Annotated in this window: 116 protein-coding genes and 2 tRNA genes (2 of these 118 running past the window's edge); 55 read left to right on the plus strand and 63 right to left on the minus strand. The window is 36.4% G+C overall.

Features of this window, described 5'->3' with window-relative positions; translation table 11 throughout:
* Positions 1-658, minus strand: partial view of a mevalonate kinase family protein gene (locus KXJ69_RS02215; RefSeq protein WP_219050832.1) — the 5' portion only. Its footprint begins 281 nt before the window's first position; only the first 658 of its 939 coding nucleotides appear in the window; its start codon is at positions 656-658; the stop codon falls past the left edge of the window.
* Between the two features lie 170 nt (positions 659-828).
* Here KXJ69_RS02215 and KXJ69_RS02220 point away from each other — a divergent pair, with 170 nt between their 5' ends.
* Entirely contained in the window at positions 829-2,313 is a 1,485-nt protein-coding gene (locus tag KXJ69_RS02220; RefSeq protein ID WP_219050834.1) for a T9SS type A sorting domain-containing protein, read from the plus strand.
* Here the strand turns inward: KXJ69_RS02220 and KXJ69_RS02225 are convergent, their stop codons facing one another.
* The gene (locus KXJ69_RS02225; RefSeq protein ID WP_219050836.1) at positions 2,314-3,393 is read right to left on the minus strand and encodes a diphosphomevalonate decarboxylase; all 1,080 of its coding nucleotides are present in this window, start codon (positions 3,391-3,393) and stop codon (positions 2,314-2,316) included.
* Positions 3,394-3,539: 146 nt separating this feature from the next.
* On the opposite strand from KXJ69_RS02225, the gene KXJ69_RS02230 reads away from it, so the two are divergent.
* The 8 genes from KXJ69_RS02230 (at position 3,540) to KXJ69_RS02265 (ending at position 16,950) form a co-directional block, all read left to right on the plus strand.
* Positions 3,540-4,106 (plus strand): RNA polymerase sigma factor, encoded by a 567-nt coding sequence (locus KXJ69_RS02230; protein ID WP_219050838.1) that lies wholly within the window; start codon positions 3,540-3,542, stop codon positions 4,104-4,106.
* The gene (locus KXJ69_RS02235) at positions 4,099-4,851 is read left to right on the plus strand and encodes a tetratricopeptide repeat protein (RefSeq protein ID WP_219050840.1); all 753 of its coding nucleotides are present in this window, start codon (positions 4,099-4,101) and stop codon (positions 4,849-4,851) included. The genes KXJ69_RS02230 and KXJ69_RS02235 overlap by 8 nt, the downstream gene beginning before the upstream one ends.
* Position 4,852: 1 nt before the next feature.
* Positions 4,853-8,071: a CHAT domain-containing protein gene (locus KXJ69_RS02240; protein WP_219050842.1), complete on the plus strand. Its 3,219-nt coding sequence runs from the start codon at positions 4,853-4,855 to the stop codon at positions 8,069-8,071.
* A gap of 71 nt (positions 8,072-8,142) precedes the next feature.
* A complete protein-coding gene (locus KXJ69_RS02245) occupies positions 8,143-10,014 on the plus strand; it encodes a S8 family peptidase (protein ID WP_219050844.1) in 1,872 nt (623 codons plus the stop codon).
* Positions 10,015-10,140: 126 nt separating this feature from the next.
* Positions 10,141-11,784, plus strand: coding sequence for a hypothetical protein (locus tag KXJ69_RS02250; protein WP_219050846.1), 1,644 nt, complete (start codon positions 10,141-10,143; stop codon positions 11,782-11,784).
* Positions 11,785-11,795: 11 nt separating this feature from the next.
* The gene (locus tag KXJ69_RS02255) at positions 11,796-12,419 is read left to right on the plus strand and encodes a hypothetical protein (RefSeq protein ID WP_219050848.1); all 624 of its coding nucleotides are present in this window, start codon (positions 11,796-11,798) and stop codon (positions 12,417-12,419) included.
* Positions 12,420-12,486: 67 nt separating this feature from the next.
* Positions 12,487-14,094: a phage tail-like protein gene (locus KXJ69_RS02260; RefSeq protein WP_219050850.1), complete on the plus strand. Its 1,608-nt coding sequence runs from the start codon at positions 12,487-12,489 to the stop codon at positions 14,092-14,094.
* Positions 14,095-14,226: 132 nt separating this feature from the next.
* The gene (locus KXJ69_RS02265; RefSeq protein WP_219050852.1) at positions 14,227-16,950 is read left to right on the plus strand and encodes a phage tail-like protein; all 2,724 of its coding nucleotides are present in this window, start codon (positions 14,227-14,229) and stop codon (positions 16,948-16,950) included.
* A 2-nt stretch (positions 16,951-16,952) separates the two neighbouring features.
* Here KXJ69_RS02265 and KXJ69_RS02270 read toward each other — a convergent pair whose 3' ends face one another.
* The 3 genes from KXJ69_RS02270 to KXJ69_RS02280 form a co-directional block, all read right to left on the minus strand.
* Positions 16,953-17,477 carry a DUF1697 domain-containing protein gene (locus KXJ69_RS02270; protein WP_219050854.1) on the minus strand — a complete coding sequence of 175 codons (525 nt, stop codon included), beginning with the start codon at positions 17,475-17,477 and terminating at the stop codon, positions 16,953-16,955.
* Positions 17,478-17,479: 2 nt separating this feature from the next.
* Complete coding sequence (locus KXJ69_RS02275; RefSeq protein ID WP_219050856.1) at positions 17,480-18,910, minus strand: pyridoxal phosphate-dependent decarboxylase family protein; 1,431 nt, start codon at positions 18,908-18,910, stop codon at positions 17,480-17,482.
* A 75-nt stretch (positions 18,911-18,985) separates the two neighbouring features.
* Positions 18,986-20,218 (minus strand): BaiN/RdsA family NAD(P)/FAD-dependent oxidoreductase, encoded by a 1,233-nt coding sequence (locus KXJ69_RS02280; protein ID WP_219050858.1) that lies wholly within the window; start codon positions 20,216-20,218, stop codon positions 18,986-18,988.
* 190 nt (positions 20,219-20,408) lie between these two features.
* Between KXJ69_RS02280 and KXJ69_RS02285 the strand changes: the two genes are divergently transcribed.
* Together KXJ69_RS02285 and KXJ69_RS02290 are read left to right on the plus strand one after the other, a co-directional pair.
* Positions 20,409-20,828: a hypothetical protein gene (locus tag KXJ69_RS02285; protein ID WP_219050861.1), complete on the plus strand. Its 420-nt coding sequence runs from the start codon at positions 20,409-20,411 to the stop codon at positions 20,826-20,828.
* A 97-nt stretch (positions 20,829-20,925) separates the two neighbouring features.
* Complete coding sequence (locus tag KXJ69_RS02290; RefSeq protein ID WP_219050863.1) at positions 20,926-21,957, plus strand: endonuclease/exonuclease/phosphatase family protein; 1,032 nt, start codon at positions 20,926-20,928, stop codon at positions 21,955-21,957.
* Between the two features lie 5 nt (positions 21,958-21,962).
* Here the strand turns inward: KXJ69_RS02290 and KXJ69_RS02295 are convergent, their stop codons facing one another.
* Positions 21,963-22,352, minus strand: coding sequence for a 3D domain-containing protein (locus tag KXJ69_RS02295; RefSeq protein WP_219050865.1), 390 nt, complete (start codon positions 22,350-22,352; stop codon positions 21,963-21,965).
* A 104-nt stretch (positions 22,353-22,456) separates the two neighbouring features.
* A tRNA-Leu gene (locus KXJ69_RS02300) sits at positions 22,457-22,538 on the minus strand.
* Between the two features lie 124 nt (positions 22,539-22,662).
* Here KXJ69_RS02300 and KXJ69_RS02305 point away from each other — a divergent pair.
* Both KXJ69_RS02305 and KXJ69_RS02310 read left to right on the plus strand, forming a co-directional pair.
* Positions 22,663-24,051: a dipeptidase gene (locus KXJ69_RS02305; protein ID WP_219050867.1), complete on the plus strand. Its 1,389-nt coding sequence runs from the start codon at positions 22,663-22,665 to the stop codon at positions 24,049-24,051.
* Positions 24,051-24,440, plus strand: coding sequence for an energy transducer TonB (locus tag KXJ69_RS02310; RefSeq protein WP_219050869.1), 390 nt, complete (start codon positions 24,051-24,053; stop codon positions 24,438-24,440). The genes KXJ69_RS02305 and KXJ69_RS02310 overlap by 1 nt, the downstream gene beginning before the upstream one ends.
* Before the next feature lie 60 nt (positions 24,441-24,500).
* Here KXJ69_RS02310 and KXJ69_RS02315 read toward each other — a convergent pair whose 3' ends face one another.
* Together KXJ69_RS02315 and KXJ69_RS02320 are read right to left on the minus strand one after the other, a co-directional pair.
* Positions 24,501-25,703, minus strand: coding sequence for an NAD(P)/FAD-dependent oxidoreductase (locus KXJ69_RS02315; protein WP_219050871.1), 1,203 nt, complete (start codon positions 25,701-25,703; stop codon positions 24,501-24,503).
* Positions 25,704-25,801: 98 nt separating this feature from the next.
* Positions 25,802-26,380 (minus strand): PhnA domain-containing protein, encoded by a 579-nt coding sequence (locus KXJ69_RS02320; protein ID WP_219050873.1) that lies wholly within the window; start codon positions 26,378-26,380, stop codon positions 25,802-25,804.
* Positions 26,381-26,508: 128 nt separating this feature from the next.
* Between KXJ69_RS02320 and KXJ69_RS02325 the strand changes: the two genes are divergently transcribed.
* From KXJ69_RS02325 to KXJ69_RS02335, 3 genes are all read left to right on the plus strand, one after another.
* Complete coding sequence (locus tag KXJ69_RS02325; RefSeq protein ID WP_219050875.1) at positions 26,509-26,874, plus strand: BlaI/MecI/CopY family transcriptional regulator; 366 nt, start codon at positions 26,509-26,511, stop codon at positions 26,872-26,874.
* A 1-nt stretch (position 26,875) separates the two neighbouring features.
* Positions 26,876-28,609, plus strand: a complete 1,734-nt coding sequence (locus KXJ69_RS02330) for a M56 family metallopeptidase (RefSeq protein WP_219050877.1) — start codon at positions 26,876-26,878, stop codon at positions 28,607-28,609.
* 105 nt (positions 28,610-28,714) lie between these two features.
* Complete coding sequence (locus KXJ69_RS02335; RefSeq protein ID WP_219050879.1) at positions 28,715-29,815, plus strand: DUF4407 domain-containing protein; 1,101 nt, start codon at positions 28,715-28,717, stop codon at positions 29,813-29,815.
* Here KXJ69_RS02335 and KXJ69_RS02340 read toward each other — a convergent pair.
* Together KXJ69_RS02340 and KXJ69_RS02345 are read right to left on the minus strand one after the other, a co-directional pair.
* Positions 29,810-30,700 (minus strand): ATP-grasp domain-containing protein, encoded by an 891-nt coding sequence (locus KXJ69_RS02340; RefSeq protein WP_219050881.1) that lies wholly within the window; start codon positions 30,698-30,700, stop codon positions 29,810-29,812. The two genes, KXJ69_RS02335 and KXJ69_RS02340, sit on opposite strands and share 6 nt — an antisense overlap.
* Before the next feature lie 10 nt (positions 30,701-30,710).
* Positions 30,711-31,124, minus strand: coding sequence for an RrF2 family transcriptional regulator (locus tag KXJ69_RS02345; protein WP_219050882.1), 414 nt, complete (start codon positions 31,122-31,124; stop codon positions 30,711-30,713).
* A 131-nt stretch (positions 31,125-31,255) separates the two neighbouring features.
* On the opposite strand from KXJ69_RS02345, the gene KXJ69_RS02350 reads away from it, so the two are divergent.
* The 10 genes from KXJ69_RS02350 to KXJ69_RS02395 all read left to right on the plus strand — a co-directional run bounded on the left by KXJ69_RS02350 (position 31,256) and on the right by KXJ69_RS02395 (position 38,979).
* Positions 31,256-31,753, plus strand: coding sequence for a c-type cytochrome (locus KXJ69_RS02350; RefSeq protein ID WP_219050883.1), 498 nt, complete (start codon positions 31,256-31,258; stop codon positions 31,751-31,753).
* 24 nt (positions 31,754-31,777) lie between these two features.
* On the plus strand, positions 31,778-32,353 hold the full coding sequence (locus KXJ69_RS02355) for a fasciclin domain-containing protein (protein ID WP_219050884.1): 576 nt from the start codon (positions 31,778-31,780) through the stop codon (positions 32,351-32,353).
* Positions 32,354-32,376: 23 nt separating this feature from the next.
* Positions 32,377-34,341, plus strand: a complete 1,965-nt coding sequence (gene nosZ, locus KXJ69_RS02360; protein WP_219050885.1) for a Sec-dependent nitrous-oxide reductase — start codon at positions 32,377-32,379, stop codon at positions 34,339-34,341.
* Between the two features lie 85 nt (positions 34,342-34,426).
* Positions 34,427-35,041, plus strand: coding sequence for a hypothetical protein (locus KXJ69_RS02365; RefSeq protein ID WP_255571157.1), 615 nt, complete (start codon positions 34,427-34,429; stop codon positions 35,039-35,041).
* A complete protein-coding gene (locus KXJ69_RS02370) occupies positions 35,028-35,462 on the plus strand; it encodes a nitrous oxide reductase accessory protein NosL (RefSeq protein ID WP_219050887.1) in 435 nt (144 codons plus the stop codon). The genes KXJ69_RS02365 and KXJ69_RS02370 overlap by 14 nt, the downstream gene beginning before the upstream one ends.
* Positions 35,462-35,764, plus strand: coding sequence for a cupin domain-containing protein (locus KXJ69_RS02375; protein ID WP_219050889.1), 303 nt, complete (start codon positions 35,462-35,464; stop codon positions 35,762-35,764). The genes KXJ69_RS02370 and KXJ69_RS02375 overlap by 1 nt, the downstream gene beginning before the upstream one ends.
* Entirely contained in the window at positions 35,765-37,012 is a 1,248-nt protein-coding gene (locus KXJ69_RS02380) for a nitrous oxide reductase family maturation protein NosD (protein ID WP_219050891.1), read from the plus strand.
* Complete coding sequence (locus KXJ69_RS02385) at positions 36,999-37,709, plus strand: ABC transporter ATP-binding protein (RefSeq protein WP_219050893.1); 711 nt, start codon at positions 36,999-37,001, stop codon at positions 37,707-37,709. The genes KXJ69_RS02380 and KXJ69_RS02385 overlap by 14 nt, the downstream gene beginning before the upstream one ends.
* Complete coding sequence (locus tag KXJ69_RS02390) at positions 37,702-38,484, plus strand: ABC transporter permease (protein ID WP_219050895.1); 783 nt, start codon at positions 37,702-37,704, stop codon at positions 38,482-38,484. The genes KXJ69_RS02385 and KXJ69_RS02390 overlap by 8 nt, the downstream gene beginning before the upstream one ends.
* A 27-nt stretch (positions 38,485-38,511) precedes the next feature.
* On the plus strand, positions 38,512-38,979 hold the full coding sequence (locus KXJ69_RS02395; RefSeq protein ID WP_219050897.1) for a YybH family protein: 468 nt from the start codon (positions 38,512-38,514) through the stop codon (positions 38,977-38,979).
* On the opposite strand, the gene KXJ69_RS02400 is transcribed toward KXJ69_RS02395, so the two are convergent.
* Genes KXJ69_RS02400 through KXJ69_RS02415 form a run of 4 tightly spaced genes read right to left on the minus strand, consistent with a single transcriptional unit; the run spans position 38,976 to position 43,664 of the window.
* Positions 38,976-40,223, minus strand: a complete 1,248-nt coding sequence (locus tag KXJ69_RS02400; protein ID WP_219050898.1) for an NAD(P)/FAD-dependent oxidoreductase — start codon at positions 40,221-40,223, stop codon at positions 38,976-38,978. The genes KXJ69_RS02395 and KXJ69_RS02400 overlap by 4 nt on opposite strands.
* Entirely contained in the window at positions 40,220-41,227 is a 1,008-nt protein-coding gene (locus tag KXJ69_RS02405; protein ID WP_219050900.1) for a 4-hydroxyproline epimerase, read from the minus strand. The genes KXJ69_RS02400 and KXJ69_RS02405 overlap by 4 nt, the downstream gene beginning before the upstream one ends.
* Complete coding sequence (locus KXJ69_RS02410) at positions 41,227-42,753, minus strand: aldehyde dehydrogenase (NADP(+)) (protein WP_219050902.1); 1,527 nt, start codon at positions 42,751-42,753, stop codon at positions 41,227-41,229. Before KXJ69_RS02410 ends, KXJ69_RS02405 begins: the two co-directional genes overlap by 1 nt.
* A complete protein-coding gene (locus KXJ69_RS02415) occupies positions 42,750-43,664 on the minus strand; it encodes a dihydrodipicolinate synthase family protein (RefSeq protein ID WP_219050904.1) in 915 nt (304 codons plus the stop codon). Before KXJ69_RS02415 ends, KXJ69_RS02410 begins: the two co-directional genes overlap by 4 nt.
* 140 nt (positions 43,665-43,804) lie before the next feature.
* Between KXJ69_RS02415 and KXJ69_RS02420 the strand changes: the two genes are divergently transcribed.
* Positions 43,805-44,653 carry an AraC family transcriptional regulator gene (locus KXJ69_RS02420; protein WP_219050906.1) on the plus strand — a complete coding sequence of 283 codons (849 nt, stop codon included), beginning with the start codon at positions 43,805-43,807 and terminating at the stop codon, positions 44,651-44,653.
* On the opposite strand, the gene KXJ69_RS02425 is transcribed toward KXJ69_RS02420, so the two are convergent.
* From KXJ69_RS02425 to ruvC, 7 genes are read right to left on the minus strand one after another with little or no spacing between them, the layout of a single operon-like run.
* Positions 44,648-45,007 (minus strand): MmcQ/YjbR family DNA-binding protein, encoded by a 360-nt coding sequence (locus KXJ69_RS02425; RefSeq protein ID WP_219050908.1) that lies wholly within the window; start codon positions 45,005-45,007, stop codon positions 44,648-44,650. The genes KXJ69_RS02420 and KXJ69_RS02425 overlap by 6 nt on opposite strands.
* Position 45,008: 1 nt before the next feature.
* Complete coding sequence (locus KXJ69_RS02430; RefSeq protein WP_219050910.1) at positions 45,009-45,935, minus strand: transglutaminase domain-containing protein; 927 nt, start codon at positions 45,933-45,935, stop codon at positions 45,009-45,011.
* A 1-nt stretch (position 45,936) separates the two neighbouring features.
* Complete coding sequence (locus tag KXJ69_RS02435) at positions 45,937-46,284, minus strand: DUF4260 domain-containing protein (RefSeq protein WP_219050912.1); 348 nt, start codon at positions 46,282-46,284, stop codon at positions 45,937-45,939.
* Between the two features lies 1 nt (position 46,285).
* The gene (locus tag KXJ69_RS02440) at positions 46,286-47,032 is read right to left on the minus strand and encodes a cyclase family protein (protein WP_219050914.1); all 747 of its coding nucleotides are present in this window, start codon (positions 47,030-47,032) and stop codon (positions 46,286-46,288) included.
* Between the two features lie 13 nt (positions 47,033-47,045).
* Positions 47,046-48,176: a radical SAM family heme chaperone HemW gene (gene hemW / locus KXJ69_RS02445; RefSeq protein ID WP_219050916.1), complete on the minus strand. Its 1,131-nt coding sequence runs from the start codon at positions 48,174-48,176 to the stop codon at positions 47,046-47,048.
* A gap of 6 nt (positions 48,177-48,182) precedes the next feature.
* A complete protein-coding gene (locus tag KXJ69_RS13825) occupies positions 48,183-48,416 on the minus strand; it encodes a PLDc N-terminal domain-containing protein (protein WP_219050919.1) in 234 nt (77 codons plus the stop codon).
* A gap of 2 nt (positions 48,417-48,418) precedes the next feature.
* Entirely contained in the window at positions 48,419-48,970 is a 552-nt protein-coding gene (gene ruvC / locus KXJ69_RS02455) for a crossover junction endodeoxyribonuclease RuvC (protein WP_219050921.1), read from the minus strand.
* A 32-nt stretch (positions 48,971-49,002) separates the two neighbouring features.
* On the opposite strand from ruvC, the gene KXJ69_RS02460 reads away from it, so the two are divergent.
* The 3 genes from KXJ69_RS02460 to KXJ69_RS02470 are packed head-to-tail and all read left to right on the plus strand — an operon-like array spanning position 49,003 to position 51,976.
* The gene (locus KXJ69_RS02460; protein ID WP_219050923.1) at positions 49,003-49,944 is read left to right on the plus strand and encodes a lysylphosphatidylglycerol synthase domain-containing protein; all 942 of its coding nucleotides are present in this window, start codon (positions 49,003-49,005) and stop codon (positions 49,942-49,944) included.
* Between the two features lie 41 nt (positions 49,945-49,985).
* The gene (locus tag KXJ69_RS02465) at positions 49,986-51,065 is read left to right on the plus strand and encodes a glycosyltransferase (protein ID WP_219050925.1); all 1,080 of its coding nucleotides are present in this window, start codon (positions 49,986-49,988) and stop codon (positions 51,063-51,065) included.
* A gap of 50 nt (positions 51,066-51,115) precedes the next feature.
* Positions 51,116-51,976: a hypothetical protein gene (locus tag KXJ69_RS02470; protein WP_219050927.1), complete on the plus strand. Its 861-nt coding sequence runs from the start codon at positions 51,116-51,118 to the stop codon at positions 51,974-51,976.
* Here the strand turns inward: KXJ69_RS02470 and KXJ69_RS02475 are convergent.
* The 3 genes from KXJ69_RS02475 to KXJ69_RS02485 all read right to left on the minus strand — a co-directional run bounded on the left by KXJ69_RS02475 (position 51,971) and on the right by KXJ69_RS02485 (position 54,174).
* A complete protein-coding gene (locus KXJ69_RS02475; RefSeq protein WP_219050929.1) occupies positions 51,971-52,459 on the minus strand; it encodes a hypothetical protein in 489 nt (162 codons plus the stop codon). The genes KXJ69_RS02470 and KXJ69_RS02475 overlap by 6 nt on opposite strands.
* A gap of 90 nt (positions 52,460-52,549) precedes the next feature.
* Positions 52,550-53,812 carry a M56 family metallopeptidase gene (locus KXJ69_RS02480; RefSeq protein ID WP_219050931.1) on the minus strand — a complete coding sequence of 421 codons (1,263 nt, stop codon included), beginning with the start codon at positions 53,810-53,812 and terminating at the stop codon, positions 52,550-52,552.
* Positions 53,809-54,174 (minus strand): BlaI/MecI/CopY family transcriptional regulator, encoded by a 366-nt coding sequence (locus KXJ69_RS02485; protein ID WP_219050933.1) that lies wholly within the window; start codon positions 54,172-54,174, stop codon positions 53,809-53,811. Before KXJ69_RS02485 ends, KXJ69_RS02480 begins: the two co-directional genes overlap by 4 nt.
* 104 nt (positions 54,175-54,278) lie before the next feature.
* Here KXJ69_RS02485 and KXJ69_RS02490 point away from each other — a divergent pair, with 104 nt between their 5' ends.
* A complete protein-coding gene (locus tag KXJ69_RS02490) occupies positions 54,279-54,779 on the plus strand; it encodes a DUF456 domain-containing protein (RefSeq protein ID WP_219050935.1) in 501 nt (166 codons plus the stop codon).
* A gap of 1 nt (position 54,780) precedes the next feature.
* On the opposite strand, the gene KXJ69_RS02495 is transcribed toward KXJ69_RS02490, so the two are convergent.
* Together KXJ69_RS02495 and KXJ69_RS02500 are read right to left on the minus strand one after the other, a co-directional pair.
* On the minus strand, positions 54,781-55,548 hold the full coding sequence (locus tag KXJ69_RS02495) for a hypothetical protein (RefSeq protein ID WP_219050936.1): 768 nt from the start codon (positions 55,546-55,548) through the stop codon (positions 54,781-54,783).
* 51 nt (positions 55,549-55,599) lie between these two features.
* The gene (locus KXJ69_RS02500) at positions 55,600-56,157 is read right to left on the minus strand and encodes a nitroreductase family protein (protein ID WP_219050938.1); all 558 of its coding nucleotides are present in this window, start codon (positions 56,155-56,157) and stop codon (positions 55,600-55,602) included.
* A gap of 293 nt (positions 56,158-56,450) precedes the next feature.
* Here KXJ69_RS02500 and KXJ69_RS02505 point away from each other — a divergent pair, with 293 nt between their 5' ends.
* The gene (locus KXJ69_RS02505; protein WP_219050940.1) at positions 56,451-56,900 is read left to right on the plus strand and encodes a hypothetical protein; all 450 of its coding nucleotides are present in this window, start codon (positions 56,451-56,453) and stop codon (positions 56,898-56,900) included.
* Between the two features lie 4 nt (positions 56,901-56,904).
* On the opposite strand, the gene KXJ69_RS02510 is transcribed toward KXJ69_RS02505, so the two are convergent.
* The gene (locus KXJ69_RS02510; protein WP_219050942.1) at positions 56,905-58,974 is read right to left on the minus strand and encodes a glycosyltransferase family 9 protein; all 2,070 of its coding nucleotides are present in this window, start codon (positions 58,972-58,974) and stop codon (positions 56,905-56,907) included.
* Between the two features lie 84 nt (positions 58,975-59,058).
* Positions 59,059-59,649, minus strand: coding sequence for a hypothetical protein (locus KXJ69_RS02515; protein ID WP_219050943.1), 591 nt, complete (start codon positions 59,647-59,649; stop codon positions 59,059-59,061).
* 170 nt (positions 59,650-59,819) lie between these two features.
* Between KXJ69_RS02515 and KXJ69_RS02520 the strand changes: the two genes are divergently transcribed.
* The gene (locus KXJ69_RS02520) at positions 59,820-60,503 is read left to right on the plus strand and encodes a class I SAM-dependent methyltransferase (protein WP_255571158.1); all 684 of its coding nucleotides are present in this window, start codon (positions 59,820-59,822) and stop codon (positions 60,501-60,503) included.
* 92 nt (positions 60,504-60,595) lie between these two features.
* Here KXJ69_RS02520 and KXJ69_RS02525 read toward each other — a convergent pair whose 3' ends face one another.
* The 4 genes from KXJ69_RS02525 to KXJ69_RS02540 are packed head-to-tail and all read right to left on the minus strand — an operon-like array spanning position 60,596 to position 64,385.
* Positions 60,596-62,059, minus strand: a complete 1,464-nt coding sequence (locus tag KXJ69_RS02525; RefSeq protein ID WP_255571159.1) for a phage tail-like protein — start codon at positions 62,057-62,059, stop codon at positions 60,596-60,598.
* Positions 62,060-62,070: 11 nt separating this feature from the next.
* Positions 62,071-62,520: a response regulator gene (locus KXJ69_RS02530; protein ID WP_219050945.1), complete on the minus strand. Its 450-nt coding sequence runs from the start codon at positions 62,518-62,520 to the stop codon at positions 62,071-62,073.
* Positions 62,507-63,988 (minus strand): PAS domain-containing protein, encoded by a 1,482-nt coding sequence (locus KXJ69_RS02535; protein WP_219050947.1) that lies wholly within the window; start codon positions 63,986-63,988, stop codon positions 62,507-62,509. The genes KXJ69_RS02530 and KXJ69_RS02535 overlap by 14 nt, the downstream gene beginning before the upstream one ends.
* A complete protein-coding gene (locus KXJ69_RS02540; RefSeq protein WP_219050949.1) occupies positions 63,975-64,385 on the minus strand; it encodes a DUF7793 family protein in 411 nt (136 codons plus the stop codon). The genes KXJ69_RS02535 and KXJ69_RS02540 overlap by 14 nt, the downstream gene beginning before the upstream one ends.
* Positions 64,386-64,911: 526 nt before the next feature.
* Here KXJ69_RS02540 and KXJ69_RS02545 point away from each other — a divergent pair.
* On the plus strand, positions 64,912-65,736 hold the full coding sequence (locus tag KXJ69_RS02545) for a hypothetical protein (RefSeq protein WP_219050951.1): 825 nt from the start codon (positions 64,912-64,914) through the stop codon (positions 65,734-65,736).
* A 170-nt stretch (positions 65,737-65,906) separates the two neighbouring features.
* Here the strand turns inward: KXJ69_RS02545 and KXJ69_RS02550 are convergent, their stop codons facing one another.
* From KXJ69_RS02550 to KXJ69_RS02585, 8 genes are all read right to left on the minus strand, one after another.
* Entirely contained in the window at positions 65,907-67,043 is a 1,137-nt protein-coding gene (locus KXJ69_RS02550; RefSeq protein ID WP_219050953.1) for a putative porin, read from the minus strand.
* 245 nt (positions 67,044-67,288) lie between these two features.
* Positions 67,289-69,196 carry a T9SS type A sorting domain-containing protein gene (locus tag KXJ69_RS02555; RefSeq protein ID WP_219050955.1) on the minus strand — a complete coding sequence of 636 codons (1,908 nt, stop codon included), beginning with the start codon at positions 69,194-69,196 and terminating at the stop codon, positions 67,289-67,291.
* Positions 69,197-69,387: 191 nt separating this feature from the next.
* Positions 69,388-69,461 (minus strand) — tRNA-Asp (locus tag KXJ69_RS02560).
* Between the two features lie 127 nt (positions 69,462-69,588).
* Positions 69,589-70,518 (minus strand): DUF58 domain-containing protein, encoded by a 930-nt coding sequence (locus KXJ69_RS02565; RefSeq protein ID WP_219050957.1) that lies wholly within the window; start codon positions 70,516-70,518, stop codon positions 69,589-69,591.
* A 2-nt stretch (positions 70,519-70,520) separates the two neighbouring features.
* A complete protein-coding gene (locus KXJ69_RS02570; RefSeq protein ID WP_219050959.1) occupies positions 70,521-71,069 on the minus strand; it encodes a ClpP family protease in 549 nt (182 codons plus the stop codon).
* A 98-nt stretch (positions 71,070-71,167) separates the two neighbouring features.
* Positions 71,168-71,485 carry a thioredoxin gene (gene trxA, locus KXJ69_RS02575; RefSeq protein WP_219050961.1) on the minus strand — a complete coding sequence of 106 codons (318 nt, stop codon included), beginning with the start codon at positions 71,483-71,485 and terminating at the stop codon, positions 71,168-71,170.
* Between the two features lie 111 nt (positions 71,486-71,596).
* On the minus strand, positions 71,597-75,946 hold the full coding sequence (gene dnaE, locus KXJ69_RS02580) for a DNA polymerase III subunit alpha (RefSeq protein ID WP_219050963.1): 4,350 nt from the start codon (positions 75,944-75,946) through the stop codon (positions 71,597-71,599).
* 145 nt (positions 75,947-76,091) lie between these two features.
* A complete protein-coding gene (locus tag KXJ69_RS02585; protein WP_219050965.1) occupies positions 76,092-76,889 on the minus strand; it encodes a DUF6252 domain-containing protein in 798 nt (265 codons plus the stop codon).
* A gap of 136 nt (positions 76,890-77,025) precedes the next feature.
* Here KXJ69_RS02585 and KXJ69_RS02590 point away from each other — a divergent pair, with 136 nt between their 5' ends.
* From KXJ69_RS02590 to KXJ69_RS02615, 6 genes are all read left to right on the plus strand, one after another.
* A complete protein-coding gene (locus KXJ69_RS02590) occupies positions 77,026-77,571 on the plus strand; it encodes a 30S ribosomal protein S16 (protein ID WP_219050967.1) in 546 nt (181 codons plus the stop codon).
* 10 nt (positions 77,572-77,581) lie between these two features.
* Complete coding sequence (gene rimM, locus KXJ69_RS02595; protein ID WP_219050969.1) at positions 77,582-78,106, plus strand: ribosome maturation factor RimM; 525 nt, start codon at positions 77,582-77,584, stop codon at positions 78,104-78,106.
* A complete protein-coding gene (locus tag KXJ69_RS02600) occupies positions 78,106-78,819 on the plus strand; it encodes a tRNA1(Val) (adenine(37)-N6)-methyltransferase (RefSeq protein ID WP_219050971.1) in 714 nt (237 codons plus the stop codon). Before rimM ends, KXJ69_RS02600 begins: the two co-directional genes overlap by 1 nt.
* Positions 78,820-78,866: 47 nt before the next feature.
* Positions 78,867-80,045: an acyl-CoA dehydrogenase family protein gene (locus KXJ69_RS02605; protein WP_219050973.1), complete on the plus strand. Its 1,179-nt coding sequence runs from the start codon at positions 78,867-78,869 to the stop codon at positions 80,043-80,045.
* A complete protein-coding gene (locus KXJ69_RS02610; protein ID WP_219050974.1) occupies positions 80,045-80,722 on the plus strand; it encodes a hypothetical protein in 678 nt (225 codons plus the stop codon). The genes KXJ69_RS02605 and KXJ69_RS02610 overlap by 1 nt, the downstream gene beginning before the upstream one ends.
* 66 nt (positions 80,723-80,788) lie before the next feature.
* Complete coding sequence (locus KXJ69_RS02615; protein ID WP_219050976.1) at positions 80,789-81,685, plus strand: metallophosphoesterase; 897 nt, start codon at positions 80,789-80,791, stop codon at positions 81,683-81,685.
* A 1-nt stretch (position 81,686) separates the two neighbouring features.
* On the opposite strand, the gene KXJ69_RS02620 is transcribed toward KXJ69_RS02615, so the two are convergent.
* The 7 genes from KXJ69_RS02620 to trmB all read right to left on the minus strand — a co-directional run bounded on the left by KXJ69_RS02620 (position 81,687) and on the right by trmB (position 86,310).
* Positions 81,687-82,019, minus strand: a complete 333-nt coding sequence (locus KXJ69_RS02620; RefSeq protein ID WP_219050978.1) for a 2Fe-2S iron-sulfur cluster-binding protein — start codon at positions 82,017-82,019, stop codon at positions 81,687-81,689.
* Positions 82,019-83,071, minus strand: a complete 1,053-nt coding sequence (locus KXJ69_RS02625; RefSeq protein ID WP_219050980.1) for an NAD(P)/FAD-dependent oxidoreductase — start codon at positions 83,069-83,071, stop codon at positions 82,019-82,021. The genes KXJ69_RS02620 and KXJ69_RS02625 overlap by 1 nt, the downstream gene beginning before the upstream one ends.
* A 69-nt stretch (positions 83,072-83,140) precedes the next feature.
* Complete coding sequence (locus KXJ69_RS02630; protein WP_219050982.1) at positions 83,141-83,380, minus strand: NifU family protein; 240 nt, start codon at positions 83,378-83,380, stop codon at positions 83,141-83,143.
* A 4-nt stretch (positions 83,381-83,384) separates the two neighbouring features.
* Complete coding sequence (locus KXJ69_RS02635; RefSeq protein WP_219050984.1) at positions 83,385-84,524, minus strand: Mrp/NBP35 family ATP-binding protein; 1,140 nt, start codon at positions 84,522-84,524, stop codon at positions 83,385-83,387.
* Positions 84,525-84,647: 123 nt separating this feature from the next.
* Entirely contained in the window at positions 84,648-84,971 is a 324-nt protein-coding gene (locus KXJ69_RS02640; RefSeq protein WP_219050986.1) for an MGMT family protein, read from the minus strand.
* Between the two features lies 1 nt (position 84,972).
* On the minus strand, positions 84,973-85,599 hold the full coding sequence (locus tag KXJ69_RS02645) for a lysine transporter LysE (protein WP_219050988.1): 627 nt from the start codon (positions 85,597-85,599) through the stop codon (positions 84,973-84,975).
* A 30-nt stretch (positions 85,600-85,629) separates the two neighbouring features.
* Complete coding sequence (trmB, locus tag KXJ69_RS02650; protein ID WP_219050990.1) at positions 85,630-86,310, minus strand: tRNA (guanosine(46)-N7)-methyltransferase TrmB; 681 nt, start codon at positions 86,308-86,310, stop codon at positions 85,630-85,632.
* A gap of 112 nt (positions 86,311-86,422) precedes the next feature.
* On the opposite strand from trmB, the gene KXJ69_RS02655 reads away from it, so the two are divergent.
* The gene (locus tag KXJ69_RS02655) at positions 86,423-87,484 is read left to right on the plus strand and encodes a glycosyltransferase (RefSeq protein WP_255571161.1); all 1,062 of its coding nucleotides are present in this window, start codon (positions 86,423-86,425) and stop codon (positions 87,482-87,484) included.
* Here the strand turns inward: KXJ69_RS02655 and KXJ69_RS02660 are convergent.
* On the minus strand, positions 87,458-88,501 hold the full coding sequence (locus tag KXJ69_RS02660; RefSeq protein ID WP_219050994.1) for a sensor histidine kinase: 1,044 nt from the start codon (positions 88,499-88,501) through the stop codon (positions 87,458-87,460). The two genes, KXJ69_RS02655 and KXJ69_RS02660, sit on opposite strands and share 27 nt — an antisense overlap.
* Positions 88,501-89,184, minus strand: coding sequence for a response regulator transcription factor (locus tag KXJ69_RS02665; protein ID WP_219050996.1), 684 nt, complete (start codon positions 89,182-89,184; stop codon positions 88,501-88,503). Before KXJ69_RS02665 ends, KXJ69_RS02660 begins: the two co-directional genes overlap by 1 nt.
* A gap of 203 nt (positions 89,185-89,387) precedes the next feature.
* Between KXJ69_RS02665 and KXJ69_RS02670 the strand changes: the two genes are divergently transcribed.
* The 4 genes from KXJ69_RS02670 to KXJ69_RS02685 all read left to right on the plus strand — a co-directional run bounded on the left by KXJ69_RS02670 (position 89,388) and on the right by KXJ69_RS02685 (position 92,937).
* Positions 89,388-90,323 carry a T9SS type A sorting domain-containing protein gene (locus tag KXJ69_RS02670; protein ID WP_219050998.1) on the plus strand — a complete coding sequence of 312 codons (936 nt, stop codon included), beginning with the start codon at positions 89,388-89,390 and terminating at the stop codon, positions 90,321-90,323.
* An 86-nt stretch (positions 90,324-90,409) separates the two neighbouring features.
* The gene (locus tag KXJ69_RS02675; protein WP_219050999.1) at positions 90,410-91,381 is read left to right on the plus strand and encodes a LuxE/PaaK family acyltransferase; all 972 of its coding nucleotides are present in this window, start codon (positions 90,410-90,412) and stop codon (positions 91,379-91,381) included.
* Positions 91,381-92,415 (plus strand): hypothetical protein, encoded by a 1,035-nt coding sequence (locus KXJ69_RS02680; protein WP_219051000.1) that lies wholly within the window; start codon positions 91,381-91,383, stop codon positions 92,413-92,415. Before KXJ69_RS02675 ends, KXJ69_RS02680 begins: the two co-directional genes overlap by 1 nt.
* 6 nt (positions 92,416-92,421) lie before the next feature.
* Positions 92,422-92,937 (plus strand): DUF350 domain-containing protein, encoded by a 516-nt coding sequence (locus tag KXJ69_RS02685; RefSeq protein WP_219051002.1) that lies wholly within the window; start codon positions 92,422-92,424, stop codon positions 92,935-92,937.
* Between the two features lie 125 nt (positions 92,938-93,062).
* On the opposite strand, the gene tyrS is transcribed toward KXJ69_RS02685, so the two are convergent.
* On the minus strand, positions 93,063-94,358 hold the full coding sequence (gene tyrS, locus KXJ69_RS02690; protein WP_219051004.1) for a tyrosine--tRNA ligase: 1,296 nt from the start codon (positions 94,356-94,358) through the stop codon (positions 93,063-93,065).
* 78 nt (positions 94,359-94,436) lie between these two features.
* Here tyrS and KXJ69_RS02695 point away from each other — a divergent pair, with 78 nt between their 5' ends.
* Positions 94,437-95,438, plus strand: a complete 1,002-nt coding sequence (locus KXJ69_RS02695; protein ID WP_219051006.1) for an NAD-dependent epimerase/dehydratase family protein — start codon at positions 94,437-94,439, stop codon at positions 95,436-95,438.
* On the opposite strand, the gene KXJ69_RS02700 is transcribed toward KXJ69_RS02695, so the two are convergent.
* From KXJ69_RS02700 to KXJ69_RS02710, 3 genes are read right to left on the minus strand one after another with little or no spacing between them, the layout of a single operon-like run.
* Positions 95,435-95,884 (minus strand): DUF4296 domain-containing protein, encoded by a 450-nt coding sequence (locus tag KXJ69_RS02700; protein WP_219051008.1) that lies wholly within the window; start codon positions 95,882-95,884, stop codon positions 95,435-95,437. The two genes, KXJ69_RS02695 and KXJ69_RS02700, sit on opposite strands and share 4 nt — an antisense overlap.
* Complete coding sequence (locus KXJ69_RS02705; RefSeq protein WP_219051010.1) at positions 95,881-97,227, minus strand: dihydroorotase; 1,347 nt, start codon at positions 97,225-97,227, stop codon at positions 95,881-95,883. The genes KXJ69_RS02700 and KXJ69_RS02705 overlap by 4 nt, the downstream gene beginning before the upstream one ends.
* Positions 97,224-97,955 (minus strand): polyprenol monophosphomannose synthase, encoded by a 732-nt coding sequence (locus KXJ69_RS02710; RefSeq protein ID WP_219051012.1) that lies wholly within the window; start codon positions 97,953-97,955, stop codon positions 97,224-97,226. The genes KXJ69_RS02705 and KXJ69_RS02710 overlap by 4 nt, the downstream gene beginning before the upstream one ends.
* A 165-nt stretch (positions 97,956-98,120) precedes the next feature.
* Here KXJ69_RS02710 and KXJ69_RS02715 point away from each other — a divergent pair, with 165 nt between their 5' ends.
* Positions 98,121-98,765 carry a DUF4271 domain-containing protein gene (locus KXJ69_RS02715; protein WP_219051014.1) on the plus strand — a complete coding sequence of 215 codons (645 nt, stop codon included), beginning with the start codon at positions 98,121-98,123 and terminating at the stop codon, positions 98,763-98,765.
* Positions 98,766-98,788: 23 nt separating this feature from the next.
* Positions 98,789-99,538 (plus strand): uroporphyrinogen-III synthase, encoded by a 750-nt coding sequence (locus KXJ69_RS02720; RefSeq protein WP_219051017.1) that lies wholly within the window; start codon positions 98,789-98,791, stop codon positions 99,536-99,538.
* Between the two features lie 67 nt (positions 99,539-99,605).
* On the opposite strand, the gene pckA is transcribed toward KXJ69_RS02720, so the two are convergent.
* Together pckA and KXJ69_RS02730 are read right to left on the minus strand one after the other, a co-directional pair.
* On the minus strand, positions 99,606-101,213 hold the full coding sequence (gene pckA, locus KXJ69_RS02725; protein ID WP_219051019.1) for a phosphoenolpyruvate carboxykinase (ATP): 1,608 nt from the start codon (positions 101,211-101,213) through the stop codon (positions 99,606-99,608).
* Between the two features lie 73 nt (positions 101,214-101,286).
* A complete protein-coding gene (locus tag KXJ69_RS02730) occupies positions 101,287-101,679 on the minus strand; it encodes a DUF423 domain-containing protein (RefSeq protein WP_219051021.1) in 393 nt (130 codons plus the stop codon).
* Positions 101,680-101,750: 71 nt separating this feature from the next.
* On the opposite strand from KXJ69_RS02730, the gene KXJ69_RS02735 reads away from it, so the two are divergent.
* Entirely contained in the window at positions 101,751-103,121 is a 1,371-nt protein-coding gene (locus KXJ69_RS02735) for a saccharopine dehydrogenase family protein (RefSeq protein WP_219051023.1), read from the plus strand.
* A 48-nt stretch (positions 103,122-103,169) separates the two neighbouring features.
* On the opposite strand, the gene KXJ69_RS02740 is transcribed toward KXJ69_RS02735, so the two are convergent.
* The 3 genes from KXJ69_RS02740 to KXJ69_RS02750 form a co-directional block, all read right to left on the minus strand.
* Positions 103,170-103,865, minus strand: coding sequence for a zinc metallopeptidase (locus KXJ69_RS02740; RefSeq protein ID WP_219051025.1), 696 nt, complete (start codon positions 103,863-103,865; stop codon positions 103,170-103,172).
* Between the two features lie 87 nt (positions 103,866-103,952).
* Positions 103,953-104,222: a SemiSWEET family sugar transporter gene (locus KXJ69_RS02745; protein WP_255571162.1), complete on the minus strand. Its 270-nt coding sequence runs from the start codon at positions 104,220-104,222 to the stop codon at positions 103,953-103,955.
* A complete protein-coding gene (locus KXJ69_RS02750) occupies positions 104,223-107,237 on the minus strand; it encodes a leucine--tRNA ligase (protein WP_219051027.1) in 3,015 nt (1,004 codons plus the stop codon).
* A 120-nt stretch (positions 107,238-107,357) separates the two neighbouring features.
* On the opposite strand from KXJ69_RS02750, the gene KXJ69_RS02755 reads away from it, so the two are divergent.
* The 6 genes from KXJ69_RS02755 (at position 107,358) to KXJ69_RS02780 (ending at position 111,378) form a co-directional block, all read left to right on the plus strand.
* A complete protein-coding gene (locus KXJ69_RS02755) occupies positions 107,358-108,236 on the plus strand; it encodes a cell division protein FtsX (RefSeq protein ID WP_219051029.1) in 879 nt (292 codons plus the stop codon).
* A 37-nt stretch (positions 108,237-108,273) separates the two neighbouring features.
* Entirely contained in the window at positions 108,274-108,534 is a 261-nt protein-coding gene (locus KXJ69_RS02760) for a DUF3098 domain-containing protein (protein ID WP_219051031.1), read from the plus strand.
* A gap of 6 nt (positions 108,535-108,540) precedes the next feature.
* Positions 108,541-109,332, plus strand: a complete 792-nt coding sequence (locus KXJ69_RS02765) for an undecaprenyl-diphosphate phosphatase (RefSeq protein WP_219051032.1) — start codon at positions 108,541-108,543, stop codon at positions 109,330-109,332.
* Positions 109,332-110,024, plus strand: coding sequence for a tRNA pseudouridine(55) synthase TruB (gene truB / locus KXJ69_RS02770; protein WP_219051034.1), 693 nt, complete (start codon positions 109,332-109,334; stop codon positions 110,022-110,024). The genes KXJ69_RS02765 and truB overlap by 1 nt, the downstream gene beginning before the upstream one ends.
* A gap of 62 nt (positions 110,025-110,086) precedes the next feature.
* A complete protein-coding gene (locus KXJ69_RS02775) occupies positions 110,087-110,788 on the plus strand; it encodes a hypothetical protein (RefSeq protein WP_219051036.1) in 702 nt (233 codons plus the stop codon).
* Positions 110,789-110,817: 29 nt separating this feature from the next.
* Positions 110,818-111,378, plus strand: coding sequence for a DNA-3-methyladenine glycosylase I (locus tag KXJ69_RS02780; protein ID WP_219051038.1), 561 nt, complete (start codon positions 110,818-110,820; stop codon positions 111,376-111,378).
* On the opposite strand, the gene KXJ69_RS02785 is transcribed toward KXJ69_RS02780, so the two are convergent.
* The 4 genes from KXJ69_RS02785 to KXJ69_RS02800 form a co-directional block, all read right to left on the minus strand.
* Entirely contained in the window at positions 111,375-111,719 is a 345-nt protein-coding gene (locus KXJ69_RS02785) for a hypothetical protein (protein WP_219051040.1), read from the minus strand. The genes KXJ69_RS02780 and KXJ69_RS02785 overlap by 4 nt on opposite strands.
* A gap of 159 nt (positions 111,720-111,878) precedes the next feature.
* Positions 111,879-113,621 carry an agmatine deiminase family protein gene (locus KXJ69_RS02790; protein ID WP_219051042.1) on the minus strand — a complete coding sequence of 581 codons (1,743 nt, stop codon included), beginning with the start codon at positions 113,619-113,621 and terminating at the stop codon, positions 111,879-111,881.
* Positions 113,622-113,684: 63 nt separating this feature from the next.
* Positions 113,685-114,326, minus strand: a complete 642-nt coding sequence (gene aat, locus KXJ69_RS02795; RefSeq protein WP_219051044.1) for a leucyl/phenylalanyl-tRNA--protein transferase — start codon at positions 114,324-114,326, stop codon at positions 113,685-113,687.
* Between the two features lie 186 nt (positions 114,327-114,512).
* Positions 114,513-115,343, minus strand: partial view of a short-chain fatty acid transporter gene (locus KXJ69_RS02800; RefSeq protein ID WP_219051046.1) — the 3' portion only. 546 nt of this gene lie beyond the right edge of the window; only the last 831 of its 1,377 coding nucleotides appear in the window; its start codon lies off the right edge, out of view; the stop codon is at positions 114,513-114,515.

Genomic DNA, 115,343 nt, shown 5'->3' on the forward strand with positions numbered 1-115,343 from the left:
CAAATTGATTTTTAAGCATATTTCGGAAACCTTCCTGCTTCATCTTTTCCATAAAAATGTGTACCATAGGTGCTGTTTCCCCTGTGGTTCCACTATCTAATAAGAATACGGCACCTTTACCACTTTCGGTTTGTGAAGGAATACCAGCAGGTTCGATATGGTCTTTAGAATTGATAAGAATGGGTAAACTTAAATAGCTGTTAAGTGGATCCAGACCTGAAGATTTTCCGTGGAAAAAGGATTCCATTTCTGCAAAAATAGCTTTCAGTTGTAATAGCTTTTCACGTGTTAAGTTCTCCAGTACGGTGATTTTTTCAGTGGCGTATTTATCATATATCGCAGCCACTAACGCACCACTACTACCCACTCCGTATCCCTGCGGAATACTAGAGTCAAAATACAATCCTTTGGTGATATCCTCCTTTAGTCTATCCAATTCAAAATGCACCAACTTGGGTTGCTCCTCTTGTAACTTTTCCAAATATTCTGAAAAACGACGCAGATTGTCATTAGATTTAAATGTTCCCACCGTATGGTGTTCGTCAATCTTTAAGGCACCGTTGTAAAAATTATAAGGAATAGAGAGTCCTTTTGAATCTTTAATGATACCATATTCACCAAAGAGAAGGATTTTTGAATAGAAAAGGGGACCGTGCATACGCTTTTTTACTGTTGTAGTATAAAGATACTACATTTTAAATGATAACTCAACTGAACTGCAAATATAGTATTTATTAGCATATCTTATTGTGAAAAAAAACCAAAAACTCCTAAATACAAAAGAACAACTTTCAGATTTTTAGTACCTTACAATAAAAATGTTGTGTTATGAAAAAAATTACTCTCTTAGGATTTGTATTACTTTCCATCTTTTCATTTTCTCAAACACATACGTGGACGGGTAATGGGGGCGATAATTATTGGAACAATCCTGATAATTGGGATGTTTTTTCGGTTCCAGATGGGACGAGCGATGTATTAATTTCGGGCAATGGAATTATAGTTGATGTAAGTGCGAACAACGAAGGCGGTACTATTGTCATTCAACAGGGTGCCAGATTAATTGTAAATGGTACGCTAACCAGTCAGCAGAGCCTTACCCTTATTAATGCCGAAATCGAAGTCATTGGAACATTGCAAAATAATGGAGGAATCATTGTGATTGAGCCAGGTGCTACGCTTATCGTGGAAGGCAGCATCACGAACGGTGTTTCCAATGAAATTGAAATAGCGGATGGGGGCGAACTCATATTTTTAGATGGAATATTGCAAGGTGGAATCATTGAAAATGATGGTACAATTTTGATAGAATCCAGTGAAATGAAAGAAATGCACGACGTTATTCTCAATAACCGAAGCGAAATCTTAATTTTAGATAGTGGCACCATTAGTTTGTATGGAATAACCACCATCAACAACGCACATGGAGCCGAAATAAATATCAATAGCCCAGGCGGATTAATTGAAGATAGTGGAGTTGCAACCGTAAATAATGATGGACTCATAAGAAGAATATCGAACGGTGGTCCTGGTGCTTTTTATATGATTTTTGATATGAATAATTCTGGTATAATACTGTTGGACGAAGAACAGATTTTCTTGTTTTTAGTAGGTTCTCAAAATTTTACCAACAATGAAGACGGGTTTTTGATAGGTAATGGCTCCTACGATATTACTGCTAATTTTGTAAACAACGGTTATGTGTACCCAGGAGGGTTTCACAGCGTTGGTGCTATGGAATTCGTCAATAATTTTCATTTTCCGCCCAATGCGATACTCGAATTAGATGTAATGAGCCCTTCAGAACACGATATGGTAAATGTGTTCGGGTCACCCACCATTGAAGGAAATATCCAATTATATTTAATGGATGAATTGGCGCTTGATGATGAAATAACAGTCATTACAAGTAGCAATAATTTAAATTGTAATCTGCCTGCTGAAATTTTAGCAAGCACCACCAACTTTAGCTACATCTTTGATGTAATTTGTGATAGTAATTCGGTGACCTTAAAAGTTTCTGAAATCATGGAGCTTTTGGGCACAGATGAATTTACTAAAACGCCACATTTTTTTGTAAGTCCTAATCCTGCTACAGAAATCATTTCTTTTAATTATGCTTCTGAGATTCTTCAGGAAAATGAAGATTTACAAATTGAAATATATTCAATATTAGGTCAAAAAATTGAAGCTAAAAAAGTGGCATCGGAAGTCACTCAAGTTGAAACATCGCAATTAACAAGCGGCATCTATATCGCAAAGTTAGTTTCAGAAAAAGGAGTGATCACGACAACGAAAATTGTAGTAGAATAATTAGCATTTTTGAGCACCAAACCCTACTGAATCTTCAATAAACTCTCCGTTTTTGCAAAATTGCGTCAATTGCGTTTTTATAAATTCTGAAACGAGTACTTTTTCCGCTTCAGGAAATAAAACATGGACGTTGGCACCTGCATCGAGTGTAAAACAAACCTTACTTCCTGTTTCTTTTCTGAAATCCCAAATTCTATTAATGATTTCCAACGTATTCGGCTTCATTAAAATAAAATAGGGATGGGAAGTGAGCATCATGGCATGTAACGACAAGGCTTCACTTTCCACAATACTTATAAATTCAGATAGATTCCCGCTTTTTAATACAGGAATCAGTTTCGAAAGGTTTTCATTGGCTTGCTCAAAACGTTGTTCGGCAAAAGGGTGATTGTGCATTAAATTATGGCCCACGGTACTACTCACCTGCTTTTCGCCTTTATCCACTAATAAAATAGTGTCCTGGTAGTTTTCAAAATTTTTATGAACTGTATACGGATACGGAACCCCGTATAAATTAGTGGCTTTACCAATTTGTGGGTGTTCTCCCCAAACCACCAAAGGTCCTTCGATGCTTCGGCATGCACTGCCAGAGCCTAATCGGGCTAAAAAAGAAGCCTTTTTGCTAAAGAAATCTTCAGGAATTTCAAAATCACCTAATGATTTTTCTATTTCCATTAAACAACACGCCAAGGCGCTCATACCACTTGCTGATGAGGCAATTCCGCTGCTATGCGGAAAACTATTTGAGGTCTCAATTTTAAATTGATAGTTTTTCAGAAAAGGCACATAGGCTTCAACACGCTCAAAGAATTTTTGAATTTTGGGTTCAAAACCCTTTTCTCGCTTTCCGTCGAGATAGACTTCAAAGTCAAAACCTTCAGATTCTTTCTTCTGAAAAGAAACATTGGTTTTTGTATGACAGTTACTCAACGTAAAGCTAATAGAAGCATTTTTAGGTAATTGCTCGCCATATTTTCCCCAATATTTTACCAAAGCGATATTGCTAGGCGATTGCCAAGAAACTTTTCCATTTTCTGGAGACTGAGTGTGTTTTTCTGGAAGGAATTGGCTTTTATCCATAAGCAACTTTGAAAAACAAATATAACCATTTACCCATGCTTTGCATAACCTGTGATGACATTTTAAAACCAAACCGATGTTATACAAAATGAGATTAATATGTAGTTGATTTTTAGTATCTTTCCCTATCTACTTTAGATGGGGCAATGACACAACTAACAGCACAATGGGAACTTGTTTCTAAAATTAAAGCCAATAATGAATTGGTTTTAAAACAGTTATACCAGAGCAACTACAAAAAAATTGAAGGTTATATTTTAAAAAACAGTGGATCTATGCCCCAAGCAAAAGATATCTATCAGGAAGCGTTTATTACGGTTTGGAAAAATATTAAAGAAGGAAAGTTTTCGCCACATAACGAAACAGCACTTCAAGGATATTTATACCAAATAGCTAGAAATAAATGGACAGACGAACTTCGGTCATCACGTTTCAAAAAAACGAATTCGTTAGAATCGTTTCATCAATTTTCTGAAAACGGAGAAGAAAACACGACTTCATTATTTGAAGAAAAAGAGCAAAAAATAGCCCTAGCAGAAGAGGCCTTTCAAAAGATAGGTGATGAATGCAAACAATTGCTTTCGCAGTTTTATTTCGAAAAAAAATCGCTTAGAGACATTGCTGCTTTATTTAATATTGGAGAAGCATCCGCTCGAAACAAAAAATATCGCTGTATTCAGCAATTAAAAGAATTGGTTACAAACAATGAATAAAGATTCTAAAATATCACAAGAATTACTGGAAACTGTGGAGCGGTATCTCAACAATACTATGGATGCTACGGAAAAACTTCAGTTTGAAAAGTCTCTCAAGAAAAACAATACCTTAAGGCAGCAAGTAGAAGACATTAAAATTCTTCTTTCTGGTATTGAAACTGCTAGCCTGCGTGAAAAAATGGAAGAATTTCACCATCAAATGGCGCAAGAAATAAAAGAGATTCCAGTACGAAACATCACCAAAAACAATAGGACCAACAGTAGATTATTTTATGCCGTTGCAGCATCTGCGGTAATTTTATTGGGTATTTTTTGGATGTTCAATCCAAAAAATACTAACGAAATGTTATTCAATGAATACTTTTCAGTTGACCCTGGTTTACCCACCACAATGGGTAGTACGGATGAATTCAGTTTCTATGATGGAATGGTAAATTACAAGCGGAAGGAATACGACGAAGCCTTAGAAAAATGGAGGCAACTCCTCCGTCAAAAAAATAACAACGACACCCTTAATTACTTTATTGGTGTTACATATTTGGCGAAAGGAAATACAGAAGAAGCCATTCCTTTTTTAGAAAAGGTGACCACCCAAAAGGAAAGCATGTTTTTAGAGGATAGCTATTTTTATTTAGGGCTTTCAAATTTAAAAAATGATAACCTAGAAGATGCTAAAGAAAACTTCAGAAAAAGTAATACAGAAGAGGCTCAAAAAATATTAAAAGCTCTGGAAAAGAAGTAATATGATCGGCTTTAAAACATATTTATTAGCTTTCATTGTATGTTTTAGCCTAAAACCTTTTACAGTATTTTCTCAAGATAACCCTGAAAAAGGTATCTATCAAATTGAAAAATGGATTAAAGCAGATTCCATTCCCCAAGCCCAAGCATTGCTTGATACAAAACTTACTCATTTCCGAAGTACAAAAAATTACGATAGTCTTATTAGCTATATAGAGATTGTGGGGAGTTATGCACTTGCAAAAGGCGATAGACAAAAAGCCTATAAAAAAGCTGAAGAATTTGTTGCTGAAATAAATAAAAGTAACGACCCCACTTTTATTTCTTTAGCATTACAACGCTTAGGGTATTTGCATAGCGGGACTGGAGATCCTCGTAAAACGTATTCCATATTTGAAAACGCATATGAATATGCAAAACAATCTAATGACCCAAAGAAAGCAGATTTTGCCAATGTTAAGTATAGATTGGGTTACGAAGCTCAAAATTTTGGAGATTTCCAACTTGCCAAAAAACATTACCTCGATGCTGCAAAAACGCTCGATAATCTACAGAGTAAGGATGTAGAATTCTATCAACAAATTTACAATGCCCTTGGCGGTATGATGTGGATGGAAGCCAAATTGGATAGTTCGAGTTATTACTTCAAAAAATCACTCGTCGAACTTGAAAAAGCAGATGAAAGTGATTTAATGAATGCGCTTTTTCGTCCTGCGCTTATTAAAATGAATTTGAGTGTGCTTAAAAATGCCTTAGGCGAAAATCAAGAGGCCATTTCACTTTCTCAAGAAAGCATCAAAGGGTTTGAAGCCTATATTGAAAAATCTACAGACGAATTTAGAATCCTAAGCGCCAAAAGACACCGAGCCACCGCTATTGAAAATTTAGGCAGCTACTATCACACCATAGGTGAATTTAAAAAAGCTGAAGCTTTAATAACCTATGCTAATGCTGAAAAAAAGAAATTTTTAGAGCCTAATAGTAGTGGGATGATTATCTCTCGTATTATCCTTGCGCAAGCGAAGACCGCTGTCCGTGATTTTGAAGCTGCCAAAATCCTTCTTGAAGAAGCGTTAAAAATTATAGAAGAAAACCCTGGTATTGAAAACTACTGGAAATCTGCCACCCTTACCACCTTAGCTACCGTTTATGAAAATTTAGGCGATACAGAAAAAGCATATAAATTTTATACCGAAGGAAACTTAGCATATAAAACCACACTACAAGGAAAATACAACAAAGACTATTTTGATGAACTTATAGACGTCTCAAACTTTTATGCAACATCTGGCTACCCAGAAAAAGCGATGCAAGTTGCCGAAGAAATATATTATGAAGCTAAAAAAGGAGACTTTAAAAACACGCTTCAGGATTTTTATCATACCGTAAATCTGGCCGAAATAGCCTTTAAATTGGACGAATATGATAAAGCAATTCAATATGCAGAAGAAGCATTATCCTTTCAATTAGGAGATAAAAACACCCTCGTTATTGAATACCGTAAGCCAAAAGCATTGTATGTTCTGGTAGCCGCCCAGTACGCTCAAGATAAAAGTGCTTCTACCGAAAAACTTTTGGCTATGCTAGAAAAAGTAGAAGAAGGATTATCCATTTTAGAAACTCGAAAAGCAACCATAAAGAATTATGAGGATTTAAGCCTATTTATCGAAGAAAATAATCAACTTTTTGAACTCGCCAAAAAAATTAGACTACACCTATATCAAAAAACTAAAAATGAAACCTACCTAGATGATGTTTTATCACTTCACGAAAGTTCGATGTATTCGCGTATTCGCTCCAGACTTAATTTAAGAAGTGACGTATTATTATCCAAAATTCCAGAGGAGGTAGTCACTCGTGAGCGTCAATTAAAAAATAACCTCAATAAAATCGTAATCGGTGAAACCACAAATGCAATTGACACTTTTTTTGAAGTAAATAATTCTTGGAAGCGTTTTATAGACACTCTAAAAACTCAATATCCAGAATATTACAAACTACACTATGCCACATTGGAAGAATCTGTAAGCGATATCCAAAAGTATATCGACCAAGAAACCACTGTAATTCGTTACTTTTTTATTGAAGAAAACCTATACGCACTGGTTATGAGTGCTTCGGAAAAGAAACTATTCCCGCTTGGCTTTAAAGATGTTAAAGAATTAATTCAGCAAGTATCTTCAAAGGAATTTGATGTTCAAAAAATAGCTCCCAATTTACATCGATTGTACGAAGCCCTATGGAAACCCTTTGAAGGTGAGGTTACAACCAAAAATATTGTGATTGTTCCAGATCGTGAACTTTTCAATTTAAGTTTTGAAATGCTCACGCCTCAACCTATTTCCAGTTTTTCTGAAATGGCTACCCATAGTTTGCTTTCAAAATATAGCATAAGCTATCAATTTAGTATGCTTATTATGAAACCAAAGCAAAATGTAGTAAACACATATGATGCTAATTATGTGGCTTTTGCACCAGAATTTTCAGACAAAATGAAACAAGAATACCAAATGGTTGTAAAAGATTCCTCAGCTTTGGATGAAGCATACCTTAATTTATTACCGCAACCCTTTAGTGTAGATGTCATTAAAAAATATTCTAAGCAGTTTAATGGAGAATCCTTTTTAAATAAAAAAGCCTCCAAGCAATTGTTCCAAAAATCAGCAGGAGAGCACAAGATCATTCATATTGGCACCCATGCCGAAAGTGATAATATTAGCCCAGAACTTTCCCGCTTGGTATTTGCAAAAAATAGTGATGATTCCAACCTAGATGATAATTATTTATATACCTACGAAATTTACAACTACAACCTTTCTTCTAATCTTGCAATCCTTACTGCTTGCGAAACAGGAAAACCGGGCTATCAAGCTGGGGAAGGAATGATTTCCTTAGCGCATGCTTTTAATTATGCTGGAAGCGAAAGTATCCTTACAAGTCTTTGGGAAATAGATGAAGAATCCAGCTCAAAAATAATTCAAAGTTTTTACGATTATCTTTCGGACGGATTACCCAAAGACGAGGCATTGCAGAAAGCAAAACTAGATTATATTGCATCGGCCAAAGGCAGAACCGCTTCACCACAATATTGGGCAGGATTGGTGCTTATTGGCGATACAGCACCTATTGAGTTTAAAAGTTATTCTACAATTTTATACTGGATTTTAGGAGGAATTTTTCTTTTTTTACTACTGTTTTGGTTTCTTAAGAAAAAGAAATAGCCACTTCCATTTGATGACATTTTATTGGTTTTTCGATGTATTCGAAAGAATAATCATAAAACTAAATCGTCATGAAAAAAATTCTAATTGTATGTTTTGCATTTCTATTGTCAATCCCTTTTTACGGTCAGGGGATTCCTCCCAGAGAGGAAGTAAATCTCGATGAAGTTTATAGTCAGTACAATCTTTCCGGAGAAGGAGTATTAGTTGTCATTTTAGATAGAGGAATAGATTACCGACACCCAGATTTTATAGATGAAAACGGCAATACCCGAATTGCATATATCTACGATATGTTGGATCCAACTGGAGCGGGAAGCAACCCCTATGGTATAGGCACTATTTTTACACAAGCCCAAATAGATGCTGCACTTGATAATAACGACCCCCCTTTATCTACAGATAGATATGGGCACGGTACGGCAACAACAGGAATTGCAGCTGGAAATGGAAGTGGGACTGCCGGTTTAGAATTTCAAGGAGTAGCTCCTAAGGCAACAATTATTAGCATTAAAATAACACATGACCCTTTTCCTGCTTTTGGTAGCGAACCTGGACAAAGTGGCTTTTTTGACCCTTCCTATTTACCTGTTGCCATGCAATTTGCTGAAGAGAAAATCGCAGAACTTGGCTTACCTGCCGTGACTTTAATGAACATAGGTTCAATTGGTGGTCCAACTGATGGAACCAGCAATATTGCAAGAGCGATTGACGATTTTGTAACCAATACAGGGACTCCTTTTTTATGTGGTGTAGGTGATGATGGTGGAAATGATAATCACGCTTCTGGCACTATTTCTTCTTCACAAACTATTGAGATAGAGATACAAAAAGGTGAAACTGGGAATGTGAGATTCGACTTATGGTACAGTGAAGATGACCGATTTACAGTAAGTATCGAGCGCCCAAACAATACAGTTCACGGTCCTTTTACGGCTCCAAATGGACCAAATGCCTCGGCAGATCAAAACTTAGGAGATATACAAATCTACCATCGTGGTGCAAATGTTGAATTCTGGCAAGCCACTTCTAACAGGAGAGAATTAATGATAGATATTAGTGGCGCTACAGGTACGTATAAAGTAATTCTTGAAGGTACTCAAATAAATAACGGCGGATTTCATGCAACCCTTAACCCCTCTACATATTACAACAACAATAAGTTTTTAACCTTCGTAACTTCTGGTTATAGTATAAATGATTATGCAAGTTCAAATTTGGTTATTACTCCAGGAGATTATGTAGTTCAAAATGAATGGATTGACATTAATGGTATTCCTAGAGACATCACAGGACAAGGAGAAGCGGGTGAACTTTGGATTGGTTCTAGTTCAAGTCCAACTCAAGATGGTAGATTAGGAATTGATTTTGTAGCTCCAGGTGAGGTATGTCACGCCGCCTATGCAGATAATACCTACTATGAGAGTTTTTCGTTTAATGTGCTTCAAAATAGTAATGGATTATATGGAATTCAAAATGCAGTGAGCGCTGCAGCTCCCTTATCTATGGGAGTGATTGCGTTAATGCTAGAGGTAAATCCTAATCTTACCCCCCAACAAGTAAAAAACATCCTACACGATACTTCTAGACAAGACGCAAATACAGGTACTGTTCCCAATGATACGTGGGGATATGGAAAGCTAGACGCACTCGCTGCCATAAACGCAGCGTATGCAAGTTTAGGAGTTTCTGAAAACAATTCGCTAGAAGCAACTATTTTCCCGAATCCTTCAAATAGAGAATTTACCATGGTCATTCCCAATACTATTTCAAAGATAAAAGTTGAACTTTATAATACCCTTGGCCAAGTCCTTCAAACAACCTATTATGAATCCACCAATTCTATTAATTATAGCATTGACGGAGCCTCAGGTTTATATTTTCTGAAAGTAATGAACGAAGAAACCAACCTTCAAAAAACTATAAAAGTTATTAAAAACTAACCAAAAACTCCTACCATTCTTAAAAGCTGTCATTACCCGTGACAGCTTTTTTTATTTTATGTGATGACATTCTCATTTTTTTCCGATGAAATAGTAAAGCATGTATTCACTCTAACTATTTCAATTATGAAAAAACTAGCCATTCCATTATTACTTTTATTAGTAGGGGTTGCTTTAACAGCTTTCAGCTTTATTTCTGGGGGAAGTACCTCTGGCGAACTGGATGTAGAAATTGTTAAAACCTCAACTATTATGCCCGCAGCACATAATGTGTACGCCAACCCCGATGCCCTAAACGGAAAGTATTTTCTGTTTAAAACCAAAATCACGAACAACACCAATAAAACCCTAGAAGATGTAACCGTGAGATATCGAATTCCAGGCTACATTGATTGGACTGAACTGGATGTTATTGGTGAAATGTACCAAGGACAAACGGCTTCAGTTCTTTGTTACCCTAAATTTAAAGAAGATATTGCTGAAAAAACAGCCGAATCTACCGAAAAAGCCGAAATTGAAATCAGTTGGGATGGTGCCGAAGAGGACGACATTGTGGAAGAAGATTTTTCCTTTAGAATTTCCAATCGCAACGAGTATATGTTCACTAATATCCCTTCGGAAGAAATCGCTGGATGGGGAGATGTTTATAACAATGATGCGCTCTTGGCTTGTTTTGTAACACCTAACGACCCCATTGTAAAATACTACACACAAAATATTCAGGAAAAAATATTAAAAGGAGAAGCAGCGGGTGTTACCAAGGATCCAAAGGAAGCTGTGCGGTTTTTAGCTGGAATTTATCAAGCGACCATGCAATCTGGAATGGTCTATAGTGGAACTAAGGGTATTCCAGAATCCCTTCAGGATGTTTCACAATTATCACAACATAATCGTCTTCCACGTGAAGTTATTACAGGAAATACAGGCCTTTGCTTAGAACTTAGCCTATTATATGCCAGTGTGCTTTCAAATGCTGGATTAGACCCTATTATTTTTCTGGTACCAGGTCACGCATATCCTGGATTTAAACTAAATGGACAGTTTTATGCACTCGAGGCCACCGGAATTGGTGGCGAAGGCTTGGGAGGCTCTATGTCTGTAGAACAAGCCTTTGAAAAAGGGATGAAACAATTGGGTGAGTTTATGCAGTATGCGCAACAGGGTGACCCAAGGTACACATTAGTGGATATTCACGCAGTAAATCTTGATGGAGCAACCCCAATGAATTTAAAAGACGATGACTTTTTACGAAAAAAAGTAGATGATATTGTTGCCGCTTGGAGTACTAATGGTTTAAATATGTCTAATAATGCTATTGCACAAAATAGTTCAGGTGGCGGAAATAATTCAGGTGGTTCCAGTAATTCTTCAAATGGAGGAAATACAGTAAGCAGAGGACTTTCGTTTTCTATTCCAAGTGGATGGCAAACCTATCAATATCCTTATCCAGACCTTCCAATCTTAACAGCCCAAGTAGTCTCTCCTTCACAGGAAGTGGTGGTTTCAGTTTTTGATGTTCAAACAAATAGTCCTCAAGTAGCGCTTCAAACTGTTGCAAATGGGTTAGCATATTATGGTAGTGAAATTCAATACCAATTTAATGGCAATCAAATTGTGGGACAAACCTATTCTCAAAACGGCACTTTAAATTGGATTGGAAAAACAGTAAAAGGGCCTAACGGACTTCGTTTTGTAGCAGTAGGGAGCTATGACTATCTCTATAACCAAAACTCATCTCAAATTAATCAAATCTTTAACAGCATTCGCTAAAACTAGAACTCATGAAAACAATAAAAAAAATATATACACTGTGTTTTCTTCTAATCATCGGAAACTCTTTTGCACAAACACAGCAAAAAATTGAAATGAAAATAGACTCCATTGGCAATGCAAAGATAACTGTGTCAATGACTATGAATGCTCAAGAATGGCAAAATTGGAATTCTAGTCTCGGAAATAACCCTGCAGCATTAAAGCGAGAAATTGAACGAGCAATGCCCGCTTACTTTTTAGACGATTTTAAATTAGAAAAAGATGATATGAATCGTTCCTTTTCTTTAAGTCTTAATGCTTACGGAGTTTGCAAAATTGATAAAAGAGGAAAATGGTCGCTTGAGACCGATCAAAAAAATGCCAACGTTACTGAATTGACTGACCATAAATATATGCTCGTAAGTAGCCCTCCTGAATTAGGCGGAACGATTCAGCAAACCTTTTTAGTGGAATTTCCAGAAGCCGCCAAAGACATTAAAGTTGACAAAGATGCCTTTAGTGAATCGGTATTCGAATTTAAAATGGACGGTCCTTCTTCTTCTAGCGGAAACTATTTGCGTTATGCAGGAATATTTTTAATAGTAATTGGAGGTGCATGGGGAGGAGTGTCTCTTTTTCAAAAAAACAAATAACCTTTTTTTGCCCAAAATCAATCCAACCTAATTTCAACCTACATATGCACTTTTAAAAGAATTTATTATGAAAAAAGTAGCATACATAATTGTATTTATTTCGACACTAAGTTTTTCTCAAGTGGGAATTGGAACAACTACTCCAGACGCATCCTCGATGTTGGACATTACAAGCACTAGTGCGGGAATCCTAATTCCACGAATGACCCAAGCGCAACGAACAGGTATTAGCTCTCCAGCAACGGGATTGTTGGTTTATCAAACAGACAACGCCTCAGGATTCTATTATTTTGATGGAGTTTGGACATCATTAGCTGGAAATACTATAGAAAAAATTAATGATTTAACCGATGGAAAATCCGATAACGATGGCACTCAAGATGGTTCATCCATTTTTTTAGGGGTGGACTCGGGAGCTCAAGATGATAGCTCAGATAATAGAAATGTCGGCATTGGATTTCAATCCCTTGCAGTTGTTACTAATGGTCTTCATAATGTGGGTATTGGATACCAAAGTCTACAAAATACAATTAGCGGAGACCGTAATGTGGCAGTAGGATATCAATGTCTTCAATATAATATATCGAATGGAAATACTGCTATTGGTTATCAAACACTTTTAGCAAATGTAAATGGCGATAGCAATATAGGTATAGGTAATAGTGCTTTACAGGCCAATCTAAGTGGATCTCGCAATGTAGCAATTGGAAACAATGTGTTAAATGGTACTACTGGTGCATCAGACAATATAGCTATTGGTTATAGAGTATTAGGCGGCACAACGTCCAGTGGAAATATAGGCATAGGACGGGATGTCATGTATGCACAAACTAGTGGCTTTCACAATATTGGAATTGGAAGACAGGTTCTAATGTCAAATCAAACAGGCTATTTTAATACCGCTATTGGATACCGAAGCATGTACGATATGACAGGTGGGAACGACAATGTAGGGCTAGGAAAATATACATTAGAACATAATGCGGGAGATGAAAATACTGCTATTGGAAACACCGCATTATTCTTTAATACAACAGGGACTGGAAATACGGCCTTAGGCAGGCGTGCCATGAATGAGAACACTACTGGCAGCTATAACACCGCCATTGGAATGGATGCTCTTAGTAGTACTAATATGGGAAACATGAATACCAGTATAGGGTATAATTCTGGCACAACAGGTAATTACAATACACTTTTAGGAGCCGCTGTAGGGGCAGGGTCGGGAGATAATAACATTATTATTGGCTATGATAGTGATTTATCTTCTACATCTGTTTCCAATGAAATACGTATGGGTAATACTTCTATAACCAGTGCCCGTATGCAAGTAGCATGGACGATAACCAGCGACAAACGTTGGAAAGAAGATATACGTGAACTTTCTTATAGCTCTGATTTTATTTCGAAACTTCGTCCTGTCGATTACCTTAGGAAAAACGATGATAAACAATTAAGAGAAATTGGTTTTATCGCTCAAGATGTGGCTCAAATTATCGAAGAGTTAGGGTTAAGCAATATGGGATTATTAACACAAGATGGAAATGGAAATTATGAACTTCGATACAATGACTTCATCCCTATTATCGTAAAAGCCATTCAAGAACAAAAAGAAGAAATCGATACACTAAAAAATAGGCTTTCCCAAATTGAAAATTTTCTTTCAGAAAATTGACCCAACCTATTTGAACGATGACATTTTTGCTCCATTTCGATGTAAAGATGAAGTGACCCCAAATCTACTTCATCTTTTTTAAACTTTACCCAACTCACTTGCCTACTTGTGCTTCTTTTAAAATAATGAATTATGAAAAAAGTCGCATTCATATTATTATTAGTTTCAACGGTAAGTATTTCCCAAGTAGGTATTGGAACGACTACTCCAGATGTATCTTCTATGCTTGATATTACAAGTACTGATGCAGGAATACTCATTCCTAGAATGACCGAAGCAGAAAAAACCGCTATTACCTCACCAGCAACAGGACTATTAATCTATCAAACTAATAATACAACTGGCTTCTGGTATTATGATGGAAGCGCATGGATAAATATTCCCACAACGGCAGGTTCTGGAGAATTTCAAAGTATTGGAGGAGTTGTGCAAAACACGACCAATGTAGGGGGAGATGACTTTGTATTTGGAGCTACCACACTATCGGGGTCTGATTCAAAATTTTGGTTTGACAAAAGCAAAGCAGCTTTTAGGGCTGGTGAAATCTCAGGAACCGAATGGGATGATATTAATGTAGGAGATAGATCTATTGCTTTAGGAAGTGAAACAACTGCACCTGGTGATTACTCAACTGCACTTGGGTATTTCTCCAATGCATCTGGTGATTTCTCCATGGGGCTTAATGGTGGACAAGCTTCCGGGACAAGTGCCGTCGCTTTTACATATGGTATTGCTTCTGGAGATAATTCCTTCGCTTGGAATGGTAGTGCTGCAGGACTCAATGCACTCTCCCTTGGAGGTACTGCCGCTGGACCAAATAGTATCGCACTCATGGGTGGTGACGTAGATGCCACTGCTTCCAATGCATTCTCCTTTGGAGATAGTGCCTCTACAACAGCAAACAATGCAATTTCTTTTGGACAGAATGCCGTCGCCTCTGGAGTGGATGCCACAGCTTTAGGATATTTCTCCAATGCTTCTGGTGATTATGCCATGGGCCTTAACGGTGGACAAGCTTCCGGGACAAGTGCCGTCGCTTTTACATATGGTATTGCCTCTGGAGATAACTCTATGGCTTGGAACGGTAGCGCCGCAGGAGCCAATGCACTCTCCTTTGGAGGTGCTGCCACAGGACCAAATAGTGTCGCACTTATGGGTGGTACTGTAGATGCCGCTGCTTCCGAAGGATTCTCCTTTGGAGATAGTGCTTCTACCACTGGAGCAAGCGGAATATCGATGGGGACCTCTGCTGTCGCTTCTGGGTCTAACGCCACAGCACTAGGCTATACTTCCAATGCATCTGGTGATTTCTCCATGGGGCTTAATGGTGGACAAGCTTCGGGTGTAGGTGCAATCGCTTTTACTTTTGGCACTGCCTCTGGTGATAATTCTATGGCATGGAACGGTAGCTCAGCAGGTGCCAATGCACTCTCCCTTGGAGGTACTGCCACAGGACCAAATAGTGTCGCGCTTATGGGTGGTACTGTAGATGCTGCTGCTTCCGAAGGATTCTCCTTTGGAGATAGTGCTTCTACCACTGGAGCAAGCGGAATATCGATGGGGACCTCTACTGTCGCTTCTGGGTCTAACGCCACAGCACTAGGCTATACTTCCAATGCCTCTGGGAATTTCTCCATGGGACTTAACGGAGGACAGGCTTCAGGTGTAGGTGCTGTCGCTTTTACCTTTGGTATTGCTTCTGGTGATAATTCTATGGCTTGGAATGGCACCTCAGCAGGAGCCAATGCACTCTCCTTTGGAGGTACTGCCACAGGACCAAATAGTGTCGCGCTTATGGGTGGTACTGTAGATGCTGCTGCTTCCGAAGGATTCTCCTTTGGAGATAGTGCTTCTACCACTGGAGCAAGCGGAATATCGATGGGGACCTCTACTGTCGCTTCTGGGTCTAACGCCACAGCACTAGGCTATACTTCCAATGCCTCTGGGAATTTCTCCATGGGACTTAACGGAGGACAGGCTTCAGGTGTAGGTGCTGTCGCTTTTACCTTTGGTATTGCTTCTGGTGATAATTCTATGGCTTGGAATGGCACCTCAGCAGGAGCCAATGCACTCTCCTTTGGAGGTACTGCCACAGGACCAAATAGTGTAGCTCTGATAGGGGGTGTTGCAACAGCCTCAGAGTCATTCGCTATGGGAGATAGCACAGAATCTCAAGGAGAAAATTCTTTTGTTATTGGAAGTGATGCGATAGCCTATTCTTATGGAGAAACCGTTTTCGGATTTAATAATGAAACTTATACGCCAAATAGTACAACTACTGCCAATGCTTCAGACTATCTCTTTGTAATTGGAAATGGAAATGTAGGAGGGTTACCAAGCAATCATAATGCCTTTACCATGCTTAAAGATGGAAAAACAGGATTTTCAAGGATTCCTACCACCAATATATTAGAAGTTGAGGGTGATGCTTCTAAAACTACAGCAGGGTCATGGCTTGGGAATAGTGACGGAAGATTAAAAACCAATATAGAAACTATTTCAGAAGTAAAAGCTCTAGACAAAATTTTAAAGTTACGAGGTGTTACCTACCAATGGGACGATCAAGTGACTGGATATAAAAGACCTGAAGGAACCCAGTATGGCTTTATAGCTCAAGAATTAATGAATGTATTTCCGGAAAAAGTGTCAAAAGACAATATGGGATATTATCAAACCGCTTATGGCGATTATGACGCTCTTTTTGTGCAAGCATTTAAAGCTTTGAATAATAAAATTGAGGCCTTGCAGAAAGAGAACACGCAATTAAAAGAAGAAAATGAATTGCTTAAAATAAAGCTTATGAAAATAACGGAACTTGAACTTAGACTTGAAGCATTGGAATCAGTTCAAAATTAGAATTACCTGCTGAGTTCAACTAACTTAACTATGGTATTGTAATTTCTAGCAGTGGCAGTGACGATTAGTTTCTTTTCAAAGAAATTGTTGCCCAATTTCGCGTTACCCGCACCCTGTGCATAATATATATAAACGCAATTCTCTGTTATGTAAAATTCCTCATTTGAGTTTGAAAACGTTGTTGTTAATTCTATATGCTCCAAAGAAGGTTTTTCTTCCAATAAAATGAAATAGCTTTTTTTTAATTTTTCACTAGAAAATGGTGATTTTGACAATATTTCTTCCAATTCTGAAGCTTTTTTAACCAAAACAGCCACTTTAAAGCCATATTTTACCTCAATAGCATTTGCAATTTTAGCTACCAAATTTGCTTCATTTTCTGTCGCAAAAGCAACATTCCCACTTTGGATATAGGTGGTTACCTTTTCAAATCCCAAAGATTCAAAAAGCAACTTTAAATCTGCCATCAAAATCTTTTTGTGTCCCCCAACATTTATTCCTCTTAAAAAAGCAATGTATTTTTCCATTATTACAGACCTTCGAGTGCAAATTTTTCACAAAGATTAATAGTGTCTTCCACATCCTTAAAAGTTGTACGTGGATTTATTAAACACATTCTTAAAACCACCTGTCCATTCAAAATGGTCGTTACCAAAAGCGCTTCCCTAGAAACCACTACTTCTTTGGAAATGTATTGGTTTAAAGCATCTAATTTTTTTTCAGTGAGTCTTTTGTTTATAGGGTTATAGCGAAAATTAATTACCGCCAATGTCGCAGGAGAGATAATTTCCCAATTTGGACTTTTCCGTAAAAAAGCTTCTGTTTTTTCTGCTAAAGCAATGTTATAGTTGATGGCCTTTCGGAATTCATTTAACCCGAAAGTTTTTATAGACATATAGAATTTTAACGCTCTGAAACGACGGGTTAATTCCATTCCATGATCGTAGAAATTAATTTCTGAAGTATTCCCTTCAACATCTCTTAAATATTCTGGTTTTTCAGTAAATGTATTTTTAAGCCATTTGTGATTCCTCACTAATAAGCATCCTATTTCATAAGGTTGGTAAAACCATTTGTGAGGATCTACTGTTAAGGAATCTGCCTTATTTATTCCTTTTAATAATTCCTTTCCGTTTTTGGCTAGAATAGCCGCGCCTCCATACGCGCCATCAATATGAAACCATATATCCTCTTGTTTACAAATTTTTGCAATTGACACAAAAGGATCCACTGTCCCTGTATTGGTAGTGCCTGCGGTAGCAATAAGGCAAAAGGGTTGCCAGCCTTCCAAGCGGTCTTTGGCAATAGCATTTTTAAGTTTATTAATGCCAAATTTAAATTCTTGATCGGTTGGAATAATCCTAATTTGTTCCTTTCTAAAACCTAAAATACGAATGGCTTTAATATTGGAAGAATGCGCTTGATCTGATAAATAAATCACTGCCTTAGAAAAATCATCTCCACATTTTATACGCCTAGCCGTTACAATGGCCGTTAAATTTGCCATAGAACCCCCACTTGTAAAAATTCCGCCTCCTTTTACCACTGGAAATCCAAAAATTTTCAGCAACCAATTCATGGTTACTATTTCTAACTCTGCTGCTGCTGGGGAAGCCGCCCAACCTCCTGAAAATATATTAAATCCAGAAGCTAAGCTATCGCCCATGGCTCCAATAAAATTACTTGGACCTGGTACGAAAGAAAAAGATTTAGGATGTGCAACGATAGTGCTTTGCGTCATTACATTATCCAACACAAAATCCAATACATCAAAAGGATTGGATGGTTTTTCTGGAACTTCTTCAAGAAAAAGCTTATCCATTTCTTCTCTAGAGCTAATAGCTACGGGTTTCTTATTATTTAATTGTTGATAATGAGTTGAAATAGCCTTTATTACCTTTTCACCATACTTTTCCATGGCTTCATTTGTAAGCTCTAAAGTTCCGTTTTTGTGAATCATGTATGTTCTGTTTTCTAAAGAAGGGTACAAAGGTAGGGCTTTTACACCTGTAGCTAAAAAAGGGGAAACTAAATTTTAAATAGTTTCTGAAACAGATTGTGCAACAATAAATCCTCCCGTCCAGGCATTCTGAAAATTAAATCCTCCTGTAATGGCATCAATATTTAATACCTCCCCAGCAAAGTATAAATTAGGGACGATTTTACTTTCAAACGTTTTAAAATTTACTTCCTTTAAATCGACCCCACCTGCTGTCACAAATTCTTCTTTAAAGGTACTTTTCCCTGTTACTTGAAACTGAGATTGCGTTAACTGAAGGGCTATATTTTGAAGTTGTATTTTTGAAATCGTGGCCCAAATTTCATTTTCAGAAATACCCGCAGCTTTCAGTAAGCTTTGCCATAAACGCTTTGGCACATTTAATTGAGCATATTTATACAGTGTTTGTTTTGGGTTAACGTCTTTTAATTCTAATAATGCTATAACGGCTTCCGATTCAGAAAGGTCATTCAACCAATTTACTTTAATAGAAAAGTGATAGCCTGTTGGTTCCAGCAATCGTGCTCCCCAAGCAGATAGTTTTAAAATTGCAGGACCACTCATCCCCCAATGGGTTATTAGTAAAGGCCCTTGGGATTCAAGTAGTATTTTTTCTGTTTCTGAAATCACTTGAACTGAAACATCGGTTGCTATCCCTGGCAAATCTAAAATTCTCTCATCTTTTATATTGAAGGTAAACAGCGAGGGAACTGGAGGGACGATGGTGTGTCCTAACGATTCTAGAAGTTTCCAAACTTTAGGATTACTTCCCGTAGCGATTACTAATGTCTTGGCTATAAAATCTTCTGAAGTCGTTGAGATTTTAAATGCGTTCTCATCTTTTTCAATAAACTTTACCGAACAGTTTTTATGTAAATCAATTTTGAGCCTAGTCATTTCCTTTAAGAAACAATCGATGATCGTTTGAGAACTATCTGAAACTGGAAACATTCTCCCATCCTCTTCAATTTTAAGCGCTACTCCTCTTTTTTCAAACCACTCAATGGTATTTCCTGTCATAAATGTATGGAAAGGTCCGAGCAGTTCTTTTTCTCCTCTAGGGTAGTTTTTTATTAATTCATTTGGGATAAACTCAGAATGGGTAACATTACATCGCCCACCGCCAGAAACTTTTACTTTGGTAAGTACTTCTTTCCCACGTTCCAAAATTGCAATTTTTGCCTTGGGTAATTTTTCAGCAGCATTGATAGCTGTAAAAAATCCAGCAGCACCTCCTCCTACAATTACGATGTCGTATGTATTATTCACATTTCAAAACTACTGAATTAATACCTTAATTTTTCTGAGGTTTTATTAATATATATCAAATTTGAATAGGATCAATAGACAAATTCCACATAAAAGTTATAAACCACTGTTAATAAGATAATTGTAGGAAAAGTAAAAGCAATTCAATTATTTAGTAAATTTCACCTACTAACAACTAAATCAATACATTATGTTTTCAAAGAGTAATTTAATTAGTACGCTTGTTACAGCGGTTTGGGGCTATTTTGGAGGTTGGTTAATTTGGGGAATGCTTGTGGATCCTATTTTAACAGAACACTCTACGGCCACTGGCATTATGAGAGAAATGCCAGACATGGTGCATCTTATTATTGGATGTATTATTGTTGGTTTTGCTTTATCAACAATTTATAGTAAATGGGCCAACGGAAATTTTAGCCCTACTACTGGAATGACTTTTGGTGTATGGGTTGGAATTTTAATGGGTTTTGGTGAAGGGATGGTAAATTTTGCGGTAATGGACATGTTAGACCTTACAGGAACTTTAATCAACGGTGTTACTTATGTTGTATTCTATGCTATAATGGGGTTATTAGCTGGCTTGGTATACCAAAAAACAAGTCCTGCTTAATCTACAAGACACTTAAAGTAAAAAGCTTCAGTTTGTGCTGAAGCTTTTTTTGTTTAATTTAAATTATAATGTTTAATACTTACAGTAATTTAGCACTATGATTTTGTTCCATTTCCTTTGTGTTATTTTCATAATAAGTCCATTCTTTCCTCTTACTAATAACCCACATTGGTTTTTTAGAACACCCGATTTTATAAGATTACAGTCTCTTGTTGTAGAAATCACCTTATTGATTTTGTTATTTGTATTCAACTCAAATCCCAATACTTTTCAATGGATTTTAGTCACGGGATTATTAATTGCCATCCTTTATCAATTTGAAAAAGTATATCAGTATTCGTCTCTTTTTAAAAGAAGAAAATCTAATTTGACTGAAGAGAAAATATCTTTGTTAGCCGCCAATGTATTACAAGATAATACCCATTATGAAAAGTTTTTGGCTATAATACACAAGTATAACCCCGATTTGGTTTTAGGGATGGAAACCAATTTAGCCTGGGAAAATGCCTTTTCCACTATCGAAGAAAAGTATCCATATACTGTGAAAATTCCGTTAGAAAACTACTACGGAATGCACCTATACTCTAAAAAGGAATTATTTAATATTACCAAAAAGCATCAAGTAGAAGAAAATGTTCCGTCTATATTTTGCGAAGTAGGAATAGAAAAAGGAAAAAACATACTCTTAATATGTTTACACCCTGCTCCTCCCAGTCCTACCGAAAATGATACTAGTATAGAACGAGATGCCGAACTCATGCTCACAGGTAAATTTATTCGGAATCAAGAACTGCCCACAGTAGTGTGTGGTGACATGAACGATGTGGTTTGGAGTCGCCCAACAAGGTTATTTAAAAAAATGACTGGAATGAAAGACCCCCGTGTAGGAAGAGGATTTTTTCCAACTTATCATGCAAAATATTGGTTTATGCGCTTTCCTTTAGATCATTTATTTCATACCAAAAATTTACTGGTTGGTAAAATGGAACGGACGCAATACTTTGGAAGTGATCACTTTGGAATGTACTATGAAATACATATAAAGAACACTCCTAAAACACCTAAAAACCCACATCTAAAACCTGATGAAAAAGAAGAAATAAACGAACTTATTGAACGGTCTGAGTAAAACTTTTACGGAACCAAATACTGTATCCTTACTTTTTTTCTTCCCCATGCTCTTGCTGCTTTAATATCTGTACCAAAATAGATATCTATTCTTTTTTTCCATTTAGCATGCATCTTATCATTTACAATAAAAATACCTTCCAAACCCTCTATTTTAACTTTAGTATGTCGTGTGAGGCCTAACTTTATCAAATCATTAGAGACTGCAATAGATTTTTTATCGGGATGCAAGGTATCTCCCCAGGCAGTATTATAGGGATCCCCATCTGTTTGCCATGTTGTAGAATTATAGGCAGTGCCAACTACCTCAAGTGTGCACCATTCTTCCTTTTCTTTACAAGAATATAGAATAAAAGTTAGTACAAGTAATAAGAGTATAATCGCTTTTAGTCTCATTGTTCCAGAAATTCTGGTTGCTAATTATCTAAAAGTAACAAATAATAAATGGAATTTTAATGAATTAAATAAAAAAGCCTCTAATCTCTTAGAGGCTTTGCAAGTGCGGCTGAAGGGAGTCGAACCCCCACGCCTTGCGGCACTAGATCCTAAGTCTAGCATGTCTACCAATTCCATCACAGCCGCTACATCCTATTCACTAAAATTCTTGGAACGGGTGGCAAATATACATAATCCTTAGAATTTACAAACAATCTTTCTTTTAAAAATACTCCTTTTTGTACCTTCGCAAGAATTGAAAATATACTCCATGGAAAGTGCAAAACCTTATATCGAGCAACATAAACAACGTTTTATTGACGAATTGATCGAATTATTAAAAATTCCATCCATTAGTGCAGACTCTGCCTATAAAAAAGATGTTATAAACACTTCTGAAGCTGTAAAAGCTAGTCTAGAAAAGGCTGGATGTGATAAGGTAGAAATTTGTGAAACTCCAGGATATCCTATAGTCTATGGAGAAAAAATAATTAATCCGTCCCTTCCCACTGTTTTGGTCTATGGGCATTACGATGTACAACCCCCAGATCCTTTGGATTTATGGCACAGTCCTCCTTTTGATCCTATCATAAAAAAGACTCAACTTCATCCAGAAGGGGCCATTTTCGCGCGTGGCGCGTGCGACGACAAAGGTCAAGTGTACATGCACGTTAAGGCGTTGGAATATATGACGGCTACTGGACAATTGCCTTGTAATGTAAAGTTTATGATTGAAGGTGAAGAAGAAGTAGGCAGCAAAAGTTTGGGATGGTTTGTGGAAAGAAATCAAGAAAAACTGTCTAACGATGTCATTCTTATTAGTGATACCGGAATGATTGCTAAAGACATTCCTTCCATTACCACAGGGTTACGCGGACTTAGCTATGTAGAGGTGGAAATAACGGGGCCAAATCGTGACTTACATAGCGGTTTGTATGGAGGTGCTGTGGCAAACCCTATAAATGTATTAACCAAAATGATTGCTTCATTACACGATGAAAACAATCATATCACTATTCCAGGATTTTACGATAAAGTGGAAGAGCTCACGGCAGAAGAAAGAGCCAAAATGGCCGAAGCGCCTTTCAGTAAAGAAGCCTATTGCAAATCTTTGGATATTGAAGATGTGTATGGCGAAACAGGCTACACCACCAATGAGCGAAACTCAATCCGCCCAACCTTAGACGTAAACGGAATTTGGGGTGGTTACACAGGCGAAGGTGCCAAAACCGTTATCGCTAGTAAAGCCTATGCAAAAATTAGTATGCGACTGGTTCCCAATCAAGATTGGGAAGAAATTACGCAACTCTTTAAAACACATTTTGAAAGCATTGCTCCCAAAGGGGTGACTGTAAAAGTAACTCCGCATCACGGTGGACAAGGATATGTAACACCTATCGATAGTGTAGGGTATCGTGCCGCAGAAAAAGCTTATGAAAAAACCTTCGGAAAAACACCCATCCCACAACGAAGTGGCGGAAGTATTCCTATTGTTTCTTTGTTTGAAAAAGAACTAAAAAGTAAAACCATTTTAATGGGCTTTGGACTAGATAGTGATGCCATTCACTCTCCTAATGAGCATTTTGGTATTTGGAATTACTTAAAAGGGATTGAAACCATTCCTCAGTTTTATCATTATTTTACAGAAATGAGCAAGTAATGAAATACAAGGTCTTTCTTTTAGTTTGTATAATTTCATTTGCCTGCTTTTCTCAAAACCCAGTGAGAGAAGCTATTAAAAATTCCAATTTACAAGAGATAGCTTTTCAGTTAGGTTTGGAACCAAGTTCAGAACAAACTATTGAAACTTCATTTACGGTTGATACTGATGGAACCCTAATAAATTTAAAAGCTTCCTCTCCTTATCCTGAGTTAGAAATGGAAGGATTAAACATATTAAAAAGTGTTGGCAAGCTTCAGCCACGCGAAGTAGGTGGGGAATTGGTTACACAAGATATTAATTTACCTATTGTATTTACGGTTGAATCTAAACAATCCCGTTTGTACCGTCTTCGGAAAGTAGCTAGGAGGAAGCAAATTGAAAATTAAAATTCTACTAGGTCTGAAAAGCAAAAAAGCCATTCAAAATGAATGGCTTTTATTTTAAGTTTAGGGTAATCTTGAATACCCGTGACGGGTTTTCCAAAGAAAGTATTTTTCAAACAGTATTTTTGAAAAATCGAAAATCACATTAGGAATCATTATGGCAAAGTTTCTAGGCTTAAACAACTTGTCGCTAATAATAATAACCTCTTTTTTACCTGCATCCATGATACAGAGGCCAGGAATACTTCCCCAAGATTTCTTTTTTAATTTTTCAATTCCTTTATCCACTCGAATGATATTTTCGGCCACTATTTTTCCTGTCTCATCAGATGGGTACCCCGTTTTTGGAGTTGAAAAAGGTACTTTCCCTGGGGTAAATGGCAATTTTACCTCCACTGCAATACCTGCAGCCCAGACATTGGGAATGCTAACGTGTCTATAATCCTCACCCACAGGAACATAACCTGATGGGTTGGCCTTAATAGATTTTGAATTGGTTACAAGGTCTACTCCTATAAAAGGGGGCATGAGCATGGTAAAAGCACTTGGTAAAACCTCTCCTGTACTTAACACGACACCATCTGGTTTTACTTCTTTTACTGCCACTTCGGTACGATAATGAATATTAAACATTTTCATAAAGGATTTGAGCATCGTTTCTCCTCCGGTGATACCATCTATCCCAAAATGTCCTAAATATGTTTCGGGTGTAATCCAGTATAAATCTACTTTTTTACGAATGTTTTGTTCCCGTAACCATTTTTCTATATTAAACAAAAACTCGTACGCAGCTCCCATACAACCCGCATTTTGAGTAGCTCCAATTACAATAGGACCGGGGTTTTGTTTAAAATCTTCTAAAGCTTTTCGGGTTTTCATAGCCCCATTTGGAGTGCCAATATAATACGCATGTTCTTCAACACCGGGGGCAACATCAAACTGTACTTTAGGACCCGTCGCTATCACTAAATGGTCATAAGTAAATTCTCCTTTTGTAGTAATGAGTTTGTTATTATCGGCATCAACTTCCAAAGCTTCCGCTTGAAGAAATTCTACCCCTTTTTTGCGAAGTATTTCGTCTTTTCTGAATGAAATATCTTTAATCTCTCGTCTTCCAAAAGGAACCCAAATTAATGATGGAATAAAAAGAAATAAGGGAGATTTATCCACCACCAATACGCGGTATCTATCCTTCCCTTTTCTTTTAAGCTCAAGGGCGGCAGTCATTCCTGCAAAATTCCCTCCAATTACAATAGCCGTTTTCATGATACATTGTTTTAAAGTATAAAGGTACACTACCTATATCCCTTAAAATATGACCATCGTCAGCTACAAAAAAGGAATTTTCTTAAAAGCTGAAAACACTAAATTTTCTTTACATAGTCTGTAATGATGACAATATGCTGTCCATCTACTTTGCCTTCAATATATTTTTCATTTTCGTGATCTAAAGAAATTCTACGCACAGCAGTTCCTTGTTTAGCAACCATGCTAGTACCTTTTACTTTTAAATCTTTAATAAGCACAACACTATCTCCCGCTTCAAGGATGGCTCCATTACTATCGCGGTGAATAATGGCATTGCTTTTATCTTTCGCATCTCCTGAAGCTTTGGCCCACTCTTTTACGTCCTCCTCCATATACATCATATCGAGTAAATCTTGTGGCCAGCCTTCAGCTTTTAACCGTTGTAACATCCGCCATGCCATCACTTGTACTGCTGGTTCTGTGCTCCACATACTATCATTTAGACACCGCCAATGATTGACATCACGTGCATCTGCATCATCAAATTGAGAAATACAAGTGTTACATGCCAGGATATGAGCCTCGAGTCCCGATTTAGGATAGGATGGCACCTCATATGGAATCAGGTTTTCAGTTTGTCCACATAATTCGCATTGATTATGGGCTCTTTTGTGTAATTCTCTTTCTAAACTCATTTTTTTTTAATTTGAAAGTTCCCAAAGGTAACCGAATCCTTCAAAAGTTAAAATTTTAAAAATATTTTATTCTATGTTTGTAGAATTAAAATATTATTCTACATTTGTAGAGCATTAAAATAATCACTATGCAATTATCCAATGCCGAAGAACAACTGATGCAATTTCTCTGGAAGCAGAAAAAAGCTTTTATGAAAGATCTTATCGATGCATATCCAGAACCCAAACCTGCACAAACAACCATAGCAACACTCTTAAAACGGATGCAGGATAAAGAATTTGTGGATTATATTCAATTAGGGCGTTCTCGGGAATACTACCCTTTGGTGAAAAAAAGTGACTATTTTGGGAAACAAGTACATGGGATGATTAAGAATTTTTTTAATAATGATGCTACCCAGTTTGCGTCGTTCTTTACACAAGAAACCAATTTAAGTAAAGAAGAATTAGAAGATTTAAAAAAGCTCATTGAAGAACAAATAGAAAAGAAATAGTATGGAACTTTATGTATTAAAATCGGCTGCGTGTTTGTTTCTCTTCTTCGGGTTTTACAAACTCTTTCTAGAAAAAGAATCGGTACACCTTTTTAAACGGTTTTATTTATTGGGAGCACTTTTGGTTTCCTTTGGCATTCCATTGGTTGTATTTTCTACCTATGTTGAAGTCCCTCTTACAGAGATTACGCAACACATAACCTATTCAAGTACCGAAGTGGTTGCTAAAAGTTCTTCCGGTTTTGAATTTTTGTTACCTATTATTCTGTGGAGTGTATATGGGTTGGGTGTGCTTTTCTTCGGAACTCGTTTTGTTTTAAACATTCTAAGTATATTCAGACGAATTAAAAAACATCCCCTTCAAAAAAATAGAAACTTTATTACCGTTTTATTAAATATCCCTACCATTCCTCATACCTTTTTTCAGTATATCTTTTTAAATAAAGAAAGTTTTGAAAACCGAAGCATCCCAAAAGAAGTGCTTTGGCATGAAGAAACCCACGCTCGTGAATTACACAGTTTAGACATCCTAATAATCGAATTAATACACATAATCTTTTGGTTTAATCCGTTGTTTTATTTCTTCAAAAAATCGATGAAATTAAACCACGAATTTTTGGCAGACCAATCGGTTTTAAAAAGAGGGGTAAACACTTCTGCATATCAAAAAATTTTATTGGCATTCTCATCAAATGCTCAAATACCTGTGCTAGCGCACGCCATTAATTATTCATTCATCAAAAAACGATTTACAGTTATGAAAACACACACATCCAAACAAGCCATATGGCTTAGAACCATGTTATTACTGCCGTTAGTGGCATTAACATTGTATAGTTTCAGTACAAAAAAGATTATTGAAAAACCCATAGAAAATGAGATAGTTACCGTATTTGAAAAAGCAACTCAAGAGGAAATAAACACCTACAATCAACTTGCCTCTCTGTACAATAAACAACCCGAAGCAACAAGAGTAATTCCGCTTTCCGACTTAAAAACGTTGGAAACGATTTATCGAAAAATGACTTCGGAACAAAAAGAAATGGCGGTTCCATTTCCTAATTGTCCGCCACAAGAAAAAAATATCAAAATTAAAATAAAAGGAGATAAAGTAATTGTGAACGATAAAGTAAGTTCCATTACAAGTTTTGCACAAGATCTTGATGCCATAACCAATGGATGGAAGAAAAAAGATTTCGAAAAAGTGGCCTTGGATATTCTAGTAAGTAATCCAGATAAGAAATTTATGGAGAGGCTAGAGGTAGAATTCAAAAAAACACAACTTTATAAAAACAATCCAAAAAAAGACGGCCTTATTCCACCACCACCTCCAAAACCCGATGGTAAAAATATTTTTATTGAAGAAGAAATCGAGGAAATTGAAGGTCCAAGAAAAAATGTTTTTATCGAAAAGGAAGTGGAAGAAATAAATACAAAAGAACCTACTATAGAGGAGGAAATTGAATATTATAATGAGTTTTTGGGTCCAGACACGCCTCCACCACCCCCTGCTCCAGACGCAGAAATACCACCGCCACCGCCAAATCCTGTGGAACATATGAAAGAATTAGCTAAAAAAGGCGCGAAATTTTATTTTAATGGTGATGAAATAGCAGCAAATAAGGCAATTGAAATCGTTAAAAATTCGAATGACATTAATATCGATATTCGAAAAGGAAATGACAAAGTCCCATATGTAAAACTCTCAAAGACGCCCATAAAAATTGAAGATTAAGTTTTAGTTTCAATCAAAAAAAGGTCTCAAGAAATTGAGACCTTTTTTTGTAACAAATTCAAACAATTTACGTTCTAATTATCTATTCATCAATCAACAACAGCTATGTTACAACGTTTTTTTATTTTCTGCTCGGGTGCAGACATCGATATTCTTGACCAATGTTCTGCGGGGGAGAAAACCAAGTATGCGGGGATAGGCGCCACCGTTTTCTTTACGGCGGTAATGGCAACAATCGCTGCCTCATATGCCTTATTTACAGTTTTCGACACGATGTTTACGGCTATTCTCTTCGGGCTTATTTGGGGAATGCTCATCTTTAATCTGGATCGATTTATTGTTTCTACCATTAAAAAAAGAGATAGCATTTTTGACGAATTAATTCAAGCTTCACCACGAATTCTCTTAGCTATTATTATTGCCATTGTTATTTCAAAACCTTTAGAATTGAAAATTTTTGAAAAAGAAATCAATCAGGTGCTTTTGGAAGAAAAAAATGAAATGACACTAGAAAATAAAGACCAATTAGCCCTTCAGTTTTCACCTAACATTGAATCATTAAAATCTGAAAATGAAAGTTTAAAACAAGAAATAATTAACAAAGAGACCGAAGTAAACAATTTATATGAAACCTATATTGCCGAAGCAGAAGGACGAAAAGGCACCGAACTCGTTGGGAAAGGACCTGTATACAAGGAAAAACGAGAAAAACACGATGCAGAGTTGGCGGCACTATCAGAATTACGAAATACAAATACCGAAAAAATTACTGCCAACGAAGCACAAATGGCGTTATTGGCTTCAGAATATCAAACCAAAGTGGCTGAAACCCAACCCGTAATTGACGGTTTTGATGGATTAATGGCACGAGTCAATGCATTAAATAAGCTCCCTTGGTTACCTTCATTATTTATCTTTTTGCTGTTTTTAGCTATTGAAACCTCCCCTATTATTGCCAAATTGCTTTCCCCTAAAGGAGCGTATGATTTAAAATTGGCAGAGCAAGAAGGTGCCGTTACTACTTGGGTAGCACAACAAAAGTCCCAGCGTGATATTTTAGTAACGACAGATCGTGAAGTTAATAATCGAGTGTATGCAGACATTGCTGAAGAGCAAGAGTTATATGATTATAAACGAAAAAAAGCACGAGAACTCATGCAAATGCAAGCCGATGCCTTTTACAAAAAACAGAAAAGTGTTTTATAAAAACTGAATAATCCCTTCGGCAAAAGATTTTGCCGAAGCCGGGTTGTTTCGCACCCATAATTCAGGTTCTACAATTTCTAATTCAGAAAGGTAGATTTTGCCTTCGTTATCCCAAATAATATCCGCTCGTCCATAGGCTGGCATAGGATCGCAAGCAGCAAATACTTTTTCAGCAAAAGCAATTTCTTCTTTAGAAGCTTCGTAAGGATGGACCGTTCCGCCAAAATCATCTTGCACCCTAAAGTCGCCAGGTTTCGCTTTCTTTAAGATAGCGTGGGTAAACTTTCCGTTAAATACCATTAAAGATACCTCCCCCAACGTAGTGATAGTTTCTTGATATTCTTGAACAAGCATATCTCTTTCTTCAACCAACTTTTTGAAAAAGTCTTCCTTTTCAGGAATCTCACGTTCAAAAATTTTATAGGTATGAAAGGCAGCCCCCGAAATGGCAGGTTTTATGACAATGTTTTTCCACTGATAAATAAAACAGACTTCTTTTAAATTTTGCCAGTTTCCAGTATCTACAAAATGGGTAGGTACTATGGAAATTCCTTTTGCTTGTAAATCTTTCAGATAGTGTTTGTCGATATTCCATTTAATTAATGAATAAGGGTTAATTAAAATGGTCTTCTCTTTAATGTTTTCCAACCAGGGCCAAAACTCATCAAAGCGCTCAAAATAATCCCATATGGTTCTAAAAACAACTGCTTTTGTTTGGCTCCAATCGTAATTAGGGTCGTCCCAATAAGTTCTTGCAACGGTTAATCCTTTTGCTTCCAAAGCTTCTTTTAGAAATTGATATTCGTCTAAAATATTCTGAATGTATGAGGTGACAACTTCAGGCTTGTGATAGGGTTTACAGGTGAGGATGGTAACGTCTGTCATTCCGGCTTAATCATAAGTAATTTAAATCTTCTTGTAAATCTGTAATACGAACATTTTTAATAGAGTTTCGAAGGGATTCCTTCTCAAATGCAACTAAGTTATGAATAGGACACGGATTTATTTCATTACAGCTCTCAAAATTTAGGATACATTGGCTAAAGTTATCCTTTCCTTCCAATTCAATAATAATATCCATCACAGACCTATCTTTTTGTTCTTTGGTTAGATAAAAGCCTCCATAAGGTCCCTTTACCGAATGAATAAAATTTTTGGAAGCTAATTGATTCAAAATCTTCGATAAAAAGGGCTTATGCAAATCCAGTGCATTAGCAACATCTTTTGCCAAGACTCTTTGTTCTTCTGAAGAATGTACTGCAATATAGTGGAGGGCTTTTAACGCGTATTTTGACGTATTTGCAAACATAAATTTCGAATTCCTACGGCGCAAAAATACAATTTTCTAAAAAAGACTTGAAAGTATTTTTTATGATTTTGGTCATATTTTAGAACAAGTACACCCTTTACTTTTGCTTAGATAATTTAACAATCATACCTATGAAACTTAGTTTTAAAATTTTAGCAATTTCAACTTTAGCTCTACTTATGAGTTGTGGAGAGAAAGATACCAAAAAAGAAGAGAAAATATCTATTGGGACTACCCAACCAAAAAAGGAAGAGGTTAAAAAAGAAGTCGCAAAGGCTTCTGAAACGATAGACCTAACTAATAAAGGTATTGGCCCTATAACAAGTGTCACGCTGGATGCAGAGATTAATTCTGCCATGGCTTTAAAAGGTGAAGAAGTATTTAAAGCAAAATGTACTGCTTGCCATAAAATAGGCAAGAAATTTATTGGCCCTGCCCCAAACAAGATTTTGGAACGCAGAACTCCAGAATGGGTAATGAACATGATTTTAAATCCGGAGGAAATGACTCAAAAGGATCCTCTTGCAAAACAATTATTGATAGAATTTAATGGCTCTCCTATGGCAAATCAAGGTTTAACAGAAGAAGAAGCTAGAAGTATTTTGGAATATTTCAGAACACTTGAATAAAATAATTACTAAAACCAATTAATTATGAAAGCACTATTAAAAACAGCTTTTGTTTTATTAAGTTTCTTAGCAGTTATAAGCTGTAAAAACAACACCCCTAACGAAACTAACGATGCAAAAGTAGATTCCCCTTCTGAAAATGCTACCACCGAATCTCAAGGGCAAGCATTTTTGAAGGATGACGAAGCCACACCCAATGTCCTAGATATTGCTATTGGCTCTCCAGATCACACTACCCTAGTTGCTGCTGTGCAAGCAGCGTCATTAGAAAATGCGCTAGTAAATACGGGACCTCTAATGGTTTTTGCACCAACTAATGAAGCATTTAACAAACTCCCTGAAGGGACAGTCGAAAATTTATTGAAGCCTGAGAATAAGGACCAATTAGCCTTTATTTTAAAGCATCATGTAACTCCCGGAAAATACGACAAAGAATTCCTGAAAAAATTCAAAACGTTGGGACAAGCAAGTAATGAAAATGTTATCGTAGAAGTAAAAGATGAAGATGTATTTATAGGAGGAGCAAAAATTATTGCTAGCGTACCCGCTGGAAATGGTATTGTTCACGTAGTAGATGCCGTCATCCTTCCAAACAATTAATCACTAATCGTAAATAATTAACAATGAAAAAAATAATCCATTTAATTACAGCTTTTGCCTTCCTAGGAATGCTTATAAGCTGTGGTAACAATTCGCAAAACATAAAGAAAAAGCAGGGAGCACTTGGCTCTAACGCAGCCGAAAAAGTGTATGTAGCTCCCGGTGAATATGACGAATACTACGCCTTTATTTCTGGAGGTTTTAGCGGTCAGCTTTCTGTTTATGGACTACCATCTGGAAGACTGTTTAAAGTAATCCCTGTTTTCTCGCAAGATGCAGAAAAAGCTTGGGGATATAATGAAGAAACTAAACCTATGCTTAATACTTCTCACGGATTTGTTCCTTGGGACGATGCCCACCACCCGGATATTTCGCAAACCAACGGAGTGGTAGATGGACGTTGGGTATTCATCAACGGAAACAATACCCCACGTATTGCAAAAATTGATTTAACAACTTTCGAAACAACAGAGATTATAGAAATCCCTAACAGTGCAGGTAACCATAGTTCCTCATTTGTAACTGAAAACACTGAATATGTTGTCGCAGGAACTCGCTTTTCTGTACCCATTCCGCAAAGAGATATGCCTATAAAAGAATACAAAGGAAACTTTAAAGGATCATTATCTTTTATAAGTGTAGATCCTGAGGATGGCGGAATGGATCTTAAATTCCAGATTATGATGCCCGGTTTCGATTACGACTTGGCACACCCAGGGCGTGGTGCATCTCACGGATGGTTCTTCTTCTCTACATATAACACGGAAGAAGCTAGCACATTGATGGAAGTTAATGCTTCTCAAAATGACAAAGACTTTATCGCTGCGGTAAACTGGAAAAAAGCCGAAGAATACATCAAGGCTGGAAAAGGAAAAATGATGCCTGCAAAATATGCACATAATGTGTATAATGAAAAAACCCATACAGCAACTTCAACAATGAAAGACGAAGTGCTTATGTTGGATGCTTCAGAATTACCTGGCTTGGTTTATTTATTACCCACACCAAAATCTCCTCACGGTTGTGATGTAGATCCTTCTGGTGAATATATTGTTGGTAATGGTAAACTTTCTGCAAACCTTACAATTCATTCATTTACAAAAATGCTTGCCGCTATTGAAGCGAAAAAGTTTGACGGGGAAGCCTATGGTATTCCGATCTTAAAATTTGAAGATGTATTGGCCGGAGTAGTAGATCAAGCTGGATTGGGACCACTTCATACTGAGTTTGATGGTAAAGGAAATGCCTATACAACATTCTTCATTTCTTCTGAAGTGGTAAAATGGAAATTAGGCACATGGGAAGTAGTCGACAGACAACCGTGTTACTATTCAGTAGGTCACTTAATGATTCCAGGAGGAAACTCTAGAGAACCTTTTGGAGATTATGTTCTTGCAATGAATAAAATCACTAAAGATCGTTATCTCCCAACGGGACCCGAAGTAACACAATCAGCTCAGTTATACGATATTTCTGGTGATAAAATGGAGCTTTTATTAGACTTCCCAACCATTGGTGAGCCTCATTACGCTGCAGGAATTAGAGCCGACATAGTCATGAAAAATTCTAAGAAAATATACAAACTTGAAGAAAATGAACACCCATTTGCAGTAAAAACCGAAGCAGATACAAAAGTTGTTAGAGATGGAAATGTAGTACACGTATACATGACGATGATACGAAGTCACTTTGCGCCAGATAATATTGAAGGGATTAAAGTAGGTGATAAAGTATATTTCCACGTAACCAACCTAGAGCAGGATTACGATGTGCCACACGGTATAAGTATGATTGGAGCGAATACATCCGAATTATTAATTATGCCTGGGCAGACTGAAACCTTCCTATGGGAACCCAAACAAGTAGGGGTTTGGCCATTCTACTGTACAGATTTCTGTTCTGCATTGCACCAAGAAATGCAAGGATATGTTAGAGTTTCACCAGCTAGCTCAACCTTACCACTATCTTGGTCCTTAGGTGAAGATTAAAAAAGGGAATTGATAAGATTAGTAATTAGTAATTCCTTTATGGGTGGGGCCTAAAAACCCCACCCTAACTTTAAATAACTACAACATGAAGCTTAAAAAATCAAATATTATTATGCTATTGGCTTCCCTATCCATTTTAGGCCTATTCCTTTTTCCCCTTTGGAATATCACCTTGGAAGCCCCTCAATATCCCATTCCACTGGGGATGGATATCTACATAAATGATTTTGCAGATGCAAATCCTCACGATATAAAAAATATTAATTTGATGAATCACTATGTAGGGATGAAATACATTCCGGAGTCCATTCCAGAATTTAAAATATTTCCAGCAGTAATCATTACGATGTCAATCCTAGGTTTATTAATAGGATTAAAAGGAAACTACAAATGGTTTTTAGGCTGGTTAATTGTCATGCTCATACTTTCAGGAGCGGGAATTTATGATTTCTACTTGTGGGAACATGATTATGGACACAATCTAGATCCTAAGGCTATTATGAAATTCACTAATCCCGATGGCAGTATTATGGGCTTTCAACCTCCTTTATTTGGATCAAAAGATATTCTTAACTTTAGAGCACATTCCTATCCACAATTAGGCGCCTATTTTCTGGCCTTTGGTATGTTCTTATCTTTTATAGCATTCTGGTTAGGAAAAAAAGAAAAGGCTAAAACTCTCAATAATGAAAGCAATTAAATATACTTTATTTGTGGCATTCTTCCTTTTGTTAGCATGCCAAATAAAACAAAAGGAAATAAACTATGGAGCAGACCATTGCGAGTTTTGTCAAATGACCATAGTCGATAAACAACACGCGGCACAGATAGTGACGAAAAAAGGAAAAGCCTACAGTTTTGATGCTATAGAGTGTATGGTGCATTATTCCGAAGACATCGACACCTCAATGGTTGGGTTGTTTTTAGCTGGGAATTATAATGTATCTGAATCACTCATTAATGCTAGGGAATCGTATTTCATCATTTCAGAAAATATTCCAAGTCCTATGGGTGCATTTCTATCGTCAGTGCCGACAAAGGCCGAAGCAGAATCCATTGTTAAGGAAAAAGGTGGCAACATTTATACTTGGGAAGAACTTCTAAAGCACATGGGAAACTAATGAGTGATTTTTACAAAATAGACACTACTATTTCAAATACTAAATTTGAGGGTCTATCGATTCAGAAATTATGGAAGCAAGAACATGCTGAAATCTTATATATATCCTTAGAAAAAGGAAGTATATTTCCAAAACATGATGCGCCAAGAAATGCTTTCTTACAAATGCTGGAAGGACAAATAGTTTTTTATATTGCCGAAAAGGAATATATGATAAAAGAAAATGAGAGTTTTCAGTTTCCTGCCAAAGAGCTTCATAGTGTTGCCGCCATTCAAAATTCAAAATTTTTAATTATTCGCTAGTTGAAAACCCCTATAATATATATCATTCTTTTCTTGGTATCTACTTGGACGAGTGTTGCCAATACTATTGAGGTATGCGCCACTTGCAAAGTGAAAACCGTTAAAGAAGCTATTGAAATTGCTTCGGAAAATGATACTATTCTAATCAAAAAAGGGACTTACAAAGAGTATAATATTGACATCAATAAACCCCTAACCATCATTGGCGAAAATTATCCAGTTATTGATGGAGAACTGAAAGGAGAAATCATTCGAATTACGGCAGACAATGTCACCTTAGATGGTTTATTTATTATTAATGTTGGCACAAGTTATACCGAAGATTTTTCAGCAGTGAGAGTTGTAAAAAGCAAGAATTTTGTCATTAAAAACTTGGTCTTGGAGAAACTTTTCTTTGGAATTTATCTCGAAAAATCAAGCTACGGCAAAGTATTTCACAATAAAATAATTGGGGATGCCAAAGAAGAATTTAATTCGGGAAATGGCATTCAGTTATGGTATAGCCATCATATCGAAGTGGACAAAAACATTATCACACACGTGAGAGATGGGATTTATCTAGAATTTGCAGATCATTGTAGCATCACAAACAATATTAGTACAGACAACGTACGATACGGGCTTCATTTTATGTTTTCAAATGACGATATTTATGAAAACAACGACTTTCAAAATAATGGAGCGGGGGTAGCAGTGATGTTTTCAAAAAAGATAGAAATGTACAACAACATTTTTCAAGGAAACTGGGGAACCGCTTCCTACGGTTTGTTACTGAAAGAAATAAATGATTCTAAAATAAAAGGCAATCTCTTTAAAGAAAACACCACGGGTATCAATATCGAAGGTTCAAATCGGGTGACCTACTCCTTCAATACGTTCGAAAAAAACGGATGGGCGATTAAATCGCGAGGTGCATGTTATACCAATATTTTTTCAGAAAATAATTTCCTTTACAATACCTTCGATTTATCCTATAACAGTAAATTGAATGACAATAAATTTGAAAACAACCATTGGAGTGATTACAGTGGTTATGACCTTGATAAAGACGGTATTGGAGATGTACCGCATAAGCCCGTAAAACTTTTTTCGTACGTTGCCAATAGAACACCTGAAGCGATTATACTTTTAAGAAGTTTATTTATAGATATTATCGATTTTTCTGAAAAAGTATCTCCAGTTTTTACCCCAAATAATCTTGAGGATATCTCACCAAAAATGAAACGCATTGTATATGATAGAAATTAAAAACATTCATAAGTCCTTTAGTAAAAATGAGGTGTTAAAAGGAGTAGATCTTGTTATACCTGAAGGAAATGCTATTGCGGTATTGGGCCCTAATGGCTCGGGAAAAACCACATTAATAAAAAGTATTCTTGGGATGGTTTTGCCCAATCAAGGTGAAATTTTCCTAAATACTAGGAACATTAAAAAGGGTTGGGAATACCGAAAACAAATTGATTATTTACCCCAAATTGCCAATTTCCCCAATAACCTAAAAGTATTTGAACTCATTAAAATGATAAAGGATATTCGAGGTGGTGATATAGCCAATGAAAACAAATACATCGATTTATTTTCATTACATCCTTTTCTAAATAAAAAACTAGGAAACCTATCTGGAGGTACAAAACAAAAAGTAAATCTCGTGCTTGCTTTTATGTTCGACAGTCCAATTATTATTTTAGACGAACCCACTTCGGGTCTTGACCCCGTGTCGTTATTGGTGCTTAAAGACATCATTTTAGAGCAAAAAGTCAAAGGAAAAACACTCCTTATTTCGTCTCACATTATGAGTTTTGTAGAAGCTGTATGTGATAAGGTGATGTTTATTTGGGAAGGCAAAATCTATTTTAATGGAACCATTGCCGACTTAAAAAATGAAACAAATGAAGATGATTTTGAACATGCCATTGCCCACCTTTTAAAAAACGCTCATGCTTAAAATATTAAAATATAGTTTCTACGATTTAATACGAAGCAGATGGAGCTATGTCTATTTTGCCTTCTATCTTCTATTAGGCTTTGTTTTGCTTTTTTTGAATAACGATGTTTCCAAAGCGGTCATTACCTTAATGAATGTTATCATTATCCTTGTACCACTCATGGGGACTATGTTTGGGATTATGTATTTTTATAATTCGAAAGAATTTACAGAACTTTTACTCGCCCAACCCCTAAAACGAACCTCCATTTTTATTGGGCAATATTTGGGTGTGGCTACGTCTCTATCGTTAAGTTTAATTTTAGGGTTAGGAATTCCTTTTTTGGTCTATGGTATTTTTAAATCTGAAGCCATTTTAGACTTTTCATTGCTTTTGGTGACCGGCGGATTTCTCACATTTATATTCACAGCTATTTCATTTTACATAGGCTTATCCAATGAAAATAGAATTAAAGGCTTCGGCTATGCAATTCTCTTTTGGCTCTTTATGGCCGTTATTTATGACGGACTATTTTTAATATCACTCATCCTTTTTGAGGAATATCCCCTCGATACGTTTTCACTTATCGCCAGTATGGCAAACCCCATAGATTTGTCACGGATTTTAATTCTTTTAAAGTTGGACATTTCGGCGTTAATGGGCTATACGGGTGCTGTTTTTCAAAAGTTTTTCGGCACAAGCTGGGGACTTATTGTTTCGCTAGGAGTGCTGTTTCTTTGGGTTTTAATTCCCGTTTTATTAATTAGAAGGAAAGCGCTTAAAAAAGATTTCTAACTTTGTAGGTAAGTAAATCTTTCAAAAATGAAATATCTTCTCGTTATTACCCTATTCGTAGCTCTTGTAAGTTGTCAAGTCCACGTTTCTGCCGAAACCACTCAAAAAAAAGAAATACGACAATCCGAAGATAAAGCAGCTATTCTAGCCGTTATGAAAGCCCAAGAAATTGCGTGGAGTAAAAATGATTTGGAAGGTTTTATGCAAGGCTATTGGAAGAGTGACTCCCTCAAATTTTATGGTAGTAATGGCATTACCTACGGTTGGGATCAAACCCTTGCCAATTACAAAAAAGGATATCCTTCTGCAGATCACAGTGGCACACTAACATTTAAAATAAATGATATTTCTGAAATTGAACGAGATGCTTATTGGGTCATGGGCGAATACTTTTTGAAACGAATTGTGGGCGATGCCAACGGAATCTTTATGATTATCTTCAAAAAGATTGATGACCAATGGAAGATAGTTGCTGATATGTCTTGTAGTTCTTAAAATTTTCTATCTGGATGAAAAGCATCTAGATTCATAGAACGTTTTTTATCCAGAATTACTTCTGAAACCAGTTTCCCCGTAGCAGGACCCATACTCCAACCCATCATTGCATGACCCGTGGCTATGGTTAAATTATCACATTTTGAAGATTTCCCAATATAGGGTTTTCCGTCTGGTGAAACAGGTCGTAATCCGCAAGCCGCATGGGCCTTTTCTTTTTCATTAATCGACACATTTAGGTAGTATTTTTCTGCAGCCTTAGCAATAGCTTCAACACGCACAGGGTTTATTTTATGATGAATCCCTGCAATTTCCATAGTTCCTGCAAAACGGGTAAATCTATCCATTGGAGTGACCGCTACACGGGCTTCGGTAAGGATGGCAGGAATCGTTATTCCTGTTTCCCTTTCGGTATTGATTCGATACCCCTTTCCAGCTTCCAATGGAATCTTTATCCCTGACTTTTTACTTAACAATTGGCTCCAAGACCCAGCTGCTAACACAAATTCATCTGCAGAAATTGACTGACTTTGTGTTTTAATTTCTTTTATTTTCCTTTCAGAAAATTGGAGGTCTTCTACCTTTTCATTTTTATAAAAAGTAACTCCTTTATTTTCCAAATGTGCTTTCATTTCACTCATAAACACATTGGGTGTTGTGTGCCAATCACATTTATAATGTACTGCACCCACACTTAGGATTTGGGCATTGGGTTCCAATTTTTCTAATTCGGAAGCATTTAAAACGGTTACATCTAGGCCCTCTTTAGCTGCTAAATAAGCCACTTCCACTTCGTGATTTAAAGCTTTTTCGCTTTGACATAGCATCAACAGTCCTTTGTGTTCTAATTGAAAGTTGAATTTCTCATCCGCTTTTAATTCAGAAAATAAATCAACACTTAATAAATTAATATCCTTGATGGCTTTAATTGAATTTGATACATTTTTCTCTGAACACGATTTATTAAACGCCCAAACCCATTGCAAAAAAGAAGCATCCAAACGAGGTTTTATAAATAACGGACTTGCAGGATTAAACATCCATTTCAATCCTTGTTTCATGGCGCCAGGGGCCGCTAATGGAATAATATGACTGGGTGTTAGATACCCTGCGTTTACATAGGAAGCGCCAAAATCCATGGAAGATTGATCGATAACTGTAACCTCACATCCTTCTTTTGAAAGATAATAGGCGGAGCAAAGCCCAATAATTCCGCCTCCAATAACAACAACTTTTTTACTCATATTACTTGAAATCCGTATGCATAAGGATCATCTTCGGGATCAATAGTAATTGTATTGTACCCATAAATTTTTGCCCATCCTTTAATACTAGGAATGATGGCCTTTTTGTCACCCATTTTTGTTTCTTCTTCTATGCGACCTTCAAAGGTAGAACCAATATAACTTTCATGAATAAAAGTTTCCCCATTTTTAAGTTTTCCTTTGGTAAATAATTGAGCCATTCGTGCCGAAGTCCCCGTACCACAAGGGGAGCGATCTATAGCTTTGTCTCCGTAAAATACTGCATTCCTGCCAGATGAATTCGGGTTTAAAGGCGTTCCTGTCCACTGAATATGACTCACATCACGAATCCTTTCATCTTCAGGGTGAATAAAATGATTAGGGTAATTTTGATTTATTTTCTCACGTATTTCCTGCGAATACTGAATTAATTTACTAGCCGTAAAATCTTGTACCCCGCTAAAATTTTTCTGTGGATCCACAATGGCATAAAAGTTTCCACCGTAGGCAACATCAAAAATAAGTTCACCCAATTCTTTACAATCGATGCTAAGGTTTTCTTCGGCTAAATACGATGCAACATTCTTTAATTTTACCCAAGCTACTTTTCCGTTTACTTTTTCATACTCAATATTCACTAAACCTGCTGGAGTTTCCATTCGTACTTTTCCTTCAACTTTAGGATTGATTAATCCTTCTTCTACCCCAATTGTGATAGCACCAATGGTTCCATGGCCACACATAGGGAGACAACCTGAGGTTTCAATAAATAGAATGGCAAAATCATTTTCGGAAGATTGCGGCTCAAAAAAGAAACTACCGCTCATCATATCGTGACCCCGTGGCTCAAACATAAGTCCTTTCCGAATCCAATCATACTCTTTTAAAAAATGTTGGCGCTTTTCACCAATCGACTTTCCAGACAATGGAGGATGCCCTGTAGTTACTACTCTTACAGGGTTTCCACACGTATGCGCATCGATGCATTTATAGACAGTTTTCATTACGATTTCAAAACTTCGGGTAATAATTCTGAAGGAAAATCTTGGTAACTAAAAGGACGCACCCATCGTTTGATGGAATGGTTCCCGACTGCGGTGAATCGACTATCGGTACTTGCGGGATATGGTCCTCCGTGCGTCATTGCATCACACACCTCCACACCTGTGGGCACCCCATTAAAAATGATTCTACCAACTCTATCTTGTAGCGATTCAATAATTTCTGAAAGGCTCGAATATTCTTCTTTTTCAGCAATAATGGTTCCTGTTAATTGCCCTTCTAAATTTTCAATAATTTTAAGTAATTGTATCTCATCTTTACATTGCACCACCAAAGAAAAAGGTCCAAAAACCTCCTGATGTAGTTTTGGATTTTTTAGAAAAGCATCTCCTTTGGCAGTCACTACTTTCGCTTTTGCATAATTATCGGGTACATTCCCTTTATATTCTGCGACCAAAGTAGTTTCTGGTTGTTCAATAACCTCAGCTCCCTTTTTATTGAAAGCTGAATGAATATTAGGATTCAACATGCAGTAGGAATCAATATTCGCCGTTTTTTCACCTAAATCCTCAATAAATATTGAAGTAAAATCGCTTTCCAAAGTTAAAATCAACCCAGGATTGGTACAAAATTGTCCTGTTCCCAAAGTAATGGAACCTGCATAGGTGGACGCAATTTCGGAAGCCCTTTTCTCTAAAGCCTTCTTGGTAATTATGACCGGATTAATACTACCCATTTCTGCAAAAACAGGGATGGGTTCGTCTCGTTTTGCCGCTAAATCGTATAAGGCTCTTCCTCCATTAATACTGCCCGTAAAACCTACTCCTTTTACCTTAGGATGAGAAACCAATTGTTGTCCCACTTCAATTCCCGAACTGTTCAAATTTGAAAAAACACCTTCGGGCATACCTGTATCTTTTGCCGCTTTTATGATTGCCGAAGCCACCAACTCACCCGTTCCAGCATGCATAGGATGAGATTTTACAATCACTGGACACCCAGCCGCCAAAGCACTTGCGGTGTCTCCACCAGCTGTGGAATACGCCAATGGGAAATTACTCGCTCCAAAGACCACAATGGGTCCAATGGGAACTTGTAACTGTCGTAAATCGGGTTTAGGAGCGGGTGCTCGGTCGGGAATTGCAGTATCGATGGTAGGTTCTCTCCAAGCGTCATTCTCGATGAGTTTTGCGAACATTCGTAATTGACCTACAGTACGACCTCTTTCACCCTTCGCTCGTCCTTCGGGCAAACCCGATTCTGAAGTATAGGTTTGTACTAAAGTGTCTCCCAAAGCTTCAATTTCATCTGCAATGGCATTTAAAAAAGTAGCTCTTTTATTTCCTGAAATTGTTCTATACTGCTTGAAGGCTTTGGAAGCCAATTGCGCAGCTTTATTTATTTCGTCTTTAGTAGCTTCGGTAAATGTGTGTTCGTTTTCTTTATTTTCCTTCGGATTAAAGGTTCGATAGGTTTTAGTTCCTTTCGCAGATAATTCAAATCCAATATAATTTTTCCCTGTTATCATAAATTCTTGTAATCTGGTAATTGAGGGCGTGACTTAACACCATCGTTTATAATTTTTAAAACTTCTTCTCTTTCTTTTCCCGAGAGTCGTAACCTAGGAGCTCGTACGGTTTCACTTCCTATTCCTGTTGCAACCTCAGCAAGTTTTATATTTTGAACTAATTTAGGGTTTATATCCAACTCCAACAAGGGTAAAAACCATCTGTAAATTTCGATGGCTTCCTGGATTCTTCCTGCCTTTTGAAGTTCATAAATGGCGACTGTTTCCGCTGGGAAGGCACACACCAATCCTGCAATCCAACCATCGGCTCCCATCAATAAACTTTCTAAAGCTAAGGTATCCACCCCACACATGATTTTAAGTCGGTCTCCGAAGTTGTTTTTAATCCGAGTAACATTGGATATATCACGAGTGGATTCTTTTACTGCTTCAATGTTATCACATTTTAGTAGCTCATCGAACATAGCTTGGGTAACTTCAATTTTATAATCTACGGGATTGTTGTAGACCATAATGGGTAAGGAAGTATTAGTCGCCACTGCTTTAAAATACTCCACCGTCTCTTCATCACTGGCTTTGTAACGCATAGGCGGAAGCATCATTAAACCTGAAGCGCCATCTTCTTCGGCATGGTGAGCAGCAGCAATGGCTCCTTTTGTGGATTGTTCCGCAATATTAATTAATACTGGTACTTTCCCATTAACCATTTTAACGGTTTCTTGCGTAAGTGTTCTTTTTTCGGCTTCGGTTAAGGTACTCGCTTCGCCAAGCGTGCCTCCCAGGACAATGCCGTGAACTCCAGCTTCCAATTGCGCTTTGATATTCACTTGAAATAAATCTAAGTCCAATGTGTCTTCATTGGTAAATTTTGTAGTTACTGCAGGCATAACGCCTTTCCATTCAAATTTCATAAGATGCTATTTTAATGATTCAAAAGTAAAGCAACTGTCATGATTTTTAGCGTAGAAAATTATCCAAATATGATACTATTTTACCCTATTTTTTATTTTAAATATTTTTATTGATTATTATTGTAATATGTTTTAACCTAATGAAGGTCCTTCCATTTACCATACCAAAGCCTAAAAATGATGCGCTTATTCTTCAAGAGGATAAGCAACCCCTATTCTATAATTTATTTCATCAACACGAGGAAGTTCAGTTAAGTGTTATTAAAAAAGGGGAAGGATCCTTAATTGTTGGGGATGCGGTGCATTCTTTTCAAGCGGGCGAATTGATTGTTTTAGGAAGCAACGTTCCCCATGTTTTTAAAAGCACTACTCTAAAAGATTCGCCATCGCATATGCTGACGGTCTTCTTTAAAAAAGATTCCTTTGGGAGTGACTTTTTTGAAACTGAAGAATTAAAATCCTTAGATTCTTTTTTCGTAAAGGCTTCACAGAGTTTTAAAATTTTGACCCCTTCCATAGAAATAATTTCCTTATTTGAAGCTCTTTTTGCAGTTTCAAAATTGGAGCGATTCATTTTATTCCTTCAGCTCTTAAAAAAAATTAATGAATCCCCATTCACACCTCTTTCCTCATTTGCACAAACAAAAAAGTACTCAGATAATGAGGGCCGACGTATGGGTATTATTTACAACTTTAGTATGAATCATTTTCGGGAGAAAATTAGGTTATCTCAAATTGCATCGGAAGCTGCTATGACTCCTCAAGCGTTTTGCCGCTATTTTAAAAAAAGAACTCGTAAAACCTATATTGAATTTTTAAATGAAATCCGAATTGAAGAAGCTTGTAATTTACTCAAAAAACATCCCGAAATGAGTATCATCGAAATAGCTGAATCCAGCGGATTTAATAACATTTCAAACTTTCATCGAAAGTTTAAAGAACTGAAGGGAATGCGACCTCTTCAGTTTCAAAAGCAAAGCCGATTATAAATTTTTAAGTTCCTCTTTTAATTTTTTGGTTAATCCAGAAACCACCAAATCGTAGGAATGATCAATAAGCTCTGTTATGAGTTTAGGTGGAAGATTCGATTCAATAATAACCGTATTCCAGTGCAACTTACTCATATGCCAACCGGGGATGATTAAACCGTCAAACTGGGTTCGAAGCTCGACAGATCGATCAGGGTCGCATTTTAAATTGACTTGCGATGGGATACGCTCCAAGCCACAGATAGCAAACATTTTTCCCATCACTTTAAAAACAAGGGTGTGCTCATCGAAAGGGAAGGATTCGGTGACTCCTTTTTTGGAGAGGCAATAATTACGAAAGTCTTCTATGTGCATATCATTCCACTTTATAACCCAAAACTGGATTGTCATCAAAATAAATTAGTAATGAAGTGTGTCCCATCTGTACAGGAACGGTAAAATGTACCACCCCTTCTTTTTCTCTAAATAGCACCGATTCTTTTTGATCTCCATACGAATATTGGATTTCCTTTGGAGCGGTTGTTTTAATTTCAAAATAAATTTCATTCATCGAACTATTGGAATACAAAGTTCCGTTTTTAGGTGAAATAATATCCTCCGAAATGAGATTTGGTGAAATAATGAGGGGGCCCTTGGTAAATTCTGAAAACATCAAAGTTGGGTTTAAAAAAGTGTCGTCCACCATTTCGGGATAATGGCTTTTTATAAGTTGATTTGGCGCCGTTTTATAGTAAAAATAGGTAGGCTCCTTTATAAACTTTCCGTTAAACTTCCCAGCTCCCCACGTAGCGTCAAACAAAAACCAAGTATCGCCAATCTTAGCAGCATTCCACATATGATTTTTCTTAAAAGGTCTTCCAATATCTTTAAAATGGGTTTTGGTATCGCCTTGTATTAAGTAGTTTTCAATACCTTGTAACTGGCATAGTTTTTCGAACACAAAAGCATAGCCTTCACAAACGGCAATACCATTTTGTAAGGTTCTTTCAATGATTTTCGCTCGGGTTTTTTCTTCCTTTTGATTTCGCTCTCGATAGTTGGTAAACGAATAGTTGAATTTTTTATACTCATCCGGGTCATACCTCACATTCTGAATTAACCAAGTATAAATGGCGCGTACTTTATCTTCTTGGGTAAAGAAATCACGGGTGATAAATTTTGAAAAGTCTTCGGCTTTTTTAAAAGTTTTAGGATATAATTCAATGGTGGCATCGACTCTTTCGTAGTCTTGTGAAAAGCCAAGGAATGAAGTAAAGCATAAAATGACAAGAAGTTTTTTCATCCTATTTTAAGTTCCCTAGATGCGTGTGCTTAAAAAGATCTGGATATTTTAATCCGTACCCAAATATCCTATCCATTGCCGAATGAGAAAACAAAATTATGCCTGTCAATGCTATAATATCGTTTGATAAATAATACCCTAAGAGTAACACCAAAATAGCTACGGCTTTATGATGAAATAAATTGTAGGTAAAGGCTCCTACTTTTGTATTCACTATATATCCTAACATTCCAATATCGGGTGTTAATAGTAAAACGGGAAACCACCACCAAGCATAATCCAATTGGGTAAATAAAAAAATTCCGAATAAGAATTGGGCGAGTTCTTCTATTTTTAAAGAGGCTTCCATATTAAAAAATTTTATATAAAACAGGTCGGCTTGGGGTCGCATCATTCACAAAAGAAGCAGTTTGTAAGTTAAGTATATAACTACCATCTTTGATGCGATTATTCACATAAATAAATTCGGTGATAGTAGCATTAAATCTAGTGTTCTTTGGGTAATCCCAAAAGGCTTTATGCGCTAATAATTTTCCTTCGTCTTTTTCTTTGTCCACCGAGGGTAAATCAATTAGTAAATGGTCCACACCCAATTCTCTTAAAAAATTCGCTGCTTCTCCCTCCAAGTACGGCCAATTGGTATTGGAGTATTTTTTGGTTTTCTTGGAAGCTAAATTCGGCATCGTACGTATTACTAGGGCTTCAGGATTTTTCCCTTTCAATAAGTGTTTTAATTGTTTTTCTGAAATGACCAAATCTCCCTTATTACTTTCTGGCGCTACCGAAATCACTTCAGCTAAAAAAAAGTACTTTTTTAAGGTGTTGTGTACCGAATGAAACTCCTCCGAAATATGCCCCACACTCTCGGTATGGGTGCCATGAGCATGCGGATTAAAATACACATTGTTAAAATTGACTCCGCCACCTTCGCTTACCTTTCCAATCCAATCGCCCAATTTTACAGGCCATACTTCCGGGGGATCAATGTACCAAGCGCGTGCTTTGCCTTTATGGGCTTTTATGGGAATTGAAATATCGAGTGGTTTCGATAAATCGATATTGAAAAATTGTTTGCCTACGGTAATTGTTGCTTTCAAATGGAATGAGTTTTCAGTCTAAATTTAGCAAGAAAAGATCACTTGCAATTCCGTCGCTTAAAAATTTACCTTTTTTAGTGACCATGAGCCTGTCGTTTTCCCGTATTAAAAAGTCATTTTTTATATGAAGCTGCGTCTGCATTAATAAATATTCAAGATACTTTTTCCCGAATAATTTCTCCACTTCTTCTAACTGTATTCCCCACATGGTTCGCAATCGTGTCATCACATATTCGTTATAGCGATCATTTTTTGTGAGCGTTTCTCGTTCTAACGGAAGAGTCTCGGCCTCTATAGCTTTAATGTATTTTGAATTGTTTGCCACGTTCCAACTTCGGTTTTTTCCATCGTAACTATGCGCCGAAGGCCCTACTCCCAAATACGGTTTCCCTTGCCAGTATGCCAAATTGTTTTGCGATTCAAAACTTGGTTTTCCAAAATTGGAGAATTCATAATTTACAAAGCCTCTTTTCTCGGTCTCTGAAACTAAAAGATGATGGTGATCCTGAGCGACTCCATCTTCAACGGGAGGCACAATTCCTTTCTCTATAAAGGCTTTTAAAGCTGTTTTGGGTTCTACAGTTAGGGCGTAACACGAAAGGTGAGGTACATTCAACTCAAAAGCTTTTTCTAAGTTTTGAAGCCAACGTTGGTTGGTCATTTTAGGGATTCCGTAGATGAGATCAATACTAATATTGCTGAAATATTGTTTGGAAAGCTGAATCGACTCCCAAGCTTCTCCTGCATTATGAGCACGATTCATCAATTTTAAATCTTCCTCAAAAAAGGATTGCACTCCAATACTTAAACGATTAATAGTGGATTTTGACAATTGAAGTAATTTTTCTTCAGATAAATCGTCTGGATTGGCTTCGAGGGTAATTTCAGCCTCTTTTGAAACTATAAAGTTTTCAGCAATCGTTTTAAAAATTTTGGATAGTTCTTCTTCCGAAAGTAAGGACGGAGTTCCTCCCCCAAAATAAATAGTTTTTATTTTACCTTTTAACTCGCTTTTCCGAAGCACTAATTCTTTACAAATAGCATCTACAACGCGCTGCTTATTTTTAAGTGAAGTGGAGAAATGAAAGTCACAATAATGACAGGCCTGTTTACAAAAGGGGATGTGAATATAAATGCCTGACAAAATATTCTAGTTTCTTTTATTAAACTTAGGACTAAAAACTCTTTTTAAGATCAATCTTCTTCTAAAAGCCAAATAAATAGAGTAACCAAAATATCCAAAAACAAAAACAAAAAGAAACCAAATCCATTTATTTCTTTTTTCCTTAAAAGGAGTTACATAAAATTCTCTTTCTACATAAAACATAAACCCAATTCTTAAAATTAGAATTTGTCTGTCGAATTGGAAAATGATTAAATCCATACTTACCCTATTCGGTCCTCATTTTGTTTTACAAAAGCACCCCATCCTGTATAGCTTTTTCCAGATTCAATTTTACCAGCGTTATAAAAATGACACACCGCAGCAGCAAGTCCGTCTGTACTATCCAGATTTTTTGGTAATTCTTTCAAACTTAAAAGACTTTGTAGCATTTTCGCTACTTGCTCTTTACTGGCGTTTCCATTGCCCGTAATGGCCATTTTAATCTTTTTTGGAGAATATTCGGTAATAGGAACTTGTCGTGAAAGACCCGCTGCCATAGCAACCCCTTGGGCACGACCTAACTTGAGCATGGATTGTACATTCTTTCCGAAAAAAGGTGCTTCAATCGCAATTTCGTCTGGGTGAAAAGTATCGATAAGTTCGATGGTGCGTTCAAAAATATGTTTTAGGCGAACGTAATGATCGTCGTATTTTGAAAGTTGTAGTTCATTTAATTGAAGAAACTGCATCTCCTTTTTAATGACTTTAATAAGTCCAAACCCCATCACTGTGGTTCCTGGATCTATTCCTAATATAATTTTTTCGGAAGCCATTCCTTCTAAAACTTTAGTATTTTAGCGACCCTATGGTTGCCCTATCTCACAAAGCTAAGCAATATGGCTGGTTTGCCCTAAAGGTTTTTATCTTAAGCGTTGCTTTTATCTATATCTATAGAAAGATAGTATTGCAAGACAGCGCATCGTGGGGTATTATGTTTGACGCTGTAAAAACAAAAAGCTTTGGTTATCTATTTCTTTTTTTTGGAATTACAATTGCGAATTGGTTTTTTGAAATTAAAAAATGGCAAACCATAACCTCTGTTATGAAAAAGATTTCCTTTTTTGAAGCTTCAAAGCAAAGTTTAGCAGCGCTTACCGTTTCTCTCGCTACCCCTAACCGGATTGGTGATTACGGTGCTAAAGTTTTTTATTTTGAAAAACAACACCGAAAAAAAATAGTACTACTCAACTTCGTATCGAATGCATTTCAATTGTTAACTACCTTAATTTTTGGAATCGTTGGCTTGTTTTTAGTTTTTCCAAAACTACGTATTGAACTATCTGAATATAAACTAATTGCAGGCTTTTTAATCTTGGTTTTTGTGACGCTTTTAGCATATTTATTCAGAAAAAAAGAATGGTTTATAAAAGGATTTACCATTAAAAATGTGTGGAATTATTTTCAGAAAATCTCGTTTTTAATAAAGTTAAAAACCTTTATCTACTCCATTATTAGATACTTGATTTTTAGCAGTTTATTCTATTTATTGCTTCAATATTTTGGAGCTAACACTTCATTTTTAGACACTATTCCTTTTATAACTTCCATGTATTTAGTAGTTTCGATACTTCCAATGTTTTTGATATTCGATGTCATTGTAAGAGGGAGTATTGCAGTTTGGCTGTTGTCTGTCATAAATATTAATGAGACCGTAATTATCACAACGGTATTTACGATGTGGCTTCTTAATTTTATTCTCCCCGCTATATTTGGAAGCATTTATGTTATAAATTTTAAGAGGGTTTGATTATTACTTTATTCATTGTTTTTATTTTCTATTTCATAGTTATGGGATGGATTTTTTATGGAATTAAAAGGCATCCGGCCTTTTTTCCTAAAAATAATGCTCAAAAGACATCCTTTTCAATTATCATCCCTTTTAGAAATGAAGAAAAGCATCTCCCCTTTTTATTAAAAACTCTTTTAAATGTAAAATACGATCTAACCAAATTTGAAATTTTGTTTGTTGATGATGACTCTAGCGATACTTCGGTTGAAATTATTCATACATTTTTGAAGGATGCACCATTATATTTTGAAATTTTATCAAACAAAAGATATTCCAATTCTCCAAAGAAGGATGCTATTTCATTAGCCGCAAAACAAGCTCGACATTCATGGATTGTTACTACAGATGCGGATTGTAAAATACCAGAAAAATGGTTAGTACTATTGGATGCGTTTATACAAAAAGAACACCCCAAAATGGTGTGTATGCCCGTATTTTTGGAAAGAGATGACTCCTTTTTAAAACAGTATCAATTCTTTGATGTACTTAGCCTGCAGGCTACCACCTTGGGGGGATTTGGTAATAACATCCCGCTTCTATGCAATGGAGCAAATTTGGCCTATAAAAAGAATGCCTTTTTTGAAGTTGCTGGATTTATAAACAATGATAAACACGCAAGTGGTGATGACATATTTTTAATGGAAAAGATAAAAGCATTATATCCTAATAAAATTAAATATTTAAAGAATCCAGAAGCTGCCATAATTACGCATTGTGTAGAAAGCTGGGAAGAAATTATCCAGCAACGCATCCGTTGGGCATCAAAAACAAAATACTTAAAAAACGCTGCTGTGTCATTAGTGGGAGGCATTGCTTTACTCACAAATCTCACCCTAGTTATTAGTCTTATTTTTTCCTTCATATTCCCTTTAAAAATATTGTATTTCGCACTGTTTATACTTTTAAAAATTATGCTGGACAGTATAATTTTAGTCGTTGAAGCTAGGTTTCTTAAGCTAAAAATTAACCTCTTCTATGTATTTCTAAGTTCCTTTGTCTATTCTTTTATGGTTGTTTGGGTTGTACTTAATAGCTTTCATGGAGCTTATCAATGGAAAGATAGGACGTTTAAAAAATAGGCTTCGTTTCAATTATTTTTTTACCTTTAAGCGTACCAAATCAATATGTTATGAAATACCTACTAATTGTTCTTTCTATATTTTTGACTCAAATTTCATTTTCACAACAGTCGTATTCTGTAAATGGAGAAAATCTAACATTGTATCCCGAAGCAGAAGGAAATCTCACCCTTCTTTGGAATAGTTTTGATGGTAATTACCGTTATTTCATTAAAAAAGGCGATGAAATAGTCGAACTAAAAAACACCAAAGTTGATGGTGATTATCAAGAGGAATATAAAGATGTACTAAGAAATTACACAGGTTCGGATACTTCAAAAGTAAAATTAACGAAAGCAGATTTAGTGAGAGCTGTGGATGCCTATAATGTACAAAATGACGCTTCCTATGTTTCAAAAACTACTTCGGTACAACTAAAAGCACGTTTAGGAGTATTCGCTGGGATTTCCAATTACCCTTATTTTGTAAACCCTGATAATACATCACTTCCGCAATTTGGTGTAGAATTGGAAATTATTGATGACGTGAAACTTAAGCGGCATAGTATGGCGCTCTTGTTACGCCATATTTTGGGAAATAATGATTACGATTTTTCATCAACACAGTTTTCACTTAACTATCGCTTTAAGTTTGTAAAGACGGAAACTTTTGATATTTATGTGAATACTAAATTTGCCGATTTTGTTCACATATCTCAAGATTTAAGCTTTACAGATGGAAATGGAGAGGTAACCAATATTAAGGCGTCGGGAAGTGAATTTCAAGCTCCTTTTGGAATCGGAATTGGTACTGATATTGCTCTTGGGAATGGTTATTTAACCTTTTTATACCAAGACATTTTTGCGCTAAACCTTAATGATAATGGAGAATTTTCAATAGATCTAGTAGTTGGGTATAAATGGAATTTATAAATTTTCTGAATTTAAAATAAAAGGTAACCGTATGGTGGTAGTCACGGGTATACCCCTTTTATACGCCGGCGCTGGGTTGGAAATTTTACCAATACTTTCTTGAAATAGTCGAGATAAACTTGGAACTTTCTTTAATGTAAGGCTATCGGCTATCACTTCTTCAATAACTAAATTTCCCTTTTTATCAATTTGAAGAATAATGGTAACTGTATCACTAATTTCTTGTGAGGTGACTAAATTTTCTTCAGAGAGTTCCTGTTTAATAGCAGAATTTACCACATTTTGAAAGCACGATTTTTGCTCCTCTTTTTCGGTATATTTTTCGCATTCGCCAAACATGGGATAGGTATCAACCTCGCTCCAATTAATACTTTCAATCTCTTCTTCATAAAAGGTTTCGGAAGAAATTCGCTCGGTATTAAAATACTGGCATGAGGATACTATCCATAGAAATCCTAAAAAAAATACTTTGGGAATTTTCATTAGCTAAAATTACACATTTCCCTTGAAACACAGCTATAACAAAAAACCGAAGCAATACTTCGGTTTTAAAAATTTTAAGAATACTAAATTTTAGATTTCAAAGAGTATTGGTAATGCAAACTGTACTGCAACTTTTTTTCCTTTATGCTCTCCTGGAATCATTTTTGGAAGTGTTTTCCCAACTCTAATAGCTTCATCTTGTAATTCTTTAAAATCGGATTTAGCAGTCACATCTTTAATTTCGCCGTTGGAGTCGATAACAAATTGTACTACTATTTTTTGTCTTCCAGTTATCTCAGCATTTTTAATGTCTTTACTGAACTCCTTTACTACATGCTGCGCCACGTTTTGTGTAAAGCACTTTTTAGCTTCTTCATTAGACATCCCCTCACAGCCGGGATATACCGGGACCTTATCAATGTCTTTCAAAGTTAATTCTTTGTCTTGTTGTGGAGCGGTTTCGGTAATAGGGGTCTTACTAGTTGCTGTTTGGTTTCCTTTGACTTCATTTACACAGGAAGTATAAATTACCATGGCTCCAATGATAGGCAATACAGCTAAATACTTTACTAACGCCTTTTTTGTAGATTTCGATTTTTGTAACATAACGATTCGTTTTTTAATTAATGAATGATTGAAAAAAGTATTGATAAATGAAATAGTTTCGGTTTGAAATAATTTTGAAAGCAAGTTTTCGTAATAATCGCGCTTCTTTATTTGCTGCACAACGGAAGCATCTGCAATAAATTCTTGAAGTGCCGACACTCTTTTTTGAAACAAATAAAATAAAGGATTAAACCAAAAAACAATTTTTAGAATTTCGTATATAAGTAAATCGATGGTATGATTTTGGCGCGCGTGGACAGCTTCGTGTAAAAGAATATCCTCCTTTTGTTTTTGGGTAAGATATTCCCCTAAAAAAATCGACTTTAAAAACGTAAAAGCAACATCTGTATTGGGAATATAAACCACGGTAAAGTCTGAATACTTTTCTACTTCACCTTGTTTTTTTAGTTGATGAATTCTGTTCAGTTTCTTAACAAAGTAATAAAGCGAAACTGCAATTCCAGTAAGCCAAATAAATTGAAATACTTGTTCAGAAGAAACAAAAGAGGTACTAATAGTCTGTGTTGTGTTTGATACTAAAATCTCTGGTAGATTGATGGTAACCACACTATTTAAAGTATTTTGTAATCCCTCAAATTTTAAGAAAGGAACCATCATTATGAAAATGGGTGTAAAAAGTAAATACACTCTATTTAACTGAAAAAAAGTTTCTCTTTTAAGGAAAAGATCATAAACTCCTAACAATAAAAGCTGAAACACTATAATTTGAATAAAATAGGATATCATGATTTTGTTTCTTTATTTATCTCTTTCAATATTGCCTCAAGTTCATTAATATTTACATCATTTTCTTTTACAAAAAATGAAACCATACTTTTAAAAGAACCTTTAAAGTAGCCATCTACCAATTTATTAATAGATTGATTACTGTAATCTGCTTTAGCGATTATCGGAAAATAAATATGTCCTCTTCCCTCACGTCTGTAATCCACAAATTCTTTACTTTCCAAAATTCTAACAATAGTGGATACTGTATTATACGCAGGTTTAGGATTAGGAAGCTCATCTATAATGCTGGCTACATTGGCTTCACCCAAATCCCAAAGTACCTGCATGATATCCTCTTCTGCTTTAGTAAGTTGTTTCATCTTATTGCATTTAGATTTCAAATATAACTAAATTTTTAGTTTAAACTAATTTTTTAGTTATTAATTTGTAACGTTTCAGTAAATTGTTAGTCGAATAGCACCATATGGACATCCTTTGTATTCTTATTGGTTTATTATTTATGCTCGTAGGAATTGCCGGCAGTATCCTCCCAGTGATTCCAGGGACTCCGCTTTCCTGGCTAGGTTTAATAGTACTCTATTTAGCACCCTCTTTAGAATTTGATTGGACTTTTATCATCATTACAGGAATTGTTGGTATAGGAATTTACATTATGGATTATATCATTCCTGCGATGGGAACCAAGCGTTTTGGAGGAAGTGAAGCTGGAGCATGGGGAACTACCATTGGTTTAATTATTGGTATTTTAGCTCCTATCCCTTTTGGAATTCTAATTGGTCCTTTTGTAGGAGCACTCGTTGGGGAATTGGCATTTAATAAAACCGAAGGACCCCAAGCATTTAAAGCAGCTTTGGGATCCTTTTTTGGATTTCTAGCATCTACTTTCCTCAAGTTTTTCGCGACACTAGTGTATTTAGGGCTATTTATTTATAAAGTGATTGTAAATTTTGACTTACTTTTTTAGATTAATGTCTAGTTGGGTCAAAAGGAAAATTATCTTGGTTATCTGGAAATCCATCTAAATCTGAATCTCTTACATCATTATCTATAAATAATAACTGGAAACTAATGGGTAAAAAGGTTTCAAAAACAACGGCATCAAATTCAGTTGTAGGAGCAACGGATACCGATATGGAAGTAAACGTAACATTGAGTGTCGTATCGACCATCGTTCTTGCCCAAACTAACGCCGTAAAATTGCCAAAACGCAATAGTCTAGCACCAAATGCCGAAGGAAAAGTCCCTGCAATAATTCCTGTTTCGTTTGTTGTGCATACCACTTGGGGGGAACCGTTAAAACCTAGTACACTAAACATATTATTAATTTCTAAAGCCAAAACATCGTTAACCCCTACATTTCCTTGAAGAGATAAAGAAGGAATATATCTCCAAACCACATTATTGTCATTACGTACAACATTTACACCTAAAGCTTGAATCTGTGGAATTGTTATTTCTGTTGCACTATACCCAGCTGGCATAGTAAATCCTAATCCTGGATATTGTGTATGAATAAATTGTGTGCCTGGATTAGCTATGGTAGGAATTTGTGTTAAAGGAACAGGTAACCCATGAGCATAATCCCAGTACAATGCCTGAACACCTGTAACGTTTGTACATATTTGAGAGTTAAAATTCCTAAAGTCGTTTGCGGGAGTTTCGTTATTATTATCCTTACTACAGGATGATAGTAAAAAAATGATTGACAGAGAAAGTATAGCAAAATGTTTCATATGGATGTATTTTTTAATACATCGATAGACTTTTAATATGTCATCACAAAACTAAACCCAACGCGTTTTTCCATCGATGGTTGTTTGCCTAGACCCTTCAGGGAGTTCACCATCATACTTTCCTAAATAGAAAAAACCTATACAACGTTCTCCGGTATTCATGTCAACAAGTTTTCCTAAAGAACCACTTACGGAAGGAGAACTCCAATAGGCACCTATCTTCATTTCTGAAGCCGTTAACCACATATTTTGCACAGCCATAGCGGTTGATGCAATTTCTTCCCATTCGGGGATAGATTCTTTAGGATCTCTTTGAAAACAAATAGCGATGACACAAGCAGCTTTCACTGGGTTAACTTGATACTTTTTATATTTAACTTCAGAAAAATTATTAGACTTTTCTTTATAGGTAGTGGATAAAAACTCGGCTAGTTTTCCTCTGGATTCTTTGGAATGAAAAACAATAAACCTCCATGGTTCGGTCCTTCTATGCGTTGGTGCCCAATTTGCGGCCTGCAAAATGGTTTTAATTTCTTCAACGGTTACTTCTTCCATATTGTATTGTGCAGGATATACAGCTCTTCTATTTGCGATAATCTTCGAAATCATTTTGCGGAAAATTTTGGCTCCAATATACACAAATAAAAACCTCCAAATGATAAGGTACCACATGGAGGTTTAAAAAAACTAACCAAATTAATTTGTTCATGAAGAAAGTAAATCCTTCAATCTGGTGGTCCAAAAATATGTTCATTTTTGGACATATAATAATCAGAAAGACTTCCTAATGAGGGTTTTCGCCAAAATGTAACTTTTATAGCACTAACAACAATAATGTCATTAATTTTATGTAATTTAATATCGGCTTATTTAATTGGATACCAACTTAAACGCTCTTCGATATGAAAAAATTAGCAATAATTGCTTTCTCCATTTTATTAGCAGTGGTTTTTATAGCGGCTTCAACAACTGAAGGCAATCAAAATGAATATTCCCTTGAAGGAGTCTGGGAAATGAAGCATCAATATATTTATGAAAATAATGAGATATTGGACACTTTATATAACCTCAATGGATATAGACAGGTTAAAATTTACAGTAAAGGAAAAGTCATGTGGTCTCGTTACAACCCTACCGACACCAATGAATGGTTTGGGTATGGAACCTACGAAGTAAAAGATGGCATTCTTGAAGAACAACTAGAATATGCGTCTCAAGCTATGATGAAGATAGTAGATACCGTACAAGTATTTCGTTTTGAATTAAAACTTGGAAAAGACACCTACAGTCAGATATCTTTCGACAATGACGGGAACAAGTATAATTCAGAAAATTATACAAGGATAGAATAGCAAACTAAAGGGTAAATTTGGGTGTTTTAAAAATAACTTCCTGTTGATTTAAGACATCAACCACCATATTTATTTCGCTATCTTTTTTATTGAATTTTGCTTCGGTTAAAAGCTGTTCTATAGATTGTTTCATTTTTGGTTCATGATATTCCAATAAGAGTTCATTCTCTCCCAACTTAATGAGGCACTCTTTTTCTGAAAAATCAAATTCTGCTAGAGGGTTAATAGTATATTTAAAGTCATTTTTAGGATATGCCCTTTGCAATACTTTATAAAGAGCTTCTTCTACTCTTGAAACAGTTACGGAGTTTAAGCAAATTTTATGTTCGCAGCTTAAAATAACATCGTAGTTACATTTAATATTACACACCCCTTTCTTACCCCAAATTAACTCATTACATTCTGAAAAACTACCCCAACTACCAGGTCCAGTGGGGCCATAAATACCTACTGTAGGGACATTAAAGGCGCCTGCTACATGAGTAATGCCTGCATCATTTCCAATATGAAATAATGCGCCTGCCATAGCTTCTCCAACATCTAACATTCCACCAGTAACTAATTCTATATGCGGCATGGGTTTGCTGAAATATTGCATAATATCTGGATCCTCTGGACCCATAATAATTTTGCAATCTAAGTTGGGATAGGCCTCGTGTAATTTTTCAATAAGTTTAGCATATTTATCGGTGGGCCAAATTTTTAATAAAAACCCAGCGCCATGATGCACCACAAAATAAGGTTTTGAACGGTTTTCATTTCTTTTAAAATACGGATACCCTTCTAAATGATTGTCGATATTCACATGGAGTTTTGACACCGTATCAATATAATGTTGGATGGAGTGTTGCTTTACTTTTTTATGAGTGGGGTATTTTAACGCATGGGGGATATGATACCCTCTAAAGGCTGGATAATTACCCAATTCATAAATGTTATCATATTTTGCTTCCGTTTTACGGGCAACATCTTCACTAACCACATTTACTTCTGTTAGGTGTTTACTGAAAAAATCAACAAGTCTTGGAGCTACAGCAAAGTCGAGATTGGAAGAGACCTTCGCAATTTTATAAATGGCAGGAATGGCAAAGAAAATATCGCCCAATCCTCCGTAACTTTTATAGACCAATACGTTACCTAAAGTATTCGCTTCTTCTTTTGAAGAAGAATCCTTCAAAATTGAATCAATGGAATTCCAAAATTTTTCCGGCGCTTCAAGCATTTCCTTTTTTGCTTTTTCCTTGTCTGAAGGGTAAAAATCAAAAGAAAAAGTTCCTACTCTATCATTACCTAAAATTTCACATCCTGATAGAAACGCTTCGGCTGCTAATCTTCCTGAAGGTTCTGGCCACACCGGTTTACAAATGAGCTGTTTTGTCTTTCCAAGGATTCTTAAAACCTCCTCATTGGCAATAGGTTCGTGAAAGGAAATATTAGGTGGCATTTGACGGCGCAACCTATTTCTTCCGTAGACTGGAAATTTTAAATTAGGATGTTCTTCGGCGTACGTAACATATTCATGACCTCCTTTAAGAAAATTTAAATCTCCAAAAAATGGAATGGTGTCTTCTACTTTTTCTTCAGAAATTGACAATTTGTTTACCTCAACCGTGGGAGGCATAATTAGTTTTTTTGAAACCGCTTCACCATAAAACTCTTTGTGAGCTTCAAAATGTTTTGGTGACTGAAACACATTAAGTGATGCTTTTGCAAAGAGGTTTCGGAAAAGATGAAATTTTTCAGGATGACAACAGCTTTTTACGTTTCTGTCCACCGTACAAAGTATATTTCTCCGAATGCAAAAATTGTAATCGTATTCTACTTTTACAATTGGGATGTTTAAAGAAAGTAAATGCTTAATTAAATCTATTTCAAAGTCACAACGCGAAGTGCTATTAAGCACAACAACATCTGTTTCGTCTAAAAGTGTTTTTGTTTTTTCGAAGTTGTTTAGGTAATCAAGAATAACGTGATACTTTTTTTCTTGACCTAGCTTTATAAGTTGCTGTATGGTCAATTCGGCACCACGTGGTGTTGCCAATGTTGTATCGTGAAGAAATAGTATTGTTTTCAAGCGCTATGAGATTATAAAGTAAAATTGGACATTTCTAAAATAAAACCTAGAAATGCCCAATTGAGTTAAATAAGTTACGAGAAATTATAATTTTTCTAGTACTAAAATATCGGTGCCAGATCCACCTCCACTAATATCTCTAAGCTCTATTCTGTTTGGTAATACACTTATTATATCCCAGTCTCCATTAAACTCATCAAAAGGACTTCCTGTGAAATTAAGTGCCATGTCAAACCCATTACTATCGACAATCCAAGTACCGTTATTTGTATTAGTACCGTTGGTTGCAGTTACTTGATTTCCAGTATTAAAATCAACTTCATAGCCATTATAGTCTGAAGTTTCATCCACACCACTATCTATGTAACTTGCGACAATCCAAGTTCCATCTTGTAAAGTATCTCGTATTACCCCAGCGTCTCCGTAATAACCATCGTCGTAATAACCATCATCATAATAGCCGTCATCGTAGTAACCGTCGTCGTAATAGCCGTCATCGTAGTAGCCGTCATCGTAGTATCCATCATCATAATAACCGTCGCCATAATAACCGTCGTCAAAAGGGTCGTTATTATCATCTGTTTGGCATGAAGACACTAGTGCACCCGTAATAGAAATCGAAGACACTGCCAATAAAGCCTGCCCCGACTTTTTAATAAAATTTCTTCTTTTCATAACAATAGGTGTTAGTATTTTAGTAAAAGTAAAAATTGTTCATTTCTTATTTTATGACTTTTATCATTCATAAAACAGATTTATAACAAGTTACCCTACCTAATTTAACACTTTTCAGCAAAATATATTTTAAATATATCTTAAATTCGAGTTATAAATACCACAATGTCTTGAAAATTGGGTCCACTATAGATAAAGAATTTGATGCGTTCTCTGTGAATTACACAGAAGATATGACCAAGTGTGTGCCTTATTATCAAAAATTATTACAAACATATTCTGAAAATCTACCCCCCACTTTTAGCCCTAATCGTATTTTGGATTTAGGCTGTGGGAATGGAAATGTTACCGCACAATTGTTACAGAAATTTCCTAAATCATCCTATGAATTGCTAGATGCTTCAACCGAAATGATTGCACTTTGTAAAAGTCGTTTTAGTGAATATCTTATACAATATCATACCACTTTTTTTAACGATTTTCATTTTGCTGAAAACAAGTACGATATGGTAGCAGCTGGCTTTAGTTTACATCATTGTATGGCAGAAGAAAAGAAAGAATTTTTCAAAAAAATATATACATCATTGACGCCAAGTGGAGTTTTTGGAATATGCGATTTAATGATAGACAGAAATAGTCAAGAACATACTAAGCTTTTACAAGATTGGAAAAATTTTGTTTTCAAAAATTATTCCTCGTTGGAAAAATGGGAATGGCTTATGGAACACTACCAAGAGTTTGATAAACCCGATGACCTTAATAATCACATACTATGGTTAAAGCAAGCAGGGTTTACCAAAATTGAGCCTTTTGTTAATGACAATTATTGGGTGCATTTAAGAGCTATTAAATAGCTTTTTGATAAAAAAGTACGCCCTATTTCCATATTTAAAATAGGACGTACTATCAACTAACTAACCAAAAAAAATTAAACTAAAAATTCAAATTATTTTATACTTAAGTTCAAGGAAAAAACTGTAATGCTTGTAGTTCCAGACCCTATTAAGCGTTGCCCCCATATTTCGACATAATCATTTGGAGCCAATTCTACTGTTCCAGAAATTGCTTGACTGGAAATATCTGAAGTGGTATTTACCCTCATTAAAGAGTTTGTCTCTACTAGGGTTGTAGTTCCATTCTTTTTTATGAAAAAAGCATAATAATCCCCTGTGCCGCTGTTCCCTCTAATTGAAAGTGCTGCATTTATTTGAAATGTTCTCGTCTTCTTACCCATATAGGTAATTCTGTTGTTTTGAGGGGACGATGTTCTAAATAAGTTTACGGCAGTTGTGGTATTGGTGGTTGTATTACCACTTAAATTAAACTCAGATCCATTTGATACCGATTGTACAAACCCTGTGGTTATACCGCCATTATAATAAATGTTGGCCGTTGCTTGACTATCTCCTTCTTGTGGAATACCAGGACAATTTACGGTCCAAGAATTTGTAAAATTATACCCAGTGTATGACCCAGTAGTATACCTTTTAACATATTCTGTGCTTGTTCCTGAAAAAGCGGTACTTAATAACACCCCACTTGTGACTGTTGGATTACTACTTACATCTATCCCTTTTGCAGTTCCATCAACTGTTATGAAACCACTTACTTTTTGAATAAGGGTGAAAGTCCCTGTGTACGTCTCATAGGTACCACTATTATTACTTGACCATCCTAAATCTGCCAATAGTAAGGAGCCAATATTGTTGTATGTTATACCTGTTGTATTTCCCACATATTGTATAACACTTTTAAAAACCAAGCCGAATCCACTAATTGAACCTACCGATCCTGAATTGGCAATAATAGCATCCCTAAAAATTAGATTTTGAGTTGGAGCAGCGGATAAGGAAAAAACTGTCCCCCCAGGAGCTGTTAATGTAACTCCCTTTATACTTCCTCCTGTGGTTCCAGTAAAAATAGTTCCTCCAGCACGAACTAAAATATCCTCGTTCGTATCTCTTCCCAGAATGTATGAATTATTAATTTCAATTGGGAATGATAATGAGACCGTTCCATTTATTTCATATAAGGTATTTGAACTTAAAAGGTATTTACTACCACCTCCTGCAGTGAGTTCTGACGCTAAATCTGCCGCAGATTTTACAATCTTGTGATTGTTTCGCGCTTGTGAAGATGTAGACAAACTAACCCAAGAACTAGAATTAAAGTAAAATAATGAATTAAAATCAGTATCATATACAATAAGTCCATTTGCGGGGGAGCTAATAGCTGTTCTTTGAGCGGTTGTCAATCGTGGTAGTAACATACCCTTATTTAAAGATGTTATATCTAAGATTGATGAGGGGTCTGGTGTAGTGGTGTTAATTCCAACTTGTGCATGGACAACAAGTTGTCCTAATAAAATAATTAAAAAAGAAATCGTTAAGGTTAAGTTTAATTTTTTCATAAGATTAGTTGTTAAATTTTAATAATGTATTTATTGGGGTTGGCTACGTTTAAAATAAGATTCATTTTACTATAGGTTAGCGGTTTAATTATATATCCAGAACAAAGGGAACATTGTTTAGACATATTAACATCTGCTATATTATTTGATGACGATAACAAGAAAATTTTAATTTCTCCTTGTTTAAAAACATTATAATCCTGTAAGGATTTTAATAAATCGAATCCATTCATATTTGGCATATTAATATCGATAAATACAATGTCTGGTTGTTCCTTTTTATTCGATTCCCATTTTGCCTTATTTAACTTAAAAAAACTTAAGGCAGTTTGCGCATCTGAAAACTTCCTAATAGAACTGACTTTAAATTTTTTGATGACCTTTTCGTGAATGACTAGGTCAACCGAATTATCATCAATTAATACTATGTTATTTGGATCCAACTTTTTATATTCTTGCATCGGAAAGGAAAATGGTAAAACACGTTCCTTTATTAAATTCACTTTCAACATTTATGTTTCCATTTAATTCGTCAACGATATTATTTACTATATACAAGCCTAAGCCATTTCCATAACCATTTGCTTCACACAAATTTTCAGAATAAAAGAGCTGAAAAATTTTATCTAAATTTTCTTTTGGAATTCCAACACCGTTGTCTGATATTTTTATTTGAATATCTCTTCCAACGGAATCTATTTCAATACTTATTATAGGTTCATGGTTATCCAGGGCTGGATTTTTAAACTTTATCGCATTCTCAATTAAGTTTTTAAATAATAGTTTTAATAGATTTTTATAAGAGTGAAAGCCAGAAGATGCTAAAATTTTGACTTTAAATTTTATACCTTCCAATTCATACTGTTTACTCAAATAATGGACTACACCGTCTATAATTTTTCTAAAATTTATCATTTCTGGGGCTCTACTAGTTTCCATCATGATGGAAGAATTAGCCATCTTTTCTAGAACGGTTTTACCTTTTTCTAAGGTAGAATCTAACAAAGAGGTCAATTCTATAATATTATCATTTACTTTTTCATATTTCATTAAGTCAACTATCCCCTCTGCCGTCGAAATAGGAGCCATTAATTCATGCGCAGACCGATAAAGAAAAGCCTCTAGATCTCTTGATTTTTTTCGTAATTTTTTTTCAAGTACTTTTCGTTTTGTGATATCCATCATTATAGCACTGTAGTAGGTTCTACTTCCTATCTCCCATTTATTTAATGCAATTTCTAAAGGAAATTCATCTCCATTCTTTTTAATTCCTGTCATTTCAATAGTTTCATTAAGACAGGATGGGCTTAAATTATTTACTACTTTTTTTAACTCAGCAAGGCTTCTTTCTCTATCTATTGGAGCAATTAATTGAGAAATATTTTTACCTAATATTTCCTCATCAGTATACCCGAAAGCATTTTCGGCTCCCTTGTTCCATTCGGTAATAAAACCCCGACTTTCTACCACCATCATAATACTCACATTTATTAATTTAAATATGGTATGATATTTTAAGTCTGATTCAATTTCATCCATTTCCCTATTATAGTTTTTGGAAATCTCATTGTAAATACCAACAAATTTATTGAGGTTACCCCTTTTATTTAGAATAGGGGAAATGGTAGCTTCTAACCAAGTAGTTCTTCCATCATGCGTCCTGTTCTTTAAAACGCCTTTCCAAATCTTGCCCTTTTTTATTGTTTTCCATAGGTCCCTATATTTGGCTTCTTTGTGTCTTGGACATTCCAATATTTTATGTGGTTCCCCAATAATTTCGTGTTGATTGTATCCAATAATTTTACAGTATTTTTCATTTGCATAAATAAGCCTGCCTCTTAGATCCGTAATTGAAACAATAGCATTCTTATTAAAATTTAAATCGTTTTGTAAGTGTGTAACTTCACTAATATTTTTAATTGCCCCCATATTTTATATTCATTTCATTACAATATTTAATAGCCCCATCCATTTCATAAAAAATCTTAAAAGGAGTCAAGGGATCATAAATTCTTTTATAAGAATCCACTAATAATTTTGAGCTCATTGAATTAAGAAGAAAAGCTTCACAAAGCCGTAAATCTTTTATAGCTTTTGAATTTGATAATAGCTTTGCTGCATCAATTGTATAGGTTCCTTTAACATCCCTTAAATCAATTAAAAAGGGGGAACAAACTCCATTACACAAACTAGTCATTACATTGATATAGTTAAGTGTATTCTCTTCCGTTAGGTTGTAATTTATATCTTGGTTAAATAATTTACAATACAATATTCCCTCGCTATACCAGAAAGTTGCTTTTTCAAATTGAATTCTATTATCCATATTTCGACTTACTTCAAAAGTGTTAAGCCAAAGGGTATGCCAATATGAATTTGATAACCATCATTACAACATAAACAGATGAATAATAGAAAGTTATTTAAAATGTGAATTTTTTAGTGTCAGAAATTTCTCTCGAAATACCGTGGACAATTTGCCGATCTGTAGAATTTTAACGGTATACCGTGAATTTAATTTGTCCTTAAAAAATTGTTCAAGTCTTGATGCAAGGCTTTTTTATTTGTAATTTTCTTCTCGTCTTTCTGTGTTTTCATTCCTAGAATATCATTTAACAGGAACGCTGTAAAACAAGAAAAGCTCTTACAAACAGTTAAAGTTTTCAATAAAAGAAATATTGTTCCAAATAAAATTATAATTTACTTATTTTCAGTATTTTATAATTTAAATTCTTATCTTTACAAGTACTCCCCTCCCAACAGAGCTTGATTTTGGCATTATTATTTTTCATAGTGTGATGTACTTATGGTTGGTATAACTTGATGCTATTACTAACCAATACTTTATAATTATGAAAACCAAAATTAAAACAACGTTCACAACACTGTTTATTTTTCTTTTAATGCTATCTCCCTTGGTAGCTCAAGAAAATGCTACAAAACCATCCTACATCTCTATTACTACTTTATATTGGAATTTAGATCGAGAATCAACCGATTCTAACGATTGGATGGCGATTGAAAAAGAATATTTAGAAAAAGTCACTCGAAAGAACGAGTTTATTCTTGCCGCTTCTTATTATATGCATTTATATACAGAAAATAGCATTGAATCTAAGTATGTGCAGACTTACGCTTCCTGGGCAGACATTGAAAAAGCGCAAAATAGAAATACTGAATTGGAGAAATTAGCCTGGCCAGATGAGGCTAAAAGAACAGCCTTTTTAAACAATCGCCAATCGTTTTATTCTAATTTTCATTCAGATGAAATCTATGTCCCTCTTGACGGCGGAAAATACTTAACCGAAAGACCTAAAGAAGATATGGTCACTTATGTTCGAATAAGTAAAATGGCATTCCCAAGCGATGGTTCCAATGAGGAATTTATGAAATTACATAAGCAGTTCATAAATACCACGGTAATGAAAAACGATAAGATTAAAGCTTATTATCCCAATGTACACGGATGGGGAGCAGACAGAACCGATTTTGTCGAAGCATTTTATATTGAATCTTTAGACGACCTTGACGATTTGACCGCTGGGAATGGAGATGCTATTAAGGCTCAATGGCCGGACGAAGAAGCAAGAAAAGCATTCTTTAAAAGTTACAACAAGTATTTTACTGGAGTACATGGAGATTATCTGTATACCTACATCGCAGAACTTTCTAAATAAAAAACAATAAACATATAACCATTTATAAGGCTTCCACTTTGGAAGCCTTATTTCATATGTTGATATACAACACGTTATTTGTGTATGAATACAACCGAGTGAACTAAAAATAATAAAAAGAGTCCATCCAATAGGACAGGCTCACAAAATTCCAGCGGATGCTACTATTTTTAGAACCCAATATCTACGTCAAATCGGATGCGCTGGCCCGTCTCTGTAAAAGGACCATAGGGTATCAATTGTTCTACCGTAAAAAACCTTGAATTCACTTTGATATTATCGGTTACCATATAGCCCAGCATAAGCTCCAGCCCTTTGTAATTTGTCAATCTACCATCAAGAGACCCTTGAGACGAATAATCCCACCGAGCCCAATCATTTTGAGCAAGATAATCTACTGCCGCAAAGCGTTCCAAATTTATATAAGTAATCCTCGCTTTCCAATCGCCTTTTTTCTTTAATTTTCCCATTCTCACACTAGCCACTAATCCTTGCCGTTGATCTCTCAATTGCGTTGCTATGGAATTGTTTTTACTATAATCCTCAAGGTTTTGATACCAGTCGACCTCTACACCAATTTTAGGTTTTTCAAAAATTTCGAAGCGGCCTCCAAGATGCAAAATATTATAATCGATGGTAAAAGTACCGTTACCATCAGGGATGTCTGGTAGTGAATTAAAATAATAGAAACCTGGAAAAAGAGTAATCCGTTTATTAGCGTGAGAGCTCACCAATTGAACTCCTTGAAAATAGGCATCATCTTCTAGGGGTCCATTATTTGATGCAATGATAAAATGGCCTGTATTTATTCCAATAGACTCAACCCAAGACAAGCCCGTAGACCAGCTTCCTTGGGCAGCAATACCATCGGGATACACATTGTCACTCCAAAACAATTCATTCTGCTTTTCAAAAGGAAAGGTATTTTTACCTATCCAGCCTTGAAACCAATCAAACTTAAATTGCGCAAAGGCTTTTTCAAGACCAATGGGAAGGGTCCCACCCTCATTAAAGCCATCTCCCAAAGTGAGTTGTGGATCTTGTTGTTTACCTGGCAAACCTGTTCTCAATCGAACTCCCATTTGCAGCCAATCATTAAAGTCATAGTTTGCCCCAAATCGAAGCCGATAACGAAGGCGAGTACGGCTATCTCTAAAGGTTCCATCAGGCTTGCGCGAATCCCAATCTGGTTCAACGCGGAAACGAAAATCCCCAGTAAACGTTAACTTTTTGGGCAATGTATCATTTTGAGACACCCCACTCTGCCCTATGCATAGGAACAAAAGTATCCAAATATATTTACTCATAATTTGAAGCTGGTTAGGCAAGTACAATAGTTGATTTACAAACTTACCATAACTTTCAGAAATAAAAAAGACCCTGTTTTGTTTTCAATTTAGCAGTAGTAAAGGCAATATTCCAAAAACATAAAAAGCCCATCCCAACGGATAAGCTCTTCATTGGCTTGTCATTACGCACTTGATGTGGAATCTAAACCACTAGCCACATTTAAGTGACTCGACACAACATTGTAGTTTGGTCAGAAAAGAATCTAAATTTTTATAAATTTAGTAGTTAGTTCTCCCTTTGAAGTTTTGACTTTTAAAAAATAAACTCCATTAATGAGCTTGGAAACATCTATTTGGTGATTTTCCACACTTTGGTTTATAACTAATTCCCCAAGTAAGGAATAAATTTTTATAAATTCTATTTCAACAGAGGAATCAGCTTCAATACGAATTATTCCTTTTGCTGGGTTAGGATAGAAAATTAATTTATTTAAAATCTCGTCTTCTTCCCCAAGAATTGTTTCACAGGAAACTTCCAAACTAAAATTTCCCGCAGAGTTGCCATTACCCTCGACCATTATAAAATATGACGAAAACCCATCGGACTCAAATATCAACTCAGATTGATCACCACAAAAATCATTGTTAGAATTTATTTCTGTTGATAGTGTACAATCTGAAAATACTCTTAAATAAGAATCATAATTGGTATTTCCACCACAAAGCGAAATAGTAATATTTTCATTAATTCCAGTACCGGTAAATTCATAGAATACATCTGGAGAGTTTTCTCCGCCCGAATTTGAAGCATTAGTGGTGCTCCCTATTATAATGTCTCCGCAATCAATTGAAATTGCATTTGCACAATCATTATTTAAAGGAATATATTCTCCTGATAATTTTACAATCCAAAAATCTGAATCACCATGATTTCCATTTACATCGCCATCATTTGAAAAGGTATCTCCTGCCAGAACATATTCCCCTTCATCAATTTGTTTTAATGAGTAAGCTGTTTCATCAATTGTGCCTCCTAAACATTTTTGCCATTGAAGTTCTCCCAAAGATGAGATTTTTACGACCCAGACATCTGATTGACCACCTTGATAACCCCAGACATCCCCATCATTTGAAGCTGTCAAACCAGCAAATATATAGCCATTGTCTATAGTCTGCACAATTGAGTAGGCATATTCATCACTAGAACCACCAAACGCTCTTTGCCATTCAATATTCCCTGAGGAAGATAACTTTACAACCCAAGCATCTACAGCACCATGATTTCCAGTAACATCTCCATCATTGGATAGGGTTCCACCTGATACTATATAACCCCCATCTGTCGATTTATCCATCGAAAATGCAATTTCATAATTGCTCCCCCCCAAACATTTCTGCCAATCTATGGCACCCAGAGAAGATAGTTTTACAACCCAAAAATCTACAAGTCCATGCTGTCCAGAAACGTCTCCATCATTCGAAAAAGTCCCGCCAGAAATTATATATCCTCCATCATCTGTTTGTTCTACAGAGCTTAAAACCTCTGTTAAGCTTCCACCCAAACATTTTTGCCATTCAATATTCCCTGACGAAGATAACTTTACAACCCATCCATCAGTGACACCATGATTTCCAGACACATCTCCATCATTGGAATCTGTATGCCCAACTACAATATATCCACCATCCATAGTTTGCCTTATAGATCTAGGCGAATCATCCAATGAACCACCTAAAGACTTTTGCCACTCAATAATCCCTGCAGAAGATAGTTTAACAATCCAAAAATCGGACCCACCATGATTTCCTGTTACATCTCCATCATTGGAATTCGAAAGTATAGATGCAACATAGCCACCATCAGTAGATTGAATTATTCCCTGACCCAATTCAATACTGGTGCCACCCAAACATTTTTGCCATTCAATATCTCCGTTAGAAAATTGCTTAACAATCCAAGCATCTTGAAATATGCTATGATTTCCTGACACATCCCCATCATTAGATTCGGAATTTCCAATTGTTATATACCCACCATCTATTGTCCGAATAATTGAATTCCCTCGATCTCGATCAGTACCACCTAAACATTTCTGCCACTCAATCGCGGGCTCTTGGGAATAAACACAAGTAATCCAAAGAAGTAAAGCAAAAGAAATAATGTTATTCATTTTTAAACACTTAAATCTACCCTAAGATACAAATAAATTGTAACACCTTGGAAGGGCTTTTCAGTGGTTATGTTGAAATAATATGAGCACTCCCTAAAACAAAAAAAGCCCATCCAAACGGATAAGCTCTTCATTGGTCTATTTCTAAACCACTTAGCCACATTTAAGTGACTCAACACAACATCTTGTTGCGGTCTGGACGAGACTCGAACTCGCGACCCCCTGCGTGACAGGCAGGTATTCTAACCAACTGAACTACCAGACCAATTTTCCAATCTACTTTAATAGAGTTTCACAACAGTGAAAATTACAGAAATTGTTGCTTATTTAGCGGTGGCAAATATACACCGCATTTTCATTTTCACAAACAAAAAAGATAAAAAATAAAATCCCTATCCAAACTTCTGTTTTTCGAGGAGATAGGTCGTCAAAATTTTATTAAAACCTTCCTTAATATTAGCATCTACATACTTAATACGATATTGACCACACTTTAATTTTAATTCAGAAAAATACGTGCTCACAGCCTCTTCGTAAGACTCCCGAATATTATCGGCATACAAATTCACATATTCCCCTGTTTCAACGTCTACAAATCGCTTGGGACGATTATTAAACTGAAATGAGACCTCTTTACTTTTATCGTAGGTATGAAACAACACCACTTCGTGTTTGTTGTATTTTAAATGCTGAAGGGCTTCAAACAATTTTTCTTCTTCAGTATCACTCTGAAACATATCTGAAAACAAAAACACTAAGGAGCGTCTTTTCAGTTTTTCAGCAATTAAATGAAGATGGCCGTAGGTGTCTGTGGTTACCTCTTTTTTCGATTTTATAAAAGCCGTATTTAATTGCGCTAAAAGCATTTGATGATGACGTTCACTACCCTTTTCAGAAGCATAATATTCATAATCGTCACTATACACACTTAATCCCACCGCATCTCGCTGACGTTTCATTAAATTCATAATGGCCGCAGATGCTAATACCGAAAACCCAATCTTATTCAAGGATTGTATGTTATATTCCTTCAATTTTGGGTAATGCATGGAGCTACTATTGTCGATAATTAAATGACAACGCAGGTTGGTTTCTTCTTCGTAGCGTTTTGTGTAAAGTTTATCGGTTTTGGCAAAGAGTTTCCAATCGATATGCTTCGTACTTTCCCCATTATTGTAAATTTTGTGTTCGGCAAATTCTGCAGAGAATCCGTGAAACGGACTTTTATGCAATCCAGAAATAAACCCTTCCACCACTTGGGATGCGAGCAATTCTAGGTTCTTAAACCCAGTAATTTCATTTATTTCCTTTTCAATATTCAAAATTAGTCTTTGATAATTCCGTCAACAATGCCGTACTCTAAACTTTCTTCGGCTCCCATCCAATGATCACGGTTAAAGTCTTTCATGATTTTTTCGAATTTCTGGCCGCAATTATCGGCTAAGATTTGTGCACTTAGCTCCTTTGTTTTAATTATTTCTTGGGCCGAAATTTCAATATCACTGGCTGGTCCTCTTGCTCCGCCACTGGGTTGATGTATCATGACTCTCGCATGCGGCTGGATAAAACGTCTCCCCTTTTCACCTGCCGAGAGTAAAATACTTCCCATAGAAGCAGCCAATCCTGTACAAATGGTAGACACTGGACTTTTCACTGCCTTTATAGTATCATACATCGAAAATCCAGAAGTTACATACCCTCCAGGGCTATTGATGTACAATTTTATTTCGTCATTGCTTATAGCATCTAAATACAATAATCTATCCACCACGTGTTTAGCGGTATCATCATCGACCATTCCCCAAAGGAATATTTTTCGATCTTTTAGTAATTGATTATCTATTTGATCTTGAACTTTATTTATTTTTTCCATAGATTTTTAATTGGAAGTGAAGGTATTAATTTTCAATTACACTAAAATAAAAAAAGGCTCACAATTTGGAGCCTTATCATTCTATTTTTTGAGTTTGATTACAACAATGAATCTAAAGCTTCAGTGTATGCAGTTTTAGGAGCTACACCTACTTGGCGACCTACTAATTCACCTTTGTCAAAAACCAAAACTGTTGGAATGTTTCTCACGCCATATTTGGCCGCAAATTCTTGGTTAGCATCTACATCAACCTTTCCAACAACTGCTTTGCCATCATATTCGGCACTAATTTCATCAATGATTGGACCTACCATACGGCAAGGACCACACCAAGCAGCCCAAAAGTCTACCATAACGGGTTTATCACTTTTTAATACGGTTTGTTCAAATGTTGCGTCTGTTATTTCTAAAGCCATTTTATTTATTTTTTATAATACAAAAAGTAGTCAAAAATTCTGCCAAAACTTACAAGGTTTATATTAGTTTCATCAATGTAACTATTAGTATCATTGATGCTAACCCGTTATCTAGTTTAATTTATATGAAACTTCCTCTACTTTTAATTGGTTAAGCAATTCTTTACTAATCGCCACTTTGGTTTTTCGGCTAGGCATATTCAATTTCACTTCATCTTCAGTATCGTATAATGTAAAATGAAGTTGTTTATCACCTTTATGACTTCTGAATAAATCCTTCAATATTGCTATTCGTTTTTCAGCCAAATCATTAATGGGCATTTGTATGGTCAGTTTCTTTGCTTGACTTTCCATGACATCGTGTAATAACTGAAAATGATTGTACTGAATTCGTGGTTCTCCTTTTTTACCAGTTTCCCTATTTACCCATCCTTCCTTAACAAATACTCTTACATATATGAAAGAATTAGGAATTAAAAAGTGTCGAAACTTTAAATACTCCTCCCCAAATATTTTAAACTCATAACTATCATCATAGTCCTCCACGGTAAAAATAGCCCAACCTTTACCTGCTCTACTCTCTCGATGCTGTACATCTGTCACTATTCCTCCAAAACATACTTCACGGTTAATAAAATTCTCCAAATAGTTAAAGTCTGAAACTTTTACATTACAAAAATTATCCATTTCCACTTTAAAATCGTCTAACGGGTGTCCTGAAATATAAATTCCCACTACTTCCTTTTCTTGCTTTAGTTTTTTCATGGTTCCCCATTCCTCACAAGCGGGAACTTCGGGTTCTGGAATTTGCACCTCACTAGCATCACCAAACAAACTTACCTGTGAAGAGTTTTGCGTTTCTTGATATTTTGAAGCATACCGTAGCACTTTTTCAAAAAAAGGAACACCATCTCCTTCATCATGCATGTATTGTGCACGGTGCGTTCCGAAGCTATCAAAACCACCCGCTAATACAAGATTTTCAAAAGATTTTTTATTGGCAGACCGGAGGTCTATTCGCTTTGCCAAATCAAAAATACTTTTATATTTTCCATCTTTTCTATGCTCCACAATGGTAGCCACAGCATTTCCTCCCACCCCTTTGATAGCACCCATTCCAAATCGCACCGCACCTCGGTCATTTACCGTGAATTTGTAAAAAGATTCATTTACATCGGGACCTAACACTTCTAATCCCATCCTGCGGCATTCTTCCATAAAAAACGTTACCTGCTTTATATCACTCATGTTATTTGAAAGCACTGCTGCCATATATTCCGCTGGGTAGTGGGCTTTTAAATAAGCCGTTTGATATGCAATCCAAGCGTAACAGGTAGAATGACTTTTATTAAACGCATAACTAGCAAAAGCTTCCCAATCCTTCCAAATTTTTTCTAAAACATCTGCTGGGTGTCCATTTTTTTCGGCTTGCTCAATAAATTGAGGCTTCATTTTGTCAAGCACGGCTTTTTGCTTTTTCCCCATGGCTTTTCGCAACACGTCTGCTTCACCTTTGGTAAAACTCGCTAGCTTTTGGGAAAGTAGCATCACCTGCTCTTGGTAGACTGTAATTCCGTAAGTCTCTTTAAGATATTCCTCCATTTCTGGAAGATCATACGTAATTTCTTCCTCGCCATGTTTACGTCTAATAAAACTAGGAATGTATTCCATGGGTCCTGGACGGTACAAGGCATTCATAGCAATGAGATCTGCAAAAACAGTAGGTTTTAAATCCTTCATGTGCTTTTGCATACCAGGCGATTCGTACTGAAATATCCCAACCGTTTCACCACGTTGGAATAACGCATACGTTTTCTCATCGTCCAATGGAAAACTATCTGGGTCCAGCTTAATTTTATGCTTATGCTTTACTAGCTTTACCGTATCCTTGATTAGGGTTAAGGTTTTTAACCCAAGGAAATCCATTTTTAACAAGCCCGCATTTTCTACTACCGAATTATCAAATTGAGTAACATATAAATCGGAATCTTTTGCCGTGGCAATAGGAACGAAGTTGGTAATATCGTCTGGCGTAATTATCACTCCACAAGCATGAATCCCCGTATTACGTACCGAACCTTCCAAAACTCTTGCCTGCTTAATGGTTTCAGCTTCCAAATCTGACCCTTCCGATAAGTTTAAAAGCTCATTGACCTTGGGAAGTTCATCGCTTCTAAATTTGCTTCTCAGTTCTTGTTCAGACATATCAAAAACCTTGGCAAGCTTTGTCATGTTGGGTATGAGCTTCGCTATTCTATCGGCATCATTTAGTGGTAAATCTAGAACTCTAGCGGTATCTCGAATGGAAGATTTTGCCGCCATGGTCCCATAAGTAATGATTTGTGCTACTTGATTGGCTCCATATTTTTGAATCACATAATCCATCACCTTACTTCTTCCTTCATCATCAAAGTCAATATCAATATCGGGCATACTTACCCGATCTGGATTTAAGAAACGCTCAAAAAGCAAGTCGTACTTAATAGGGTCTATATTAGTAATTCCTAAGCAATAGGCAACTGCACTACCCGCTGCAGATCCTCTTCCTGGACCTACAGAAACACCCATTTTTCTAGCTTCGGCAATAAAATCTTGTACAATTAAGAAGTAGCCAGGATATCCTGTCTTTGCAATAACTTCAAGCTCAAAATCAAGACGTGCCTTTATTTCATCAGTGAGTTCGGGGTAGCGTTTTTTGGCTCCTTCGAAGGTTAAGAATTTTAAATAGGCATTTTCACCTCTTTTGCCTCCGTCCGCATCTTCAACTCTTAAAAATTCCTTCGGAATCGCAAAATTGGGAAGCAATACATCTCTTACTAAACTATACGATTCTATTTTTGATAAGACCTCTGAAATATTAGAAATCGCTTCAGGCAAATCCTTAAAAAGCAATTTCATCTCTTCTTGAGTCTTGAAATAATAGTTTTGATTGGGCAATCCGTAACGATATCCTCGACCCCTTCCAATAGGTGTCGCTTGTTTCTCCCCATCTTTTACACATAATAAAATATCATGTGCATTCGCGTCTTCCTTATGGATGTAATAGGTGTTATTACAAGCTACAATTTTGACCTCGTATTTTTTTGAAAACTCGAGCAAAACAGGATTAATTCTGCGTTCATCTTCTTGATCATGACGCATCATTTCTATATAAAGGTCATCGCCAAATTGTTCTTTCCACCAAATTAGGGCTTCTTCTGCTTGACTTTCCCCAATATTCAATATTTTGGAGGGAACCTCACCGTAAATTCCTCCGGTAAGCACAATGATATCATCTTTGTATTGCTCAATGACTTTTCTATCAATCCTTGGCACATAATAAAACCCCTTTGTATAAGCAATAGAAGCCATTTTAGCTAAATTGTGATACCCATTTTTGTTTTTGGCAAGCATCACTATTTGATAGCCGTTATCTTTATGGCTTTTGTTTTCATGGTCTTCACAGACAAAAAATTCACATCCAATAATGGCTTTTAATTGTTTGTGTTTCTCTTCTTCTGAAAGGGATTGATTGTGATAATTTACATGTTGAAGAAAATGAAACGCTCCCATCATATTTCCACTATCGGTAATAGCAACAGCTGGCATTCCATCCTTTACAGCCGCATTAACTAAATCCTTTGTAGAAGAAGTAGATTGAAGAATAGAAAACTGCGAATGATTATGAAGATGTACAAATGGGAATTCCTCTAATACGGCAATATTTTCCTTTATTTCTTCTTTGGAAACCTCTTGTGTTTCGGCCTTTGCCTCTTGTTTTTGTCTTAGTTTTTTTGAAGCCTTTCTTAAATTAATATGCTCAAGTCCAATAAGGCTTATGGGCTGTGGGTTGGCTTCTGAAAAAGATTTAAAATAGTCTTCATTTACATCAAGTTCTTCTTCTGCAAATATTCTTCTACGAACCAATTCAAAAAAGCAACGAGTGGTTGCTTCCACATCTGCAGTGGCATTGTGAGCTTCTTCAAAGGGCTCACTAAATAAAAACTCGTGAAGTTCAGTTAGGGTTGGAAGTTTAAATTTACCCCCTCTTCCTCCTGGTAGTTGACAAAGCTGTGCGGTAGTTTCGGTACACGTATCTAAAACAGGTAAAGATGCCAGGGGATTTTCCATCCCAAGCCTGTAAAATTCACACCCCATGATGTTGAGATCGAAATCTACATTCTGTCCAACTACGAATTTTGTTTTTGAAAGAACTTTTGCAAATTCTTCTGCCACATCTTTTAAGGGAACACCATTTTCTTCTGCAAGTGCGGTGGAAATTCCGTGAATTCGTTCACTATCATAGGGGATATCAAAACCGTCTGGAGTAACCAAATAATCTTTGCATTCGATAAGATTTCCCAACTCATCGTGTAATTGCCAAGCAATTTGTACGCATCTTGGCCAATTATCGGTGTCGGTAATTGGCGCATTGAAGCGTTTTGGAAGTCCGGTGGTTTCCGTATCAAAAATTAAATACATGCTAGATTTTTGGAAGTGTTCTTAACACTATAAAAGTATAAAAACCACATCGTAAAGCCTCATAAAGTTGTAAACAATATGCCAATTTTTTCCACAAAAAAACCGAGCTGTTTGCTCGGTTTTAAATTCTATAAAATTGTCCCTTTTAATATGTCACATTAAACTGTCCTTCAGAGACAGTATTTTGAGAAGTTACAAAAGAAAAACTTCCTGAAATGGTTCTCGCAGCCACATTATGTGTTACTACTGAAATATTCCCTATAGTAGCATTTTGAGAAACGGCACCTTCTGCTAGTGAGGCTTGAAATCCAGCTTGAGGTAACGAATAATTACCTACCTCAACATCTATAGGCACTCTAATAATTATTGATTTTATTGTTTCTGCTCCTGAGATTAACAAAGAATTCCCAGAATCCACCGCACTAACCGAAATAGGAGTAAACGGAGTTCCATCAATTTGAGCACTAAACGATCCCGCGTTTGGCGTATCATCATCATCTCCTGTCCCAAAAGACACATCAAAAAATACCCCTTTGGTTACATAGGTGGTATCTAAACCATTTAAAATGGCAGAAAATCTAAAATCTCCAGATAACCATCCGCAAGATATGCACCGATCAGTTAAATTTATAATACCTTCTCCATTTGGGTTGGTAGTATATATATTGCCATTACTATCTTCAAATGTTGCATAATTTGGGCTTACCCCACCTAAAGTGTACGAGCCAAGCTGAAAATCACTAATGTGTAATGTAAGTATTTCGTTGTCTGTAACTCCTTGCATGGTTATACTTCCATCTTCAAGTCTCGTTCCAATAGCATCAAAAGATTTAAAAAAGACACTATCAACTTCCGCTTGGATTACGGTAGAATTGTCTTCAACATTTTCACAACTCGAAAATGCTAAAACTCCCACGAAAAGCAGTAAAAAGAATTTTTTCATAATAGATTTGGGTCTATAGGTTGTAACAAATATAAAATAAAAGTTTAATCTGCCTAGTTTCAAAAGGAAAATATAGTATCTTTGCGCACTCAAAAAAAATTATAACCGAGGTCGAGAACCTCAAAAATTAATTAATATGCCAGTAAAAATTAGATTACAAAGACACGGTAAAAAAGGAAAACCATTCTTCTGGATTGTTGCCGCAGATAGCCGTTCAAAAAGAGATGGTAAATATCTTGAAAAATTAGGAACATACAATCCTAATGTAAATCCTGCCGAAATTAATCTAGACGTTGATGGATCTGTAAAATGGCTTCAAAATGGAGCACAACCAACAGATACTGCTAGAGCAATTTTATCCTACAAAGGAGTGATGCTGAAAAAACACCTTGCAGAAGGAGTTACCAAAGGCGCTTTAACTGAAGAGCAAGCTGAAGAAAAATTCAAGGCTTGGTTAGATGAAAAAGCAAAAGCCGTTGGAAACAAAGAAACAAGACTAGCGGAAGCTAAAGCTAAAGCTAAAGCAAAAGCGTTAGAAGCAGAAAAAGCCGTTAACGAAGCTCGTGCTGCTGTTCCTGTGGAAGAAGCTGCTCCAGAGGCAACTGAAGAAGTAGTTGCAGAAACTGCTACTGAAGAAGCTCCTGCTGCTGTTGCAGAGGAAGCTACTAAAGAAGAAGAATAAATTTTTTACGATGCAAAAGAAGGATTGTTTCTTCGTTGGCAAAATCGTAAAAAAATACAGTTTTAAGGGTGAATTACTAGTAAAACTAGACACAGACGAACCCGAACTATTTACTGAAATGGAATCGATTTTTGTGGAACAACACAAAAATTTGATTCCATTTTTTATTGAACATAGCTCCCTGCATAAATCGGAGTTATTACGTGTAAAATTTGAAGAGGTAGATAACGAATCCGATGCCGATGCACTACTTGGTTCCGAGCTTTATTTACCACTCGATTTTCTCCCCAAATTAACTGGGAATCAATTTTACTATCACGAAATTATTGGCTTTACGGTCCAAGACAAAGGTTTTGGAAAAGTGGGAATTATCACAGGAGTAAATGATTCCACAGCACAACACTTATTCGAAATAGACCACGACGGTAAAGAAGTTCTCATTCCTATTAATGATGAAATTATTGAAAAGGTAGACAGGACCTCAAAAACCATTTTCTTAGATACTCCTGAAGGACTTATTGAAATTTATTTGTAATGTCGCTCCCCTTCAAATTCAAACAATTTTCTGTATCTCAAGACCACTGTGCTATGAAAATTGGCACCGATGGTGTGCTTTTAGGTGCTTGGGTTTCTTTGGAAAACAACCCCCAAAGTATCTTAGACATAGGTGCTGGAACTGGCATTATTTCATTACAATTAGCACAACGAACTACTGCCGAAACCATTGACGCTGTAGAAATTGACGACGATGCGTATGAGCAGTGTTCCGAAAATTTTGAAGCATCCCCCTGGGGCGACCGTCTTTTTTGTTACCATGCTTCCGTTCAAGAATTTGCTTCCGAAATTGAGGAAAAATATGACCTTATCATTTCCAATCCTCCCTTTTTTTCTGAAGATTATAAATCAGACAATGATGCTCGAGATATAGCCAGATTCAATGACGCGCTTCCTTTTCAACATTTAGTGGTTTGCGCCTCCCATTTACTATCAGAAGGAGGAATTTTTGCGGTCATTCTTCCTAAAAAAGAAGAGAGAAATTTTATTCAGCTAGCTTCGGAAAACAATTTATACCCACAACGCATTTGTGAGGTTCAAGGCACTCCAAATTCAGATATAAAAAGAGTTCTGTTAGAATTTTCTTCGAAAAAAACAGTTCCCAAAAAAGAAACTCTAGTCATTGAAATTTCAAGGCATCACTACACGCCAGAATACACCAACTTAGTGAAGGATTTTTATTTGAAAATGTAGGTCTTTCAATTTGGTATTTCTACCTTTGTGTACCAAAATTAAAATAGATGAAACCCGATTTATTTGAAGCTCCAGATTACTATAACCTAGATGATCTACTAACCGAAGAGCATAAGCTAATTCGCGATGCTGCCCGTGCTTGGGTAAAGCGTGATGTGTCTCCAATTATTGAAGATGCCGCCCAAAAAGCCGAATTCCCAAAATCTATTATCCCAGGCTTGGCAGAAATTGGTGCTTTTGGACCCTATATCCCAGTGAAATATGGCGGTGCTGGATTAGACCAGATATCCTATGGATTAATCATGCAGGAGATAGAACGTGGCGACAGTGGGGTGCGCAGTACCGCATCTGTTCAATCTTCGTTGGTGATGTATCCTATTTGGAAATATGGTAATGAGGCGCAACGACAAAAATATCTTCCCAAATTAGCCACCGGAGAATGGATGGGATCTTTTGGTTTAACCGAACCTGATTTTGGGAGTAATCCTGCGGGAATGGTAACTAATTTTAAAGATAAAGGAGATCATTATTTATTGAATGGTGCAAAGCTGTGGATATCTAATTCACCGTTTTGTGATGTGGCTGTGGTTTGGGCTAAAGATGAATCTGGACGTATTCACGGACTCGTTGTAGAACGTGGCATGGAAGGCTTTACCACCCCAGAAACGCACAATAAGTGGTCCTTACGAGCTTCGGCCACAGGAGAATTATTGTTCCAAGATGTAAAGGTGCCTAAAGAAAATTTATTACCTAACAAGTCCGGGTTAGGAGCACCGCTAGGATGTTTAGACTCGGCTCGTTTTGGGATTGCTTGGGGAGCGATTGGTGCGGCGATGGATTGTTATGACACCGCACTTCGGTATGCGAAAGAGCGCATTCAGTTTGGAAAACCTATTGCCGCATTTCAGCTTCAGCAGAAAAAATTAGCCGAAATGATTACTGAAATTACAAAAGCACAGTTGTTAGCGTTCCGTTTAGGGCAACTTAAAAATGAAGATAGAGCTACTTCGGCTCAAATCTCCATGGCGAAAAGAAACAATGTGGATATGGCTATAAAAATAGCTCGTGAAGCAAGACAAATGTTAGGTGGTATGGGTATTACGGGAGAATATTCTATTATGCGACATATGATGAACTTGGAAAGTGTCATCACCTATGAAGGCACTCACGATATTCACTTATTAATTACGGGACTCGACATTACGGGTCATAATGCATTTAAATAATGGTTAGGATTTTTATTACTTGCATTTTAATCTTTGCATCAAGTATTGTTTTTGCTCAAAACAAAAACCTTACTGATGTGAGCCTTGAGGCTTTTATGAGTGAAACTCAATATAGTAGCGACTCTGATAATCAAATTCAAATGATTTGGTGGCTCCCTCAAATCTTTTGGGAAATTTCTTTTTCTCAAGACCCTAATAGCTCTGAAGAGGAGATGTCTGCGATACGAGAGATGTTTGAAGGCTATGAATTATTTGCTATAATAGATGCTAATATTGGTTATTTTGGAGGTTTAACTTATAACTCCTTAGAGGATATTTTACCAACATTTTCAATTTCATTAAATGGAGAACCTTTTAAAATTGTCCCCAATTCAAGTATTTCTGCAGATCTTTCAAATTTTCTAACTATCATGAAACCCATGATGGGGAACATGTTAGGTCCTATGGGTGAAAATATACATTTTGTCTTTATGGAAGCTCCTTCATCGGCAAAAATGAAATCAATAGATCCATATAAAAATCTCTTACTTACATTGGAAATGGGTAGTTTTAAACAAGATGTTGAACTACCATTATCCAGTTTATTGATTGAAAAAAAATGCTCTGTAGACGGAAAATTATTTAGTGGAAAGTGGAATTTTTGCCCCATACATGGAAAGGCACTTCTAGAACAATAAAATTCCTTTTACCCAACGTTTACTGCGAAATAAAATCATATTGTATCTTTAAATAAAGTTTATAATATGTCTTCAAAAGCAAGGTTTAATCGCGCCTATAAAAATGCGCCCAGAGTTCCGTTTAACGACTCATCGAAGTTTGTGTTATTCAGTGATTGTCATCGGGGCGACAATAGTTTTGCAGACGATTTTGCAAACAATAGAAACATCTATTATCACGCGTTAAAAAACTACTATGACAACGGATTTACCTATTGCGAATTAGGGGATGGTGACGAACTTTGGGAAAATATTGATTTTAAATCCATTTTTGAAGCGCATAAAAATGTCTATGAACTACTGCAGCTTTTCTTTAATGAAAACAGATTGTATCGTGTTTTGGGCAACCATGATATGGTCTATAAAAGCAAGCGGTATGTTGAAAAAAACTTAAGTAGCTACTTCGATAAAGTAACAGGAAAAGATGTTCCACTATTCCCTGGGGTTAAATTTACTGAAGGCATCGTTTTAAAACACACCGAAACAGATCAAGAGCTTTTTTTACTTCACGGACACCAAGCCGACTTTATGAACTATGTTGGTTGGAAATTTAATCGATTTATGGTTCGTGTTTTGTGGCGTCAATTGCAAGTTTTTGGTATTGGTGACCCTACCAGTCCTGCAAAAAATTATAGCGAATTAATTAAAGTTGAAAAACGTACCAAAAAATGGATTGTTGAAAATGGAAACATCTTTACCATTACAGGCCACACCCATCGTCCCCGCTTTCCAGAACCTGGTGAAATTGCTTACTTTAATGATGGCAGTTGTGTGCATCCCCGATGTATTACTGGATTAGAAATTGAAAACGGAAGCATCTCACTCATAAAATGGCAAATTGCCACGGCAGAAGACGGTACACTAAAAGTGATACGAGCCGTTTTAGAAGGCCCTACACCACTTTCAGAATATTGTAAGCAATAGGCTAACTTTCGGGAGCCAGCTCTACGATAAGTCCATCTAATTCGGGATGAATATGAATTTGACACCCTAGGCGGCTATTTTCCTTTAAGTAATAAGCTTCCGCTAGCATAGCTTCTTCATCATCACTTTTTTCTGGCAATGGATGCTCGCTTTCAACATAACATTGACAAGAGGCACACATAGCCATTCCACCACAAATACCAATAGTTCCTTCTGGAGCAAGTTCATAAGCACGAACCAATTCCATAAGATTCATATTCATATCGGTGGGAGCATCAACTTCATGAGAAATCCCTTCACGATCAATGATAGTGATTTTAATATCCGCTTCCATTAATCAATCGCTTTTACTACAGCTTTAGGAGCTTCTTTTTTGCTTCCGTCAAATCCTTCAACGCCACCTACGGTGGTGTATTTCATTACATATCTTTTATTCGGAAATATTCGCTGATACGCACTTTGACACATAAGGGTGGCTTCATGAAATCCGCAGAGAATTAATTTCAATTTACCTGGATAGGTGTTTACATCTCCAATAGCATAGATGCCCGGAATGTTGGTTTGATAATCTAAGGTATTGTCTACTTTAATCGCGTTCTTTTCTATTTCCAATCCCCAATCGGCAATGGGTCCAAGTTTAGGGGCGAGTCCAAATAGTGGGATAAAGTGATCACATTTCTTCTGAAAAACTTCCCCATTCTTTTCAATAGAAACTGCTTCTACATTACTCTCACCAATAATATCAATAACTTCAGCTGGAGTGATGACATCAATTTTTCCTAAATTCTTAAGCTCTTGTACTTTTTCAACACTATCGAGCGCACCTCTAAATTCATTGCGTCTATGAATAAGTGTCACACTTTTTGCAATGTCCGTCAAAAAAATACTCCAATCCAAAGCTGAATCTCCACCTCCAGCAATTACTACTTCCTTATTTCGATAAAATTCTGGATCACGAATTATATATTCCACCCCGTGATCTTCATATTTTTCAATATTGGGTATAAGTGGCTTACGAGGTTCAAAACTTCCTAAGCCCCCAGCGATAGCCACAATAGGTGCTTGATGTTGCGTTCCTTTATCTGTAGTAACTATAAAGCTTCCATCTTCTTGTTTTTTAATAGTTTCAGCACGTTCACCCAAGGTAAAACCGGGCTGAAAAGGCTCTATTTGTTTCATCAGGTTATTCACCAAATCCCCCGCTAATATTTCTGGAAAGGCAGGGATATCGTAAATAGGTTTTTTTGGGTAAATTTCGGCACACTGTCCGCCGGGTTGTGGCAACGCATCTATTAAATGGCACTTCAATTTTAAAAGCCCTGCCTCAAAAACAGTAAAAAGTCCCGTAGGACCAGCGCCAATAATAAGGATATCGGTTTTAATCATTTTTTGTAAGAGTCAATATATGCTTCAAAATTAGATTTCAGAAAAGAGTTAAAGAATGATAATTATCACTTACACATTTACAACACTTTCTACTTGAGGCGCGTGTTTTTTTATAGTCATTTCCACACCACTTTTTAGGGTCATTTGATTTACTGAACAACCTACACAAGCTCCCAACAATTGCACTGTTACTTTCCTACCACCATCTTCTATAGAAACCAAAGAAATATCACCTCCATCACTTTGAAGAAATGGTCTAATTTCTTCCAAAGCGGCTTCTACTTTTGTTTTTAATTGTTCTTCTACCATATCCTTATTTTTTTACAGCGCTACATCCAGCCATTGTTGTTATTTTTATCGCTTCGGTTGGGGGTAAATTTTCATTTCGTAGCACAGTTTGCTCAACTACATTTCGCGTTACTTCTTCAAAAGCCATCTCAACTTGGGTTGCCGTTTGTAATGCAGCTGGATGTCCAACATCCCCCGCTTCTCGTATACTTTGCACCAAAGGAATTTCACCTAAAAAAGGTACATCCAAGTCTTCCGAAAGGTTTTTGGCTCCTTCTTTTCCGAAGATATAATATTTATTATTAGGTAATTCTTCTGGAGTGAAATACGCCATATTTTCTATAATTCCTAAAACAGGCACTTGGATATTTTCTTGTTGAAACATCGCCACCCCTTTTCTTGCATCTGCCAATGCAACCGTTTGAGGGGTACTTACCACAACCGCTCCGGTAATGGGCAAAGATTGCATAATACTTAAGTGAATGTCTCCTGTCCCTGGGGGAAGATCGATAAGCATAAAATCCAAGTCACCCCAAGCGGCATCAAAAATAAGTTGATTAAGTGCTTTTGCTGCCATAGGACCTCTCCAAATAACTGCTTGATTAGGCTGTGTAAAAAAACCTATGGAAAGCATTTTTACTCCATAATTTTCGATAGGCTTCATTTTGCTTTTTCCATCTACATTAACCGAAAGGGGTTTCTCCATAGCCACATCAAACATAATAGGGATGGAGGGTCCGTAAATATCGGCGTCCAAAATTCCTACTTTAAACCCCATTTTGGAAAGAGTAACTGCTAAATTTGCAGTGACAGTAGATTTTCCAACCCCTCCTTTTCCTGAAGCCACAGCAACTATATTTTGAATTCCAGGGATAGGTTTCCCTTTTATTAAATTAGGGTTTTGTGGTTTTTGCGGCGCTTCCACCTTTATGTTCACTTTTACATCTGCTTCTTGAGAAACTTTTTCTTTTATCGTTTTTATAACATCTGCTTCTGCCCGCTTTTTAATATGCATCGCAGGCGTTGCCATTTTTAAATCAACCACTACTTCATTGGCAAATGTGATGACATTTTGCACTGCACCACTTTCTACCATATTCTTTCCCTCCCCGGGTAATGAAATAGTTTCTAACGCTTTTAGTATGTCTTTTTTATTCAAATTCATATCTAATATTTAGACTCATTCTAAAGTGCAAATATAGCTGTAAAACTTGTGAAATGGAAGCTGTAATGATTGAAATGATTTATGGCGGGATTGGTAGAAGTATAGATACGGTATAATTTGAAATTACAGTTCCTCCATAGGGTCCCAAAAAAGTTTTTCGAAGTCTTGAATCTGGTTATCGATAATCGTTACTCCCTCACTTTCTAGCAACTGTTGCATTAAATTAGTCCCAGAAAAATGGTGTTTTCCCGTGAGTAACCCTTTTCGGTTTACTACCCTATGCGCAGGAACATCTTTATCTCCAGAAGCATTCATGGCCCAACCTACCATACGAGCACTTTTTGCAGCTCCTAAATAACGAGCAATCGCACCATAGCTGGTTACCCTTCCATAGGGTACTAATTTGGCGACCTCATGTACTTTTTCGAAAAATCCATCAGAAGCCATATTATAAGTCTTGAAAAATTTTGAAGAAAGTAATTGCAGATATAATGGCGGTAATAATTCCTATAACGTAATTCATATTAAAATGAATGGTTCTTTTTTCTTTCTGATTTCTGAAAAATTGAATATACATAAAAAGCATCGCAAAAGTTCCCAAGCCCGATGCAATAACGGCGGCCCATAAGGACATTTGATCGAAGGAAAACCATCCAAATGATGCAAAAGTGATACTTATATAAACCCAATAAGGAAGCGGCAATAAATTTATGGCAGCCAGAAAAATCCCGTAGAAAAATCGGTTGGTTTTAGAATGCTCCATTTCTTTTGGTGCTTCTCTTCTTGTATCTTTTGCTATAAAAAAGAAATATACCGTTAGGCATAAAAATATCCCCAATGCTACTTTTTGAAGCGAATCCACAACCTCTGGATGCTTATCTAAATAGCGTGCAAAAATAAGGGCAAGAAAAGTTTGCAAACAAACAGTAACACAAACTCCCACCGAAAATAACAAAGCAATTTTTCGGCCTTGCTTCATGCTTATTTTGGCAGCAGTCATATTAAGAAGTCCTGGAGGAATCACTCCTATTAAGGCCGCCGTAAAACCAATAATAAAGTTGGTAATTAATTGCATTTGGTTAGTTTGCAAGGTGAAGATACATAATTATTTGGAAGCAAGTTGAAAACTCACATAGGTGATTTTCTTTTGCTTTTCCAAATACTGTTGCTCGTAAAAGGTCTGTATTGCGGTTACTTCCTTTGGCGCTCCTGTAGTTCCGTAAACATCATGATTTGCATATAGTATTTTTTCATCTAACCCATGTAGTAGTCCCAAAGTATACCCGTGCATAAACTCACTATCTGTTTTTAAATGGATGACCCCTTTAGACTTTATTACTTTTCTATATTTATCGAGAAACTCTAGATTGGTCAGTCTGTGCTTTGTACGCTTATACTTTATTTGAGGATCTGGGAAGGTAATCCAAATTTCGTCTACTTCATTTTCTGCAAAACAATGCTCAATTAATTCAATTTGGGTACGTAAAAAGCCCACATTTTGCAGCCCTTCTTCTAAAGCAGTTTTAGCGCCCCTCCAAAACCTAGCACCTTTAATATCTATCCCTAGAAAGTTCTTTTGCGAAAACTCTTTGGCAAGATTTACTGAATATTCGCCCTTACCACAACCCAATTCTAGCACTAGGGGGTGATCATTCTTAAAAAAATCCTTTTTCCAATTCCCTTTTAAATCGAAATTTTTTTCTAAAAGTACTTCTCTTGATGGCTGAATAACATTGGCAAAGGTTTCATTTTCCTTAAATCGTTTCAGTTTGTTTTTGCTTCCCACGTGATACTGTTTCTTTAAATTTTGGTAAAATTACGGAAATATAAAGCTGTAAAAAGAATGGTACTTTTGTTTTTAACAAGAAATGAAGTCATCCAATTACCGTTTTAAACATTTGAAACAAAAAAAAACTATTTTGGTTGCCCCTTTACATTGGGGACTTGGACACGCCACAAGGTGTATCCCTATTATTACTGAATTACTTCGAAATGATTACAATGTACTATTAGGAAGCGATGGCGCCCCTCTGTTATTACTAAGGAAAGAGTTTCCACAATTAGAATACATTGAATTACCCTCCTACAATATTACCTATCCAAAAAAGGGAGAGTTTTTTAAACTGAAGCTTTTTTTGAAACTTCCAGAAATAAAGAAAGCCATTTCTGAAGAAAAAAAAGTAATAAAGGAACTCGTTGCTCAAGGAAGAATAGATGGTATAATTAGTGACAATAGACTTGGGGTGCGGAGTAAAAAAGTACCTTCGGTTTTTATTACGCATCAATTAAATGTGTTAAGTGGTAATACTTCTTTTTTCAGCAGTAAAATGCATCAAAAAATTATCTCAAAATATGATGCCTGTTGGGTTCCCGATGTTGAAGGAGCCATTAACCTAAGCGGAAAGTTGGGCCATTCAAAAAAAGTAAAATTTCCTATAACCTATATAGGTCCACTTAGTAGAATGAGCAAAAAGGAATTGTCAAAAAAATATGATGTTTTAGTATTGCTTTCAGGGCCAGAACCTCAACGCACTATGCTTGAAGTTAAAATGATGGAGGTGTTTTTAAATTCAGATAAAAAAGTACTACTTGTACGAGGGATTGTAGAAGAACGAGAAGAAAAACTTCAAAATAGAAACATTACCATCCTCAATTTTTTACAAAGTAAGGAACTTGAAAATGCAATTAATGAAAGCGTTGTGGTTGTTTCTCGCTCTGGTTACACTACTATTATGGATTTAGCCGCATTAGAAAAAGATGCCTACTTTATCCCTACTCCAGGGCAATTTGAACAGAAGTACCTAGCAAAAGAACTGAAAGCAAGAGGCATTGTCCCTTCTTGCAAACAGCATGAATTTACCCTAGAAAAATTAAAGGAAATCCCTCTATATAAAGGGCTAAAAGAGTTTACTTACGAAGTAAATTTTAAAAAGTTATTTGCTCTTTTCGAGGGTAAATGAAAACTCCGACCCCACGCCAATTTGGCTTTCAACATATATTTTTTCGTTATGGGCTTCTACTAAGTGTTTCACTATCGCAAGTCCTAACCCACTACCACCTACCTTTCGAGAACCACTTTTATCTACCCTGTAAAAGCGTTCAAAAAGTCTTGTTAGGTGTTGTTTCTCCACACCTTCTCCATTATCGGTAATACGTACAATAATTTTATTTTTGATTAAATTTTCAATACTTACTTCTGTGGTGCCTTCTTCCCTTCCATATTTAATAGAATTTTCAACAAGGTTGGTGAGTACTTGCTGAATCCTCTCCCTATCAGCATAGACCATTATACTCTCTTTATAATTGATATCAAAGGTGAGCGTTATATTCTTTTTAGCAGCTTTCATCTCCAATAAATCGAAAACATTTTGCACCAATTCTATAATATTAAAATCTTCTTTATACAGTGTTAAATCACCTACTTCAAGTTTGGTGATCATATCTAAATCCTTCACTATATATATGAGTCGCTCAACTCCTTTATTAGCTCTTTGTAAGTATTTTTTCCGAACCGTTTTATCCTTCATGGCACCATCAAGGAGGGTAAGTATATATCCTTGAACCGTAAAAAGGGGTGTTTTTAATTCATGAGAAACATTTCCCATAAATTCTTTTCGGTAGTTTTCTCTATCTATAAGGGTTTCAATTTCAAGTTTTTTATCTTGAGCAAATCGTTCTACTTCCTTTGTTAAAGTAGCCATATCGGTCGTAATTCTTCTCTTATCGAAAGTACTACCATCTAGTAACTTTACATCGTTGTAAATTTTCTTAACCTGTTTATAAATAAGCTTTTCTACACGATACTGAATCACAAAAAAGGTTAGAAAATAACTTATAAAAAAAAAGAGGAGTAAAAACCAATAACTTATTCCTCCATGCCAATAAAAAAAAACTCCCAACAAAGCTGTTAGGAAGAATGTAATAAAGGTTGAAGTAAAACCTGCAAACTTGTATGTTTTTTTAAAAATTTTAGTCATTAAACTACAAACTTATACCCAACGCCTTTAACCGTTTTAAATTTATCATCCCCTAATTTCTCTCGCAATTTCCTAATATGAACATCGATGGTACGACCCCCAACGACAACTTCGTTACCCCAAACAGTGTCCAAAATATCTTCTCTCTTAAACACTTTACCAGGTTTTGATGCAAGTAATGATAGCAGTTCAAACTCTTTCCTAGGCAATAAAATATCTTCTTTCCCTCTTTGTACTTTATATTCTTCCCTGTTAATGATAATGTTTCCCAGCTTCAAAGTATTATCAACTATTTCTGCTTCTTTAAATCTGCGAAGCAATGCCTTTACTTTACTCACCAGCACCTTAGGCTTAATAGGCTTGGTTATATAGTCATCTGCCCCAGCTTCAAACCCAGCTACTTGCGAATAGTCTTCTCCACGTGCTGTTAAAAAGGTGATGATCGTTTCGCTAAGCTCTGGGATGGCTCTCATTTTTTCACAAGCTTCAATCCCGTCCATCTCAGGCATCATAACGTCTAACACGATAAGATGTGGTTGATGCTTTTTGGCTTCAGCAATAGCCTGAATTCCATTTTCTGCCGTAATTATTTGATACCCTTCAGCGGCTAAGTTATAACCAATTATTTCTAAAATATCAGGCTCGTCATCCACTAACAATATTCTTGTATCTTTTTTCTTCATGAATTATAGTATAATACTTGGTGTTAAATATACTGCTTATTCTTTTTCGAGAATTTTTATGGAGCATTGTTAACGATTATGTAACATTAAGATTACGATTAACTAAAATTACGTATTCCCTCATTATTTTAAAGTAAACCTTCGTAAAAATTCTTCAAAAAATGCAAAAAATCCTTTTCTTTGTACCATTAAAACAATTTTACATGATGAAAAAAATTACATTTTTAGTAGCATTACTTATTAGTACTATCTCTTTTGCACAAATCGCAAGTACAAGCTTTGAAGAACCAGGCGTATTTACAATACAATATGTAGATACTGGAGATCCAAATACAGCACATGACCTTATAGATAATGTTGATGAGCCTTTTGTAAATTGGACTTCTACAGGTGGTGAAATGGGATTTAGTGCCCGTTACGAACCATATGATACTCCAGATGTAGGGCTTACCGATGGTGACTTTGTGGGTGTAACAGATTTTGTTTCTACAGTAGGAGCGTATACAGATGGTGTTAAAGGATATCAAATTAGTGATGCCGATGGAAACTTTATTTTAGAATTTGACAATGTTGATTTAACCGGGGTTTCCACTCCAAGTGTATCTATAGATTATTGGATTTCTGAAACTGGATACGAAGGGGACGGAACCTTAAATGAAATGGGATCGGACAGATTAAGAATCTATGTGAGAGATATTACCAATAGTACCGAAATTGATATATTAGATACTACTGGTAACGATATTAATGATTTAGGAATTGAAGGTTCTTGGATTACTGGCGGTGCAAACTTGACTTCAGATGCAACGGTACAATTAGTAATCGAAGCAAGAATGAATGCAGGCGCTGAAGCATTTTATTTCGATAATGTTGTCTTCTCTGGAGAGCCTTTAGGTATTGCAGATCAAAATAAAAATCAATTTGCCATCTACCCTAACCCTGCGCAAGGATTCTTAAATATTAGTTCACCTATTTCTGGTGAAAAGCAAGTAACTATTTTTGATGTTTTAGGGAAGAAAGTAATGACTACTACTGTCACCAATGAAAGAATGAATATCTCTCAATTAAACAGTGGTGTGTACATTGTTCAAATTACACAAGGAAACATTTCTGAAACCAAAAAATTGGTAGTGAGATAATCTTTCACAAATAATATTTCTAAAAAAGCTTCTGTACTTACGGAAGCTTTTTTTATTCCCTATTTTTGAATAGCCAAAAAGTAAAAATGCTAGAAAAAGCAATTTTTCAAATAAAAAATAAACAAGAATTTGAAACGCTTGCCCTACAAGTGTTTCAATATCAATATGAGCATGTGGCACCGTATCGGGATTTTTGTAACCTACTGCACAAAAATCCCGATAATGTAACGTCTTTAAAATCCATTCCGTTTCTCCCTATTGAATTTTTTAAATCGCATACCATCCTTTCAGATCAAAAAGAATCTCAAACCATTTTCACCAGCAGCGGAACTACAGGAATGGTGACCAGCAACCATTTTGTGGCAGATCTTCCCCTTTACGAACAAAGTTTTTTAAGAGGTTTTCAGCAATTTTATGGAAATCCTAAGGATTGGACCATCCTTGCCTTACTTCCCTCGTATTTGGAGCGAGAAGGATCTTCACTCATTTATATGGTGCAATCCTTAATCGAAACAAGTAATGCCTCCAGCGGATTTTACCTTCACAATCTCGATGCGCTCATAGAAAATTTGGAAGCACTGGAAAAAAGCAACCAAAAAACACTATTAATTGGAGTATCCTATGCGTTGTTAGACCTCATCGAAAAACAACAATTTCAATTAAAATCAACCACAATAATGGAAACCGGAGGCATGAAAGGAAAACGCAAAGAACTTATTAAGGCGGCATTACATGAAAAACTAAAAAAAGGATTTGGTGTTGCTCAAATTCATAGCGAATATGGAATGACCGAGCTACTGTCTCAAGCCTATTCGTCAGGGAAAGGAGTTTATACAACACCTCCCTGGATGAAAGTCTTTACGCGCGATACCGAGGATGCCCTGACCTTCGTATCAGGAAAGACGGGTGGGATTAATGTTATAGACTTGGCAAATCTGTATTCCTGTTCGTTTATTGCAACCCAGGACTTAGGGAAAACTTTGCCCGATGGAAGTTTCGAAATTTTAGGTAGATTTGATACCAGCGATATTCGAGGTTGTAATCTTATGGTTCTTTAATGCAACAAACACCTAAAAAAAATAACGGTTGCCTTTGGCTTTTTGTTTTTGGACTAATAAGCTTTATGGGTGCTATTGGTATTGCTGCTTTTTTAGATGTATCATGGATTTTCTCATTTATTATTGCAGGAATTATTGGGGCCATACTCACTTCAAAAATCATTGGAAAACCTACCATCTCAAGCCTAGTTAAAAATGTAGGGGTTATCTTTTTTCTCGTTATAGGTGTCCGGTTTTTATTTCTCTTTATCATTGAATTTGTAAAAGTCCCTGCTACGGAAGATACCACGTTTAATATTGAAGAAGGCGTTGCAAAATCTACTATTCTGGAAGGTATCGATACCGTTTCGGTGTATTCCAGCAACAGAGTTTGGAAAGACAATTATGGCAATAATTACCAAGGAAAATTAACCGTTCGCGAAAATGATTTTAATCGCCTATATAACCACATAAATAATTATAAAGTAAGAGGTTCTGCTAATTTTTGGGGTATTCTTTATGACTATATCGACAGAACCGACACGCCAAGCCTAGATTTGGTAATGAAGGCTTTTGAAGACATTCATATAAACAAAAAACTGAATCAGATGGAATTTGCTGAAATGGTCATTTCCTGTATTCAAGACATTCCATATTCCTTTGTGTTTCAAGAGGCGTGTATGCCAGCCGAAAATTATGAAGATTCCATACGCACCATTCTTGAAGATTGTCCCGATTGTTGTATTGGTAACGTGAAATACGGAATTCAAAACCCTGTGTCTTTTCTTCAGAATTTAAAAGGAGATTGTGATACCCGTACGGTTTTAATTTACTCCATTTTGAAACATTTTAACTATGACGTCGCCATATTAAATAGCAACTTTTATAGACACTCCATTATTGGGATTAATTTGCCCGCAAAAGGATTGTATAAAACCCATTACGGAAAAAAATATGTGGTTTGGGAAACCACGGCAAAATATTATACGGCTGGGCAACTCCCTGGCAATTTTAATGATATTACCCACTGGAATGTGGTACTAACCAGTAAATAACGAATTATGAACAAACAACTTTTTACACTCGCACTCTTTGAAGTCATCCTATCTATTATCATCACGGTGGCCATTATTTATGTTTCGTATAGCATACTGCACAAGCTATTTTTCCAAAAGGAAGATGTAAAAGGAAACAACACAGCCTTTACCGTGTTTACTTCGGGAATCATCTTAAGTATAGGTTTAATTTTAAGCGAAATTCTACCCTCTATTACTAACATTATTCGGTTGGCAACTACCCAAACCGATGCGGTAGATATGGCAACCATTGTAAAATATTCGGGGATTTATTTATTGATTGGATTTCTTGCAGCGGTGATAATTAATGCTTCGGTATTCTTTTTATTTTCGATGCTTACACGAGGAATAAATGAGTTTCAAGCCATTAAAAACAATCACGTGGGAGTAGCCATTTTAGTGGCCTCAACATTGGTAAGTATTACACTCATAGTAAAGGAAAGCATCGCTTTATTGATAAGTTCTTTAATCCCTTATCCTGAAGTATCCAATTTTTTGTAGGACTGTAAGGAATTGAAAAAAGTACGACCAACATAGTGTTATGAAAAAGGGAAATTTCCCTTGACTACATTCATAATTGGTTGGTTAGTTAGTTGAAAGCCCCGAGAGGTCGGGGCTTTCTTATTTTATACTACTTTAATGATAAAATAGTTTTTCTTTCCACGTTGAAGCAATACAAATTGTCCGTTAATCAAGTCGGTTGAGGTAATCTGAAAATCTTCCCCTACCTTTTCCTTGTTTACTGAAATGGAATTCTCTTTTAATGCGCGTCGCGCTTCTCCATTAGACTTTAAAAAACCTGTCTTTTCAGCCAAAGCGCCAATAATATCAAGTCCATTGTTGAGTTCTGTTGAAGATATTTCAGCTTGCGGAACCCCTTCAAATACATCGAGAAAGGTTTTTTCATTCAGATTTTTTAAATCTTCGGAAGTTGATTTTCCGAATAAAATTTCTGAAGCTTTCACCGCATTTTCATATTCTTCTTCACTGTGCACCGTAATGGTAACTTCCTGAGCCAATCTTTTTTGAAGCAATCGCATATGCGGTGCTTCTTTGTGTTCGGCAACCAAGCCTTCCACCGTTGTTTTATCCAAAAAAGTGAAAATTTTGATATATTTTTCGGCATCCTCATCACTAGTGTTCAACCAATACTGGTAAAATTTATAAGGTGACGTTCTATTGGCATCCAACCATACATTCCCACCTTCGCTTTTTCCAAATTTACTTCCGTCGCTTTTGGTAATCAAGGGACATGTAAGCGCATAGCCTTTTCCATTGCCTATTCTACGGATTAATTCGGTTCCTGTGGTGATGTTTCCCCACTGGTCGCTTCCACCCATTTGCAAGGTGCAATCGTGGTTTTTGAATAAGTGAAGAAAATCATACCCCTGCACCAATTGGTAGGTAAACTCTGTAAAAGACATGCCATCGTTTCCTTCGCCGGAGATTCTATTTTTTACAGAATCCTTTGCCATCATATAATTAACCGTGATATGCTTTCCTACATCACGAATAAAATCCAGAAAGCTAAATTCCTTCATCCAGTCGTAATTGTTCACCATTACAGCTTCATTTTCGGCACCCGAAGAAAAATCTAAAAATTGAGACAATTGCTGGCGCACACATTCTTGATTGTGTCGTAAAGTTTTTTCATCCAGCAAATTACGCTCACTCGATTTCCCCGAAGGATCCCCAATCATCCCCGTGGCTCCCCCAACCAAGGCCACAGGCTTATGTCCACACCGTTGGAAAAAAGCCAACAACATAATAGGCACCAAGTTTCCAATGTGCAGCGAATCTGCGGTAGGATCAAAGCCAACGTACGCCGCACGCATGGCTTCGTTAAGATGCGTTTCGGTATCTGGCATCACGTCGTGAATCATTCCACGCCATGTAAGTTCTTCTATAAAATTTTTGGGCATTGTCTTTATGTTTGCCGCAAAGATAGTGGGATGCTTTAAAATGAAAAAGTATATAACAAAAAAGAGTATTTTCGTAGGATGATATTAGTAACAGGCGGTACGGGATTGGTAGGAGCACATTTGCTCTATCAGTTGGTATTAAAGCATCCTAAGATTCGTGCCACCCATCGCACATCGAGTGACTTAGCCTCGGTAAAAAAAGTATTTTCTTATTATACAAAAGACGTTGAAACACTTTACCAAAAGATTGAATGGATAGCAGCCAATATCACAGAAATTCCGCAGCTCACACAAGCATTTCAAGGCATTACGCACGTGTATCATTGTGCTGCCTTCGTTAGTTTTAACCCCAAACACTACCACGCCCTAAAAAAAGCAAATGTAGAAGGCACTGCCAATGTGGTTAATATCGCACTGGCGAACAACGTAAAAAAAATGTGTTATGTGAGTTCCATTGCTACCTTAGGAAAATCCTTAAACGGAGAAAGTATTACCGAAGAAACGCCTTGGAATCCCGAAGACAAAAACAGTGTGTATTCCATTACAAAATATGGTGCCGAAATGGAAGTGTGGCGGGGTACGCAAGAAGGATTGGATGCCGTGATTGTTAATCCGGGGGTGATTTTAGGCGAAGGCTATTGGCATTCGAGCAGTGGAAGGCTTATTACAAGAGCCGCCAAAGGAGTGAAGTATTATACTGAAGGAAGTTCCGGTTTTGTAGATATTAAAGATGTGGTAAAAGTGATGCTGTCTTTAATGGAAAGTGATTTAAAAAATGAACGCTTCGTATTGGTTTCTAAAAATCTAACCTATAAAGAATTTTTGGGTAGCTTAAGTGTTGCTTTGGGGAAGCCAGTGCCTTCAAAAAGTATATCGAAAAGGACGTTGTTGTTTTTAAGTAGCTTGGATTGGCTTTCCAGTAACCTCTTTGGAACCAAAAGAAGGTTATTAAAAGGGATGATTCATTCTATGTTTAGGTATTCAAAATACGATGCTTCAAAAATTGAAAAAGCATTAGATTTTCAGTTTACTCCCTATGATGAAACTATTACAAGAATTGTAAAAAACTACAAAGCTTAATTTTGAACAGGGGGTATTGTTATCCCTTCAGAAATAGAATCTTTTTTTGTCTTTCGTTTTTCGCGAGCCGCTTCGATACTATCCTTTTTAATTTTAGCCTCCCGAATGATTAATGTATCAATTTCGGCTTTTTGAGCCACTAACCGCTCTTCCACTCGTTTTAAAATATCGATATAATCATTTAATTGGGAAGCATAGTAGGCGTTACTCTGCGCAAATTGAAGGCTATCAATATTAAATTTTTTAAAAATAAGGGAATCTAATTCAATCACCTCATCTCGCATGATTCTATTATTGATGCTACGTGCAGCATTTCCAGTATAGGATTCAGATAGAATTAAGACCATGTTATCTTTCGAGATTAGATTGTCTGGTTTTATGGGACGTTTTACATCCTGACAACCTATCAAAAAAGATAATAGTAGTGCAAAAATTACAAATCTCATCCTCTATTAAAAGTTAATCGTTCTCCGTGGGTTCTATTCGGAAACTTCCCGTTTTCGAAAGCCAACACCCCGTTAATAAAAGTATATCGCACACGTGATTTAAAGGTCGTTCCCTCGAAAGGCGACCAACCACAATGGTATAATATATTCTCTTTATTTACTGCCCAAGGTGCATTAAGGTCTACTAAAACCAAATCTGCTTTATATCCTTCGCGAATGTATCCACGATCTTTTATATCGAATAAAATAGCAGGATTATGCGCAAATTTCTCCACTATTTTCTCTAATGAAATCACTTCTCTGTGATACATTTCAAGTAAGGCAACCAAGGCATGTTGCACTAGTGGCCCACCTGAAGGCGCTTTGGTATATACTTGATTTTTTTCTTCCAGCGTATGTGGTGCGTGATCTGTAGCGATAACATCGATGCGGTCCTCCAAAAGCGCTTTCCAAAGACCGTCTTTGTCTTTTTGTGTTTTTACCGCTGGATTCCACTTAATTTTAGTGCCTTTAGATGTATAATCTTCATCGGTAAACCAAAGGTGATGTATACATACTTCAGCCGTAATTTTTTTATCAGCTAACTTCTTTTTCTTATCAAAAAGATGGGTTTCCTTTTCGGTTGAAAGATGAAAAACGTGTAAACGCGCTCCCGTTTTCTTTGCCAATTCAATCGCTCTGGAAGAGGATATATAACAAGCTTCTTCACTTCTAATAATTGGATGTAATGCTACTGGAATATCATCGCCATATTGCGCTTTGTACTTTGCTAGGTTATTTTTTATAGTAGTTTCGTCTTCACAATGGGCAGAAATTAACAATTTTGTATTGCTGAAAATCTTTTCCAACACTTGTAAATCATCCACCAACATATCCCCTGTAGAAGAGCCTAAAAACAATTTAAGCCCCGCCACTTTGGTTTCGTCTACTTTGAGAATCTCATCCAAATTATGGTTGGTTCCTCCAAACATAAAGGAATAATTTGCCCAAGAAGTTTCGGCCGCTCTTGCAAACTTTTCTTCCAATAATTCAATAGTGGTTGCCTGCGGAACGGTATTCGGCATTTCAATAAATGTGGTGATTCCACCAGCTACAGCCGCCTTCGATTCAGTTTCAATGGTCGCTTTGTGCGTTAGTCCTGGTTCACGAAAATGCACTTGGTCATCAATCATTCCAGGAAGTAAATAAAGCCCGTCTGCTTCAATTACTTTTGTATCTGAAGATTTACTGCTAATGCTTTCGGCAATTTCTACAATTCGATCTCCTTCAATAAGCACATCACCATTGAAGATCTTCCCTTCGTTTACAATATTGGCATTTTTAATTAATACCTGCTTCGTCATATATCTAATGTTTTAAACAAACTTTTAATTCTCATGGAAATAACTCCAAAAATAGCTTCGGAAATAATTCCCTTGCTCATTTTAGATTCTCCTTTAGTTCTATCGGTAAACACAACGGGAATCTCTACTATTTTAAATGTACTGAGGTAGGCTTTGTATTTCATCTCAATTTGAAACGCGTACCCCATAAACTGTATTTTATCTAGGTTTATTTTTTCTAAGACACTACGTCGATAGCAAATAAACCCGGCAGTAGTATCGTAAATATTCATTTGTGTGATAAATCGCACGTATTTTGAAGCCAACCACGACATCAATACCCTACTCATAGGCCAGTTTACCACATTTACACCTGTTTTATAACGAGAGCCAATAGCAACATCGTTTCCTTCTTTATGACAAGCATTGTAAAGGCGAATAAGGTCGTTGGGGTTATGAGAAAAATCGGCATCCATTTCAAAAATAAACTCGTATTCTCTTTTCAATGCCCATTTAAAACCTAAAATATAGGCACTTCCCAATCCTAGTTTACCAGTTCTTTGTTCTAAAAAAAGTTGCTTAGGGAACTCTTCCATAAGCTCTTTCACTTTTAAAGCTGTTAAATCTGGGGAGTTGTCGTCAACCACCAACACATGAAACTGTTTTTGTAAGGAAAATATATTCCGAACAATCTTTTCGATGTTATCAATTTCATTATACGTTGGTATGACCACTAAGGCATTTGCCATGCTCCCAATTTTGGGCAAATGTACCTCTTTTTTAAGGATTGCAAATATTCTAAAAACACCATTTAAGAAAAATTTATCATTAAATTGGAACACAGATTTTTAAGTAGTTGCTTCTGTTTCCCTTTATTTTCCATTATTTTTAACCCCTGCTATTTATGGGTATTTATGGAGCTTCGTTTGGTAGAAAATAAGGACTGGATTATTCTCATTTTTGTGGGTGTATTTATCCTTTTGGCAATTGTTAAAACTAAATTCCCTCGTCGTTTCCAAGAATTTATGCTCCTCCCTATAACGAATAAATATTTTAGTGTGGAGGGTAAAAGTAGCGAAGTAACGCATCCCTTTAGTTTACTGTTATTTATTGTTCAAGCAGTATCACTTTCTTTATTTATTTGCATCGTATTGACCCTTGGTATTGGAAATTTTAAAAATACCCCCATTCTATTTCTACAAGTATTTACAGGATTCACACTCATTATTTTAGCTAAGTATTACGTCGAAAAACTGGTAGCACATGTTTTTGATATTGAGAAATTGGTACAGGACTATCTTTATGAAAAATTAAGCTATATCAACCTGTTGTCTCTTATTGTTTTTATAGCAAATATCATCTTCTTTTTTATCTATTTTCCAGACGGCACAACTATTAATTTTGTGATTGCAGGGTTTGTTTTCTTGTACGTTATTGCCTTAATTTCAAGTATAAAAAAAAACACTACACTAATTTTAAGGAATTTCTTGTATTTTATTTTATATCTTTGCGCACTTGAATTTGCACCCTATGTTATACTCTATAAATTAGTTGTGTGATTTAGGCTTAAAAAAACTAGCTTATGAAGGTGAAAACTATTTTGGTTTCTCAACCAGAACCTAAAGTTGAAAACTCTCCCTATTTTGATTTAATAGACAGACAAAAAGTTAAAATAGACTTTAGGCCTTTTATTCACGTGGAAGGAGTTTCGAGCAAAGATGTGCGTGGACAAAAGATAGATCTCACAAAATATACAGCGATTATTCTTACCAGCAGAAATGCTGTAGATCACTTTTTCAGAATTGCTGAAGAGCTTCGTTTTAAAGTGCCAGATACTATGAAATATTTTTGCCAAAGTGAAGCTGTTGCTTACTATCTTCAAAAATATGTGGTTTACAGAAAACGAAAAATATATGTAGGGAAAAGTACTTTTACAGAATTATCTCCCCTTATTAAAAAATATAAAAACGAGGCCTTTTTATTACCTTCTTCAGACAAATTGAAACCTGAAGCCCCTATGGTTCTAAATGATCTTGGTGTAAACTGGAAGCAGGCTACTTTCTACAGAACAGTAATTAGTGATCTTTCAGACTTAAGAGACGTTTATTACGATATATTAGTATTCTTTAGTCCAAGTGGGATAAAATCATTACTTGAAAATTTTCCAGATTTTGAACAAAACGAAACTCGTATTGCGGTTTTTGGAAATACCACTATTAAGGCAGCAACCGAGAGTGGATTAAGAGTTGATATTAAAGCCCCAACCCCCGAGACACCGTCTATGACGATGGCATTAGAAAAATATATTAAAGAAGTGAACGGAAAAAAATAATCCGTTTTCTAAAACAAACAAAAAAGGCTACCAATATGGTAGCCTTTTTTGTTTATGAAAGCTAAGGTTACACTAATGGACCTCCTGCTAGAATTTCGGCATTGGCAAATTCTTCAAACTTTTTAAAGTTCTCTTTAAATGAATTAGCCAACTTATGTGCTGTTTTATAATACCCTTCATCGTTTTTCCAAGTTTGTCTTGGGCTTAAGACATCGGTTGGAACATTAGGACACGTTCTAGGTTGATGCACTCCAAAAATCGAATGCACATGATAATTATCTTTATTGGCTGCTTCTAAGGAACCATTTAATGCTGCGGTAATCATGGCTCGAGTATATTTTAATTTCATTCTAGTACCCACCCCGTAAGGACCCCCAGTCCATCCCGTATTTACCAACCAAACATGCACACCGGCATCTTTCATTTTCTTACTTAACATTTCGGCGTATTCTGTTGGATGTAATGGCATAAAAGGAGCGCCAAAACAAGCAGAAAAACTTGGCACAGGCTCTGTAATACCAGCCTCTGTACCCGCAACTTTTGCAGTATAACCACTTATAAAATGATACGCCGCCTGACCAGGAGTCAACTTGGAAATAGGAGGTAATACCCCAAAAGCATCTGCCGTTAAAAAGAAGATATTTTTTGGATTTGTCCCAATAGAAGGCACCTGTATATTATCTATATGATAAATGGGGTAACTCACTCGTGTATTTTGTGTAATGGAAATATCTGCGAAATCTACTTCGCCCTTTTCATCCATAATCACATTTTCCAAAATGGCTCCCGGTTTTATCGCTCTATAAATATCTGGTTCGTTTTCTTCAGTAAGGTTAATCACTTTTGCATAGCAACCGCCTTCAAAATTGAAAACAGTGTTTTCGGCTGTCCATCCATGCTCATCATCACCAATGAGCCTTCTATCTGGGTCTGCAGAAAGGGTGGTTTTCCCAGTACCAGAAAGACCAAAGAAAATTGCGGTTTCGCCATCTTCTCCAACGTTGGCAGAGCAGTGCATAGGCAACGTATTTTTAAAAACAGGAAGGATAAAGTTTAGAGCTGAAAAAATACCTTTTTTAATCTCTCCAGTATATCCTGTTCCTCCAATGATGGCGATTTTCTTTGTAAAATTTAAAATAGCAAAATTATGTTGTCTAGTACCGTCACGATCTGGAACCGCCATAAAGCCAGGTGCATTTACTACAAGCCATTCCGGAGAAAAACCTTTTAATTCTTCCTCTTCTGGACGTAAAAACATATTATATGCAAACATGTTACTCCAAGGATATTCGGTAATGACACGAATGTTTAATCGGTAATTAGGGTCTGCACAGGCATAACTATCACGAACATACAATTCTTTTCCGGAGAGGTAATCTGTAATTCTATTGTAAAGGGCATCAAAAGCATCTGGCTCAAAAGGAATGTTAATGTTTCCCCACCAAACGCGATCTTTGGTTATATCATCTTTAACAATAAATCTGTCCTTTGGTGAACGCCCCGTAAATTCACCCGTATTTACTGCAAGTGCACCTGTGTTTGCTTCTTTTCCTTGATTTTTTTGTAATGTTTCCTCGTGGAGTTGTTCTGAGGTAAGTTGGTATTTTACTGTTGCATTTTTGATTCCGTAGGACTCTATCGAAATCGATTTCGTAGCGTTGCCGTTATCTACCATAATATCGGATTTGTTGTGACTGCAAAAATAAAAAAACCAATTGGGATAACCCTTCAAAAAGGGAAATTTATATTTACTTTATTTTAATAATTCCGTAACACAACCTCAACCAGCCCATTATAAAGAAAAGCCCCCCAACGGGAGTAATTGGTCCTAAAAATTTTGAATTAAACGGAATGAATTCTTTAAGTGTCAATAAATAAATCGATCCAGAAAACAACAAAATACCCAAAATAAAAAATCGAAACACCCATTGTCGGGTACTTTCAGATATACCTCCTGCAAAACCGATAATAACCAAGGCAATTACATGGTACATTTGATACCGAACTCCAGTTTCAAAACTACGTATCGAAGCTTCATCAACCAAATTCTTTAATCCATGTGCACCAAATGCTCCAATAGCTATGGTAATAGCAGCCAATAAGGTAGCTGTAATCAATATTTTTTTGTCGAAATTATTCATTTGTTACCAATCGATTTTAGTACTTTCGCTGTGCTAAAATTAGCAGTTCAAATTTACAAAAAATCAACGGGATGCGTCACATTTTAATTATAGGAGCAGGTCGTTCTGCCACAAGTTTAATTCAGTATTTATTAGATAAATCTGAAAAAGAAAATCTCTTTATTACCATTGGAGATCTTTCTGAAGAAAATGCTCAAAAGTTTACGCAAGGACATCCTAATGCTAAAGGAATTCGCTTCGATGTATTTAATGAGGCGCAACGAAATGAAATTATTCCTCAAAACGATTTAATTATCTCGATGCTTCCAGCTCATTTACATATGGAAGCCGCCAAAGATTGCCTTAAACACGGCAAACATATGGTTACGGCATCGTATGTAAGTAAAGAAATGCAAGCCATAGACGAAGCTGTAAAGGAAAAAGGATTGGTTTTTATGAATGAAATTGGGGTGGATCCAGGTATTGACCATATGAGTGCGATGAAGGTCATCGACCATATTCGTGACCAAGGTGGCAAAATGTTGCTGTTTGAATCGTTTACAGGCGGACTCATTGCACCCGAAAGTGACGACAACCTTTGGCATTATAAATTTACTTGGAACCCAAGAAATGTAGTACTCGCAGGTCAAGGTGGCGCTGCCGAATTTATACAGGAAGGAACCTATAAATACATTCCGTATCACAGGTTATTCCGAAGAACAGAATTTCTAGACATTGAAGGCTACGGACGTTTTGAAGCGTATGCCAATAGAAATTCGTTAAAATACCGAAGCATTTACGGACTGGAAGATATCCTTACCCTCTATCGCGGCACCATGCGTCACGTTGGTTTCAGCAAGGCTTGGAATATGTTTGTACAACTAGGAATGACCGATGATGGCTACACTATTCCAGATTCTGAAAATCTTTCGTATCGTGCTTTTGTGAACTTATTTTTACCCTATTCTCCAACCGATTCGGTAGAACTAAAAATGCGTCATAATTTGAAAATTGACCAGGACGATATCATGTGGGGGAAATTGGAAGAATTGGATATTTTTAATCCAAATAAATTCATCGGAATTAAAGATGCAACACCTGCACAAGCACTTCAGAAGATATTAATGGATAAATGGACTTTGAAACCAGAAGATAAAGATATGATAGTGATGTATCACAAATTTGGCTACGAAGTGAATGGAGAAAAGAAACAGATTGACAGTAGTATGGTTCATATTGGCGAAGACCAAACCTATACTGCGATGGCAAAAACCGTGGGCTTACCGGTGGCGATTGCCGCACTTAAAATTCTGAATAAAGAAATCACTACTCCAGGGGTTCAAATTCCTATTACAAGAGAAGTGTACAATCCTATTTTGGAGGAGTTAGCCACCTTCGGAATAAGCTTCAACGAAAAACATGTTCCTTATATGGGTTACAATCCTAACAACGTGTCAGGATAAAAAAAAAGCCACTTTAAAAAGTAGCTTTTTTTATTTAATTTTCTCCTTTTAATCCCTTCCGAGGAAAACACTTATAAAGTAAAGTAGTGTTGCTAAAGATCCTAAGGCCGCAACCACATAGGTTCTCGCTGCCCATTTTAAGGCATCTTTTGAACCAGCATATTCTTGTTGCGTCACCATATTATTGGTTTGCAACCAAGCCAAGGCTCTACTACTAGCATCGTATTCTACTGGTAACGTAATAAAGGCAAAAGCAGTAGTGGCTGCAAATAGCATAATTCCAATAAGGAATACAGTATCGCCCAAAGCTCCCATAAAATTCATTGCGGTCATCACCAAACCTGCCATTATCACAAAGTTGGACAGCTTACTAGCCACACCCACCACAGGTACAATGGCAGATCGCATGGCCAACCAGCTATACGCATTAGCATGCTGTACAGCGTGTCCTACTTCGTGAGCAGCCACCGCGGCCGCCGCAGCGTTACGCTGAAGGTATACCCCTTCACTTAAATTCACGGTTTTATTGGCAGGATTGTAATGGTCTGTTAGCATCCCCGGAGTAGAAATGACTTGAACATCGGTAATGCCGTTATCGGCAAGCATTTTCTCGGCAATTTCCTTACCACTCATCCCATTTTGTAAATGTACTTGAGAATACTTTTTGAATTTACTCTTTAAACGATTGCTTACATACATACTTACCAAGAAGATAAGTCCAGCAATTATATAATATCCCATCATAGCTTTTTAATTTTTTTATTGAATTAATTATAGAAGCAATATAGCAAAAAGTTTGCCTAATTTATTAATCTGTCATTTCGACAAGAATTATTTTTTGGTTTTGTATTTCAGTTTGAAAAAAACGAGGATAAAAGCCAAAATAGCAGTCACTACATTGGCAAGGATTACGGCAATACTTTCAATTAATATTCCGTAGACCAGCCACAAAACAATCCCTACAAAAAACACCGAGTACATGGTTAACGAAAGTCCTTCTACATCTTTACTTTTCCATGTTTTTAGCACCTGTGGCACAAAGGCACTTGTGGTGAGCACCGCGGCTATAAGTCCGATGATTTCTGTGGAATTAACCTCCATTTAGCCTACAATGTTGATGATTTTACCTGGCACCACAATCACTTTTTTAGGTGTTCTGCCCTGTAATTGTTCCTGTGTTTTGTCATACGCCATGACCGCTTCTTCAATTTGATCTGGGGTTAAATCCAACGGTAATTCTAACTTAAATCGCATCTTTCCGTTAAAGGATACCGGATATTCTTTGCTACTTTCTACCAAGTGCTTGGCATCAAACGCGGGGAACGGCACTGTGGAAATACTTCCCTCGTTGCCTAATTTCTCCCAAAGTTCCTCAGCGATGTGTGGCGCGTAGGGCGAAATTAATACCGCCAATGGCTCCAACACCTCACGGCTGTTGCATTTTTGAGCGGTCAATTCGTTAACGGCAATCATAAAGGTGGAAACCGACGTATTAAAGCTGAAATTCTCGATATCCTCCTGTACTTTTTTTATGGTTTTATGCAACGTCTTTAAACTGTCTTTTGAAGCGGGATTTTCGGAAACAAAGAATTCTGAAACATCCCCCTGTCCCCCTTCAAAAGGGGAATGGTATAGTTTCCATAGCTTTTTAAGGAAACTGTGTACACCTGTAATCCCAGCTGTATTCCAAGGCTTGGCTTGCTCCAACGGACCTAAAAACATCTCGTACATCCGTAAGGTATCGGCCCCATATTGTTCACAAATATTGTCTGGATTGACAACATTGTATTTGGATTTGGACATTTTTTCAACTTCGCGAGAAACTATAAATGAACCGTTATCTTCCTTAATAAAAATGGCATCTTTAAACTCAGGTCGCCGGTTTTTAAAGGCTTCAATGTCCAATTCATTTTGAAGGTTAACAAATGAAACATCCGCAGGAATTGGGGTGAATTGATTCCTCGATGGAATTGATTCTCCAAGCATTAAACCGTGATGAAAACTAATTAAGTTTGAATATATTTCTTTAGTCTTATTGTTAAATTCAGAAATAAAAATTTCTTCCTTAATAGATCTTTTAATTATATCATCAGAAATAAAAATTGCTTTTTTCTTGCTAACTCCTTCATTATCCGAAATTCCATACTCCCATCTGTTTACAAATGCACTCTCCCCCAAAATCATTCCTTGGTTAATCAACTTCTTTACAGGCTCGTCCACTTTAAAGTAGCCACGGTCGTGCATAAACTTGGTCCAAAAACGAGTGTATAACAAATGCCCTGTGGCATGTTCGCTTCCGCCCAGATATAGATCCACATTCCCCCAATAGTCCAACGCTTCTTTAGAGGCAAAAACATCCTCATTGGTGGGGTCCATATAGCGAAACATATAGCAGCTACTGCCTGCCCAACCTGGCATGGTGTTTAATTCTAGCGGGAATACCGTTTTGTTATCAATTAAATCGTTGTGTACCACTTCTTTTTTAGTGGTATCCCACGCCCACACCTCAGCACGACCCAAAGGCGGTTCACCTTCTTCGGTGGGGAGGTATTTTTCTACTTCGGGAAGCGTAAGCGGTAAATGCTCTAAGCCAATCATTTGCGGCATTCCGTTTTTGTAATACACAGGAAACGGTTCCCCCCAATAGCGTTGACGGCTAAACACCGCATCCCGTAACCGGTAATTGATTTTTCCTTCGCCTTGACCCTTAGCTTCTAAGGCTTCAATCACTTTTTGAGTGGCTTCGGCATAATTCAATCCGTTGATAAAATCGCTATTGGCAATGATGGTATTTTCTTTATCCTCAAAAGGTTCTTCTGAAATGTCAACACCTTCAAAAATATTAGGAATGGGAATATTAAAATGTTTTGCAAAATTGTAATCGCGTTGGTCACCACAGGGCACTGCCATCACCGCACCTGTTCCGTAGCCTGCCAGTACGTAATCCCCAATCCAAATAGGAATAGGTTTTCCCGTAAATGGATGCTCTGCATACGCTCCCGTAAACACCCCCGAGATGGTTTTTACATCGGCCATACGTTCACGTTCACTTCGTTTTGCAGAAGCTTCTACATAGGCTTCAATTTCATCTTTCTGTTCTGGTGTGGTAATTTTTGAAACGAGATCATGCTCCGGAGCTAGGGTCATAAAACTCACCCCAAAAATGGTATCAGGTCGGGTGGTAAAGACTTCTATAGTGTGAGACTTCTCGACTGCGCTTGAAGTGACATTCGGAATTACGTTAAAAGTTACTGAAGCCCCTTTGGAACGGCCTATCCAATTGGTTTGTGAATCTTTTAAAGGTTGCGGCCAATCGATAGTCTCCAATCCGTCAAGCAATCGTTGAGCGTATGCCGTGATACGCATACTCCACTGCTTCATCTTTTTCCGAACCACGGGATAGCCTCCACGTTCGGAAACACCATTCACAATCTCGTCATTTGCCAACACGGTACCTAACTGCGGACACCAATTTACTTCGGTTTCGGCGAGGTAGGTAAGTCTATATTTTAATAAAATTTGTTGTTTTTCTTCTTCCGAAAAAGCATTCCAATCCTTAGCAGAAAATAGTTCAGTATCGCTATCGCAAACGGCATTTACTTTTGTGTTGCCTTCAGAGTCAAAAAGGGTTTTTAATTCCGAAATGGGCTTTGCTTTATCCTCGATTGTATCATACCAACTTTCAAATAACTGAATAAAAATCCACTGCGTCCATTTGTAATAGTTAGGATCACTGGTGCGTACTTCACGGCTCCAATCGAAGCTAAATCCTATTTTATCAAGTTGCTCGCGATAGCGGGCGATGTTTTCTTCGGTTGTTTTTTTGGGATGTTGCCCTGTTTGAATCGCATACTGCTCGGCAGGTAACCCAAAACTATCGTACCCCTGCGGATGCAACACATTAAATCCTTTGTGTCGTTTGTAACGTGCATAAATATCACTCGCAATATACCCTAGTGGGTGCCCCACGTGCAACCCAGCCCCAGAAGGATAGGGAAACATGTCCAAAACATAGTATTTTGGTCTTTCACTATTATTTTCGGCTTTAAAGGTTTGGTTTTCTGCCCAGTACTTTTGCCATTTGGCTTCGATATCGTTAAAATGATATTTACTCATGCGTTCTGTTTCAAAAGGAAGCGCAAAATTACGCTTATTGTACGAAAGACAAAAGTTTAAGCGTTAGTATTCATAGAACTAAAAAACCTTGTATTTTTACACAACCAATTTTTAATATCTATGTCCGCATCCTTTGAAAAGTATCAAAAACGCCGCTTGATTTCCTCGTATTTTTCGGTAGTGATAAGTATTTCGCTGGTGTTATTTTTATTAGGATTGTTGGGACTTTTGGTGTTAAATACCAAAAAAGTAGCCGATCATTTTAAGGAAAAAATTGCGTTGACAGTTTTTCTGAAAGATACCGCCAAACAAGTAGAAATTGACCAATTACAACAAAGTTTAGCCTTGGCTGAATATACCAAAAGCGCCACTTTTGTCTCTAAAGAACAAGCTGCCGAAGAACACAGTGCCACCATTGGAGAAAATTTTATGGAGTTTTTAGGGTACAATCCGCTTCAAAATAGCATAGATGTGTATTTATTAGCCGATTTTGTTTCTCCATCCAAATTGGAAGAAATTCAGACGGAAATTATGACCAAAGATTTTGTGGATGAAGTCACCTACGATAAACCCTTAATTGTTTTATTGAATGATAACATCAAAAAAATAAGTTTTTGGGTCCTTGTGGTAAGTGCTATTTTTCTATTTATTGCGGTGTTGTTGATTAATAGTTCCATTCGGCTTTCGGTGTATGCAAAACGCTTTACTATAAAAACCATGCAAATGGTAGGAGCTACCAAGGGTTTTATCCGTCGTCCTTTTATTTTAAAAAGCATGAAATTAGGGATTATTGGTTCCTTAGTTGCTATCGCAGGCATTGCAGGTGTGTTGTTTTATCTAGATAAGTACTTCCCAGAAATGCAGTTTATGCAAGACAAACTACTTATAGGCGGCTTGTTTCTTTTTGTGTTTTTAATGGGCTTAATTATTAGTTGGTTAAGCACTCATTTTGCCACACAACGCTTCCTTAATTTAAGAACTGACGAATTGTATTATTAATTAAAATCTTACCTTGCAACCCTAATCTCTAAAAGCTATGGGAGAAAAAAAACGAAAAGAACAAGCTCAGAATCAATCCTTTATTTTTGAAAGGGAGAATTATAAATTCATGCTTATTGGTGCTGCTTTTATCGCTTTAGGATTTATTTTAATGGCAGGGGGTGGAAGCGATGATCCTAATGTCTTTAATCCAGATATTTATAGCTGGCGACGCATTCGTCTGGCACCTGCACTTATTCTCATTGGATTTGGGTTTGAAGTCTACGCCATTTTACTGAATCCCAACAAAGAAAAATAATTTTTCATGGACGTACTCGATGCCGTCATTCTTGGGATTATTCAAGGTCTTACCGAATTTTTACCAGTATCCTCTAGCGGTCATTTAGAATTAGGGAAAGCTATTTTGGGAGACCAAATGGTGGCTGAAGAAAGCCTACTCTTTACCGTAGTACTTCATTTTGCGACGGCTTTAAGCACTTTGGTGGTTTTCCGAAAAGATGTTTGGGAAATTCTGTACGGACTCTTCCAATTTAAATGGAACCAAGAAATGCAATTTTCATTAAAAATCATCATTTCCATGGTTCCTGCGGTTATTATTGGCTTACTATTTGAAGAACAATTGGAATCGCTTTTTGGAGGAAGTATTGCGTTTGTGGGCGCTATGCTTATCGTAACTGCTATACTGCTTTGGTTTGCCGATAAAGCTAAAAACACGGGTAAAAAAGTCACTTTTAAAGATGCTTTTATCATAGGTGTTTCTCAAGCGATTGCTATGCTTCCTGGAATTTCAAGAAGTGGTGCCACGATTTCAACATCAGTGTTATTAGGAAATGACAAAGGGAAAGCCGCACGATTTTCGTTTTTAATGGTAGTGCCGCTAATTTTTGGGAAAATAGCCAAAGACATCATGAGTGGTGATCTTTCTATGGAAACTGCAAATCTTTCAACCTTAGGTATTGGTTTTATTGCTGCTTTTATTGCAGGTATCGCTGCTTGTACTTGGATGATTAAATTAGTAAGAAACAGTAAACTTAAATGGTTTGCTGTATATTGTTTTTTAGTAGGAATCATCGCCATAGTAGTAAGTTTTATCTAATGACTGTTGAAGACTATAAAGAAGGACAGGTTTTGCTTATCGATAAGCCATTACAATGGACTTCGTTTCAGGTGGTGAATAAAGTACGATGGTTACTTCGGAAAGAATTTCAACTTAAAAAATTAAAAGTTGGCCACGCAGGTACGCTCGATCCTTTAGCCACAGGGCTGCTGATTTTGTGTACTGGTAAATTCACTAAAAAAATAGACTCCTACCAAGCCCAAGAAAAGGAATATACTGGGACCATTACCTTAGGCGCTACTACCCCAAGCTATGATTTGGAAACGGAGATTGACCAAACTTTTGATATTTCAAAAATCACAGACGCTCAAATACGCGAAGCGACCCAGCAATTTATAGGTGAAATAGAACAGCAGCCCCCTGTTTTTTCAGCATTAAAGAAAGACGGAAAACGGTTGTACGAATTCGCACGTGCGGGTGAAGATGTTGAAGTACCAAAACGAAAAATTACCATTTCAGCTTTTGAAATCACAACCATTGAAATGCCAAATGTTTCATTTCGCGTGGTGTGTAGCAAAGGAACCTACATACGATCTTTAGCACATGATTTTGGGAAAGCCTTGCACAACGGCGCGCACCTATCGGCATTGCGAAGAACCAAAATTGGTGGTTTTTCTGTAGAGGATGCTGTAAGCATCGAAAACTTTGAAAATTCCTTCAAAAACTCTTAAAAAAAGCGTTAAACCTTCCTAATTCTTTAGTTTTTTAGCTTAAAAATTCTTCCATTTGTAGAATGAATTTCAATTATTCATATCGAGCCTTTCTCATTTCCAGCCTTTTAGTGGGTAATTTGGTGTTGCTTTTGGTTAGCGTAAAGTTGAATAAAAAAGAACTTGCAGTAGAAAAAGAAATTCCTATTGAATACGAAGAACTACTCCCTATAGAGGAAGAAGAACTTGCTCTGGCTCTAGAGGTGGAAAGAATGAAAATTGAAACCAATAAAGCCTATAATGAAGCGGAGGAATTTATTGAAGAACTAGAAAACGAACGCGAAGAATCTTTGGAAGAAGAAAATCTTGATGGGAATGAGGATTCGTTTGAAACTGGCAGAAATAAAATTGATTTAAGTAAGGCAGAAAACAAGCTAAAAGAGGTAAAAAAGAAATTAGCGACCTCTTCCAAAAAGAAACCGAAACCTAGTAACGGGGTAAGTCGTAAAACCACTATTAGTTACAGTTTAGTCAATCGCAAGGCCATGTATTTGCCCAACCCGGTATATACTTGCGATGCGGCTGGAAAAGTGGTGATTACCGTTGAAGTAAACGAATTAGGAAAAATTACTCGAAAAGAATACAATGCCACCTTATCTACTACTACAAATGGCTGTTTAATCGATGCTGCGCTGGCCTATGCAGCGGAGACTCGTTTTAGTACCGATGCTTCAAAAGATAGACAACTAGGAACTATTAGCTACCATTTTCCTGGACAGCAATAATTTAGTACATTCACTACAAATACATAAAAATGAAATCTCGATGCTATTGGTGCGGTGTGGACCCACTGTATGTTGACTACCACGACAAAGAATGGGGTGTTCCCGTAAAGGATGACAAAACCCTTTTTGAATTTTTAACTTTGGAAACTTTTCAGGCGGGATTAAGCTGGATTACCGTGCTTCGGAAAAGGGAAAACTTCAGAAAGGCCTTTGATGCATTTGACTATAAAAAAATTGCTACCTATTCTGACACCAAAATGGAAAATCTTTTAAAAGATGAAGGAATTATTCGGAATAAATTAAAGGTTAAAGCAGCTGTTACCAATGCACAAGCTTTTATGGAAGTTCAAAAAGAGTTTGGTAGTTTTAGCAACTATATTTGGGGATTTGTGGATGGAAAACCTATTAAAAATACTTGGGCTTCTAAACATGATATTCCTGCCAATACTCCTTTAAGCGATGCTATAAGTAAAGACTTAAAGAAACGTGGATTTAAATTTGTTGGGACAACAGTCGTTTATGCCCATATGCAAGCCACAGGCATAGTCAATGACCACCTAGTAGATTGTTTTAGATACAATGAAGTTTAATTGGTACTAAGAGAAACCAAGTATTTATTGGTTACAAAATCTTCATTTAATGCCTTAAGGGATTGCTTATAGCGATACAATACTTTACTAGTCACCAACTCTTTCGTTTCAAAAACTTTTTCATACCATTTCTTGGCACTTTTATAGTTGGATTCAAAATAATGGGCGTTTGCTAAATCGAGATATACCTTTGGAGTACCGTACCCTTCCTTAATTACTTGCTCGTATACTTTGGTAATACTGATGTCTTTATTTACATCAATAGTGGTTTCTTCTTGAGAAAGAAGAGTGCCAGAAATTAAGAGGCAAAATGTGATTAATATTGAGGGCCATAGTTTCATAAGTTCAAATTTGGGAAAATTCTGATGCTAATTTGCTGATTTAAAGGCAAAAAAACAAATTAAATCGTCAAAAAGCGATTCAAAAATGAATACACTATTGCCTTAAACAAAAAACACCGTTTATAAAACGGTGGTCTTTTGTAAATATTTTAACGGGTTTTAGTACTTAATTACTTTTCTATTTATTCTTCCAAAATCACCTTCGAAAGAAACAAAAATAGTTCCATTCCAAGTGGCATTTAAATCAAGGGTGATGATACCATTGCCATTTTCGATGGAAGACTGGTAAAGCTCTTGACCCAGAACGTTGTATATTTTTACATTGATAGGACCCTCTATTTGATTTAAATTGAAATTCACCTTTTCGTTTGTAGGATTAGGGTACGGCCCAGAAATATTCTTTTCAGCCCAATCTTCAGTAGATAGAGATTCTAATGAAATTGTCCAGTAACCCTCGGGTGCCACAATGGGCCTAGCAAGCGTTTTCCCAGAGTTTGCTTCGGCTTCAATATAATATTCAATATTAATTTCACTTGGGGGCATGGTAATTGAAGCGGTCCACGTATCATCACTAACAAAAGACATGGCTGTTTCTGTAAAAGTTCCATTTCCAGTTTCTCTCCAAAAAACACTCGCTGTGCTTATTCCCGAAACATGTTTTATCATAGCATCTAACTGCACCGTTGCATTAGGAGTTGATTCGCTTACTGGCTGATGCACAATCCATAGGGGTTCGTCCACACCAATAGAATGGGTAATACAGTGAATGGCTCCCAAAGAAGCGATAAGATTTTCACCCGAATTGTCTACGTCAATTCCTACGATGTTGTACCCAGGAAGCATTTCTTGCCATTGGGCTAAGGCAGGCACATCTACTTCGGGTCGATACGTAGGAACTAATACTGTTTTGTTTATAAAAACGGCATTGGTATAGGTTCTGTAATACCCTCCGGTATCTGGATAACTACCCGTAGTACTTGGAGGCGCATCAATCCATTTCACTTTGTAGGGTGTCCCAAAAGGAGATTGAAAATTATTTAAAACGTAGTTTATATTTTCTTCAATTTGTGGACCATCTGCTACGCCCTCAGGATATTTACTAACCAATAATGTTTCCTCATCGAGAAGTTTCATGTGCATATCGATATGGTGAATAACATCGTACGGAAGGACATCCATTTTTATATAGCTCTCAATACCCATATAGAGATTCATAATAGCATCGATCTCCTCTTCGGTTTTAGTACTAACACCATATGGATTGCCAGCTTCGTTTTCATTTAATATTAAACTGGAAGCGAAGGCATTTCCCAAACCATCACTCATAAAATTACCCCCTGTGTTAACTAGGTCATTTGTTCCAGAAGTCGTTCCGTAGTAAGGGATTCCAACTAAGGCCGCATGAGCTTCGGGCATCACATCATCTAAGGGTCTAGGACGATTATAAATCCAATCTACCAAAGCCCTTTCTCCCACATCATCACTGTATATTGTATTCCCTGCGTAATCTCGGATCCAAATACTATTAAAAGGTTCGTCCATAAAGGTAACGTTGGTTAAATCGACTCCGTTAGAAGTTAAATAATTAGAAACCGATGTTTCATTCTGCGTCGTTATAATCACTTTACATTCCTGAATTGCCGCCTCTACAATTTGCCTTAAAATATTTGGATAACTTGGTTCCCACGTAATAAGTAAATATTCTATTTCTTCCCATTCTGCCATCGTTCTTATAGGACCTACTGGTGGGTCGGTAACACGAGAACTCTTAAAATTAAATTCTGAAATAAGAGTTTTTTCGTTTTCCGTTAAGTTCTTCGGTAGAAATTCCTGTGCAGAAACAATGGTAACCGAAAGGAAAAAAGTAAAAAGAAGAATTATTTTTTGATGAAAATTTTTCATTATAAAATCGAGATTAGGTTACGAATATAGTGAAAATGACATTTTTATTAAGGTATTTAACCCTTAAAAACCGAGTGCCTTTAAAAATTCATTCCTTGGAATTTCTTCGGCACCCAAGCTGTACAAGTGATTTGTATATACTTGACAATCAATTAATTTATAGTTTCTTTCTTTTAATTTTTCAATCAAAATGTAAAAGCCTACTTTGGAAGCATTGCTTTCTTTACTAAACATGCTTTCTCCACAAAACACTTTTTTTTCTGGCAAGTCAATTCCGTATAGTCCCCCAACAAGCTTTCCCTCCTTCCATACTTCCACCGATTTTGCAAATCCCTTTTCGTGTAGTTCTTGATAGGCCGAAATCATTTCGGACGTAATCCAAGTGCCTCGTTGTCCTTTTCTTTTTACGGAAGCACATTGCTTTATCACTTCTGAAAAATTTTGATTGAAGGTAACCTGAAAGATATTGGCGTCAAGGACTTTTTTTAGACTTTTTGATACTTTAAACCGCTCTGGAAATAAAACCATTCTTGGATCGGGACTCCACCATAAAATAGGTTGATCATCTTCAAACCAAGGAAAAATTCCAGAACGATAGGCCAACAATAATCTGTCTGAAGATAAATCTCCGCCTATGGCCAATAGTCCTTCCTTTGAAGCCTCTGTTACAGAGGGAAACCATAGCTGCGATGAAAGGTAAATCATTGTTTTTCAGACTAGAAATTTGTTAAATACTATTTTTCTGTTTTTAATCTTATACTTTTTGCCGACATTTAAATGTTTTTTTGAAACCAACTAAACTATTTGTTCGACTTTGTTGATTTTGAATTTTCAAAAAAGCACCTAACCCAAAACTAACCTCGTTTATTAGCCATAAGCGAGGTTTTTCCTTTAAAACAATAGCAAGCCTCCTATAAAAATAATAGCTCCTAGTACCATTACCATTAAGGTATAGGGTAAAATTTCATTCGCTTTTAACTTAGTAATCCCTAAAAGTGGCAATGCCCAAAAGGGCTGTAGCATATTGGTAAGTTGGTCTCCATACGCCAAGGCCATAATAGCCTTTGGCAAGGGCACTCCTAATTGTAAAGCAGATTCTACCACAATAGGTCCTTGTACGGCCCACTGCCCTCCACCACTGGGTACAAAAATATTGACCAGTCCCGCGCTAAAAAAGGTGAAAATAGGAAGGGTTGTTTCGTTGGAAATAGACACAAAAAAGTTTGCGATTTCTACCACCATCCCACTATCTCGCATAATACCCATAATCCCAAAATACAATGGAAATTGAATTAAAATCCCCGAAGCTCCTTTTATTGCCTCTTCTACAGCACTTAAAAAGTTTGTAAAATTAACGTGAAGAATTAATGCTAAACCTAACATAAAAAAGTTAAGCATATTGGGTGTAATGATCCATTGCGAAAGCTCTTGAAAATATTGATAGAAAAATGCGATTAGAATTAAAACCCCAAAGCCAATTCCAAAAAATTTGGAGTGGTCTATTTTCTCAGCACCTTTAGTATCATCCGTCACCGAGATTGGATTTTTATAAATGGGAAGATTAATTTTTGTGGTAGGTGCTTTGCGTGCTATAAAACGTAAAAAAAGCGGTACTGTGATTAAAATAATTCCAAAAATTATCAAATTGGAGGTGCTAAAAACGGTATCGCTATAGGGAATAAGGTCTGGGATTTGAGCACTTAGTTTTGTATCTCCAATACC

This window comes from Halomarinibacterium sedimenti, from assembly GCF_019312585.1.
Lineage (GTDB): Bacteria > Bacteroidota > Bacteroidia > Flavobacteriales > Flavobacteriaceae > Halomarinibacterium > Halomarinibacterium sedimenti.

Coding starts and splice junctions, on each gene's coding strand:
- KXJ69_RS02220 (WP_219050834.1), top strand. CDS start 829: ATGAAAAAAATTACTCTCTTAGGATTTGTATTACTTTCCATCTTTTCA.
- KXJ69_RS02225 (WP_219050836.1), bottom strand. CDS start 3,393: ATGGATAAAAGCCAATTCCTTCCAGAAAAACACACTCAGTCTCCAGAA.
- KXJ69_RS02230 (WP_219050838.1), top strand. CDS start 3,540: ATGACACAACTAACAGCACAATGGGAACTTGTTTCTAAAATTAAAGCC.
- KXJ69_RS02235 (WP_219050840.1), top strand. CDS start 4,099: ATGAATAAAGATTCTAAAATATCACAAGAATTACTGGAAACTGTGGAG.
- KXJ69_RS02240 (WP_219050842.1), top strand. CDS start 4,853: ATGATCGGCTTTAAAACATATTTATTAGCTTTCATTGTATGTTTTAGC.
- KXJ69_RS02245 (WP_219050844.1), top strand. CDS start 8,143: ATGAAAAAAATTCTAATTGTATGTTTTGCATTTCTATTGTCAATCCCT.
- KXJ69_RS02250 (WP_219050846.1), top strand. CDS start 10,141: ATGAAAAAACTAGCCATTCCATTATTACTTTTATTAGTAGGGGTTGCT.
- KXJ69_RS02255 (WP_219050848.1), top strand. CDS start 11,796: ATGAAAACAATAAAAAAAATATATACACTGTGTTTTCTTCTAATCATC.
- KXJ69_RS02260 (WP_219050850.1), top strand. CDS start 12,487: ATGAAAAAAGTAGCATACATAATTGTATTTATTTCGACACTAAGTTTT.
- KXJ69_RS02265 (WP_219050852.1), top strand. CDS start 14,227: ATGAAAAAAGTCGCATTCATATTATTATTAGTTTCAACGGTAAGTATT.
- KXJ69_RS02270 (WP_219050854.1), bottom strand. CDS start 17,477: ATGGAAAAATACATTGCTTTTTTAAGAGGAATAAATGTTGGGGGACAC.
- KXJ69_RS02275 (WP_219050856.1), bottom strand. CDS start 18,910: ATGATTCACAAAAACGGAACTTTAGAGCTTACAAATGAAGCCATGGAA.
- KXJ69_RS02285 (WP_219050861.1), top strand. CDS start 20,409: ATGTTTTCAAAGAGTAATTTAATTAGTACGCTTGTTACAGCGGTTTGG.
- KXJ69_RS02290 (WP_219050863.1), top strand. CDS start 20,926: ATGATTTTGTTCCATTTCCTTTGTGTTATTTTCATAATAAGTCCATTC.
- KXJ69_RS02295 (WP_219050865.1), bottom strand. CDS start 22,352: ATGAGACTAAAAGCGATTATACTCTTATTACTTGTACTAACTTTTATT.
- KXJ69_RS02305 (WP_219050867.1), top strand. CDS start 22,663: ATGGAAAGTGCAAAACCTTATATCGAGCAACATAAACAACGTTTTATT.
- KXJ69_RS02310 (WP_219050869.1), top strand. CDS start 24,051: ATGAAATACAAGGTCTTTCTTTTAGTTTGTATAATTTCATTTGCCTGC.
- KXJ69_RS02315 (WP_219050871.1), bottom strand. CDS start 25,703: ATGAAAACGGCTATTGTAATTGGAGGGAATTTTGCAGGAATGACTGCC.
- KXJ69_RS02320 (WP_219050873.1), bottom strand. CDS start 26,380: ATGAGTTTAGAAAGAGAATTACACAAAAGAGCCCATAATCAATGCGAA.
- KXJ69_RS02325 (WP_219050875.1), top strand. CDS start 26,509: ATGCAATTATCCAATGCCGAAGAACAACTGATGCAATTTCTCTGGAAG.
- KXJ69_RS02330 (WP_219050877.1), top strand. CDS start 26,876: ATGGAACTTTATGTATTAAAATCGGCTGCGTGTTTGTTTCTCTTCTTC.
- KXJ69_RS02335 (WP_219050879.1), top strand. CDS start 28,715: ATGTTACAACGTTTTTTTATTTTCTGCTCGGGTGCAGACATCGATATT.
- KXJ69_RS02340 (WP_219050881.1), bottom strand. CDS start 30,700: ATGACAGACGTTACCATCCTCACCTGTAAACCCTATCACAAGCCTGAA.
- KXJ69_RS02345 (WP_219050882.1), bottom strand. CDS start 31,124: ATGTTTGCAAATACGTCAAAATACGCGTTAAAAGCCCTCCACTATATT.
- KXJ69_RS02350 (WP_219050883.1), top strand. CDS start 31,256: ATGAAACTTAGTTTTAAAATTTTAGCAATTTCAACTTTAGCTCTACTT.
- KXJ69_RS02355 (WP_219050884.1), top strand. CDS start 31,778: ATGAAAGCACTATTAAAAACAGCTTTTGTTTTATTAAGTTTCTTAGCA.
- nosZ (WP_219050885.1), top strand. CDS start 32,377: ATGAAAAAAATAATCCATTTAATTACAGCTTTTGCCTTCCTAGGAATG.
- KXJ69_RS02365 (WP_255571157.1), top strand. CDS start 34,427: ATGAAGCTTAAAAAATCAAATATTATTATGCTATTGGCTTCCCTATCC.
- KXJ69_RS02370 (WP_219050887.1), top strand. CDS start 35,028: ATGAAAGCAATTAAATATACTTTATTTGTGGCATTCTTCCTTTTGTTA.
- KXJ69_RS02375 (WP_219050889.1), top strand. CDS start 35,462: ATGAGTGATTTTTACAAAATAGACACTACTATTTCAAATACTAAATTT.
- KXJ69_RS02385 (WP_219050893.1), top strand. CDS start 36,999: ATGATAGAAATTAAAAACATTCATAAGTCCTTTAGTAAAAATGAGGTG.
- KXJ69_RS02390 (WP_219050895.1), top strand. CDS start 37,702: ATGCTTAAAATATTAAAATATAGTTTCTACGATTTAATACGAAGCAGA.
- KXJ69_RS02395 (WP_219050897.1), top strand. CDS start 38,512: ATGAAATATCTTCTCGTTATTACCCTATTCGTAGCTCTTGTAAGTTGT.
- KXJ69_RS02400 (WP_219050898.1), bottom strand. CDS start 40,223: ATGAGTAAAAAAGTTGTTGTTATTGGAGGCGGAATTATTGGGCTTTGC.
- KXJ69_RS02405 (WP_219050900.1), bottom strand. CDS start 41,227: ATGAAAACTGTCTATAAATGCATCGATGCGCATACGTGTGGAAACCCT.
- KXJ69_RS02410 (WP_219050902.1), bottom strand. CDS start 42,753: ATGATAACAGGGAAAAATTATATTGGATTTGAATTATCTGCGAAAGGA.
- KXJ69_RS02415 (WP_219050904.1), bottom strand. CDS start 43,664: ATGAAATTTGAATGGAAAGGCGTTATGCCTGCAGTAACTACAAAATTT.
- KXJ69_RS02420 (WP_219050906.1), top strand. CDS start 43,805: ATGAAGGTCCTTCCATTTACCATACCAAAGCCTAAAAATGATGCGCTT.
- KXJ69_RS02425 (WP_219050908.1), bottom strand. CDS start 45,007: ATGCACATAGAAGACTTTCGTAATTATTGCCTCTCCAAAAAAGGAGTC.
- KXJ69_RS02430 (WP_219050910.1), bottom strand. CDS start 45,935: ATGAAAAAACTTCTTGTCATTTTATGCTTTACTTCATTCCTTGGCTTT.
- KXJ69_RS02435 (WP_219050912.1), bottom strand. CDS start 46,284: ATGGAAGCCTCTTTAAAAATAGAAGAACTCGCCCAATTCTTATTCGGA.
- KXJ69_RS13825 (WP_219050919.1), bottom strand. CDS start 48,416: ATGGATTTAATCATTTTCCAATTCGACAGACAAATTCTAATTTTAAGA.
- ruvC (WP_219050921.1), bottom strand. CDS start 48,970: ATGGCTTCCGAAAAAATTATATTAGGAATAGATCCAGGAACCACAGTG.
- KXJ69_RS02460 (WP_219050923.1), top strand. CDS start 49,003: ATGGTTGCCCTATCTCACAAAGCTAAGCAATATGGCTGGTTTGCCCTA.
- KXJ69_RS02465 (WP_219050925.1), top strand. CDS start 49,986: ATGGGATGGATTTTTTATGGAATTAAAAGGCATCCGGCCTTTTTTCCT.
- KXJ69_RS02470 (WP_219050927.1), top strand. CDS start 51,116: ATGAAATACCTACTAATTGTTCTTTCTATATTTTTGACTCAAATTTCA.
- KXJ69_RS02475 (WP_219050929.1), bottom strand. CDS start 52,459: ATGAAAATTCCCAAAGTATTTTTTTTAGGATTTCTATGGATAGTATCC.
- KXJ69_RS02480 (WP_219050931.1), bottom strand. CDS start 53,812: ATGATATCCTATTTTATTCAAATTATAGTGTTTCAGCTTTTATTGTTA.
- KXJ69_RS02485 (WP_219050933.1), bottom strand. CDS start 54,174: ATGAAACAACTTACTAAAGCAGAAGAGGATATCATGCAGGTACTTTGG.
- KXJ69_RS02490 (WP_219050935.1), top strand. CDS start 54,279: ATGGACATCCTTTGTATTCTTATTGGTTTATTATTTATGCTCGTAGGA.
- KXJ69_RS02495 (WP_219050936.1), bottom strand. CDS start 55,548: ATGAAACATTTTGCTATACTTTCTCTGTCAATCATTTTTTTACTATCA.
- KXJ69_RS02500 (WP_219050938.1), bottom strand. CDS start 56,157: ATGATTTCGAAGATTATCGCAAATAGAAGAGCTGTATATCCTGCACAA.
- KXJ69_RS02505 (WP_219050940.1), top strand. CDS start 56,451: ATGAAAAAATTAGCAATAATTGCTTTCTCCATTTTATTAGCAGTGGTT.
- KXJ69_RS02515 (WP_219050943.1), bottom strand. CDS start 59,649: ATGAAAAGAAGAAATTTTATTAAAAAGTCGGGGCAGGCTTTATTGGCA.
- KXJ69_RS02525 (WP_255571159.1), bottom strand. CDS start 62,059: ATGAAAAAATTAAACTTAACCTTAACGATTTCTTTTTTAATTATTTTA.
- KXJ69_RS02530 (WP_219050945.1), bottom strand. CDS start 62,520: ATGCAAGAATATAAAAAGTTGGATCCAAATAACATAGTATTAATTGAT.
- KXJ69_RS02535 (WP_219050947.1), bottom strand. CDS start 63,988: ATGGGGGCAATTAAAAATATTAGTGAAGTTACACACTTACAAAACGAT.
- KXJ69_RS02540 (WP_219050949.1), bottom strand. CDS start 64,385: ATGGATAATAGAATTCAATTTGAAAAAGCAACTTTCTGGTATAGCGAG.
- KXJ69_RS02545 (WP_219050951.1), top strand. CDS start 64,912: ATGAAAACCAAAATTAAAACAACGTTCACAACACTGTTTATTTTTCTT.
- KXJ69_RS02550 (WP_219050953.1), bottom strand. CDS start 67,043: ATGAGTAAATATATTTGGATACTTTTGTTCCTATGCATAGGGCAGAGT.
- KXJ69_RS02555 (WP_219050955.1), bottom strand. CDS start 69,196: ATGAATAACATTATTTCTTTTGCTTTACTTCTTTGGATTACTTGTGTT.
- KXJ69_RS02570 (WP_219050959.1), bottom strand. CDS start 71,069: ATGGAAAAAATAAATAAAGTTCAAGATCAAATAGATAATCAATTACTA.
- trxA (WP_219050961.1), bottom strand. CDS start 71,485: ATGGCTTTAGAAATAACAGACGCAACATTTGAACAAACCGTATTAAAA.
- dnaE (WP_219050963.1), bottom strand. CDS start 75,946: ATGTATTTAATTTTTGATACGGAAACCACCGGACTTCCAAAACGCTTC.
- KXJ69_RS02585 (WP_219050965.1), bottom strand. CDS start 76,889: ATGAAAAAATTCTTTTTACTGCTTTTCGTGGGAGTTTTAGCATTTTCG.
- KXJ69_RS02590 (WP_219050967.1), top strand. CDS start 77,026: ATGCCAGTAAAAATTAGATTACAAAGACACGGTAAAAAAGGAAAACCA.
- rimM (WP_219050969.1), top strand. CDS start 77,582: ATGCAAAAGAAGGATTGTTTCTTCGTTGGCAAAATCGTAAAAAAATAC.
- KXJ69_RS02600 (WP_219050971.1), top strand. CDS start 78,106: ATGTCGCTCCCCTTCAAATTCAAACAATTTTCTGTATCTCAAGACCAC.
- KXJ69_RS02605 (WP_219050973.1), top strand. CDS start 78,867: ATGAAACCCGATTTATTTGAAGCTCCAGATTACTATAACCTAGATGAT.
- KXJ69_RS02610 (WP_219050974.1), top strand. CDS start 80,045: ATGGTTAGGATTTTTATTACTTGCATTTTAATCTTTGCATCAAGTATT.
- KXJ69_RS02615 (WP_219050976.1), top strand. CDS start 80,789: ATGTCTTCAAAAGCAAGGTTTAATCGCGCCTATAAAAATGCGCCCAGA.
- KXJ69_RS02620 (WP_219050978.1), bottom strand. CDS start 82,019: ATGGAAGCGGATATTAAAATCACTATCATTGATCGTGAAGGGATTTCT.
- KXJ69_RS02625 (WP_219050980.1), bottom strand. CDS start 83,071: ATGATTAAAACCGATATCCTTATTATTGGCGCTGGTCCTACGGGACTT.
- KXJ69_RS02630 (WP_219050982.1), bottom strand. CDS start 83,380: ATGGTAGAAGAACAATTAAAAACAAAAGTAGAAGCCGCTTTGGAAGAA.
- KXJ69_RS02635 (WP_219050984.1), bottom strand. CDS start 84,524: ATGAATTTGAATAAAAAAGACATACTAAAAGCGTTAGAAACTATTTCA.
- KXJ69_RS02640 (WP_219050986.1), bottom strand. CDS start 84,971: ATGGCTTCTGATGGATTTTTCGAAAAAGTACATGAGGTCGCCAAATTA.
- KXJ69_RS02645 (WP_219050988.1), bottom strand. CDS start 85,599: ATGCAATTAATTACCAACTTTATTATTGGTTTTACGGCGGCCTTAATA.
- KXJ69_RS02660 (WP_219050994.1), bottom strand. CDS start 88,501: ATGACTAAAATTTTTAAAAAAACATACAAGTTTGCAGGTTTTACTTCA.
- KXJ69_RS02665 (WP_219050996.1), bottom strand. CDS start 89,184: ATGAAGAAAAAAGATACAAGAATATTGTTAGTGGATGACGAGCCTGAT.
- KXJ69_RS02670 (WP_219050998.1), top strand. CDS start 89,388: ATGATGAAAAAAATTACATTTTTAGTAGCATTACTTATTAGTACTATC.
- KXJ69_RS02675 (WP_219050999.1), top strand. CDS start 90,410: ATGCTAGAAAAAGCAATTTTTCAAATAAAAAATAAACAAGAATTTGAA.
- KXJ69_RS02680 (WP_219051000.1), top strand. CDS start 91,381: ATGCAACAAACACCTAAAAAAAATAACGGTTGCCTTTGGCTTTTTGTT.
- KXJ69_RS02685 (WP_219051002.1), top strand. CDS start 92,422: ATGAACAAACAACTTTTTACACTCGCACTCTTTGAAGTCATCCTATCT.
- tyrS (WP_219051004.1), bottom strand. CDS start 94,358: ATGCCCAAAAATTTTATAGAAGAACTTACATGGCGTGGAATGATTCAC.
- KXJ69_RS02695 (WP_219051006.1), top strand. CDS start 94,437: ATGATATTAGTAACAGGCGGTACGGGATTGGTAGGAGCACATTTGCTC.
- KXJ69_RS02700 (WP_219051008.1), bottom strand. CDS start 95,884: ATGAGATTTGTAATTTTTGCACTACTATTATCTTTTTTGATAGGTTGT.
- KXJ69_RS02705 (WP_219051010.1), bottom strand. CDS start 97,227: ATGACGAAGCAGGTATTAATTAAAAATGCCAATATTGTAAACGAAGGG.
- KXJ69_RS02710 (WP_219051012.1), bottom strand. CDS start 97,955: ATGGCAAATGCCTTAGTGGTCATACCAACGTATAATGAAATTGATAAC.
- KXJ69_RS02715 (WP_219051014.1), top strand. CDS start 98,121: ATGGAGCTTCGTTTGGTAGAAAATAAGGACTGGATTATTCTCATTTTT.
- KXJ69_RS02720 (WP_219051017.1), top strand. CDS start 98,789: ATGAAGGTGAAAACTATTTTGGTTTCTCAACCAGAACCTAAAGTTGAA.
- pckA (WP_219051019.1), bottom strand. CDS start 101,213: ATGGTAGATAACGGCAACGCTACGAAATCGATTTCGATAGAGTCCTAC.
- KXJ69_RS02730 (WP_219051021.1), bottom strand. CDS start 101,679: ATGAATAATTTCGACAAAAAAATATTGATTACAGCTACCTTATTGGCT.
- KXJ69_RS02735 (WP_219051023.1), top strand. CDS start 101,751: ATGCGTCACATTTTAATTATAGGAGCAGGTCGTTCTGCCACAAGTTTA.
- KXJ69_RS02740 (WP_219051025.1), bottom strand. CDS start 103,865: ATGATGGGATATTATATAATTGCTGGACTTATCTTCTTGGTAAGTATG.
- KXJ69_RS02745 (WP_255571162.1), bottom strand. CDS start 104,222: ATGGAGGTTAATTCCACAGAAATCATCGGACTTATAGCCGCGGTGCTC.
- KXJ69_RS02750 (WP_219051027.1), bottom strand. CDS start 107,237: ATGAGTAAATATCATTTTAACGATATCGAAGCCAAATGGCAAAAGTAC.
- KXJ69_RS02755 (WP_219051029.1), top strand. CDS start 107,358: ATGTCCGCATCCTTTGAAAAGTATCAAAAACGCCGCTTGATTTCCTCG.
- KXJ69_RS02760 (WP_219051031.1), top strand. CDS start 108,274: ATGGGAGAAAAAAAACGAAAAGAACAAGCTCAGAATCAATCCTTTATT.
- KXJ69_RS02765 (WP_219051032.1), top strand. CDS start 108,541: ATGGACGTACTCGATGCCGTCATTCTTGGGATTATTCAAGGTCTTACC.
- truB (WP_219051034.1), top strand. CDS start 109,332: ATGACTGTTGAAGACTATAAAGAAGGACAGGTTTTGCTTATCGATAAG.
- KXJ69_RS02775 (WP_219051036.1), top strand. CDS start 110,087: ATGAATTTCAATTATTCATATCGAGCCTTTCTCATTTCCAGCCTTTTA.
- KXJ69_RS02780 (WP_219051038.1), top strand. CDS start 110,818: ATGAAATCTCGATGCTATTGGTGCGGTGTGGACCCACTGTATGTTGAC.
- KXJ69_RS02785 (WP_219051040.1), bottom strand. CDS start 111,719: ATGAAACTATGGCCCTCAATATTAATCACATTTTGCCTCTTAATTTCT.
- KXJ69_RS02790 (WP_219051042.1), bottom strand. CDS start 113,621: ATGAAAAATTTTCATCAAAAAATAATTCTTCTTTTTACTTTTTTCCTT.
- aat (WP_219051044.1), bottom strand. CDS start 114,326: ATGATTTACCTTTCATCGCAGCTATGGTTTCCCTCTGTAACAGAGGCT.